Annotated in this window: 83 protein-coding genes; 43 read left to right on the forward strand and 40 right to left on the reverse strand. The window is 61.0% G+C overall.

Annotated features, from left to right (window positions below; all coding sequences use genetic code 11):
- Positions 1-103 precede the first annotated feature (103 nt).
- Positions 104-1771 (reverse strand): SulP family inorganic anion transporter, encoded by a 1668-nt coding sequence (locus DBR44_RS07695; protein ID WP_124643509.1) that lies wholly within the window; start codon positions 1769-1771, stop codon positions 104-106.
- 216 nt (positions 1772-1987) lie between these two features.
- On the opposite strand from DBR44_RS07695, the gene ppk2 reads away from it, so the two are divergent.
- The 5 genes from ppk2 to DBR44_RS07720 all read left to right on the forward strand — a co-directional run bounded on the left by ppk2 (position 1988) and on the right by DBR44_RS07720 (position 7036).
- Positions 1988-3049, forward strand: coding sequence for a polyphosphate kinase 2 (gene ppk2, locus DBR44_RS07700; protein ID WP_124643510.1), 1062 nt, complete (start codon positions 1988-1990; stop codon positions 3047-3049).
- 117 nt (positions 3050-3166) lie between these two features.
- A complete protein-coding gene (locus tag DBR44_RS07705; protein WP_124643511.1) occupies positions 3167-3724 on the forward strand; it encodes a peptidylprolyl isomerase in 558 nt (185 codons plus the stop codon).
- Positions 3725-3806: 82 nt separating this feature from the next.
- A complete protein-coding gene (locus DBR44_RS07710) occupies positions 3807-4298 on the forward strand; it encodes a peptidylprolyl isomerase (protein ID WP_124643512.1) in 492 nt (163 codons plus the stop codon).
- Positions 4299-4405: 107 nt separating this feature from the next.
- The gene (locus tag DBR44_RS07715) at positions 4406-5128 is read left to right on the forward strand and encodes a UDP-2,3-diacylglucosamine diphosphatase (protein ID WP_124643513.1); all 723 of its coding nucleotides are present in this window, start codon (positions 4406-4408) and stop codon (positions 5126-5128) included.
- 243 nt (positions 5129-5371) lie between these two features.
- A complete protein-coding gene (locus DBR44_RS07720; protein ID WP_124643514.1) occupies positions 5372-7036 on the forward strand; it encodes an L-lactate permease in 1665 nt (554 codons plus the stop codon).
- 75 nt (positions 7037-7111) lie between these two features.
- On the opposite strand, the gene DBR44_RS07725 is transcribed toward DBR44_RS07720, so the two are convergent.
- From DBR44_RS07725 to DBR44_RS07735, 3 genes are read right to left on the reverse strand one after another with little or no spacing between them, the layout of a single operon-like run.
- Complete coding sequence (locus tag DBR44_RS07725) at positions 7112-8572, reverse strand: YdiU family protein (RefSeq protein WP_124643515.1); 1461 nt, start codon at positions 8570-8572, stop codon at positions 7112-7114.
- A 46-nt stretch (positions 8573-8618) separates the two neighbouring features.
- Positions 8619-9086 (reverse strand): hypothetical protein, encoded by a 468-nt coding sequence (locus tag DBR44_RS07730; RefSeq protein WP_124643516.1) that lies wholly within the window; start codon positions 9084-9086, stop codon positions 8619-8621.
- Positions 9087-9112: 26 nt separating this feature from the next.
- The gene (locus DBR44_RS07735) at positions 9113-10009 is read right to left on the reverse strand and encodes a LysR family transcriptional regulator (protein WP_103522885.1); all 897 of its coding nucleotides are present in this window, start codon (positions 10007-10009) and stop codon (positions 9113-9115) included.
- Between the two features lie 315 nt (positions 10010-10324).
- Between DBR44_RS07735 and DBR44_RS07740 the strand changes: the two genes are divergently transcribed.
- The 3 genes from DBR44_RS07740 to acs all read left to right on the forward strand — a co-directional run bounded on the left by DBR44_RS07740 (position 10325) and on the right by acs (position 14345).
- Complete coding sequence (locus tag DBR44_RS07740) at positions 10325-10636, forward strand: DUF485 domain-containing protein (RefSeq protein WP_124643517.1); 312 nt, start codon at positions 10325-10327, stop codon at positions 10634-10636.
- Positions 10633-12312 carry a cation acetate symporter gene (locus tag DBR44_RS07745; protein ID WP_124643518.1) on the forward strand — a complete coding sequence of 560 codons (1680 nt, stop codon included), beginning with the start codon at positions 10633-10635 and terminating at the stop codon, positions 12310-12312. Before DBR44_RS07740 ends, DBR44_RS07745 begins: the two co-directional genes overlap by 4 nt.
- Positions 12313-12380: 68 nt before the next feature.
- On the forward strand, positions 12381-14345 hold the full coding sequence (gene acs, locus DBR44_RS07750; RefSeq protein ID WP_124643519.1) for an acetate--CoA ligase: 1965 nt from the start codon (positions 12381-12383) through the stop codon (positions 14343-14345).
- A gap of 116 nt (positions 14346-14461) precedes the next feature.
- Here acs and DBR44_RS07755 read toward each other — a convergent pair whose 3' ends face one another.
- Positions 14462-15379, reverse strand: coding sequence for a bestrophin family protein (locus DBR44_RS07755; protein WP_124643520.1), 918 nt, complete (start codon positions 15377-15379; stop codon positions 14462-14464).
- 127 nt (positions 15380-15506) lie between these two features.
- On the opposite strand from DBR44_RS07755, the gene DBR44_RS07760 reads away from it, so the two are divergent.
- From DBR44_RS07760 to rraA, 9 genes are all read left to right on the forward strand, one after another.
- Positions 15507-16250 carry an ABC transporter substrate-binding protein gene (locus tag DBR44_RS07760; RefSeq protein WP_158613574.1) on the forward strand — a complete coding sequence of 248 codons (744 nt, stop codon included), beginning with the start codon at positions 15507-15509 and terminating at the stop codon, positions 16248-16250.
- Between the two features lie 125 nt (positions 16251-16375).
- Positions 16376-18220, forward strand: coding sequence for a DUF294 nucleotidyltransferase-like domain-containing protein (locus tag DBR44_RS07765; protein WP_124643522.1), 1845 nt, complete (start codon positions 16376-16378; stop codon positions 18218-18220).
- A 99-nt stretch (positions 18221-18319) separates the two neighbouring features.
- A complete protein-coding gene (locus tag DBR44_RS07770) occupies positions 18320-18874 on the forward strand; it encodes an Rnf-Nqr domain containing protein (RefSeq protein WP_158613575.1) in 555 nt (184 codons plus the stop codon).
- Positions 18871-19452, forward strand: coding sequence for an electron transport complex subunit RsxB (rsxB, locus tag DBR44_RS07775; protein ID WP_124643524.1), 582 nt, complete (start codon positions 18871-18873; stop codon positions 19450-19452). Before DBR44_RS07770 ends, rsxB begins: the two co-directional genes overlap by 4 nt.
- Positions 19449-21275, forward strand: coding sequence for an electron transport complex subunit RsxC (gene rsxC / locus DBR44_RS07780; RefSeq protein ID WP_124643525.1), 1827 nt, complete (start codon positions 19449-19451; stop codon positions 21273-21275). The genes rsxB and rsxC overlap by 4 nt, the downstream gene beginning before the upstream one ends.
- Positions 21275-22054: an RnfABCDGE type electron transport complex subunit D gene (locus DBR44_RS07785; RefSeq protein ID WP_158613576.1), complete on the forward strand. Its 780-nt coding sequence runs from the start codon at positions 21275-21277 to the stop codon at positions 22052-22054. The genes rsxC and DBR44_RS07785 overlap by 1 nt, the downstream gene beginning before the upstream one ends.
- Before the next feature lie 122 nt (positions 22055-22176).
- Positions 22177-22809 (forward strand): endonuclease III, encoded by a 633-nt coding sequence (gene nth, locus DBR44_RS07790; protein WP_124643527.1) that lies wholly within the window; start codon positions 22177-22179, stop codon positions 22807-22809.
- A 102-nt stretch (positions 22810-22911) separates the two neighbouring features.
- A complete protein-coding gene (locus tag DBR44_RS07795; RefSeq protein WP_124643528.1) occupies positions 22912-24390 on the forward strand; it encodes a DegQ family serine endoprotease in 1479 nt (492 codons plus the stop codon).
- Positions 24391-24469: 79 nt separating this feature from the next.
- Complete coding sequence (rraA, locus tag DBR44_RS07800; protein WP_124643529.1) at positions 24470-24949, forward strand: ribonuclease E activity regulator RraA; 480 nt, start codon at positions 24470-24472, stop codon at positions 24947-24949.
- A 20-nt stretch (positions 24950-24969) separates the two neighbouring features.
- On the opposite strand, the gene DBR44_RS07805 is transcribed toward rraA, so the two are convergent.
- From DBR44_RS07805 to pcnB, 7 genes are all read right to left on the reverse strand, one after another.
- Positions 24970-25377, reverse strand: a complete 408-nt coding sequence (locus DBR44_RS07805) for a GFA family protein (protein ID WP_233578426.1) — start codon at positions 25375-25377, stop codon at positions 24970-24972.
- A gap of 186 nt (positions 25378-25563) precedes the next feature.
- A complete protein-coding gene (panD, locus tag DBR44_RS07810) occupies positions 25564-25944 on the reverse strand; it encodes an aspartate 1-decarboxylase (RefSeq protein ID WP_124643530.1) in 381 nt (126 codons plus the stop codon).
- A 23-nt stretch (positions 25945-25967) separates the two neighbouring features.
- A complete protein-coding gene (gene panC / locus DBR44_RS07815) occupies positions 25968-26801 on the reverse strand; it encodes a pantoate--beta-alanine ligase (protein WP_124643531.1) in 834 nt (277 codons plus the stop codon).
- Positions 26802-26818: 17 nt separating this feature from the next.
- Complete coding sequence (gene panB, locus DBR44_RS07820; protein WP_124643532.1) at positions 26819-27610, reverse strand: 3-methyl-2-oxobutanoate hydroxymethyltransferase; 792 nt, start codon at positions 27608-27610, stop codon at positions 26819-26821.
- A 48-nt stretch (positions 27611-27658) separates the two neighbouring features.
- Positions 27659-28300 (reverse strand): deoxynucleoside kinase, encoded by a 642-nt coding sequence (locus DBR44_RS07825; RefSeq protein ID WP_124643533.1) that lies wholly within the window; start codon positions 28298-28300, stop codon positions 27659-27661.
- Positions 28297-28803, reverse strand: a complete 507-nt coding sequence (gene folK / locus DBR44_RS07830; protein ID WP_124643534.1) for a 2-amino-4-hydroxy-6-hydroxymethyldihydropteridine diphosphokinase — start codon at positions 28801-28803, stop codon at positions 28297-28299. Before folK ends, DBR44_RS07825 begins: the two co-directional genes overlap by 4 nt.
- Positions 28800-30164, reverse strand: coding sequence for a polynucleotide adenylyltransferase PcnB (gene pcnB, locus DBR44_RS07835; protein ID WP_124643535.1), 1365 nt, complete (start codon positions 30162-30164; stop codon positions 28800-28802). The genes folK and pcnB overlap by 4 nt, the downstream gene beginning before the upstream one ends.
- 207 nt (positions 30165-30371) lie before the next feature.
- Between pcnB and DBR44_RS07840 the strand changes: the two genes are divergently transcribed.
- The 5 genes from DBR44_RS07840 to DBR44_RS07860 all read left to right on the forward strand — a co-directional run bounded on the left by DBR44_RS07840 (position 30372) and on the right by DBR44_RS07860 (position 34960).
- Complete coding sequence (locus DBR44_RS07840) at positions 30372-31109, forward strand: hypothetical protein (RefSeq protein ID WP_124643536.1); 738 nt, start codon at positions 30372-30374, stop codon at positions 31107-31109.
- Positions 31110-31443: 334 nt separating this feature from the next.
- Positions 31444-31743 carry a hypothetical protein gene (locus DBR44_RS07845; RefSeq protein ID WP_124643537.1) on the forward strand — a complete coding sequence of 100 codons (300 nt, stop codon included), beginning with the start codon at positions 31444-31446 and terminating at the stop codon, positions 31741-31743.
- 137 nt (positions 31744-31880) lie between these two features.
- Positions 31881-33269 carry an MATE family efflux transporter gene (locus DBR44_RS07850; RefSeq protein WP_124643538.1) on the forward strand — a complete coding sequence of 463 codons (1389 nt, stop codon included), beginning with the start codon at positions 31881-31883 and terminating at the stop codon, positions 33267-33269.
- Positions 33270-33280: 11 nt separating this feature from the next.
- Positions 33281-34306 carry a UDP-N-acetylmuramate dehydrogenase gene (murB, locus tag DBR44_RS07855; protein ID WP_124643539.1) on the forward strand — a complete coding sequence of 342 codons (1026 nt, stop codon included), beginning with the start codon at positions 33281-33283 and terminating at the stop codon, positions 34304-34306.
- A 27-nt stretch (positions 34307-34333) separates the two neighbouring features.
- Positions 34334-34960 (forward strand): HAD family hydrolase, encoded by a 627-nt coding sequence (locus tag DBR44_RS07860; protein WP_124643540.1) that lies wholly within the window; start codon positions 34334-34336, stop codon positions 34958-34960.
- Positions 34961-34966: 6 nt separating this feature from the next.
- Here DBR44_RS07860 and DBR44_RS07865 read toward each other — a convergent pair whose 3' ends face one another.
- Together DBR44_RS07865 and DBR44_RS07870 are read right to left on the reverse strand one after the other, a co-directional pair.
- Positions 34967-35347: an MAPEG family protein gene (locus tag DBR44_RS07865; protein WP_124643541.1), complete on the reverse strand. Its 381-nt coding sequence runs from the start codon at positions 35345-35347 to the stop codon at positions 34967-34969.
- Between the two features lie 45 nt (positions 35348-35392).
- Entirely contained in the window at positions 35393-36064 is a 672-nt protein-coding gene (locus tag DBR44_RS07870; RefSeq protein ID WP_124643542.1) for an energy-coupling factor ABC transporter permease, read from the reverse strand.
- Between the two features lie 107 nt (positions 36065-36171).
- On the opposite strand from DBR44_RS07870, the gene nadC reads away from it, so the two are divergent.
- Both nadC and DBR44_RS07880 read left to right on the forward strand, forming a co-directional pair.
- Positions 36172-37014, forward strand: coding sequence for a carboxylating nicotinate-nucleotide diphosphorylase (nadC, locus tag DBR44_RS07875; RefSeq protein WP_124643543.1), 843 nt, complete (start codon positions 36172-36174; stop codon positions 37012-37014).
- 133 nt (positions 37015-37147) lie between these two features.
- Positions 37148-39016, forward strand: coding sequence for a diguanylate cyclase (locus DBR44_RS07880; protein ID WP_124643544.1), 1869 nt, complete (start codon positions 37148-37150; stop codon positions 39014-39016).
- A gap of 1 nt (position 39017) precedes the next feature.
- On the opposite strand, the gene DBR44_RS07885 is transcribed toward DBR44_RS07880, so the two are convergent.
- From DBR44_RS07885 to DBR44_RS07920, 8 genes are all read right to left on the reverse strand, one after another.
- Positions 39018-39626, reverse strand: a complete 609-nt coding sequence (locus DBR44_RS07885; protein WP_124643545.1) for a CoA pyrophosphatase — start codon at positions 39624-39626, stop codon at positions 39018-39020.
- Between the two features lie 5 nt (positions 39627-39631).
- Positions 39632-40276, reverse strand: a complete 645-nt coding sequence (locus DBR44_RS07890) for a trimeric intracellular cation channel family protein (protein ID WP_233578429.1) — start codon at positions 40274-40276, stop codon at positions 39632-39634.
- A 93-nt stretch (positions 40277-40369) separates the two neighbouring features.
- Entirely contained in the window at positions 40370-41626 is a 1257-nt protein-coding gene (gene rho / locus DBR44_RS07895) for a transcription termination factor Rho (protein ID WP_103522856.1), read from the reverse strand.
- 122 nt (positions 41627-41748) lie between these two features.
- Entirely contained in the window at positions 41749-42075 is a 327-nt protein-coding gene (gene trxA / locus DBR44_RS07900) for a thioredoxin TrxA (RefSeq protein ID WP_045847065.1), read from the reverse strand.
- Positions 42076-42232: 157 nt separating this feature from the next.
- On the reverse strand, positions 42233-43804 hold the full coding sequence (locus DBR44_RS07905) for an ABC transporter ATP-binding protein (protein ID WP_124643546.1): 1572 nt from the start codon (positions 43802-43804) through the stop codon (positions 42233-42235).
- Between the two features lies 1 nt (position 43805).
- Positions 43806-44837: an ABC transporter permease gene (locus DBR44_RS07910; protein ID WP_124643547.1), complete on the reverse strand. Its 1032-nt coding sequence runs from the start codon at positions 44835-44837 to the stop codon at positions 43806-43808.
- The gene (locus DBR44_RS07915) at positions 44834-45883 is read right to left on the reverse strand and encodes a microcin C ABC transporter permease YejB (protein WP_124643548.1); all 1050 of its coding nucleotides are present in this window, start codon (positions 45881-45883) and stop codon (positions 44834-44836) included. The genes DBR44_RS07910 and DBR44_RS07915 overlap by 4 nt, the downstream gene beginning before the upstream one ends.
- Before the next feature lie 2 nt (positions 45884-45885).
- Complete coding sequence (locus tag DBR44_RS07920; RefSeq protein ID WP_124643549.1) at positions 45886-47673, reverse strand: extracellular solute-binding protein; 1788 nt, start codon at positions 47671-47673, stop codon at positions 45886-45888.
- A gap of 330 nt (positions 47674-48003) precedes the next feature.
- Between DBR44_RS07920 and fabI the strand changes: the two genes are divergently transcribed.
- The 3 genes from fabI to DBR44_RS07935 all read left to right on the forward strand — a co-directional run bounded on the left by fabI (position 48004) and on the right by DBR44_RS07935 (position 50875).
- Positions 48004-48792, forward strand: a complete 789-nt coding sequence (fabI, locus tag DBR44_RS07925; RefSeq protein ID WP_103522851.1) for an enoyl-ACP reductase FabI — start codon at positions 48004-48006, stop codon at positions 48790-48792.
- 460 nt (positions 48793-49252) lie between these two features.
- Positions 49253-50086: a MoaF C-terminal domain-containing protein gene (locus DBR44_RS07930; RefSeq protein ID WP_124643550.1), complete on the forward strand. Its 834-nt coding sequence runs from the start codon at positions 49253-49255 to the stop codon at positions 50084-50086.
- Between the two features lie 9 nt (positions 50087-50095).
- Positions 50096-50875, forward strand: coding sequence for an SDR family oxidoreductase (locus DBR44_RS07935; protein WP_124643551.1), 780 nt, complete (start codon positions 50096-50098; stop codon positions 50873-50875).
- A 168-nt stretch (positions 50876-51043) separates the two neighbouring features.
- Here the strand turns inward: DBR44_RS07935 and DBR44_RS07940 are convergent, their stop codons facing one another.
- The gene (locus tag DBR44_RS07940; protein WP_124643552.1) at positions 51044-51832 is read right to left on the reverse strand and encodes an SDR family NAD(P)-dependent oxidoreductase; all 789 of its coding nucleotides are present in this window, start codon (positions 51830-51832) and stop codon (positions 51044-51046) included.
- A 127-nt stretch (positions 51833-51959) separates the two neighbouring features.
- Between DBR44_RS07940 and hpaR the strand changes: the two genes are divergently transcribed.
- Positions 51960-52466: a homoprotocatechuate degradation operon regulator HpaR gene (gene hpaR, locus DBR44_RS07945; protein ID WP_233578431.1), complete on the forward strand. Its 507-nt coding sequence runs from the start codon at positions 51960-51962 to the stop codon at positions 52464-52466.
- On the opposite strand, the gene DBR44_RS07950 is transcribed toward hpaR, so the two are convergent.
- The 7 genes from DBR44_RS07950 to DBR44_RS07980 all read right to left on the reverse strand — a co-directional run bounded on the left by DBR44_RS07950 (position 52463) and on the right by DBR44_RS07980 (position 61210).
- A complete protein-coding gene (locus DBR44_RS07950; RefSeq protein WP_124643553.1) occupies positions 52463-53488 on the reverse strand; it encodes a formylglycine-generating enzyme family protein in 1026 nt (341 codons plus the stop codon). The two genes, hpaR and DBR44_RS07950, sit on opposite strands and share 4 nt — an antisense overlap.
- 1 nt (position 53489) lies before the next feature.
- The gene (locus tag DBR44_RS07955; RefSeq protein WP_124643554.1) at positions 53490-55181 is read right to left on the reverse strand and encodes an arylsulfatase; all 1692 of its coding nucleotides are present in this window, start codon (positions 55179-55181) and stop codon (positions 53490-53492) included.
- Positions 55182-55218: 37 nt separating this feature from the next.
- On the reverse strand, positions 55219-55830 hold the full coding sequence (locus DBR44_RS07960; protein WP_124643555.1) for a DUF3156 family protein: 612 nt from the start codon (positions 55828-55830) through the stop codon (positions 55219-55221).
- Positions 55811-57322, reverse strand: coding sequence for an APC family permease (locus tag DBR44_RS07965; RefSeq protein ID WP_124643556.1), 1512 nt, complete (start codon positions 57320-57322; stop codon positions 55811-55813). The genes DBR44_RS07960 and DBR44_RS07965 overlap by 20 nt, the downstream gene beginning before the upstream one ends.
- A 119-nt stretch (positions 57323-57441) precedes the next feature.
- Positions 57442-58176 (reverse strand): helix-turn-helix transcriptional regulator, encoded by a 735-nt coding sequence (locus DBR44_RS07970; RefSeq protein WP_124643557.1) that lies wholly within the window; start codon positions 58174-58176, stop codon positions 57442-57444.
- A 63-nt stretch (positions 58177-58239) separates the two neighbouring features.
- A complete protein-coding gene (locus DBR44_RS07975; RefSeq protein ID WP_124643558.1) occupies positions 58240-59571 on the reverse strand; it encodes an aspartate aminotransferase family protein in 1332 nt (443 codons plus the stop codon).
- A gap of 139 nt (positions 59572-59710) precedes the next feature.
- Positions 59711-61210: an aldehyde dehydrogenase family protein gene (locus tag DBR44_RS07980; RefSeq protein WP_124643587.1), complete on the reverse strand. Its 1500-nt coding sequence runs from the start codon at positions 61208-61210 to the stop codon at positions 59711-59713.
- A 544-nt stretch (positions 61211-61754) separates the two neighbouring features.
- Here DBR44_RS07980 and DBR44_RS07985 point away from each other — a divergent pair.
- Positions 61755-62705 carry a helix-turn-helix domain-containing protein gene (locus DBR44_RS07985; protein WP_124643559.1) on the forward strand — a complete coding sequence of 317 codons (951 nt, stop codon included), beginning with the start codon at positions 61755-61757 and terminating at the stop codon, positions 62703-62705.
- Positions 62706-62712: 7 nt separating this feature from the next.
- Here DBR44_RS07985 and hpaA read toward each other — a convergent pair whose 3' ends face one another.
- A complete protein-coding gene (gene hpaA / locus DBR44_RS07990) occupies positions 62713-63600 on the reverse strand; it encodes a 4-hydroxyphenylacetate catabolism regulatory protein HpaA (RefSeq protein ID WP_124643560.1) in 888 nt (295 codons plus the stop codon).
- Positions 63601-63959: 359 nt separating this feature from the next.
- On the opposite strand from hpaA, the gene DBR44_RS07995 reads away from it, so the two are divergent.
- The 12 genes from DBR44_RS07995 to DBR44_RS08050 all read left to right on the forward strand — a co-directional run bounded on the left by DBR44_RS07995 (position 63960) and on the right by DBR44_RS08050 (position 76880).
- The gene (locus DBR44_RS07995) at positions 63960-64724 is read left to right on the forward strand and encodes a fumarylacetoacetate hydrolase family protein (protein WP_124643561.1); all 765 of its coding nucleotides are present in this window, start codon (positions 63960-63962) and stop codon (positions 64722-64724) included.
- Positions 64721-65500 carry a fumarylacetoacetate hydrolase family protein gene (locus tag DBR44_RS08000; protein ID WP_124643562.1) on the forward strand — a complete coding sequence of 260 codons (780 nt, stop codon included), beginning with the start codon at positions 64721-64723 and terminating at the stop codon, positions 65498-65500. Before DBR44_RS07995 ends, DBR44_RS08000 begins: the two co-directional genes overlap by 4 nt.
- 28 nt (positions 65501-65528) lie before the next feature.
- The gene (gene hpaE, locus DBR44_RS08005; protein WP_124643563.1) at positions 65529-66989 is read left to right on the forward strand and encodes a 5-carboxymethyl-2-hydroxymuconate semialdehyde dehydrogenase; all 1461 of its coding nucleotides are present in this window, start codon (positions 65529-65531) and stop codon (positions 66987-66989) included.
- A gap of 131 nt (positions 66990-67120) precedes the next feature.
- The gene (hpaD, locus tag DBR44_RS08010) at positions 67121-67969 is read left to right on the forward strand and encodes a 3,4-dihydroxyphenylacetate 2,3-dioxygenase (protein ID WP_124643564.1); all 849 of its coding nucleotides are present in this window, start codon (positions 67121-67123) and stop codon (positions 67967-67969) included.
- A gap of 63 nt (positions 67970-68032) precedes the next feature.
- Positions 68033-68413, forward strand: coding sequence for a 5-carboxymethyl-2-hydroxymuconate Delta-isomerase (locus DBR44_RS08015; protein ID WP_124643565.1), 381 nt, complete (start codon positions 68033-68035; stop codon positions 68411-68413).
- Between the two features lie 8 nt (positions 68414-68421).
- On the forward strand, positions 68422-69615 hold the full coding sequence (locus tag DBR44_RS08020) for a Bcr/CflA family multidrug efflux MFS transporter (protein WP_124643566.1): 1194 nt from the start codon (positions 68422-68424) through the stop codon (positions 69613-69615).
- Between the two features lie 5 nt (positions 69616-69620).
- Positions 69621-71090: an NAD-dependent succinate-semialdehyde dehydrogenase gene (locus tag DBR44_RS08025; RefSeq protein WP_124643567.1), complete on the forward strand. Its 1470-nt coding sequence runs from the start codon at positions 69621-69623 to the stop codon at positions 71088-71090.
- Positions 71084-71887 carry a 2-oxo-hept-4-ene-1,7-dioate hydratase gene (gene hpaH / locus DBR44_RS08030; protein ID WP_124643568.1) on the forward strand — a complete coding sequence of 268 codons (804 nt, stop codon included), beginning with the start codon at positions 71084-71086 and terminating at the stop codon, positions 71885-71887. The genes DBR44_RS08025 and hpaH overlap by 7 nt, the downstream gene beginning before the upstream one ends.
- A gap of 132 nt (positions 71888-72019) precedes the next feature.
- Positions 72020-72820 (forward strand): 4-hydroxy-2-oxoheptanedioate aldolase, encoded by an 801-nt coding sequence (hpaI, locus tag DBR44_RS08035; protein ID WP_124643569.1) that lies wholly within the window; start codon positions 72020-72022, stop codon positions 72818-72820.
- A gap of 257 nt (positions 72821-73077) precedes the next feature.
- The gene (gene hpaX / locus DBR44_RS08040; protein ID WP_124643570.1) at positions 73078-74415 is read left to right on the forward strand and encodes a 4-hydroxyphenylacetate permease; all 1338 of its coding nucleotides are present in this window, start codon (positions 73078-73080) and stop codon (positions 74413-74415) included.
- A 328-nt stretch (positions 74416-74743) separates the two neighbouring features.
- Positions 74744-75913, forward strand: coding sequence for a p-hydroxyphenylacetate 3-hydroxylase oxygenase component (locus DBR44_RS08045; RefSeq protein ID WP_124643571.1), 1170 nt, complete (start codon positions 74744-74746; stop codon positions 75911-75913).
- A gap of 31 nt (positions 75914-75944) precedes the next feature.
- Positions 75945-76880 carry a p-hydroxyphenylacetate 3-hydroxylase reductase component gene (locus DBR44_RS08050; protein ID WP_124643572.1) on the forward strand — a complete coding sequence of 312 codons (936 nt, stop codon included), beginning with the start codon at positions 75945-75947 and terminating at the stop codon, positions 76878-76880.
- A 76-nt stretch (positions 76881-76956) separates the two neighbouring features.
- On the opposite strand, the gene DBR44_RS08055 is transcribed toward DBR44_RS08050, so the two are convergent.
- Positions 76957-77778 carry a response regulator gene (locus DBR44_RS08055; RefSeq protein ID WP_158613577.1) on the reverse strand — a complete coding sequence of 274 codons (822 nt, stop codon included), beginning with the start codon at positions 77776-77778 and terminating at the stop codon, positions 76957-76959.
- 408 nt (positions 77779-78186) lie between these two features.
- On the opposite strand from DBR44_RS08055, the gene DBR44_RS08060 reads away from it, so the two are divergent.
- Entirely contained in the window at positions 78187-79320 is a 1134-nt protein-coding gene (locus tag DBR44_RS08060; RefSeq protein ID WP_124643574.1) for a M14 family metallopeptidase, read from the forward strand.
- A gap of 8 nt (positions 79321-79328) precedes the next feature.
- On the opposite strand, the gene DBR44_RS08065 is transcribed toward DBR44_RS08060, so the two are convergent.
- The 4 genes from DBR44_RS08065 to putA all read right to left on the reverse strand — a co-directional run bounded on the left by DBR44_RS08065 (position 79329) and on the right by putA (position 85845).
- A complete protein-coding gene (locus DBR44_RS08065) occupies positions 79329-79682 on the reverse strand; it encodes a cysteine-rich CWC family protein (protein WP_124643575.1) in 354 nt (117 codons plus the stop codon).
- A 252-nt stretch (positions 79683-79934) separates the two neighbouring features.
- A complete protein-coding gene (locus tag DBR44_RS08070; protein WP_124643576.1) occupies positions 79935-80678 on the reverse strand; it encodes a metallophosphoesterase in 744 nt (247 codons plus the stop codon).
- 137 nt (positions 80679-80815) lie between these two features.
- Complete coding sequence (locus tag DBR44_RS08075) at positions 80816-82045, reverse strand: branched-chain amino acid ABC transporter substrate-binding protein (RefSeq protein WP_124643577.1); 1230 nt, start codon at positions 82043-82045, stop codon at positions 80816-80818.
- Positions 82046-82248: 203 nt separating this feature from the next.
- On the reverse strand, positions 82249-85845 hold the full coding sequence (putA, locus tag DBR44_RS08080; protein ID WP_124643578.1) for a trifunctional transcriptional regulator/proline dehydrogenase/L-glutamate gamma-semialdehyde dehydrogenase: 3597 nt from the start codon (positions 85843-85845) through the stop codon (positions 82249-82251).
- Positions 85846-86134: 289 nt separating this feature from the next.
- Here putA and DBR44_RS08085 point away from each other — a divergent pair, with 289 nt between their 5' ends.
- Entirely contained in the window at positions 86135-86488 is a 354-nt protein-coding gene (locus DBR44_RS08085; protein ID WP_124643579.1) for a DsrE/DsrF/TusD sulfur relay family protein, read from the forward strand.
- A gap of 67 nt (positions 86489-86555) precedes the next feature.
- Here DBR44_RS08085 and DBR44_RS08090 read toward each other — a convergent pair whose 3' ends face one another.
- The 4 genes from DBR44_RS08090 to DBR44_RS08105 form a co-directional block, all read right to left on the reverse strand.
- Entirely contained in the window at positions 86556-86888 is a 333-nt protein-coding gene (locus tag DBR44_RS08090; RefSeq protein ID WP_124643580.1) for a BON domain-containing protein, read from the reverse strand.
- A 237-nt stretch (positions 86889-87125) separates the two neighbouring features.
- Positions 87126-88472: a sigma 54-interacting transcriptional regulator gene (locus DBR44_RS08095; RefSeq protein WP_124643581.1), complete on the reverse strand. Its 1347-nt coding sequence runs from the start codon at positions 88470-88472 to the stop codon at positions 87126-87128.
- On the reverse strand, positions 88469-88984 hold the full coding sequence (locus DBR44_RS08100; protein ID WP_124643582.1) for a hypothetical protein: 516 nt from the start codon (positions 88982-88984) through the stop codon (positions 88469-88471). Before DBR44_RS08100 ends, DBR44_RS08095 begins: the two co-directional genes overlap by 4 nt.
- A gap of 124 nt (positions 88985-89108) precedes the next feature.
- Positions 89109-90512: a sensor histidine kinase KdpD gene (locus DBR44_RS08105; RefSeq protein WP_158613578.1), complete on the reverse strand. Its 1404-nt coding sequence runs from the start codon at positions 90510-90512 to the stop codon at positions 89109-89111.
- Positions 90513-90635 lie beyond the last annotated feature (123 nt).

The raw sequence follows: 90635 nt of genomic DNA on the forward strand, positions 1-90635 counted from the left end.
GCGTTGTCGGATTTGCGCTTGGGGCCACCAAGCGCTGCACCCTCCGCCTTGCATTGACAACCTTTCAGGGCCTGCGCCGCAGAAAACATCGTGTTAACAGGCCCTAACCCCACACCACGCCACTGGTCAGCAGCTGCTCGGCACGCAGCAGTGCTGCGGCCAGATCCGGCTGCAGATTGTCGCTACCCAGGTCATCAGCCAGCCGCGAACCCTTGAGCATGGCCAGCACTTCATCCGCCGCGCCACATAGAATCAGCGTCTTGCCCTGCGCCCTGAGCTTGTCGTTCAGACTGTCCAGTGCCAGTAGACCGGTGGTGTCCAGCAGCACCAGCCGGTGCAATTGCAGAATGATGACCCGCGCCTGCTCGGCCTGCTGGTGGATGATTTCCACGCTGTCCGCCGCGCCAAAGAACAGGGCCCCTTCAACACGAAAGGCCGCACAGCCATCCGGCACATGCTTGCCGGCAATGGTGTGGCGCTCGAACAGCTGGGCGTATTCCGGCAACAGCCGGTTAACCGAAGTATGGCTGGCCATGCTGCGAATGAAGAACACCGCCGCCATCAGCAGGCCGATCTGCACCGCCACCGTCAGGTCGAACACCACGGTCAGTACAAAGGTAACCACCAGCACAGCCGTGTCGCGCTTGGGGAACTGGAAAGCCTTGCGGATATCCCAGTCGCCCATTTTCAGCGCCACTGAAATCAGGATGGCCGCCAGCACCGCCAGCGGGATGCTGGCGGCCAAGGGCGCGGCCACCAGCAGAATCAGCAACAGCAACAGCGCATGCACCATGGCGGCCACCGGCGTTTTACCGCCATTGCTGATATTGGTGGCGGTGCGCGCCACCGCCCCGGTGGCCGGAATGCCACCAAAGAAAGGCGCCACCATATTGGCGATGCCCTGGCCAATCAGCTCCTGATTGGAATCGTGCTTGTCCGCCGTCATGCTATCGGCCACCACCGCGCACAGCAGCGATTCGATGGCACCCAGCAGGGCAATGGTAAAAGCCGGAGCCAACAGGTCGGACAGATGGGTCGGGTCCAGATCCAGCCCGCCAAAACTGGGTAGCCCCTGCGGGATGCCGCCAAACTTGCTGCCCAGCGTCGCCACCGGCAGCCCGAATAGCGCGGTGATCAGAGTCGCCAGCACCAGTGCCACAAAAGGTGCCGGCAATACGCGGTTAAGCCGCTTCGGCCAGAACAGGATAAGCAGCAGACTGGCCGCTGACAGCAGCAAGGTGGGCCAGTGGAAATTGCCCAGTTGCTCACGCAACACCTGCATCACCGCAAAGAAACCGGCCGGCATTTTATCCACCGGCAGGCCAAAGAAATCCTTCAATTGGGTCAGGAAAATCAGCACGGCGATGCCATTGGTAAAGCCGGTAATCAGCGGTAGCGGGAAAAAGCGGATCACCTGCCCCAGCCGGAATAGCCCCATCAACACCAGCATCACCCCCGACATGAAGGTGCAGATCAGCAGATTGGCCACTCCATACTTGGCCACGATGCCATAGATGATCACGATGAAGGCCCCGGTCGGCCCGGTCACCGACAGACGGCTGCCGCCCAGCGCCGCCGCCAGGAAACCGGCAATCACGGCGGTAAAGATGCCGGCCTGCGGCGTCACTCCGCTGGCCATGGCAAAGGCCATCGCCAGTGGCAATGCGACAATGCCCACGGTGAGACCCGCCATGACGTCATCGCGCAGCAGATTGCGATTGTAGTGTTGCAGGGTATCGAGGACGCGGGGACGGAAACCCAGACTGAACATGGCGACAGCTTTCTATTGTTGTGAATGGCCGGCAGGCTCTGGCACACCGGCAGCAGGGTTATCTTGTCATCATCGACGCCAGCGCCTTGCCACGCAAGGGATGCACGACTTCATGTCGCATTCCGGCTGCGGCGCGGGCCATGGCGGAGGCATATCGACACCCTAATTCAACAGGCGTAGGATGATTTCATGACCACTTCAGCATGAGGGAAAACCATGACACAAGACAAAAATACCGACCCCACCACCCCCGCTGTCAACCCGGAAGCTCCCGCTGCCGCCCCCGCAGCCGCTGCCAGCAACACCCCGGCCCCGGCCCGCAAACCCGCTCGTAGCGGCAGCAGCCGTCAAAGCAATGTCAAACGCGTACATCAGGAATCGATCAAGGCCATCGAAACCATCAGCCAGGAGCCGGTCGCCCTGCAAGTAGCCGAAGCACCGCACGGCACCAGCGAAGACAGCACCACGGCCGAACTGCCTGCCAGTTACCCCTACCGCACCCGCCTGCGGCGCACCGAATACGAAAAAATCAAGCTTGAGCTACAAATCGAGCTGCTGAAAGTGCAGAACTGGGTAAAAGAAACCGGGCAGAAAATCGTCATCTTGTTTGAAGGCCGCGATGCCGCCGGCAAGGGTGGCACTATCAAGCGCTATATGGAACACCTCAACCCGCGCGGTGCCCGCGTGGTAGCCCTGGAGAAACCGTCCGAGCGCGAACGCACCCAGTGGTATTTCCAGCGTTATATCGAACATCTGCCGGCTTCCGGCGAAATCGTGTTCTTCGACCGCTCCTGGTATAACCGTGCTGGCGTCGAACGCGTCATGGGCTTTTGCAATCCGGATGAATATCTGGAATTCATGCGCCAGACCCCGCAGCTGGAGCGCATGCTGGTCAACAGCGGCATCCATCTGTTCAAGTTCTGGTTCTCGGTCAGCCGCGAAGAACAGCTGCGCCGCTTCATCTCGCGCCGCGACGATCCGCTCAAGCACTGGAAGCTCTCCCCCATCGACATTCAGTCGCTGGACAAGTGGGACGACTACACCGCTGCCAAACAGGCGATGTTCTTCCATACCAATACCGGCGATGCACCGTGGGTGGTGGTGAAATCGGATGACAAGAAGCGTGCCCGCCTCAATTGCATCCGCCACTTCCTGGCCAGCCTGGACTATCCCGACAAAGACCCACGCGTGGCACACAATGCCGACCCGCTGATTGTCGGCGCACCCAAGCACATGCAGAACGAAGACGAAGACAAGCTGATGCGCTTCGGCGTCTGAGTCCCCGGGCAGAAGCAGCGGCCAGCATGCTGGCCGACTGGTGGAGCCGGTCGCATCCACGGCCGGCTGCTGTGCTAGAATTCGGCATTGTTCCTGCCGATAGCACCCGATACGCCCATGAAAAAACTGCTCTCCAGCCTCGCTCTATGTGCGCTGCCGCTGCTGGCGCAAGCCGCACCGGTCGTGGAAATGACCACCAACAAAGGCGTGATCGAAATCACCCTGGATTCGGCCAAAGCACCCAAGACAGTGGCCAACTTCGTGAGTTATGCCAAAGCCGGTTTCTATAACGGCACGGTATTTCACCGCATCATCGACGGTTTCATGATCCAGGGCGGCGGCTTTGACGGCAAACTGGAACAGAAGAAAACCAACGCACCCATTCCGAATGAAGCTGCCAACGGCCTGAAAAACACCATCGGCAGCATTGCCATGGCCCGCACCGCCGATCCGAACTCGGCCACCGCACAGTTTTTCATCAATGTGGCCAACAACGAATTCCTTGACTACAAGAACCCGACACCGCAAGGCATCGGCTATGCCGTGTTCGGCAAGGTAAGCAAGGGAATGGACGTGGTCAATCGCATTGCCAAAACCCACACCGGCAACATGAAAGGCATGGACGACGTGCCGTTCGAGCCCATCGTGATTCAGAAGGTGGTAGTCAAACCCTGACCCGCCACCAGTCGGTCCGACAGGTACGGACCGCACACCACCACATCAGCAAGCATTCGCTTCAGACACAAGGATGACCCTCATGATCAAACTGACCACCAATTTTGGCGAAATCGTGCTGGAACTGTTCAGCGACAAGGCTCCGGTTACCGCAGCCAACTTTGAAGAATACGTAAAGAGCGGTCACTACGATGGCACCATCTTCCATCGCGTCATCAACGGTTTCATGATTCAGGGCGGCGGTTTTGATGCCGACATGAAGCAGAAAGACACCCGCGATCCGATCAAGAACGAAGCCAACAACGGTATCTCCAACAAGACCTACACCGTTGCCATGGCCCGTACCATGGACCCGCACTCCGCTTCGGCACAGTTCTTCATCAACGTGTCCGACAACGACTTCCTCGACTTCAAGTCCGAAACCACCCAGGGTTGGGGCTATGCAGTGTTCGGTCAGGTAGTGGAAGGTAAGGACGTGGTTGACCGTATCAAGACCGTACGCACCGGTCGCAGCGGTGGCCATCAGGACGTACCGGCAGAAGCCGTCGTGCTGGAAAAAGCCGAGATCATCTGATCCGCCGGTCCGGCTCCAGGGCCGGGCTTTGCCACACCAGCCAGCAGCCGTCAGGCAGCTGGCTTTGCTTTACCCACCTGCCCTTCATTTGCCGCTGCCGACCTACTATGAGCCATCACTTCATCTCCGACCTGCACCTGAGCGAAGACTGCCCTGCACTGTGTCAGCTGTTTGTAGAGTCCTTGCAGCAATGGCAAGGGCAGATCGACAGCCTGTTCATTCTGGGTGACCTGTTCGAATACTGGGTGGGCGATGATGATCGCAGCGCGTTCTTGCAGCCATTACTGGCGGCGATGAAGCAGTTCTCGCAGCACACTCCGCTGTATGTGATGCGCGGCAATCGCGATTTTCTGCTGGGAGACGGTTTTACCCATCGCAGTGGCGCGCAATTGCTGGCCGACCCCTATCTGTTCAACGCCTATGGCCGCCCCTATCTGCTCAGCCATGGCGATGCCCTGTGTACTGCCGATACCGCCTATCAGCAATTCCGCGCCATGAGCCGCAATCCGGCCTGGCAAGCCGCCATGCTGGCCAGGCCGCTGGCCGAGCGCCACGCCATCGCCGCACAGGCCCGCATGCAGAGTGAAGCGGCCAAGCAGCAACAAGGTCTGAGCGCCATTACCGACGTAACCGACAGTGCCGTGCTGGAACTGCTGACACAGCATGACTGGCCCACGCTGATTCACGGCCATACCCACCGCCCGGCCACCCACACGCACCAGCAAGGCAGCCACCAGGCCGAACGCTGGGTCATCCGCGACTGGCACGGTGCACAAGGGGGCTATCTGCGCCTGGATGCGTCCGGTCTCACGGCACTGCCGCTGGGCTAAGGCCCCACCAGCAACACGCTGCAAGCATTGCTGCAACAAGCCTCACCCATCCAGCATTTCTCCCCAGCCCACGCCTCCTCCAAGGGTAAACCCGCAAGGGCAAGCCCTAAATGACGATGGGCGGCGCAATCACTACAGTTGCGCCATCCGCCACCAGCACAAAAACAGGCGGAACGCTCGATAACGGGTCCGTCACACGACGCGCAGCCCGATCAACGCCAACAATCATTGGAGAGAATCATTATGTGGTCCCACGTCTACGACCCACTGGGCAACCCGTGGCTGTCTACGCTGTGCGCAGCGTTGCCGATCATCGTGCTGCTGGGCGCGCTCGGCATTTTCCATATCAAGGCACACATTGCTGCCGTGATGGGTTTGATCACCTCGCTCGTCGTCGCCATCGGCATCTTCGGCATGCCGGGCAGCATGGCGCTTAGCGCCACCCTGATGGGCGCTGCCAATGGCCTGCTGCCGATTGGCTGGATCATTCTCAACGTGATCTTCCTGTACCAGTTGACCGAGCGCAAAGGCCAGTTCGCCATCCTGCGCGAGAGCATTACCGGCGTCACGCAAGACCGTCGCCTGCAACTGCTGCTGATCGCCTTCTGCTTTGGTGCCTTCTTCGAAGGTGCTGGCGGCTTCGGTACCCCGGTTGCAGTCACCGGCGCCATGTTGATCGGCCTGGGCTTCTCGCCGCTGGCCGCATCCGGCCTGTCGCTGATCGCCAATACCGCTCCGGTCGCCTATGGCGCGCTGGGTACGCCGATCACCACCCTGGCCAAGGTAACGGGCATCGACGTGATGCTGATTTCGTCCATGGTCGGCCGTCAGATGACCATCTTCGCCATCATCGTGCCGTTCTGGCTGCTGATTGCCTTCTGTGGCTGGAAAAACACCATGCGCATCTGGCCTGCCGTACTGGTGGCCGGTCTGTCTTTCGCCGTTCCGCAACTGCTTGTGTCCAACCTCATGGGCCCGGAACTGGTAGCCGTTATCGCCTCGGTCTGCTCCATCGCAGCACTGGTGTTCTTCCTCAAGGTATGGCACCCGAAAGAGGTTTACACCTCTACCGCCGGCACCATGGCTGGCGCTGCGGCAGAAGCCGCCGGCAACACCGGCCTGCAGCCCAAGCATGGCTACAGCACCGGTGATGTAATCCGCGCCTGGCTGCCCTGGCTCATCCTGTCGGTACTGGTGTTCGCCTGGGGCTCGCCTAGCGTGAAAAAACTGCTGGACTCCATTTTCACCCTGGAAATCCAGTGGCCTGGCCTGCACAACCTGGTTCAGAAAATGCCGCCGGTAGTCGCGACACCGCATCTTGAAGCCGCCATCTACAAGCTGAACCTGCTGTCCACCACCGGCACCGGCATTCTGGTAGCCGGCATCCTGTCCGGCCTGATCATGGGCTACCGCCCGAGCGAACTGGTGAAGGTATATGGCCAGACTTTCTGGTCGCTGCGCTACTCGCTGATCACCATCGTGGCCATGCTGGCACTGGGCTACCTCACCCGCTACTCCGGCGTGGACATCACCCTGGGTCTGGCGTTCTCGCACACCGGCGTGCTCTACCCCTTCTTCGGCACCCTGCTGGGCTGGCTGGGCGTTGCACTGACTGGCTCGGACACTGCGGCCAACGTACTGTTTGGCGGCCTGCAAAAAGCCTCTGCCACCCAGCTGGGCCTGTCGCCGGTGCTGATGACCTCCGCCAACTCGGCTGGTGGTGTGATGGGCAAGATGATCGACGCCCAATCCATCGTGGTCGCCTCCACCGCGACCCAGTACTACGGCAAGGAAGGCGTGATCCTGCGCTATGTATTCTTCCATTCGCTGGCACTGGCCTGCCTGGTCGGTCTGGTGGTAACGGCCATGGCCTACCTGCCACCGTTCACCTTGTTGGTACTGCACTAAACGCATGTGTAAGCATTGAAAAAAGCTCCCGTTCGGGAGCTTTTTTCTTTTCTGCCAGAGACAATGCTCTATCGGTCAACTTGAACAGCTGACACTGATTTCCTGTGCCCAGGCCGGGGGCTCTCCGGCGAAAGCCTGGTATTGCGGCTGCTCGTCAAAGGGATGGCTCAGGCAATCATGCAGGCTGGCAATCAGGGCAAAGTCTCCCTGTTGCGCGGCTTGTATCGCCTGCTCGGCCAGGTAATTGCGCAGGATGAATTTGGGGTTAACGGCCAGCATGGCCAGCTTGCGCTCTGCCACAGACCTTGCTTCCAACTGCAGGCGCGCAGCGTAGCGTGCGGCCCATTCATCAAAAAGGCTGCGATCCACAAACAAATCCCGCAAAGCGTGGTTATCTGCGGCAATCTCAAAGTCCGCCAGCCTGCGGAAAAACAGGGTGTAATCCGTATGGTGCGCATGCATAGCCAGCAGCAGTGCTTCGATCAAGGCCTCATCGTCGTCTGTGGATTCAGCCAAACCCAGCTTGGCACGCATCAGGCTCAGCCAGTGCTGATGGTATTGCTCCCGGTAACCCGACAGCAGGGCCAACAGCGTGTCCTCGTCGACCAGCGGCAAGAAGGCAGATGCCAGACAATGCAGGTTCCACAGACCTACTTGCGGTTGCTGGTTGTAGGCATAACGCCCGGCATGATCACTGTGGTTGCACACATGTGCGGCATTGAAACCGTCCATGAAACCAAAAGGGCCGTAGTCCAGCGTCAGTCCCAGAATGGACATATTGTCGGTATTCATAACGCCATGACAGAAGCCGACAGCCTGCCAGTGAGCAATCAACTGCGCCGTTCTGGCGACAATATCGGCAAAAAGTGCCGCATAGGGCTGCTCTTCGTCGGCGCAGTGCGGAAAATGGTGGCGTATGACAAAGTCGGCCAACAGCCGGATTTCATCATGTTGTCCACGGTGGTAAAACACTTCAAAACTGCCAAAGCGGATGAAGCTTTCTGCCAGACGCGTCAACACTGCTGCGGTTTCCGGGCGCTCGCGATAAACCGGGTCGGGCGAGCCGGTCATGGCGAGGGCGCGCGTGGTGGGAATGCCCAGTCCGTGCATGGCTTCACTACACAGATATTCGCGAATGGTGGAGCGCAGCACGGCACGGCCATCGCCCATGCGCGAGAACGGGGTCAAACCGGCTCCCTTGAGTTGCCACTCCCAACGCCGTCCTGCGGTATCAACGGTATCGCCCAACGACAAGGCACGACCATCACCAAGCTGGGGAACATACACACCGAACTGGTGACCGGCGTACAGTGCTGCAAGTGCAGGCACACCCGGGACAAACTGGTTGCCGGACAGCAAGGCAAGCCCGGCGGGCTGGGACAGCTCACTGCTTGTCACACCCAATGTCTCGCACAAGCGGGCATTGCCGGCCACAAGATAGGGTTCACTCAGCGGCTGGGACTGGATGTGCCGGTAGAAGACAGGCGGCAGCTCCAGCAAGCGTTGACCAAAGGTCAGAGAAGAAAATGGGCTCATTGCCCGATTCTAGTCGGGTGTCCGGCAGATAAACACCAGCGGATGATCAGGGTTTTTGTTGCTTCCACACCCGGCGCATATCGCGGGCGGCGTTGAGCGAGGCCGATGAAAAACTGGTAGCGGCAAAATGTCCGACCTGTCGGCTCATCTTGCTGACAGCACTGCCGGAACTCTGCCCCAGTTGCAGGGCCTGCTTCATCACGGCGTAGGAAGGGTGCTGGCCGGATTGCTCCAGCTGCCGCAGCAGGTGCTTGTGCATCTCATTGAGTGATTTTTCCGTGGCCAGCATCAGGTCGCGCTGGTTGTCCGCCTGAGCCTGCAACAGCGATACCCCACTGAGCAGGCTGCCATCGATGCGGTTTTGCACCTCGCCCTCGGCCAGGGGATAGGCTGGCAGCCAGGCGGCGGTCCAGCTCAGACAGGCATCCTGCTGGGCGTCCAGCAGGCGGCGCTGACTCAGCTCCATGGCACTCAGGTAGCGCTGAAAAGCGCTGGCAAACCACTCGTAAGCCATGGATATTCCTCGTCGGTCGCTGCGGGTTAGTGTGCTACATCCGGGCTGAGCGCCCAGACACGGATCAATTCCTGCAGCAAAGCCTCCAGAATCGGATCGCCCACCCGGTCGGACGGATAGACAAACTGCAGCTCGGCCAGTTTGCGCACAGCCGGCACAACCGTCAATCGTCCGGCGGCTTCCCACTCCAGCGCCTCCTCCTCACGTGCCAGTGCCACGCCCACGCCGCAGGCCACCAGTTCCAGCACAGCGGCCAGATTGTCGCTTTCTGTCACCTTCTTCGGCGAAATATTCAGTTCGCGCCAGAGTTCGGCGGTAATTTTCGACAAACTGGAAAATTGCGACAACCCAACCCAGGGCAGGCGCCCCAGCTCCTTGGTGTTGTTCAGATCAATGCGATTTTTCCAGCCATTGGGCAGCACGATGCGGAAAGGCAGATTGGTGAGCAGCACGGTATTGACGTTGACATAGGGGTTTTTCCCCAGATAAAAGCCGGCGTCCAGCTCCTTCTTGCGCACCAGGTTGAGCACTTCGCCGGTTACTCCGTGTTGCAGCCGCAGGTCCAGCAGCGGATATTTTTCCACCAGCGCAGCCACCCACTCGCCGGCTTTCAGGGTGGCCGGCGTCAAGGTCAGCCCAATCAGCGCCTTGCCTCCGGTCTGCCCTTTCAAGCCTTTGGCGTGATTGATGATTTCACGTGCCGACGCCAGGATGGACTGTGCCTGTGGCAGCAATTCCTGCCCGGCACGCGTCATGGTGACGCCACCAGCAGTGCGTTCGAACAAGGGCATGCCCACTTCTTCTTCCAGCGCCTTGATCTGTGCCGTGACTGCCGGCTGGGATAAATGCAGCAATTCTGCTGCCTGTGTCAGATGGCCCTGCTGGGCCACGGTGACAAAGGTCCTTAACTGATAGATTTCCATGTACGACCTGTTCTCTCTGCCTGTAGCAAGGTGACTACATTTTCCTGTTTTCCGGATCTTGTCTTTGCCAACATTTTGGCGTCATTACGGTATTTACCACAAGAATTTCACGGTATTTTTGCAAAAAAAACCGCACCATCCACATGGTGAATGGAGTAAAAATACCACCGCAACCGTATGATTAATATAATTTTTTGCAATGCAACATCCGTCTGACAAATTTTATTAATCAAAAAAAGCGATTAGCAGGAGCAGCCTGTCGTCCCTTATGTTTCGAACAGCGGTCAGACGATCGTTACGACAAAGGAGGATGCAATGAACGAGGACGTACTCAAGAAAGTACAGTCCAACCCGAAGTTCAAAGAGCTTGTTCAAAAGAAGACAAGCCTGGGTTGGCAGCTCAGCATCGCAATGCTGGTCATTTACTATGGCTTCATTATGATTCTGGCATTTTCACCGTCTACGCTGGGCGCACCGCTGGCTCCCGGCATGACCATGACTGTAGGCATCCCGGTCGGGATTCTGATCATTCTCTCCGCCTTCGTGCTGACCGGCCTGTACGTGCGCAAAGCCAATGGCGAGTTTGACCAGCTCAACCGCGAGATCGTCGAGGAGGCACAAAAATGAAAAAATGCACTGGCTCTCTCGCTCTGGCAGCATTGTCGCTTTTCCCGGTACTCGCCTTTGCTTCCGGCGCCATCGAAGGTGATGTGAAGCAACAGGCAACCAACTGGCACGCCATCATCATGTTCGTGGTATTCGTAGCCTTCACCATGGGCATCACCTATTGGGCAGCCCGTCGCACCCGCTCCGCCTCGGACTTCTACACGGCCGGTGGCGGCATCAGCGGTTTCCAGAATGGACTGGCCATTGCCGGTGACTACATGTCGGCAGCGTCCTTTCTGGGTATTTCCGCCATGGTGTTCGACAAGGGCTACGATGGCCTGATCTACTCCATGGGCTTTCTGGTGGGCTGGCCGGTCATTCTGTTCCTGGTAGCAGAACGCCTGCGCAACCTGGGCAAATACACCTTTGCCGACGTGGCCTCCTACCGCCTGCAACAAACACCGGTACGCATGTTTGCCGCCACCTCCACCCTGGTCGTGGTCGCCATGTACCTGATCGCGCAAATGGTGGGTGCCGGCAAGCTGATCCAGCTGCTGTTCGGCCTGAACTACTCCTCTGCCGTGGTCATGGTAGGCATCCTGATGGTGTGCTACGTGCTGTTTGGCGGCATGCTGGCTACCACCTGGGTACAGATCATCAAGGCCGTACTGCTGCTGTGTGGTGCGTCGTTCATGGCCTTCATGGTGCTGTCCACCGTAGGCTTCAGCCCTGAGCTGATGTTCGAGAAAGCAGTCGCCGCACACGCCAAGCACGCCGCCATCATGGCACCGGGCAAAACCGACCCGATTGATGCTATTTCCTTGGGTATGGCGCTGATGTTTGGTACTGCAGGCCTGCCGCACATCCTGATGCGCTTCTTCACCGTGTCTGATGCCAAGGAAGCCCGCAAGTCGGTGTTCTACGCAACCGGCTTCATTGGCTACTTCTACATCCTGACCTTCATCATCGGCTTTGGCGCAATCATGCTGGTACTGAACCAGCCGGGCATGATGGAAACCATCACCAAGGATGGCAAGCAGATCACCCAGCTGGTTGGCGGTAGCAATATGGCTGCCATTCACCTGGCCAATGCCGTTGGCGGTGACATGTTCCTCGGCTTCATCTCTGCCGTGGCCTTCGCCACCATCCTGGCCGTTGTGGCAGGTCTGGCCCTCTCCGGTGCCTCTGCTGTCTCGCACGACCTGTACGCCTCCGTCATCATGAAGGGCAAGGCCAACGAGGCTGACGAAATCCGCGTATCCAAGATCACCACCGTGGCACTGGGTGTCATCGCCATCGTGCTGGGCCTGGTGTTCGAGAAGCAAAACATCGCCTTCATGGTGGGTCTGGCCTTCTCCATCGCGGCTTCCGCCAACTTCCCGGTCTTGTTCCTGTCGATGTTCTGGAAGGGCCTGACGACCCGTGGCGCGGTGATTGGCGGCTTCATTGGCCTGGCTACTGCCGTGGTACTGATCGTCCTCGGACCGGCAGTATGGGTTGATGTGATGAAGCACAAGGCTGCCCTGTTCCCGTACAAGAACCCGGCCATCTTCTCCATCACCCTGGCTTTCGTCAGCACCTGGCTGTTCTCGGTAACTGACAAATCCAAATCGGCTGCAGAAGAAAAAGCCAAGTTCGATGCGCAGTTTGTCCGCTCCATGACCGGTATCGGCGCAACCGGCGCTTCCAAGCACTAATCGTTTCACCTGGGGCCGCATCCTGCGGGATGCGGCTACAGCACTACAAGACTTACAAGGAGAAGGTAATGTCCACTCTCGAATCCATTCTGAAGGAAACCCGTAGTTTTCCGCCGTCCGACGACTTCCGCCACAAGGCGACCGTGTCGGGCATGGAGGCCTACAACGCACTGTGCGAGCAGGCCGACGACAGCTACCTGTCCTTCTGGGGTGATCTGGCCCGCGAGCTGATTACCTGGAAAAAACCGTTTTCCCGGGTTCTGGATGACAGCAATGCCCCCTTCTTCAAGTGGTTTGACGATGGTGTGCTGAACGTTTCCTATAACTGCCTCGACCGTCACCTGCCGCTGAATGCCAACAAGATCGCCCTGATCTTTGAAGCAGATGATGGCGAAGTCACCCGTGTTACCTATTCCGAACTGCACCGCCGTGTCTGCCAGTTTGCCAATGGCCTGAAGAGCCTGGGCATTGCCAAGGGCGACCGTGTAGTCATCTATATGCCGATGGTGATTGAAGCCATCGTTGCCATGCAGGCTTGTGCCCGTATCGGTGCCATTCACTCGGTGGTATTCGGCGGTTTCTCTGCCGGTGCCGTACGTGACCGTGTTCAGGACGCCGGAGCCAAGCTGGTGATTACCGCCAATGAAGGCCTGCGTGGTGGCAAGACCGTTCCCCTGAAGGCCACCGTTGACGAAGCAATGGCACTGGAAGGCTGCGAATCGGTACAGAACGTAGTGGTTTACCAGCGCACCAATGGCGGCGCACAGTGGACCGAAGGCCGCGATATCTGGTGGCACAAGCTGGTGGAAGGCCAGGCCGAAGCCTGCGAACCGGAATGGATGCTGGCGGACGATCCGCTGTTCATTCTGTACACCTCCGGCTCCACCGGCAAACCGAAGGGTATCCAGCACAGCAGCGCCGGCTATCTGCTGGGTGCCATCAACAGCTTCCGCTGGGCTTTCGACTACAAACCGAATGATGTGTACTGGTGCACGGCCGATGTGGGCTGGATCACCGGTCACTCCTATATCTGCTACGGCCCGCTGGGCATCGGTGCCACCCAGGTGGTATTCGAAGGGGTGCCGACCTACCCGGATGCCGGTCGTTTCTGGCGCATGATCGAGCAGCACAAGGTCAGCATCTTCTATACCGCCCCTACAGCCATCCGTTCGCTGATCAAGCTGGGCAACGACCTGCCCAAGCAATACGACCTGTCCAGCCTGCGCCTTCTGGGCACGGTGGGCGAGCCGATCAACCCGGAAGCCTGGATGTGGTATTACGAAGTGGTCGGTGGTGGCCGCTGCCCTATCGTGGATACCTGGTGGCAGACCGAAACCGGTTCGGCCATGATTGCGCCGATTCCGGGTGCGGTACCGACCAAACCGGGCTCTTGCACCCTGCCGCTGCCGGGCATCGTTGCCGACATCGTGGACGAATCCGGTGCCCAGGTGGAACCGGGCCGTGGTGGTTTCCTGGTAATCAAGAAGCCTTTCCCATCCCTGGTGCGCACCATCTGGAACGACCCGGACCGCTTCAAGAAAACCTACTTCCCGGACGAATTCAACGGCCAGTACTACCTGGCGGGTGACTCGGCCAACCGCGACGAAAACGGCTACTTCTGGATCATGGGCCGCATCGACGACGTGCTGAACGTATCCGGCCACCGTCTGGGCACCATGGAAATCGAATCGGCGCTGGTAGCCAATCCGCTGGTGGCTGAAGCCGCCGTGGTTGGCAAGCCGCACGAGGTGAAGGGTGAAGCCGTGGTGGCCTTCGTGGTACTGAAGGGTGCCCGTCCGGAGGGTGATGACGCCAAGAAGATTGCTGCCGAGCTGAAAAACTGGGTTGCCCATGAAATCGGCAAGATCGCCCAGCCGGATGACATCCGCTTTGGCGAAAACCTGCCCAAGACCCGCTCCGGCAAGATCATGCGCCGCCTGCTGCGCTCGATCGCCAAGGGCGAAGAAATCACCCAGGACGTTTCCACACTGGAAAACCCGCAGATTCTCAGCCAACTGCAGAATCCGCTGTAAATCAATTCAGGAGCACACTGACCTTGCGCCCGGTGATTTCACCGGGCTTTTTTTTGTCTGCACGACAGCAGTCAGCTTGTCCTACGCCCCCGGTGCAATACCGGGCGCAATACCGCTCAATACAGATAAATACCCTGCGGCTGCGGCGCCGTGACCGGCATCGGCTGCCCCTGCATCTCGCGCACGGCCAGTTCGATGGTGTGGCACAGCGCGGCCAGCGGCAGATCATTGCCCTCGCGGCCAAATGGTTCTTCCAGCTCCTCGCCAATCACTTCCAGTGCCAGATAGGTATAAGCGATGAACACCGCTATCGGCGGTGTCAGCCAGCCTATGCTGCTGACCAGGCCCAACGGCAACAACAAGCTATAGATGGTGACCGTGCGGTTCAGCAAAACCCGGTAGGTGTAGGGAATGGGCGTGCTGCCGATACGTTCGCAACCACCCAGCACTTCCGACATGGTATTCAGCTTTTGATCGAGCGCCTGCCATTGCCATTCGCTGATGACACCCTCGGCTTGCAGTTGCAGGATCAGCTGGCCCAGCCGACGCAGAATGATGCCCGGCCGGAAGCGCGCGCCATTCACCTCATCCAGCAGATCAGCCGGCAGCAGACGTGGCATGTGATCACACCCCTCCTCTTCGCGCAGCTGTGCCTTCAAGGCATAGGCAAAAGCACAAATCAGGTCCAGCACCTGTGCCACCTGCGGATGCTCAGGCGCGGCAGCCAGCAGCTGACGGGTAATCGAACGGTTCACCACCAGCAGGCCCCCCCACAGCTTGCGAGCCTCCCAGAAGCGCTCGTAGCTGACCGAGTTGCGGAAACCCAGGAAAATCGCCAGCGAGACCCCCAGCAGGGTAAAGGTGGGAATGCTTAATGCCGAATCGCCATGGCTGCTCAGCCACCAATGCCGCGCAGCGGTCGCCAGCAGCGAAATCAGAAAGACAAGCAGCAAGCGTGACAGAATGCGCGGCAACACCGAGCCATTCCACACGAACAGCAAACGAAACCAGGACACTGGAGAGCGGACAATCATGGGCACATATCAATCAGAACCAGAGATCTGGGCATGATAAAACATCACCGTTTTTGTTGCAGTGCAAAATAACAGCATTCCAGCTTGCACCACGCCGGCCATGATCTACAGTGGACTGATGGAATCCATGTCCCCTACCCTGCTGGCCCTGACTCTGGGCCTGCTGTTGCATGTCGGCGCGGCGCAAGCGGTCGCCATCACCATCGCCTGCGAAGACAATCTGCCGCCGTTTTCCAGCGGCCCCAGCGGGCAGGAGCACGGCATCGTGGTAGAGATCATCCGCCAGATCACCAAGGATCTCGGCCTGAGCGATGCCATCCACCTGTTTCCCTGGAGCCGGGTCTATGCCATGGGCCAAAACCAGCCCAACACCCTGGTCTGCGCCATGGCGCGCACGCCGGAACGGGAAAACCTGTTTCAGTGGGTGGGCGAGGTGATTCACTCGCCACCGGTATTACTGATGCTGGCCGACAATCGCCAGCACCTGCCCAATGACGGCCGGCTGGACGACTACCGCCGCTACACCATCGGCGTGCTGCACGGTTCCTACCAGGAAAAATACCTGCTGGCACATGGCTTTACCGCCCTGGAGCCGTTTGCCTCCTATACCCAGGGTTACCAGATGCTGCGCGCCGGGCGGATTGATCTGTGGGCCGCCAATCAGCTGACCGCCTTTTCCACGGTGCGCCAGTTACAGGACGACCCCGGCCGCCTGCTGCAAACCGCCTTTGTGTTCCGCGAGCTGCCACAGGGCATGTCCATGGCCTTCAGCCTCGGCACACCACGCGCCACGGTCGATGCCTTCCGCAAGGCGCTGGACGCCATCAAGCGCGATGGTCGCTATCAGAAGATCCTCAACCAGAACAGTTAGGCTGCTCACGGTGCACTGCGCCTGCTGCAAGCTGCGCGACGGGCGGATTTCCCCAATACCGGCCAGCCACTGCACTCACTATATTAAGGCTGCCATCTCGGCCCAGCCCTCACCGGAGCCTTACCATGCCAACCCCCTTTCCGGCCGACTGGCAGGCCCTGCTCCAGCACGAACCCTTTACCGCCATGACCGCAGACCAGCTCGCACAGCTGGCTGGACAGGCGCGCCGCCAGCACTACCCACGTGGAGCCAGCCTCACCAGCCCGCAAGCCGGCCCCGCCAGCCAGCTGTTCATCGTGCTGGAAGGCCAGGTGCTGGCCGAGGACATCTACAGCGGCCAGGCCTTTGCCCTGCTGGGGCAGGGTGAAATGTTTCCACTGGGTGCCCTGCTGGCGCAGCGGCCGGTCACCAATCACTACCGTGCCGACAGCGACTGCATGGTGCTGCAGCTACCACAAGCTGCCTTTGTGACACTGTGCCAGCAGTCTGCCGCCTTCCAGCTGTTCTGCACCCAGCGGCTGGCCAACCTGCTGTCGCGCGCCCGCCAATTACACCCGGCCGCGCTGGGCGGACAGGGGCTGAGCCTGCACACTCCGCTTGCTGCGGTGATCCAGCGCCCGGCAGTCTGCTGCCGCCCGGAAACCACGCTACGCCCCTTGCTGCAACTGATGCAGCAAGAAGGGGTAGGCTCGGTCGTCATCACCAGCCCCGAGCAGCGCCTGCTGGGCCTGTTCACCCTGCGCGACCTGCTGGACGCCCATCTGGCCGGCCACGGTGACGACACCCCGGTACAGCAACTGATGCGCCAGCCCGCCTGCCTGCTGCCGCCCAGCGCCCTGGCCAGCGAAGCCATGCTGGCCCTGGCCCAGAGCGGCGAACGCCATGTCATGGTATGTGAAGGCATGACGCTGGTAGGCATCGTGTCCGAGCACGATCTATACCGCCTGTCGCGGCTGGACATGAAGGAAATGCTGCAACGCCTGAGCCGCTGCGACAGCACGGCGGCCCTGTCCGGCGTGGCAGCCACCTTCCGTCGTCAGGTACTGGCATTGTTTCAGCAGGGCATGGATGCCAATGCCACCACCCGTCTGCTCAGCCTGTTCAATGACCAGTTGCTGACCCGGCTATGCCAGCTGCACCTGAGCGGAGCCGGGCTGGAGGAAGTGGAAATCTGCTGGCTGCAACTGGGCAGCAGCGGTCGCCAGGAAAACACCCTGACCTCGGATCAGGACAGCGCACTGGTTTTCCGCTGCAACGATGCCTTGCGCCAGCAACAACTGGCCCAACACCTGCCGGCCATCGCCCAGCGTATCGGCTCGGCCCTCAGCGCCTGCGGCATTCCGCTGTGCCGCAACGGATTGATGGCTGGCAACCCCAGTCATTGCCTGTCCTACGCCGACTGGAGCGACACGGTGATTCAGCAGTTGCAAAGTGCACCGCAGGATGCCGGGCATATCGGCCTGTATCTGGACCTGCGCCCGGCCTGGGGCCAGCACAAGCTGGGGCTGGAGTTGGCCGGACAATTACGCCAGGCGGCCAGTCAGCCAGCGGTACTGAGTGCACTCAGCCGCAGCGCCCGCCGCTATCAGCCGCCACTGGGCTGGAGTGGACGCCTGCAAACCGACCAGGATGAACAACTGGACCTGAAAGCCGCCGTCGACTTCTTCGTCGACGCCGCCCGCATTCTGGCCTTGCACGCCGGCTCGGCCGCCAGCCGTACCAGCGAACGCTTTGCTGCCGCCGCCAGTTTGCCCGGTCTGTCCACCAGCGCCTGCCAGTCTTTTGCCGACAGTGCGCAATTCCTGCAAGAGCTGCGGCTGCGCCACCAACTGGCCTGCCAGGAGGCGGCAGCGCGGCTGGACAATATGATCCGTCCGGCCGAACTGGGTGCACTGGATGCACGCATCCTGAAAGAAACCCTGCGTCAGGCACGCAAGCTGCAAGCCTGGCTGGCCCAATATATTCCTTAAGCCATCAGGCAGCGCCGCCCCGCCCTCATGGCAGCAAGGTTGTGGTCCGGGCGGGAAACCCGGATAATTTTGCGGTTTTGCTTTCTGGATTATCCGGCCATGAATTTTGGGCTTTATCTGCCGCTGCTTGCCGGGCTGGCATTCTGCAATCAATGCCGCCGCCCCGATGACAGCCAGGCGGCTGCGCTGGCGCTGCCAGCCGCCATCGCCATGGGGCTGGCCACGGCCATCATGCTGCTGCTCGGCGGCGGCCTGCTGGCGCTGGCAGACAGCGCACACCTCGATCTACCCTTGCCCTTGTCCGCCATCCTGTCGCAAGCCGCCAGTGCCCTGCTGCTGACGGGTGCACTACCGCGCCTTGCCGCTGGCGAAGCCGCCCAGCTTGGGCTGCGCTGGCCCATGCTGCTGCTGAACAGTCTGGTGGCCGGCCTGCCCTTGTCTTGCTTGCCATCCACCAGCAGCCCGCTGGCATCCCTGCTCACCGGCTTGCTGAGCGCAGCCCTGTTCACCTTGCTGCTGGCCCAGTTCGCCACGCTGCCACCACGCCTGCAACGCTGCGCCCTGCCCGTATGGCTGCGCGGCCGGCCTGCCCTGCTGCTGTGTGCCCTCATCATCGCGCTGGCCTTGCATGGCCTTGGAGCCCGCCTGTCATGACCCTTGTTCTCCGTTTGCTGCTGCTCTTGCTGGCCATCTGGCTGCTGGGAAAAATCCTGCGCAGCAGCGCACAGAAATTGCACCCTGCTGCCGCCAGCCTGCCACCGCTGGCTGAGCGCATCGATGCCCTGCTGCCGCAAACCCAGTGCGGCCAGTGCGGCCACGCCGGCTGCCAGCCTTACGCTCAGGCGCTGGCGCGCGGCGAAGACAGCATCAATCGCTGCCCGCCCGGCGGCGAGGATGGCATACGCAAGCTGGCCACGCTGCTGCAAGTCGACTACCTGCCCTTTGCCGCCGATGCCCCAGCACAAAAGCCCAAGGCGGTAGCACTGATCGATGAAGCCACCTGTATCGGCTGTACCCTGTGCATTCAGGCCTGTCCGGTGGATGCCATCCTCGGCTCTGCCAAGCAGATGCACACCGTGCTGGCTGATGAGTGCACCGGCTGTGAATTGTGCCTTGCCCCCTGTCCAGTGGACTGCATCAGCATGCGCCCGGCCACCAGCCTGCCAGCCGACTGGCGCTGGGCTTACCCGGTCATCGCCATCAAGGCCATCAAGCCAGGTAGCAGCACATGAGCCGCCAGACCATCCTGCCGGTGTACACCGCTGCCAGCAGCCAGCCATTGGCCACCCTGCCGTTGCCGGCCCAGCTAAACCTGTGGCTGCAAGGCAGTCGCTGCTGTGTCGAAGTGGGCCAGCGCGTACTGAAGCACCAGTTGCTGGCCCAGGCCGACAATGAGTTCGGCGTGGCTGTCCATGCCCCCACCTCCGGCCATATCCGTGCCATCGGCCCGCTGCCGCAGGCACTACCCGGTGCGCCACGGCTGGATGGCCTGCAACTGCAGCCAGACGGGCTGGACGAAGCGCTGCCACTGCAAGCCGATACCAGCTGGCCAGCCCTGTCACCACTGGCGCTGGCCATCCGGTTGCAAGACATGGGTGTCATGGGCCAGCACGGCCCGCTGCTGCCGCTGGCCTGGGCAGCAGCCCCGCCGCCGCTGGCACTGCTCATCATCAATGCGGCGGAAAACGAGCCTTTTCTGCAGGCCGACAGCATGCTGTTGCGCGAACAGGCCGCCGCCGTAGCCGACGCCATGACCATGCTGGGGCGCATACTGCAGCCGGCACGGCTGGTGCTGGCCGTCCAGCAAGAACAGGGAGCCGCCATCAATGCCCTGCGCAGCCTGGCCCGCAACCAAACCTGGCAGCTTGAGGTAATACAAGCCCCCTACCCGGCTGGTGATGACGCACCACTGCTGCGCTCCTTGGCGCGCCCCGAAGAAAGCGGCAACAGCCTGTGCCTGCCAGTAGCCGGCGTATATGCGGCCGGACGGGCCATCCTGCATGGCAAGCCATGTATCAGCCGCATCGTCACCGTCAGCGGCACCGTCAAGCAGCCACAAAACATCCTCGCCCTGCTCGGCAGCCCGGTCGCCGATCTACTGGCCTGCGCCGGCCTGCCGACACAGCGCCATGCCATCGTCCATGGCGGTGGACTGCGTGGCTTTGGCTTGGCGGATACGTCGATTGGCATACACCAGCACAGCAATTGCCTGCTGGCCCTACCCGCTCAGTCTGAGCTGATTGCCCAGCCCTGCATCCGTTGCGGCGATTGCGCCAGCATCTGCCCCAGCCAGTTGCAAGCGCAGGAGCTGTATTGGCATTGCAGCCAGCAACAGCTGGAACAAGCACAACACTGGCGGCTGGCCGACTGCAGCCAGTGCGGCCTGTGCAGTGCCGTTTGCCCCAGCCAGCTGCCCTTGCTCGACACCTTCCGCCAGGCCAGCCAGCAACTGCTGGCAGCAGAGCAGCAACAGACCGCCGCCGACGCAGCCCGCCAGCGCCATCGCTTCCGCCAGTTCCGCCTGGAACGCGACAAGCAGGAAAAAGCGCAGCGGCTGGCCGAACGCGCTGCACAACAAGCCGCCAAATTGGCGCAACAAGCAGCGACCGCCCCAAGCCAGAACACCACGCCAACAGCAAGCAATGCTGACAAGCAGGCGGCCATCGCTGCCGCCATGGCCCGAGCGGCGCAGCGGCAGCGTCCGGATGCCGCACCGTCCATCAGCAGCAGTGAGCGTGATGCCGCCATTGCGGCCAACCGTCAGGCAACCATCGACGCCGCCATGGCGCGCGCCGCCGCCCGCAAGGCGGCACAGGATGCAGCCAAGGCAGCGGCGGCGGAAACATCCGCCGACAACAGTGAGCAACCTGGGCTGAACCAGCAACAGCACGCGCTGATTCACGCCGCCATGCAGCGGGCCAATGCGCAGAAGTCTGCAGCCGCTACCAATAGCCCGGCAGCCATGGACGAAGACAAGAAGGCGCTGATTGCCGCCGCCATGGCTCGCGCCGCCGCCCAGAAAGCCGCACGCGATGCCGGAGAGCAGGAAAAATGATGAGCCCCCCATTAATACGACTCGCCCCCACCCTGGCAAGCCGCAACCGCCAGCACCTGCTGGCGCTGCTGCCGGCACTGGCCATCCAGTTCTGGCAACTGGGGCCGCAGGCCTTGCTGGCACTCGTGCTGGCCACGGCCAGCGCCCTGCTAGCCGACAGCGTAGGCCTGGCCTTGCGCCGACAGGCCGTATGGCCGGCCTTGCGCCAGGGTGAAGCACTGCTGTCGGCAGTGCTGCTCACCCTGCTGCTGCCCGTCACCACACTGCCGCTGCTGTGCATATCTACTTGCGCTGCCATCCTGCTGCTACGCCAGCTGTTTGGTGGCAGTGGCAGCAGCCTGTTCCATCCGGTGGCCGGCGGCCTGCTGCTGGCAGCGCCCTGGCTGCCCGCCAGCCTGCCCCATGCCAACCTCCCGCTGTCGCTGGCCTTGCTGGCCGGTGGCCTGTGGCTGCTCTGGCGCGGCCTGCTGCGCTGGCAAGCGCCGCTGGGACTGTTGCTGGTGGTGTTGATTGCCCTGCCAGTGGGCAGCGGCTGGCTGCTGGGTCAGAGTGCACTGTGGCTACTGGCCGGCTGGGTGATGAGCGATGGCAGCTGCACCCCCATCACCTCGCGTGGCCGGCTGATCTATGGCCAGGCTGCCGGCATGCTGTGCATCAGCGTTATCACGCTGACCAGCCACCCGGATGCCGCGGTGACGCTGGCGGCCAGCCTGCTGCTGCTCAGTGCCAGCGCGCCCTTGCTGGACAGCCTCACCCTGTCGCCGGGCCGCCGCACGTAGAAACCGCAACGCATACGAGCCGGCAGCGGCCTGCGTTACAATGGCGCAGGCTGCAAGCACCGGCAATACAGCCTGTCCGCAGCCGTCACCCCCGTACCGAACCAGCCCCAAGCCGACATGCCATGAACGCCACCAAGCGCTACGAGATTTTCCGCCGCCTGCGCGAGCACACTCCCAAGCCGACCACCGAGCTGGAATATCGCACGCCCTTCGAGTTGCTGATTGCGGTGTTACTGTCAGCCCAGGCGACCGATGTCAGCGTCAACAAGGCCACCCGCCCGCTGTATGCCGTGGCCAATACCCCGGCCGCCATGCTGGCGCTGGGTGAAGAGACAGTCTCCGATTACATCAAGACCATCGGTCTGTTCCGCACCAAGGCCAGAAACGTCATTGCCACCTGTCGCCTGCTGCTGGAAAAACACGGCGGCGAGGTACCGGATGACAGGGCGGCACTGGAAGCACTGCCCGGCGTGGGCCGCAAAACCGCCAATGTGGTGCTGAACACCGCCTTTGGCCACCCCACCATCGCCGTGGATACCCATATTTTCCGGGTAGCCAACCGCACCCGGCTGGCCCCCGGCAAGGATGTGCGCGAGGTGGAAGACAAGCTGCTGAAGTACGTGCCGGCCGAATTCAGGGTCGATGCCCACCACTGGCTGATCCTGCATGGCCGCTATGTCTGCAAGGCCCGCAAACCGGACTGCCAGCACTGCGTGATTGTCGATCTCTGCGAATATCCGGCAAAACCGGTATGATTGAACACAATCTGTGCCTGATGACAATTCAGGCTGGATGACCTGGAAATACAGCGGATCGCCCCTATATCCGTCTGAAAGCCTCCCCGAAAGGATAACTCTGTGACTCCGTATCTTCGCACCATTGTCGGCGCCCTTCTGGCTGCGTCGTTGCTCTCGGGTTGCGACAAGATCGAAAGCCTGTTCCACAAGCAGAACCAGCCGGCTCCGGTCGCGGTTCCTGCCCAGTCGGACGGTCGCGTCGCCATGTTGCTGCCTGACTTCACCCAACTGGTCGAACGCGACGGGCCGGCAGTGGTGAACATTCAGGCCAATCGCACCGATGCGGCGCCACAGCAAAGTGAAATGCCCTTCCCGGTGCCGGAAGACGATCCGCTATTCGATTTCTTCAAGCGCTTCATCCCCAACCAGCCCAATCAGCAGGATCAGACCCCGGAAGAAAGCATCTCTTTCGGTTCCGGCTTCATCATCAGCGATGACGGCTTCATCATGACCAATGCCCACGTGGTGAATGGCGGCAGCCAGATCAAGGTCATGCTGACCGACAAGCGCGAGCTGAAAGCCCGCCTGGTCGGCCTGGACAAGCGTACCGACGTGGCACTGCTGAAAGTGGATGCCTCCAGCCTGCCGGTGGTCAAGGTGGGTAGCCCGTCCCAGCTCAAGGTCGGGGAATGGGTGGCAGCCATCGGCGCGCCCTTCGGCTTTGAAAACACCGTCACCGCTGGCATTGTCTCGGCCAAGGGCCGTAGCCTGCCGGATGAAAACTACGTACCGTTCATCCAGACCGACGTCGCCATCAATCCGGGCAACTCCGGTGGCCCACTGTTCAACCTGAAGGGTGAAGTGGTCGGCATCAATTCGCAGATCTACAGCCGCTCCGGTGGTTTCATGGGGATTTCCTTCGCCATTCCAATCGACCTGGCCATGAATGTGGCCGAGCAGATCAAGGCCAAGGGCAAGGTCAGCCGTGGCCAGCTGGGCATCAATATCCAGGAAGTGTCGCAAGAGCTGGCGCAATCCTTCGGCCTGCCACGCCCCAGTGGTGCGCTGGTGGTGCGTGTCGATCCGCAAGGCCCGGCTGGCAAGGCCGGCCTGCAGACCGGGGACATCATCCTCAAGCTGGATGACCGTGCCATCGAAAGCTCCAAGGATCTGCCAATGATGGTGGGTTCGCTGCAGCCCGGTGCCAAGGTCAAGCTGTCGGTATGGCGCAAGGGCGAGGAGAAAACCATTCAGGCCACGCTGGGCGAACTGGCAGCGGAAGTCACACCGCAGGCCAAACAGCAAGATGAAGCTGCGCCGCAGAACTTCCAGTTTGGCAAGCTCGGCCTGACCGTCACCGAACTGACCGCCAAGCAGCGCAGCGAGCTGGGGCTGAACGGCGGCCTGCTGGTGCAGAAGGCACAGGGCGCGGCAGCCCGCTCCGGCTTGCTGCATGGCGATATCATCATGGGCCTGAATCAGAATGAAATCACCACGGTGAAGAGCTTTGAAAAGGCGCTGGCCAGTGCCCGTGGCAATATCGCCCTGCTGGTCCGCCGCCAGGACAGTACATTGTTTGTACCGCTACGCCTGGATTGATGTATGCAACAAGCCGCCGCAAGGCGGCTTTTTTGCGTCCGCCATCCAGCGCAACCATCATCTGCCAAGGAGAAAGAGCATGAGTTTTCTGACAACCGATCTGTGCGATGCCAACGAAGGCCATGTCCGCGTGGTGGAGCCGCTATTCCAGCGCTATGGCAATCATCAGCGTTTTTATGGCCAGATCGTCACCCTCAAACTGTTTGAAGACAACACCCTGGTCCGGGAAACCCTGGCGCAGGATGGCCATGGCAAGGTACTGGTGGTGGATGGCGGCGGCTCGCTGCGCTGCGCCTTGCTGGGGGATCAGATCGGCGACCTGGCAGTGGCCAATCATTGGGATGGCGTGGTGATCTACGGCTGCATCCGCGATTCGGTCGCGCTCAACCAGCTGCCGCTGGGCATTCGCGCACTGAATACCCACCCGCTCAAATCGGTAAAACGTGGCGAAGGCCAGCGCGACCTGGCGGTGACCTTTGGTGGCGTCACCTTCGTGCCGGGCGAATGGCTGTATGCCGACGAAGATGGCGTGATCGTGTCGGCCACGCCGCTGCTGTAAACACAGCGACGCAGCCGTGCTCAGTCGCGGCTGCGCGCATGTACCGGCAAGGCTGCTTGCTGTTGCGGCTCGCCCCAGCTGATATGGTCCTGCCACCAGATATGGAACTCCGGTGCCAGCAGTTCCGGCACATCCAGCGAAGCGGCCGTGAGGTCGATATCGTCCGGATCAGATTCGTGCTGATAGCTGAGCGTAGCACCGCAATGCGGGCAAAACCCGCGCATGGCGGCAGCGGAAGAATGGTAAAACAGCGGCTTCTCTCCCAGCCACTCCAGCTCGATCAGCCGGATGGTGAACCAGGTGACGAAAGCCGCACCGCTGGCCTTGCGACAACTGACGCAGTGGCAGTGGGTCACGTGAAAAGGCTGGCCATGCACCCGGTAATGCACGGCACCACACAGACAGCCTCCATGCAGAATGCTGCTCATGTCATGCTCCTGTCGTGGCAAACGAACCAGCCGGCCGGGCTGGTGCGGCAACTCATTCAGAAACTATAGACAGTTATAAACAACCATGCAAAGCATGGCCGGTGGCGGGCGGCTGAGTCAGTCGATGCCATGAAAAAAGCGATGCCGCAGCATCGCTTTCGCCAGGTTTGCCTGCTTGTCTGGTACTCAGGCCGGCTGGGTCGGGGTCTTGCTGTCCAGCGCCGTCATCTGGTTGCGCTCGTCCACGAACACCAGCTTGGGCTGGTGATTGGCCAGCTCGGCATCTTCGTACTGGGCAAAAGAGGCGATGATCAGCAAGTCGCCCGGGGCGGCACGACGCGCAGCCGAACCATTCACCGAAATCACACCGGAGCCACGCTCGGCCTTGATGGCATAAGTGGCAAAACGTTCGCCATTATTGACGTTCCAGATCTGCACTTCTTCGTATTCGCGAATATCCGCTGCTTCCAGCAGGTTTTCGTCGATGGCGCAGGAGCCGATGTAATGCAGTTCGGCGTGGGTGGTAGTAACACGATGAAGCTTGGACTTGAGCATGATGCGCTGCATGGTACGGTCTTTCCTGGCCCGGCTTAGCGGGACACTTCCACATTATCGATCAAACGGGTACGGCCCAGGCGGGCGGCAGCCAGCACCACCAGGCGCTTTTCGCCGGCATGGGCCACTTCCAGGGTATCGGCCTGACGTACTTCGACATAATCCACCACCCAGCCTGCCTGCTGCAGATCGGCACTGGCATTGGCTTCCAGCGTAGCGTAATCGCTATCGCCGGCCAGCAGGGCGGCACGCATGGCAGACAGATTGCGGTACAGGCGCGGGGCTTCGGCACGTTCCTCTGCCGTCAGATAGCCATTACGCGAGGACAAGGCCAGGCCGTCTTCGGCACGGCCGGTATCTACCGGAATGACTGCCACCGGAATATTCAGGTCGTCGACCATGGCCTTGATCACATGCAGCTGCTGGAAGTCCTTTTTGCCGAAGCAGGCCACATCAGGCTGCACAATATTGAAGAGCTTGCTGACCACGGTGGCCACACCACGGAAATGACCGGGGCGGAAAGCGCCGCACAGCTCGTCCTGAATATGCGGCGGCTCGACATTGAAATCCTGCTTCACACGCGGGTAAAGCTCGGCTTCGGTGGGAAAGAACAGCGCATTCACCCCGGCCGCCTCAAGCTTGGCACAGTCGGATTCAAAGGTGCGCGGATAAGCGTCGAAATCTTCGCCCTGACCAAATTGCAGGCGATTGACAAAAATGCTGACCACCACCTTGTCGGCGTGCTGGTGCGCCGCCTCAACCAGGGCCAGATGGCCCTCGTGCAGATTGCCCATGGTGGGTATAAAAGCCAGCTTGCCGGCCTGGCCACGCCATGCACGCATGGCTGCCACGCTACGGATGATTTCCATTTCCTTACCCTTTTGGCTTAGAAGGTGTGCTCGGCAGCGGGGAAGCTGCCGGCCTTGACTGCCTTGACATAGGCCTCGACCGCACCCTGGATGCTGCCTGCCTCATTCATGAAACTCTTGACGAAGCGGGCTTTCTTGCCCGGATAGACACCGAGGATGTCGTGCAATACCAGTACCTGGCCGCTGACCTCGGCACCGGCACCAATGCCGATGGTGGGTACGGCAAGCGTTTCGGTGACGCGGCGGGCCAGATCGGCCGGCACACATTCCATCAACACCAGGCTGGCACCGGCGTCGGCCAGTTGGCGGGCGTCATCCAGCAGGCGTTCAGCGTCGCTCTCGCTCTTGCCCTGCACCCGGTAGCCGCCAAAGGTGTTGACGAACTGCGGGGTGAGGCCGATGTGCGAACAGACCGGAATGCCGCGCTCCACCAGAAAACGGGTGGTTTCCGCCATGAAACGGCCACCTTCCAGCTTCACCATGTGCGCACCGGCCTGCATCAGGCGGGCGGCATTGGCGAAAGCCTGCTGCGGGCTTTCCTGATAGCTGCCGAAAGGCAGGTCGCTCAGCACCATGGCATCGCCGGCGCCGGCGGCGACACAGCGGGTGTGGTAAACCATTTCTTCCATGGTTACCGGCAGCGTGGAATCGCGGTTCTGGATCACCATGCCCAGTGAATCACCCACCAGCAGAATCTCCACACCCGCCTGATCAAGGAGGGTGGAAAAGCTTGCGTCATAGCTGGTGAGCATGACGATCTTCTGGCCTTCGGCGGCCATCTTCTGCAGGGTGTTGACGGTAATTTTCATACCTGTACTTCCTCGGTGTGGTCGGGAAATGCAAGGCGTCACTTGTATTCAGACGCTCTTGTTGAAATAGCTGCGCTGTCCGCGCATCTCGCTGATGCAGCGCAACAATAGCTCGAAATCCTCGTTACCATCAACCAGCTCGAGGTGGTCGGTATTGACGATGAGCAAGGGGGCTGCTTCGTATTGATGGAAGAACTCGCTGTAAGCGGCGTGCACGCGCTTCAGGTAGCCTTCCGGGAAGTTCTGTTCCAGTTCGCTGGCACGGGCGGCACTGCGATCCAGCAAGACCTGCTCGGAGGCTTGCAGGTAAATCACCAGGTCAGGTACCGGGTATTGCGGCAACAATTGCTGCGCCAGGCGCTGATACAGCGCCAGTTCCTGCTCGTCCAGGTTCACCCGGGCAAACAGGGCGTCTTTTTCGAACAGGAAATCCGATACCACCGGGCTGGCCAGGCTATCGCCCAGCAACATGCCACGTGCCATGTCGGCGCGCTGCATCAGAAAAGTCAGCTGAGTGGCCAGACCGTGCAAGGCCACATTGCGGTAAAAACGCGGCAGGAAAGGGTTGGATGCCGGGTCTTCCGCCAGCAATTGCACGCCCCAGTAGCCCGCCAGACGGCGCGCCAGCGCCGATTTGCCGGAACCGATCGGCCCTTCCACCACCACATAGCGCAAATGACTCTGACTCATGCTTGTCTCCTTGGCTGAGCAGACGACTCCAGCCGCACCACGCCGGCACAATCCAGTGCAGCAGCAATGTCGGCGGCCAGACCGTGTTCCCCCACCTGCTGGCCGGGGGCAATTTCCGCCAACGGTACCATGACAAAGGCCCGCTGGTGCATGCGCGGATGCGGCAACAGCAGTTGCGGGTCGTCCAGTACGGTGTCCTGATACAACAAAACGTCCAGATCCAGCACCCGCGGTGCGTTGCGGAAGCTGCGTTCGCGGCCGAAACCGGCCTCGATCTGCATCAGCGCATCCAGTAGCTGATAAGGCGTCAGCGCGGTTTCCAGCAGGGCAACGGCATTGATGAAGTCGGGCTGGTCGAGATAACCCACCGGCGTGGTGAGGTAGAGCGAGGAATGGCTGAGCAGCTGGCTGCCGTCAAGAGCGGCAAGGGCCGCGAGCGCGGCCCTGATCTGGTCAGCCGGTTGCTCCAGGTTACTTCCCAGAGCGACGTAGGCTAGGCTCACGCGGCCTCTCCCCCTCCGCCGGCCTGATCGGTACGGCGACGGCCGGATGGACGACGGCGACGGCGTTTTTTCGCCGGTTCTTCCTCACCGCTGTTCTTGGCGTCATTGATCAGCGCTTCACGCTCGGCCTGATCGCCACGCTGGAAGGCTTCCCACCACTCCACCAGGCTCAGCGGCAGCTCGCCGGCTTCGGCACGCAGAGCCATGAAGTCGAAGGCGGCTCGGAAACGCGGCTGTTCGAGGAAGCGGTAAGGACGCGCACCACTGCGGCTGTCGAAACGGGCCTGCAGTGTCCAGATTTCACGCATGGTCACGCTGAAACGGCGCGGAATGGCAAAATCGTTGTCCTGCTCGTTTTCCACATCAGAAATGGCCAGTTGCAAGGCGGGCAAGGGCTTTTCACCGGCGGCGATATGCTGCTGCCAGTGCTGGTTCACCTGTTGCCACAGCAAGGTGGCCAACAGGAAACCGACCGATACCGGCTTGTCGGCACGAATGCGCGCATCAGTGCTTTGCAGCCCCAGTTGCAGGAACAAGTCGTCGCCGTCCTCACCCATCACGGCATCCAGCAGCGGGAAGACACCGCGCGACAAGCCTTCGTCGCGCAATTTCTTCAGGCAGGCGTAGGCATGGCCGGACATCAGCAGCTTGAGCATTTCGTCAAACAGGCGCGCCGGCGGCTCCTTGCGCAGCAGATGGGCGTGGGCGCGAATCGGCTTGCGGGTGTCGTCGTCGATCTCGAAACCCAGCTTGGCCGCCAGGCGTACCGCGCGCAGCATGCGCACCGGATCTTCCTGATAGCGGCGTGCCGGCTGGCCTATCATCACCAGTCTCTTCGCCTTCAGGTCCTTGACCCCGTGGTGGTAGTCGATGATGGATTCGTCAGAAGGATCGAAGAACAGCGCATTGACGGTGAAGTCACGGCGATGTGCGTCCTCTTCCTGGCTACCGAAAGTATTGTCGGCCATGATGCGGCCAGACTCATTCTGATCATCGATGCCACCGCCACGGAAGGTGGTGACCTCGATGGTTTCCGGCCCCACCATCACGTGCACGATGCGGAAGCGACGGCCAATGATGCGCGAGCGGCGGAACAGATGATGCACCTGTTCCGGCGTGGCATTGGTGGCGACGTCAAAATCTTTGGGAGAAACATCCAGCAACAGGTCGCGCACGGCTCCCCCTACCACAAAGGCAGAGAAACCGGCTTCCTGTAAGCGGGAAGTCACCTTGAGCGCAGCATTGCTGAGCTGATCGCGGCGTACGCCATGCTGGGACAGCGGAATCACGCGTGGTTTGCTACGGCGTTTGCCCATGCCTGACGGCAGCTCCAATACTTTACGGATAAGCTTGCGGATCATTTAGAGGAATAAGGACGTGGAATGAAGGGATTCGCAAGAAAGGAATTCAAGCGGCAGATTATAGCCTGAATCTTCTGACAAGATACACCGCCATGGCCCATTTAATCGCGATGACCATGGCCAGACCCACGCCGCCGCGATTGCCCGCCGTGCGCAGCCGGCCTAGAATCGCACACCATTGCCGCCATTTCTGTGTGAAGACACCACGTGATTCCCTTACTCGCCCTGGATATCCAGACCCTGCCCGATGTCGCCGGCATCCGTACCCTGTATCAGCTGGATGCGCAAATCAGCGATGCCGATGTCGTCTACTTTGCCCTGCAGCGCAGCCGGGCCAGCCGGGCGGATGAATTCATGCCCTACCACCTGCATCGCGTGGTCGCGGTCAATGCCGTGCTGCATAGCCGGCAGGAAGTGGCGCTGCACCAGTCGGCAGCCGGACAGGACGAAGCGGCCATGCTGCAAGCGCTGGCGGCACTGCTGAATGAACATATGCCGCAAATTGTCAGCTGGCAGGGTTCCCAGTTGCTGTTGCCGGTATTGCGCCACCGGGCCATGTTGCACAATGTGGCGTTTCCTGGCGGCCCCACAGGCCTGTTCGGCCAGACGCTGGAGCTGAGCCGCCTGCTGTGCCAGGGCGCACAGCCCGGCTGTGTGCCGCAGCAGGAAATGGCCGGCCTGTGCGGCCTGCCGCGCATTGCCGATTACGATGCGCCGCAATCCTGGGCTGCCGCAGCGGCAGGACAGTTGCCCGGTCTGCTGGAGAGCAGCGCGCAGCGCGCTGCCTGCCATTACCTGATGTGGCTGCGCCTGGCCGCGCTGCAAGGGCAGATTTCTGCACTCACTCGCAGCCAGCATGAACAAAAACTGGCACAACTGCTGAGCCAAACCGGCGGACACTGGCAGGAATTTCTGCAACAGTGGCCCGCACACAACAGGGCTTGACAGGCTATCTGGTCAGGAATAATCTTTTCTCATGCGCCGATTTGATACAGCTTGCTGGGCGCACTATAAATGCCAGCTAAAGCGTGAGTCGGATAACCCGCTGCGCTCTTCTGGCCGGCGGGTTTTTCTTTTTCCGTCATAGTGCGCTCGCTATGCGACATCGGGCATGTTGTTTGTTGTAAGCAGTTCTGGTTTTACCGTCTCCGGCCAAGGCCGGAGCACAGGCGCCGAGTTAATCGACAACTTGCAGGGCGCCCAAAAATCCTGCTAAAGCGTCGCCTGACGGAGAGTCGGGCACGCAACAGCGCTCACTCATACCCGATGGAGTTTCACCATGTACGATTGCCTGCAAGATAGCTGTAGCGACTTTTCCTTTGCCGTATACGATGCCGTGGGAAGAAAACGCCCCTTACAAGGCAGCCTGACTGCCACCCCCCTGTGCGCCGACACTACCCTGCCGCTGCAAGCACTGATCGACTTCGCCAGCCAGCTTGGCTATGACAGCCAGCTGGACAACCGGCTGCTGACCATTCATGACGTGGGCCTGATGGACGCACTCACCATCAATAACCGTTTTGGCAAGGAGCTGATCATCAGCTGTGACCTGCGCCGCGAGACGCCGGTACGCTTCTGAGCGTGTCGTGTTGCCGCCGCCCAAGCACCGCATTGCGCGCCCGTGCTGTTGCGCGGCGTCGCCATTGGGCAAGACAGGGTAGCCGGGCGCTCCTTATAATGGAGCGCTTGCCCACCCCGCCGAATTGACGCACCGCCATGTTGCAGCAACTGAAAAGCGCCCCTCCCGGTGCCATCAGCACCGAAGCCCGCCAGATCAGCCGCCTCGCCCTGCCGATGATGATTGCCCAGATCGCCCAGGTCGCCACCGGCTTTGTCGATACCGTGATGGCTGGCCGGGTCAGCACCGATGATCTGGCTGCCGTATCACTGGGTGCCAGCATTTTCATTACCGTGTATGTCACGCTGATGGGGGTGGTGACCGCGCTCAATCCGGTACTGTCCCACCAACTGGGTGCAGGCCAGACCGATCAGCTAGGCGAAACCGGCAGACAAGGCATCTGGTTCAGCCTGTTCGTCGGCCTGCTCGGTGCGGCTGCCATGCTGTTGGCCGAGCATCCCTTGCGGCTGTGGCTGCAATTGCCCACCGATGTGGAAGACAAGGTGATGCTGTTCATCACCGGCGCTGCTGTCGGCATGCCGGCTGCCATGATGCACCGCGCCCTGCACGCCTATGCTTCCAGCCTGAACCGGCCACGCGTCATCATGGTAGTGAGCCTTATTGCCCTGGCACTGAACGTTCCGCTCAATTACGCCCTGATCCACGGCCTGTTCGGCCTGCCGCGCCTGGGGGGTGCCGGCTGCGGCTGGGCCACCGGCATCGTGTTCTGGTTCAACTGCCTCACCCTGTTTGCCTATATCTGCTGGCACCGCCATTTCCGCCCCTACGGCCTGACCCGCCAGATGAGCTGGCCGGACTGGAAGCGCTATGGCGCATTTCTCAAGCTGGGCCTACCCATCGGCCTGTCCTTCTTTGTGGAAGTGAGCCTGTTTTCCTTTATCGCCCTGCTGATTGCCAAGCTGGGCATGACGGTGGTGGCCAGCCATCAATCGGTGCTGAACTTCTCCAGCATCATTTACATGCTGCCGCAAAGCATCTCCACCGCCCTTACCGTGCGCGTGGGCCAGCGGGCCGGTGCCGGCGATTATCATGGCGCCCGTTTCGTGGCCGGCGTGGGCCTGCTGGTGGGGCTGGCCACCGCCGTGGGCACCATGTTGCTGGTGCTGTGGCTGCGCCAGGACATCATGGCGGTTTACTCGCCCGACCCGCAGGTGATCGCCATGGGCTCGGCCCTGCTGCTGTTCGCTGCGGTATTCCAGCTGACCGATGCCGCCCAGACCATCGCCTCCGGCGCGCTGCGCGGCTACAAACTGACCACGGTGCCGATGATCATTCACATCACCGCCTTCTGGGGTATCGGGCTGGGCCTGGGCATCACGCTGGGGCTAACCGACTGGCTGGTCGCCCCCATGGGTATCTACGGCTTCTGGCTGGCACTGGTATTCAGCCTGAGCATCGCCGCCCTGCTCTTGGTCAGCTATCTGGCGCGCGAAAGTCGCCGCCGCCTGCACCGTCAAACCCCATAAGAAAGCTGAAGATGACACTCGCCATTCAGTCGCATATTTCACTCAAGCCCCACAACACCTTTGGCATGGCGGTGCAGGCTACCCACTTCTGCCAACTGGATGACACGGCGCAGTTACCGGCGCTGCTGGCCAGCAGCCCCTACCAGGCGGGTCCGGTGTTGTGGCTGGGTGGTGGCAGCAATCTGCTGCTGACACGCGACTACCCCGGCCTGGTGATCAAGGTGGCGCTACGCGGCATCCGCTTGCTGGAAGAAAGCGCCGACAGCGTGCTGGTGGAAGCCGCAGCCGGCGAAAGCTGGCATGACTTCGTGCGCTACAGCCTGCAACAAGGCTGGTACGGGCTGGAAAACCTCAGCCTGATTCCCGGCACCGTGGGGGCCTGCCCGGTGCAGAACATCGGTGCCTATGGCGTGGAAGTGAAAGACCGCATTGCCCAGGTCGTATGCGCCGACCTGACCGCAAATGGCACCGCGCTGGAACTGGATAACGCGGCCTGCCGTTTCAGCTATCGCGACAGCGTTTTCAAGCACGAGGCCGCTGGCCGGCTGCTGGTGACGGCAGTGCGGTTCAGGTTGTCGCGCCAGCCGCAATTGAAAACCGGCTACGGTGACATCCAGCAGGAGCTGGAAAAACGCGGCATCCATCACCCCACGCCACTGGATGTCAGCGATGTGGTGATGGCCATCCGCGCCAGCAAACTGCCAGACCCCGCCGTACTGGGCAATGCCGGCAGCTTCTTCAAGAACCCGGTGATTGAGCAAGCCCAGGCCGATGCACTGCTGCAGCGCTTCCCGGCCCTGCCGCATTACCCGGCCGGCCCAGGCCGGGTGAAACTGGCGGCAGGCTGGCTGATCGAGCAGGCGGGCCTGAAAGGCTATCGCCAGGGCGATGCCGGTGTGCATGAACGCCAGGCCCTGGTGCTGGTCAACCATGGCCAGGCCAGTGGCAGCCAGATGTGGGCACTGGCCCGCCATGTACAGGATGCGGTGCGCCAGCGCTATGGCGTGGAACTGGAAGCCGAACCACTGGTCTGGTAAAACCCGGCCACGACAAAGCGAACCATCATGCAACAGACACATACACTGCAACACGCACCGGTACTGGTCTTCGATCTGGGTGGTGTGCTGGTGGACTGGAACGGTATCGATCCGCTGATGGCACTGTCGCAGGGCCGGCTGAGCCGCGAGCAGGCCAGGCAATTCTGGCTACATACACCAGAAGTGGCACTATTGGACAGCGGCCGGGCTACACCACGCGAATTCGCCGCACTGATGGCAGACAAGCTGCAACTGGGCATCAGTACCGAGGCCATGCTGCAGGCGCTGGACGACTGGCTGCAAGGGCCATTTGCCGGTGCCCATGAACTGCTGCAGCAGCTGGGCCAGCACTACCGGCTGGCCGTGCTGAGCAATAACAACGCCCTGCACTGGGGCAAGATCGCGCGCGAATTCGATTTGCTGCAGCACTTTGAAGCCTGCTTTGCCTCCCACCTGATCGGCCTGCGCAAGCCGGATGCCGCCGCCTATCACTACGTGCAAGAAGCACTGCAGGTAGAAGCAGGACAAATCGTGTTTTTCGATGACAACATCGAATGCGTACAGGCGGCCCAGCAAGCAGGCTGGCAGGCATTTCACACCGTGGGCCTGCCGGCGGTACGACAGGCGGTGCAGGCGCAAGGCCTGTTAAGCTGAGTACACTTAAAACACACCCGCCGCACTGACAAACAGCAGCACCACCATGGCCATGCCACCCAGCCAGCACAGCGAACGCAACGTGGCCTGATCGGCGATGTAACACAGGCCATGTCCCAGTCGTAGCAGCAGGTACAGCCCAGCCAGCAGATCCAGCCGGCCCACCGGCACCTTCATCATCCACGCCAGCAACATGGCTGCGGCATAGCTGGGAAAAGCCTCCCAGGCATTCTGCTGCGCCCAGTTGGCACGCTGGCGCCAGCCACTGGCGGCCGCCAGACCGACACGCGGCTGATGGTTGTCATACGGGATGCCCGCCTTGGCCAGCAAGGTCCACAACAGCGGCAACAACGAAACCAGCAAGATACTCCACAGGGCAAAGGGCATGACTGTTTCTCCTGAAAAGGGGTGAAGCGCCGGCAGGCAGCCGGCTCAGATTTCCGGTCCGCGCCCCAGATAGGCCGCATCATCAAAGGTCATGACCCACTGCGGCCGGTAGACGATCAGAATGGCCATCACCAGACCGCTGATGAAAGCCTCGGACCAGGACAGCAAAAAGTAGAAGGGCAGCGCCTCTTCCAGCAGATAGTCCGCAGCGTAGCCACCGCTCAAACCCAGCGCCAGCATGCCGGCCGCACCGCTCAGGAACAGGCTGAGCCCGCCAGCCACAAAGGCATTGAGGAAGACATAGACAAACAGCTGTGCCGGCAGGTGTCGCCGTGCCAGCTGCAGCAACAGGCTGCTCAGCGCTACCGGTAGTGCACCTGCCAGCAGCCAGTTCAGCCCCAGCGCCAGCACATCACCATGGCCGCCGGCCACCAGCGCCAGCAACAGCAGCGCCATGGCCAGCAAGGCCAGCCAGGGTCCCATCAACAGGGTAAGTACCGTCGCCCCCAGCAAGTGAAAGGACAGGCCGGGCTTGAGCCCGCCCTTCATCAGCCACAGGCCCAGCAGCAACACCGCCGCGCCCATCCAGGCGTTGCAGGCAGCGGCATCCAGCTGACGCCAGCGCACCCGCGTGGCGGCAAAACCCAGCGCCAGCCCGGCCACAGCCGCCGCCGTCCACAGCAGCCACAAGGGAAACAAGACAGCAGGCAAATCCATGAATACTCCAGCCCGACAAGGTGTTGCGCATGATACCACCGCGACGATAAGCCCCACAGCACCGGCATCGCTGGGTACAATAGCGCTTTTGCCATCAGGGTTCCGACATGAGCAAGCAGCCAGCCCACCACCTTATCGCCCAACAGGTCAGCATTGCGCTGGCCGAGGATATTGGTCAGGCCGACTGGACCGCCCAGCTGATCGAGCAGTCCGAGGAAGGCTGCGCCACCGTACTGCTGCGCGAAGAGGCCGTGCTGTGCGGCAAGGCGTGGTTTGAAGAGTGTTTCCGTCAGGTTGACGAACGCTGCAGCGTGATCTGGCAGGTGCGCGAAGGCCGCAAGATCGCTGCCGGCAGTGTGCTGTGCGAAATCAGCGGCCCGGCCCGCGCCCTGCTCACGGCCGAGCGCTCTGCGCTCAACTTCCTGCAAACCCTGTCGGCCGTGGCCACCCAGACCCGGCGCTATGTGGATGTGGTGGCCGGCACCCGCGCCCGCATTCTGGACACCCGCAAAACCCTGCCCGGCCTGCGACTGGCGCAGAAATACGCAGTAACCGTCGGCGGTGGCGACAACCAGCGCATCGGTTTGTACGACGGCATCCTGATCAAGGAAAACCACATCATGGCAGCTGGCGGCATCCGCCAGGCGCTGGAACAGGCTTTCCGCATCATTCCACCCGGCGTCAGCCTGCAGATCGAGGTGGAAAACCTGGACGAGCTGCAACAGGCACTGGATGGCGGTGCCAAACTCGTCCTGCTGGACAATATGTCACTGGACGACATGCGCGCCGCCGTGGCGCTGAGCGCCGGCCGTGCGCTACTGGAGGCCTCCGGCGGCGTGGACATGCACAGCGTGCGTGCCATCGCCGAAACCGGGGTCGACCGCATCTCCATCGGCAAGCTCACCAAGGATATTCAGGCCATCGACCTGTCCATGCGCTTTCAGCACTGAGGCCATAAAGGCCGGCACACCGCCGTGCTCAGCGTAAAAGTGTCCATTTGCGGATTTACGAGGTATACCGGATAGAGCACACCGGAAAGACAGCCGTACAGGCTGCGATCATTTAAACGGGGAAAACCACATCTTGCGCAAGCAACAACAGGCAAAGGGCAAGCGCGCCAAATGGCTGGCGGCGATCTTTCTGGCCAGCACCTTGCTGGTGGTCATTCTCGACCTGGCCGGAACCCGCCGTCAGGGCGAGAGTGAAGCACGCAACCAGGCTGCCGGCTTGTCCGAGCTACTGGAAGAGCGGCTATCGTCCGGCTTGCGCGAAACCAGCCTGATCCTGAAAAGTGCCAGCGACAGCAATCTGGTACAGCTGCTGCTGAACAAGCACATGCTGTCGCAGGAGCAGGAGCAGCGCATCGACGTGCAGATGCGCGGCAAGCTGCGCCAGATGCCCTATCTGAAGCAGATCGACATTCTGGATAGCTCCTGCTACGTGCTGTATTCCAGCCAGAAGCACAGCCCCTCCTCCCAGCTGAAAACCGACTACTGCCGCTGGTATCACCGCAATGGCGGCCAGGACAGCAGTTTCACCTCCACCCGCCAGGAACAGGAGCAGGATGGCATCGTGCTGGTACAGAAGCTGCTGAACCAGGATGACGAAGCCATCGGCATGGTAGTGGGCCTGCTGGACAAACATTTCTTCCAGGCCGAAGTGGCCAAGCTGCCGGTAGGTCGTTTCGGTGAAATCCTGGTGCTGGATCAGCGCCAGGTACTGCAAGCCAGCTGGCCGGCGCAGAAAGGCAGGACCGAGCAGGCCCTGAACGAGCTGCAAAGCACCGAAGTACTCGACCGCCACGACAATTATCTGCAGTTTCGTGCCCGCTCCATCCTGGATCAGGAAGTGCGGCTTTATAGCTCGCGCCTGATGGAAGGCTTTCCCTTCCATGTGGTGGTGGGCATTGCCGAACGCGACTTTACCCGCGCCTATAACGACAAGGCCACGGTGGCCATTCTGGCCTGGCTGTTTACCGCTGGCCTGACCATGCTGACCCTGCGCAACCATCTGGCCAGCATCCGCCAGAACCGCTTGCTGTCTGCCAGCGCCGCACGCATCCGCGAAAGCGAAGAGCTGGCCAGGCTCACCCTGGACACCGCCCCGGTGGCGCTGCTGCTGGTGGCCACCGACAACCTGCGCATCCTGCGCGCCAATGCACCGGCGCGCGACATGCTGCAGCTGCCAGCCGCTCCGCAGCGTGCGGATGGCCAATCGGCCATGCTGGATCTGCCGCTGCAGCTGGCGCCGGTCTGCGACTGGCTGCGTAGCGGCGAAGTCATTTCCAACCGCGAAGCCGAACTGGAGCGCGCAGACCAGAGCAAGCTGTGGGCCATCGTCTCGGTGGAGCTGATGCCGCAGCAGCAGATCCCGGCCGCACTGATAGCGCTCTACGATATTTCCGAACGCAAGGCTTTGGAAAACGAACTGGAAGACAAGAACCGCCTGCTGAACGAGATGGCCATCACCGATCCGCTGACGCGCCTGAGCAACCGCCGTCATGCCGATCAGGCCCTCAAGGAAGAATTGCAGCGCTGCGAGCGCTACAGTCAGCCGATGTCGGTAGCCGTGTTCGATATCGACCACTTCAAGCAGTTCAATGACAGTTTTGGCCATCAGGCCGGCGACAATGTGCTGCTGGCCGTGGCTAATGCCGCGGTGGACTGTACCCGTAGCACCGATGTATGTGCCCGTATCGGTGGCGAAGAATTCCTGGTGATTTTCCCCTGCACCCGCTTGCGTGATGCGGAAAAAGTCATGGCGCGCATACAGCAAGTACTGGCCGGCACGGTGTTTCCCTTTACCGACGAGAAAGTCACCTTCAGCGGGGGCATTACCGACTGGCGCCCCGGCGACACGCCATCCGGCATGCTCAGCCGCGCCGACAAATTACTCTATCAGGCCAAGATGGCCGGGCGCGACCTGATGCTGAGCGACAGCAACGCCGACTGAGTCAGTCCGCCGTGTCCAGCGCCTGCGACAGCAAGCGCAACATGGCAGCCGTCGCCCCCCAGATGGTGAACTGCTGCCACTGCATGGCCAGATAATGCCCGGCCACCCCATCGCGCACGTAGCTGTGCTTTTCATACTGCCGGCCATCCAGCGCCAGTTGCAACGGCAGCTCGAATACCTCGGCCACCTCGCCCGGCTCCAGGCTTAGCTGCAAGGGTGGCTGCACCATCGCCACCACCGGTGTCACCACAAAGCCGGTAATGGTGACGTACTGCGGCAAGACACCCAGCACATCCACCTGTTCGGAAGCCAGCCCGATCTCCTCGCGCGCCTCGCGCAGCGCGGCGGCAATGGCCGAGCTGTCCTCGGCATCCACCTTGCCACCCGGAAAGCTGACCTGGCCGGCATGCGTCGACAAGGACTCGGTACGTCGGGTCAGCAGCACCGTGGGGCCGCTGTCGTGCCAGACCAGCGGTACCAGCACGGCGGCCGGTCGCTGCCCCTCCTGCACGCCGCGCCACGGAATATCACCGGCCTGTCCATCGAAGACAAACCCGGCCAGGCACTGGCGTATCCAGTCCTGGGCTTCATCTCTGTCCGCCGGCCACATGGCTGTCATCCTTTTTTTGATTGCGGCCCTATCTTGGGCAGGGCCAGCTCACTCCAGTGCGCAAACAGACGCACCGCCAGCCCTGCCAGAAACAGCAATTGCAATAACAGGGTATTCACCCAGGTCAGCTGGTCCATCACAAACAGACCACCTGCTACCAGTATGGACACCGTGCCGTAAAAATCCTTGTGCAAGATGAAGGGAATGTCATTCACCATCATATCGCGCACCACGCCGCCCCCGACTGCGGTGATGAAACCCAGCAACACCACGCCAAAAGCGTTCAGGTCATACATCAACCCGACCTGGGCACCGGTAATGCTGAAAGCCACCAGCCCCAGCGAATCGGCAATGATGAACAAGCGCTCCAGCGTGCGGCTCTGTCGCCGGTGCAGGCGCAGCAGCGCCGAAGCCAGCAAGGTGGCGGCAATAATGGCCAGACTGGTGTAATCGAAAAACACCAACGGCACCCTGGCCACCAGCACATCGCGGATGATGCCGCCGCCAATGGCGGTGAGCAAGGCCACCACCACGATGCCCAGCAGGTCCAGTTGCTTGCGTACGCCGATCAGATAACCGGAAAAGGCAAAGGCAACCGTGCCCAGGGCGGAAAACACTTCCATCTGAAAAAAGCGGCTACTGATTTCCATCACAGACCATCATCAACAAAAACGCCAGACCTTGTCAGGCCCGGCGTCGGGTTTTGCTTATGCATTCCGCAGAATGCCGTTCTTGCTGCCGGCTTAGCGGCGCATGGAGTCGAAGAAGGCCAGATTGGACTTGGTGGCCTTGATCTTGTCCTGCAGGAATTCCATCGCCTCGATGTCGTCCATCGGGTACAGCAGCTTGCGCAATACCCAGATGCGCTGCAGCTGGTCTTGCGGCACCAGCAGCTCTTCGCGACGGGTACCGGAACGGTTGATGTTGAGTGCCGGGAAGATGCGCTTTTCCGCCATACGACGATCCAGATGGATTTCGCAGTTGCCGGTACCCTTGAATTCTTCGTAGATCACATCGTCCATGCGGCTGCCGGTATCGATCAGCGCGGTGGCGATAATGGTCAGGCTACCGCCCTCTTCCACATTACGCGCGGCACCGAAGAAACGCTTGGGGCGCTGCAGGGCGTTGGCATCCACACCACCAGTCAGCACCTTGCCGGAGGCCGGTACCACGGTGTTGTAGGCGCGGGCCAGACGGGTCACCGAGTCCAGCAGGATGACCACGTCCTTCTTGTGTTCAACCAGACGCTTGGCTTTTTCGATGACCATTTCAGCAACCTGCACGTGGCGGGTAGCCGGCTCGTCGAAGGTGGAGGATACGACCTCGCCCTTCACCGAGCGCTGCATTTCGGTCACTTCTTCCGGACGCTCGTCAATCAGCAGCACAATCATCACCGCTTCCGGGTGATTGGTGGTGATGGCATGCGCGATGTGCTGCAGCATGACCGTCTTGCCGGACTTGGGCGGTGCCACCAGCAAGGCGCGCTGGCCTTTGCCAATGGGGGCAATCAGATCGATGATGCGGCTGGTAATGTTTTCCTCGCTGCGGATGTCGCGCTCGAGCTTGAACTGCTCGGTCGGGAACAGCGGCGTGAGGTTTTCAAACAGGATCTTGTGCTTGGAGTTTTCCGGCGGCTCGCCATTGACCTTGTCCACCTTCACCAGCGCGAAGTAGCGTTCGCCATCCTTGGGGGTGCGGATCTCGCCTTCGATGGAGTCCCCGGTGTGCAGATTGAAGCGGCGAATCTGCGACGGGCTGACATAGATGTCATCCGGGCCAGCCAGATACGAGGTATCGGGGCTGCGCAGGAAACCGAAGCCGTCCGGCAGCACTTCCAGGGTGCCCTCGCCGAAGATGCTTTCGCCTTTTTTGGCCTGGTTTTTCAGAAGCGCAAAAATGAGGTCTTGTTTGCGCAGGCGGTTCGCGCCCTCGATCTCGTTGGAAATAGCCATTTCCACGAGCTGGGATACATGAAGGTGTTTGAGATCAGATAAATGCATAGCGGCCGTTGGTCGACTCGTAAAGATTGAGCAGAACGCTGTTTGTGGGGTGTAGATGCGGATACGAAACAGGCGGCTGATGCGCCGCCTGCTTGAAGAATGTTCAGTCGAGAATAGACGCTTTAGATGTGGCTGTCAATGAAGGCGGCCAGCTGGCTCTTGGCCAGTGCGCCCACCTTGGTGGCGGCCACTTGGCCGTCCTTGAAAATCATCAGCGTCGGAATGCCGCGAATGCCGAATTTCGGCGGAGTCAGCTCGTTCTGGTCGATGTTGAGCTTGGCCACTTTCAGGCGACCGGCGTATTCCTTGGCCACTTCGTCCAGGATGGGGGCGATCATCTTGCACGGACCACACCATTCCGCCCAGTAGTCGACCAGTACCGGCACATCGGCCTTCAGGACGTCTTGTTCAAAGGAGTCGTCGGTTACGTGCAGGATAAGATCGCTCATGGCTTCCTCTAGTATTCGGGGTGGTTTGCAGTGTCGTTAGCCGCTGATGTTAACAATTGACTGCCTGCGGGGCAACCGCGGTTTTGCCGCCCTGCCGGCCGGCACAGTGCGGTGATCTGCGGCTATCTATAGACAATGGGAGCGCCAGCGGCGCTTTTCAAGAGTCCGGCAAGGCCGCCGCCAGCAATTGGCGGGTATACGCCTGCTGTGGCGCAGCGAACAGCTGGCCGGCAGCGCCCTGCTCCACCACCCGCCCGGCCTGCAACACCAGCACCTGATGCGCTACCGCGCGGATCACCGCCAGATCATGACTGATGAACAGATAACTGAGGCCGTATTTGCGTTGCAGGCTGCGCAACAACTGCAGCACCTGTTTTTGCAGCGTGGCATCCAGGGCACTGGTTGGTTCGTCCAGCAGCAGCAGCTTGGGCTTGAGAATCAGTGCGCGGGCGATGGCAATGCGCTGGCGCTGGCCACCAGAGAATTCATGTGGATAGCGTTCCATGAATTCATGATGCAGGCCCACTTCGGCCAGGGTGGCCACCACCTGCTGGCGGATTTCGGCGCGGCTGAGCTGCGGCTGGTGCAGCTCCAGCCCTTCGGCCACGATCTGGCCCACGGTCAGCCGTGGCGACAGTGCGGCGAACGGGTCCTGGAATACCACCTGAAAATCCTTGCGCGCCCGGCGCAGGGCTCCACCGCGCAAGCCCTGCAAATCAACTGCATCCAGGCTGATCTCGCCCCGGCACGGCAGCAGGCGCAACAGGGCCAGGCCCAGCGTGGTTTTGCCCGAGCCCGACTCCCCGACAATGCCCAGCGTCTGCCCGGCCGGCACGCTCAGTGACACATCATGCAATACCGTCTGCTCGCGCCGGCGCAGGAGGCCGCGTTTCTGTACATAACTGACGGCCAGATTGCGTGCCAGCAGACGGGGTGGCATGGTGGAGGCGGCTTCCTCGTCCAGTACATCCGGCCGGCTGGCCAGCAATTCGGCGGTATACGGGTGAGAAGGCTGGTGGAACACCTGCGCCACCTTGCCGCTTTCCACCACCAGCCCCCCGCGCATCACCACTACCTTGTCGGCAAAACGCTGCACCAGATTGAGGTCATGGGTAATGAACAGCACGGCCATGCCCAGCTCCTGCTGCAATTCATCCAGCAGTTGCAGGATCTGTGCCTGTACCGTGACATCCAGCGCCGTCGTCGGCTCGTCGGCAATCAGCAAGCGTGGCCGGCAAGCCAGGGCCATGGCGATCATCGCGCGCTGGCGCTGGCCACCAGACAGCTGAAAGGGGTAGCTGTCGATCTTGTCGGCGGCCTCGCTGATGCCGGTGCGCAGCAACAGGCGGATGGCTTCGGCACGGGCCTCGCGTGCCGTCAGCCCCAGATGCAGGGTCAGGGTTTCGCAGATTTGCCGGCCGATGGTGAACAAGGGATTCAGCGCATGCATCGGCTCCTGGAAAATCATGGCGATATCGCGGCCGCGTATCTGGCGCAGGCGCTTTTCGCCCGCCCCCAGCAGCTCTTCGCCGGCCAGGCGGATGGAGCCGCTCAGCCGGACATCAGGATTGAGCTGCAGCAGGGCCTGGGCAGTCACGGTTTTGCCGGAGCCGGACTCGCCTACCAGCGCTACCTTCTCGCCGGCCGCCACGCTGAAGCCCACCGAGGACAGCACTTGCTGACGACCAAAGTGGGCATTCAATGCGGCAACGGTCAACAGGGTTTCCATCTCAGCCTTTCCGGGTATCCATGGCTGCGCGCAGCCCTTCGCCGATGAAAATCAGCAACAGCAGTGTGGTGGTCAGCACGGCGAATGTGGGCAGGGCAATCCACCAGGCATCCAGATTATCCTTGCCCTGCGCTAGCAGCTCGCCCAGGCTGGGCGTACTGGACGGAACCCCCAGACCGAGAAAATCCAGGCTGGTGAGTGCCAGAATCGCCCCACTCACCCGAAACGGCAGAAAGGACAACACCGGCGTCAGGCTGTTGGGCAGCAAATGCCGCCACATGATCTGCAGACTGTTCAGCCCCAGCGAGCGGGCCGCCAGCACATATTCCAGCTGGCGGTTGCGCAGGAACTCGGCGCGCACATAATCAGCCAGCCCCATCCAGCCGAACACCGTCAGCAGCAATAACAGCAGCAGCAGGCTGGGCTTGAACAGCGAGGCCAGGATGATCAGCAGGTAGAGCTCGGGCAGGCTGCCCCAGATTTCCAGCAGCCGCTGCAGAATCAGGTCGAACTTGCCGCCGAAAAAGCCCTGCAAGGCACCAAACAGCACCCCCAACAGCGTGCCGGACACAGTCAGTGCCAGCGCAAACAGTACCGACACCCTAAAGCCGTAGATCAGCCGCGCCAGCACGTCCCGACCGCGATCATCGGTGCCCAGTACATTGTCGACCGATGGTGCCGCCGGATTGGGGCTGTCGGCAAAATAATTGACGGTGTTGTAGCTGTAAGGATTGGGCGCATAGATGGCGAAATTGCCTGGCCGGGCGAACTGGTCCTGGATGAAGGGATCGAGGTAGTCGGTAGCGGTATCAAAGTCGCCACCAAAGGTGGTTTCCTGGTAATCGAACAGCAAAGGGAAATACAGCTGGTCGTGATAGCGCACCACCAGTGGCCGGTCGTTGGACAACAGCTCGGCGCCCAGCGACAGCACAAGCAGCAGCAAGAACAGCCACAGGCTGAAAAAGCCGCGCTTATGCTGGCAAAAGCGCCGCCAGGCACGCTGACCGGGGGTAAGGCTGGGCGCATGGCTCATCGCTCACCTCCATCGAAACTGACGCGCGGGTCGACCAGCACATAGCTCAGATCAGACAGCAGCTTGGCCAGCAAGCCCAGCAAGGTAAACACGTACAGGCTGCCCATCACCACCGGATAATCGCGGCGCATCACCGACTCGTAAGACAGCAGGCCCAGCCCGTCCAGCGAAAACAGGGTTTCAATCAGCAGGCTGCCGGTAAAAAACGCGCCGATAAAGGCGGCCGGAAAGCCGGTAATCAGCGGAATCAGTGCATTGCGGAATACATGGCGGTACAGGATGGTCCGCTCGGACAAGCCTTTGGCGCGAGCGGTATACACATACTGGCGGCGGATTTCCTCCAGGAACACGTTTTTGGTGAGCATGGTCATCACCGCCAGATTACCCACCACCGACGCGGTCACCGGCAGCACGATGTGCCACAGATAATCCAGCACCTTGTCGAGGAGACTGAGGCTGGACCAGTTGTCGCTCACCAGCCCACGCAACGGAAACAGCTGCCAGAAACTGCCGCCACCGAACAGCACCAGCAAGGCCACCCCCAGCACAAAACCGGGAATGGCATAACCGATCAGAATAAGCGTGCTGCTGGCCAGGTCGAACAGGCTGCCGTCACGCACCGCCTTGGCAATGCCCAGTGGAATGCACAGCAGATAGGTGATGAAAAAAGTCCACAGGCCGATGCTCATCGACACCGGCAGCTTGGACAGAATCAACTGGGCCACCGACTGGTGATGGAAAAAACTGTCACCCAGATCAAAGCGGGCAAAGCCGGCCAGCATGTGGCCAAAGCGCTGCAAGGGCGGCTGGTCAAAACCGTAGAGCTTGCGCAATGCCTGCAGCTCCTCTGGCTGCAGGCCACCACGGCTCTGAGACGGGTTGCCACTGCTGACCGTCTCGCCGGCCACACCGCTGTGCCCCAGTTGCTGCACCATCTGCTCCACCGGCCCGCCCGGTACCAGCTGGATGATGGCGAAGGTGAGTGCCAGCACACCGATCAGGGTGGGAATCATCAATAACAGGCGTTTCAGGATATAGCGCCACATGATCATTTTTTCTCCCACCAGGTTTCGATGGCCCACGTGGTCGGGCTGTAATACAAAGGCAGCTTGGCGGGCTGGCCAAAGCGGTTCCACCAGGCCATGCGGTAATAAGGCAGATACCAGTTGGGCAACAGGTAATAGCCGGCGCGCAATACCCGGTCCAGCGCCCGGCTGGCGGCCTGCAATTGGCGGCGGTCGGCAAACTGCTGGAAGTTGGGCAGCAAGGCCTCCACCGCCGGATCGCACAGTCCGGCCCAGTTTTGCGAACCGGGGGTCTGCGCCGCCTGACAGCTGTGGAAGTCCAGCTGCTCGTTACCCGGGCTGTTGCTGGCACCGTACACCACCACCGTCATGTCGTAGTCGAAATCATTCAGCCGGCGCTGGTAGATGGCCGGGTCCACCAGGCGCACCGTCAGCGTGATGCCCAGCTTGGCCAGATTCTGCTGCCAGCCGCTGGCCACCCGGTCATACACCTTGGAATAGGTCAGAAACTCGATGCGCAAGGGCCGGCCACGGTGATCGACCAGCAAACCGCCTTCGTAGCGCCAGCCAGCCTCGAACAACAGCTGGCGTGCCTGGCGCAGATTGCGGCGGATGCCATAGCGGCCATCGGTAAACGGCGGCTCCACCGGCTGGCCGAATACCAGCGGGTCCAGCTTGTCCTTGATCGGATTGAGCAGTTTCAACTCGTCCGGCCCCGGCAGACCGCTGGCGGCCAGATCGCTATTGGTGAAAAAGCTGTTGCTGCGCTGGTACTGGCCATAAAACAGATTGCGATTGGCCCATTCAAAATCAAAGGCCAGGCTGATGGCCTGACGCAAGCGCTTGTCGGCAAACTGCTGCCGCCGCAGATTGAACACAAAGCCCTGCATGCCCGCACCGCGCTGGTGCGGCAGGGCTTTCTTGATGATGCGGCCATCGTCAAACTTGGCCCCGGCATAACCGCGCGCCCACTGCTTGGCCATGTTTTCGGCCGATACATCGAACTCACCAGCCTTGAACGCCTCCAGCCGCGCGGTTTCGTCCTGGTAATAGCGGTAGCTAATACGGTCGAAATTAAACATGCCCTTGCGTACCGGCAGCTTGGCTGCCCAGTACTGCGGGTTGCGCTTGAAGCTGATGTTCTTGCCCAGATCGTAACGCTCCAGCACATAGGGGCCGGAACCGACAGGTGGCAGCAGCGCCACATCGGCCAGCGACTTGCCAGCGGCAATCCATTGCCGGGAAAACACCGGCAACTGGCACAGCGTCATGTGCAGTTCGGAATTCTTGCGCTTGAAGTCAAAGCGGACGGTGGCGGCATCCAGCGCAATCGCCTGCTTCACATCGGCCCAGTACAGGCGATATAGCGGCGTGGCGGCCGGGTCACGCGTCAGGGTATTGAAGGAGGCCACCACATCGGCCGCCTGCAGCGGACGGCCATTGGCAAAACGCGCCAGCGGGTTCAGGTGAAAGCGTACCGACAACTTGTCGGCCGCCAGCTGCATGTCGTCGGCCAGCAGGCCATAGCAGCTATAGGGTTCGTCCTCGCTGGACACCCCCAGGGTATCCAGCAGCAGCGCCTGCACGCCATCGGCCTTGTCCCCCTTCAGGGTGAAGGGGTTGAGCGTGTCAAAACTGCCCTGTGCCGGCAATACCAACTGCCCGCCCTTGGGAGCCTGCGGCTCGACATAGTCAAAATGTGTAAAACCGGCGGCGTATTTCGGGGTATAGCCCATGGCCTGAGCCGGAGCAGCCATCCCCCTGGCAGCCCACAGCAGCAGCAAAACCCCTAGCCAATGTTGTTGTTTCATATTGTTGTGACTGCTTACGCATTAATCATGACTAGCTTATCATTGCGGTTTTCCGTTTTGCGGCTAGCGGCAACAGCCTGCCACCCAGCCCGGGCAGAACGGAATAATCATGCATCGTGGACAGGATAGCCTGTTTCCGGCTGGCGGCGGAACGCTCCAGCCCGTGGCGCACGGCCTGTTACCACGATATAAACCTTTTTCCGACCGTCTGCCGGACGCGCGATTCGCGGCCTTGCCGCCGCGTGCACGACGGCTGTCGGACAATCACCACGACAGCGTAGCGCAGGCTTGGGTATAATGCCCCCCTGTTTCTACCAAGAAGGACTCCAAATGGGCTTTCTGCAAGGCAAAAAAATTCTGATTACCGGCATGATCTCCAACCGCTCCATCGCCTATGGCATCGCCCAGGCGTGCCACAAGCAAGGCGCGGAGCTGGCTTTCACCTACGTGGTGGACAAGCTGGAAGACCGTGTACGTGAAATGGCCAAGGATTTCGGCAGCGAGCTGGTTTTCCGCTGCGATGTGCAGAGTGATGATGAAATCAACCAGCTGTTTGTCGATCTGGGCAAACAGTGGGATGGGCTGGACGGCCTGGTGCATGCCATTGCCTTCGCCCCGCGCGAATCGCTGGAAGGCGACTTCCTGGACGCACTGACCCGCGAAGCTTTCCACACCGCGCATGATGTGTCCGCTTACAGCTTCCCGGCGCTGGCCAAGGCTGCACGCCCGATGATGCAAGGCCGCAATGCCGCCCTGCTGACCCTGTCCTATCTGGGTGCCATCCGCGCCATCCCGAACTACAACGTGATGGGTCTGGCCAAGGCCAGCCTGGAATCGTCGGTACGCTTCATGGCCGCCAGCCTCGGCAAGGACAATATCCGTGTCAACGGCCTGTCCGCCGGTCCGATCAAGACCCTGGCTGCCGCCGGCATTTCCGGCTTCTCCAAGCTGCTGTCGATTGCAGCCGGCCAATCCTGTCTGCGCCGCAATGTGACCACCGAGGAAGTGGGCAACACCGCCGCCTTCCTGCTGTCGGACCTGTCCTCCGGCATTACCGGTGAAATCACCTATGTTGATGCTGGCTTCAGCATCAACTCGATGAACGTACCGGACGCCTGAGCCACCTGCGCGGTATGTAGGGAAGTTGCTTGGGCGAAAGCCAAGGCATCATTCCCGACCCATTCAAGCCGCACACCAAAGCGGGGCCATCCTTCCAGCAAGGATGGCCCCGTTTTTTATTTTCGCCTCATTCCCTCTTCTCGCGACAGTTCGCCCTCCCCTGTATCAATGACGATCAGTACAACTACGCATACATGCCATTCCGCATTGTCCATCTGTTAGGAACACTTGCGCGGTACGCCTGAACAGCGGGAAGTCGTCGTGAGTTGGGTCTTGCAAAGTTGTAGCGGTACTGGCGCAGCCTGGTTGCGCTGCTGACATGGCGGCCACGGGGCGCTTTCCTTTAGCGGAAGCTGCCCGTTTTGCTATATGAGTCCGGCGGCTTCAACCAAATGGTGGATGGTGTCAGCAGCACTGCTCTCGCACACTGATCGGGCCTTTACCCCATCAGGAGAACAACATGAGCAGCCAACCCGTATTCATTCCCGTCGGCGATCTGGCCGATGGTTTCGCCCCGGATAGCCACATTCTTCCCTTCAGTACTTCCCTGCAAGGGCGGCAGTTTGTCTTGCACTTTGCCGATGGCAGCAGCGCCAGCCTGCAGGTGGGTGAGCAGGATTGCCAGCTGGAAACCATCAGCAAGGGCAGCGCCGAGGGCTTTGTCGGCCAGGGGGCTTACCGCGCCAGCAGCCTGCGTCCCGGCATCGTGCTGCTGGATTTCATCCCGCGCCAGGCACATGGCCATTCGCTCAGTCTGGTGCTGGATCTGGAACGCGCTGTGTTTACCGCCGTGGCCGGACAACTGCCCCAAGCCGAGGAGGTGGCGCAATCGGCCTTCAGTCGCGTCAATCAGGGTCAGGAGCTGACCGCAGTACGCTGCCAGTTTGCCCATGGCAGCCTCAATCAGCAGGTTACGGCCAGCACCGCTCTGCACCACGTCAGCGACGAACTGATCGGCCTGCGCAACCAGTACCGCTACAGCCCCACCGAGTGTTACGAGCATATCTATCTGAACAGCCATTTTTATACCTGGCAGTGTTTGCAAGGCGTGGAACAGGGGCTGGCTGATGTGGACCGTTGCCATTATTTCAAGCTGGACCGCGAGCTCTACCTGTTTGTCTGGCGCGAGAAAATCATTCCCACGCTGGGCGTGGTGCTGATCGACCTGCAGCAACTGAAAACCGACGGCAAGATTTTCGGCTATCAGGGCAATGACTTTACTACCATTTCCAACTTCCCGGTCGGTGCAAAAACGCAGATTCTCAATCGCACCAGCCATCCGCTGCACGACTGAGGGCTAGCCATGCTCAAGCTCGACTTTGCCAGCAAGGTGGTGTTGGTGACCGGCGGCGCGCAAGGCATAGGCGCGGCCATCTGCCAGCTGTTTGCCCAGCATGCGGCCACGGTGGTGGTGGCGGACTTGCAGGGCGAACTGGCCCAGGCTACGGCCGCAGCCTTGCGGGCGCAAGGCCTGCAGGCCAGTGCCTGCCAATGCGATCTGGCCGAGCCAGAGCAGGCGGCCGCACTGGTGGGCCGCGTGCTGGAACAACAGGGCCGGCTGGATGTGCTGATCCACAATGCCGCCTATTTCCCGCTGACGGCGTTTGCCGATATCAGCCCGGCACTGCTGCAACGCACGCTGGCGGTCAACCTGCAGGCGCTGTTCTGGCTGAGTCAGGCCGCACAGCCAGCCATGCGTCACCAGGGTGGCGGGCGCATCATTGCCACCTCATCGGTGACCGGCCCGCGGGTTGCCTATCCGGGGCTGGCGCATTACGCCGCCTCCAAGGCCGGGGTTAACGGCTTTATCCGCGCCGCCGCACTGGAACTGGCGGCTGATCACATTACCGTCAACGGGGTGGAGCCCGGGATGATACGCACACCAGCCATGGACAATCTGGGCGATGCCGGCCTGAATGCGGCCATTGCCGGCAGCATTCCGCTGGGCCGGCTGGGGGAACCGATGGATATCGCGGCGGCGATGCTGTTTCTGGCCTCCGATGCTGCGGCTTACATCACCGGACAGACCATCGTGGTGGATGGTGGAGCCACCCTGCCGGAGAGCAGCGCCGCCATGCATTGACCAAGAACGGTTCAGCCATTTCAGAGCAGTAAACAAAAGTCTCTGTGCAAGGCTCGCCGACGCAGACAGTACAAGCAGTACGGCCAGAAGGCGCAACGCCGCAGCAGGGGATTTGTTCGCAGCGCGCAACAAGACCGCCAGCCCGGCGGTCTTGTTGCTTGCATGGCATCAGAGCTGGCCATACGCCAGCGTCGGCACATCGACAATACTGGAACCACCATCAGCCACAATGGCCGCGCCGGTGATGATGCTGGCCTGTTCCGACAGCAAAAAGCGGCACACCGCGGCGATTTCCGCTGGTGCGGCAGCACGGCGCAAGGGCACATCAGCCGTCACCCGGGCATACGCCTGCTGCAGGCTGTCGCCATAGTGTTGCATCAGCGGCTGCATTTCCTGGTCGGCCATCGGCGTGGTCACCCAGCCGGGGCAGACCGCATTCACCCTCACCCCTTGCGGGCCATAGTCGCGGGCGAGCGAACGGGTGAGACCGATCAGGGCATGCTTGGCCGTGGTGTAGCCACAGACTTCCGGGCCGGCGGCGAGCGAGGCAATCGATGCCAGCAACACCACTGCCCCCCGGCTGTGAATCAGGGCTGGCAGGCAGGCGCGCGTGCTGACAAAGGCCGAATCCAGATTGGCACGCATGGCAGCCTGCCATGCCGCATCGTCGGTCGCCAGCGCACTGCCCATGCCCAGACCGCCGGCACAGCACAGCAGGCCGTCAATCCGCCCGTAGCGCTGCATGATCTGTGCCAGCATCGCTTGCCAATCGGCGCTGCTGGCGGCATCGCCCACCAGTGCCAGCGCACCGCAATCCTGTGCCACCGCCTGCAATGGCGCGGCGCGGCGGCCTATCAGTACCAGCGCGTGGCCATCGGCGGCCAGCAGCCGGGCGCAGGCGGCCCCAATGCCGCTGCCGGCTCCGGTAATGACGATTGTTCTGGCCTGTTCGCTCATGTCTTGCTCCTGTTGGTGGATGATGGCCCAGTCTAGGCCGCAGAGCGGTAGCGCCCCATCCATCAAATGGTGGAGAACACATGGGCAAACAGCAGCGAACTTGGGTTGCAGGAAACTGAATGTTAAGATGTTAAAAACATTGTTCATCCTGTGCCCCATGCCCAAACAGAATCCCCAGCACCAGCACCGCCTGCCCCAACACTTGCTGCGCGCCCGCGAAGCGGTGATGGCTTATTTCCGCCCCCTGCTCAATAGCGTGGGCCTGACCGAACAGCAATGGCGCATCTTGCGCTTGCTGGATGATCGCGGCGAAATGGAAGCCGGCATGATTGCCGACCTGGCCTGCATCCTGTCGCCCAGCCTGACCGGCATTCTGGTACGCATGGAAAAAGCCGGACTGGTGCTGCGCAGCCGCGACAAGGTGGACAGCCGCCGGCTGATCGTGTCCTTGTCCAAAGAGGGACGCCGCCTCACCCGCCAGGTGGCCCCGCTGTCCACCGCCTGCTACGAACAGATCGAAGCCCATTTCGGCGAGGAAAAACTGGAGCTGCTGATCGGCCTGCTCAGCGAGCTGGAACAGCTGCCCGCTCCCCAGCCCGGTGTGCTGCTGAGCAGCATGACAGAGGAAGCTTAAGGCTTGGCCGGCCCAGGTGCGTGGGATACGGTGCGAAAACCGATATGGCTGCTGCCCAGGCTCAGCTCCTGTGCATGGCGGGCGCTGGGCCGGTAGCGCTGGCAATACAGCGGCGAGCACAGGAAGGAACCACCCTTGATGGTGCCAAGCTTGCTGCCACGGGCCTGCAATGACAGGGCATCCTCCAGATTCAACGCTGGCTGTGCCACAGCGCTGGCCAGCGACGTACTCCAGTCATCTGCTGTCCATTCCCACACATTGCCGATCAGGTCGAACAGGCCATAGCCATTGGCCGCAAAACAGCCCACCGGTGCGGTAGCGGCAAAGCCATCCTCAGTATTGTTCTTGAAGGGAAAAGGCCCCTGCCAGGTATTGGCCATCTGCCGCCCCTGTCGCTGTAGGCTATCCCCCCAGGGAAAACGGCTGTCGATACCACCACGCGCGGCATATTCGAACTCGGCCTCGGTCGGCAGGCTACGCCCGGCCCAGCGGGCATAGACCATGGCATCTTCACGGGCAATATGCACCACCGGGTGGTTCTCCCGCCCGCGCCAACTGCTGCCCGGCCCTTCCGGCTGCCGCCAGTTGGCACCGGGGACAAAGTGCCACCAGTTGACCTGGTCCGGGGCCAGCCGGGTGGGCATGATGAACACCATGGATCCGGGCTGACGCAGCCTGGCCGGCACAGCTGGATAGTGCCGGACATCCAGCCCGCGCTCAGCCAAAGTGCGATAGCCTGTGGCGCGCACAAAGCGGGCAAACTGGGCATTGCTGACTTCGTGTCTGTCCATCCAGAAGCCTGCGATAGCAACCTCGCGCGCAGGCGCTTCTTCGGGATAGGCATCATCCGCCCCCATGATGAAACGTCCGCCCGGCACCCAGCCTTGTGTCGTGGCAGCCGTGGCGACCGTGTCAGGCACGCCGCCATAGCGCCGGCAGGCAGCAGCACTGCCCAGCAGCGGTGCAGCTGCCGCCACCAGACTCACCCACAACAGGCCGCCAGCGATCAAACTGCGCAGCATGCTATTCGTCTCCTGTCAGCGGATAACCGGTATCACGCGTGCCGGGGCGCACATTATTGCGCTGCACATACTGCGCCCATTCCGTCAGCAGTTCGTCCAGCTTGGCGGCATGGCGGCTAGCAACATCATGCTGTTCGCCCGGGTCTTGTTGCAGGTCGTATAGTGCCCAGCGTCCCTGCTTGCGATTCTGGTATTGGTAGACGATTTTCCAGCGGCCCTTGCGCAAGGCTTGCCGTCCCATCAGCTCCATGCCCCACACATAATCGGGATTGTGCACGGCAGCACGGCCTTGCAGATAAGGCAGCATCGACATCCCTTGCACAGGCAGCACCGTCTGACCCTGCCACAGCAGGCCGGGATGGTGGGCACCCGCCAGCTCAAGCAGGGTGGGCATCACATCCATGGCCGTCAGCAGCTGCGTGCTGCGACCCGCACGGATAGCAGAGGGATAGCGAATGAACGAAGCCGAGCGCACCCCGCCCTCATTGGTAAAGGCCTTGAAATAGCGGAAAGGCTGGGCGCTGACCTGGCCCCAGGCCGGCCCCTGAAAGGCAAAGGAATCGGGGCGGCCGATATTTTCCAGCCGGTTGTCGAAGTTGGCGGGTATCCAGCTTTTGTTACCCCCATCTGCCGCCCAGTCATTGCCTTCCGGCCCGTTGTCGGACAGAAAGAGAATGACGGTATTGTCAAACTGGCCGCGCTGCTTCAGATGCGCCACCAGCCGGCCCACTTCGGCATCCAGCGCACTGAGCATGGCGGCATAGGCTTCCATGTCGCGAGCGGAACGGGCCTGCTCGGCCGGGCTGAGGCTGGCCCAGGGTCGGACACCGGGCGGCATGGGTACCGGTTTTACCTGCTTGCCGATCAGCCCCAGCCGCTGCATGCGGGCAATACGCTGGCGGGAAACTTCCTCGTAACCGGCCGCATAGCGTCCGCGATATTGCTGCAGGAAGCGCTCGGGAGCCTGCAGAGGCAGGTGCGGCGCGGTATAGGCCAGATAGGCGAAGAAGGGCTCGCCGTCGGCGGGCTGCGTGTCCAGATAGCTGATCAGCTTGTCGGTAAAAAAAGTGCTGGAGTAGAAATTGGCTGGCAAGGAAACAATGCGGCCATCCTCCCGATAAGTCGGTGCCGGCGTGCCTGCCATGATCTGCTGTGGAGCTGACTGATTGAAATGTGCTGCGCCGCCATTCATCAGCGCAAAAGAGCGTTCGAAGCCCCGGCTCTCCGGCCGTTGGCCATCGGCCATGCCCAGATGCCACTTGCCACTCATATAAGTGTGATAACCGGCCTCGTACAGCAGCTGCGGCAGCGCCACCACCCGGCTGGCCAGATAGCCTTCGTAGCCAGCCTGCCCCACCTGATGCGGGGTCAACGTGGGCGTCATCATCTCGGCCATATTGCCGACACCAGCCAGATGATTGTCCATGCCGGACAGCAGCATGGCGCGGGTGGGTGAACAGGTGGGTGCCACCAGCATGCTGGACAACAGCCGGCCTTCGCGCAGCAAGGCATCCAGATTGGGGGTGTCAATTTCTCCCCCCATCGCCCCCAGATCGGAATAGCCCATATCGTCCACCACCAGCAACACGATATTGGGCCGTGGCACTGGCTGGGCTGCCAGCACCGCCGTGGTCAGCCACAGGCTGCCCAGCCAGAGAAGCGTGCTGCCAAGTGTAAATCTGCTCTGCCGCATGTCCATTCTCCCGGACGGACTACCCTGGCAGCCGCCCTCAGTCTTGTTTCAGGGGAGGGCCATCTTGCGCCAAAAGCAGGCGGCGCAATGCTGCCATACTGGCCAGCACGGCTAGTTTCTGGGTAGTGATCAGACGGATATAGCGGCGAAATGGTGGAAATCTGCCAACAACTTCGCTGGCAGCGAAAGGCTCGATCTCCACCCGCCAGCCTGCAGCATCGCCCAGCAGCTCGCAGCGTTTGAAATCCAGCGGCATCAGCGCGGTGTGCAAGTCGGCATCCTGCTCCAGCTGCTGCCGCAATGCCGCCAGTTCGCTGACATCACCACGCAGCAGACTGCAGGCAATGCCGCTGCGCCGCCAGCTGCCACGGTGGCTGAATATCAGCCGGCAAGGCTGTGCTGGTCCCGCAAGAGCCAGCTGCAGGCTGAAGCGACAGCTGACGGTATGCAGCAGCAGCTGGCTGTCCACCACTTCGCTCACCAGCACGCTCCAGTGGCTGCCCGGAAGAGCATAGCGACGCTGGCCATCCTCTTCTCCCAGGTAGTCCAGACCGCTCAGGTCACGCTCCAGCCGTGCCAGGGTCACCCCCGGCCGGTAGCCCTTGGGCAGCCTGGGGCGCAAGGCGAAATCAAGCGCTCGTTGCCACACGCTTCAGCTCCTCGTCGATCAGCGAGGCATGGCCACCTACCTTGCCAAACTCGGCAGCGAGAATGTCCTCCAGCGCCACGGCACGGAAGGGGTTGACCTTCTGTACGCATACCGTCCACACCAGCGCATACAGCGCAGTCAGGCCCAGCATGATGCCGAAGGGCAGATAGATATCACGCGGATGCATGCCGGGCGGGGTGATGTACCAGATGGCAAGCAGAATACCTACCGAGGATACAATCTGCGGCAGCGGAAACCACGGTGAGCGGTAGGCGCGCGGAAAATCAGGCCGGGTAAAGCGCAAGCGTGCCACTGCCAGATTGACCAGCAGATAAGCCACACCCCAGGCGCACACGGCAGCCAGCACCAGCGGCATGATGCGGTCCAGATCGCCCTGAATGAACCAGGCATGGCTACAGGGAATGATGACCGCCACCAGAATGCCCAGCAGCGGGGTCTTGAACCGCGGGTGCAGGTAGGTGAAGGCTTTGGGCAGTGCGCCATCGATGGCCATGCCGTACAGGATGCGCGGCAAGGCGGCAATCAGAGTGTTGATGGTGGCCGCGCCGGCAAACAACAGGCCGATGCCCAGCCAGATCTTGCCAAACGGCCCCATCACCTGATCAGCAAAGGCCGGAATCGCCATCGGGGTATCCAGTAGATGCGGCCCTGCCGGGTTTTTCGGGTCCATTGCCACATTGGCCACCTGATGCACCATGGCCGCGCCATAAATGGCCATGGTCACGGCCACGCCGGTCAGGCCCAGCCGGGCAGCCCGCGGGATATTGCGGCCGGCATTTTTCAGCTCGGGGGCTAGCGGTGTCACCAACTCGAAGCCGACAAACATGAACATGGCCATACCGATCAGGCTGAGCACGCCGCTGGGGTCGGACAGATCCAGCGGATTGCCAAACCAGCCCTGCAGGGATACTGCCGGTGCCTTGAGCAGGCCGATGACGCCGAATACCGTCAGCGTCGCCCACATCACGAAGGTGAGGATGATTTCCGCCTTGCCGAAAATGGTGATGCCCAGCGCATTGAGCAGGCCAAACAGGATGACCAGCCCCACGCCCACCATCCAGGAAGTGCCGCTGTGCTCCATCATGGTATTCAGGTGCTCGAAATTCACCAGCGCCATGATGCCGGACAGGATGGTTTCGGCAGTACCGGCAAACACATGCACCAGCAGATAGGCGGAAATGGTGCCGGTAATGGCCCAGAAGCGCCCCAGACCACCGGAAATGTAATCGTAGACTGCGCCCGAGGTGGGCAGCATGGATGCGGCTTCGGCAAAGGTGGTGGCCTGCGCCTGCATCATGATAAAGGCAATCAGCATGGCCAGGGCAAAGGTGCTGCCGGCCATGCCAAAACCGCTGGTAACGGTAAGGATGACCGGGCTGGCCATCACCACGCCGACCGAACTGGCCAGCGCCACCGGAAAGCCAACCACCCCTTGCTGCAGGTGCTGGCTGAGTTTCTTCTCTATCGACATCTGGTTTCTCCTCCTGAAGATACGCTAACCATGGCAAAGTCAGCACGGCAGCGGGCTGCTGGCCCGTCTGTGGCGCACCGCGACTTTCTTTCCCATGCTGAAGCCGGAAATCCTTGTTGTTATGGATGACTTCCGGCAAAGTCCTGGCTGGCTGCGCCCGGCGCTGCCGCTTGCTGCTGTGCAAACAGTGCGCAGGCCAGTTCGGTACGATTGGATACGGCAAACTTGCGAAACAGGTGCAGCAAATGGGTCTTGACCGTGGCCAGACCTATATCCAGCTCACGGGCCATGCTTTTGTTGCAGGCCCCGGCGCACACCAGCCGGGCAATCTCGGCCTCGCGCCCGGTCAGTGACACCTGTGCATGGGCCTCGCGGCCTGACTGCAAGCATGGCTCCAGCGCCATGTCCAGCAAGCCATAGACCCGCTGCAGCAACTGCAACTCCTCGGCAGCAAAACCATGCATGTGGCCCTGCCGCAGCAGCGAAAACCCGGCGACCACCCGCCCGCCACGACGCAGCAGGATCTCCACCACGTCCACTACCCGGCTGCTGGTTAGAAACTGGCCGTAGCGGGATACCGGCTGCAAGGGTGCAGCCAGCACCTCGCCCAGCGCCACCACATTGCGTGGCTGTACGGCGAGCCGCGCCGGATGCAAGGGGTCGTACTGCATATAACGGCTGACATAGCGCTGATGCACGGTATCCGGCATGCTGCGCAGCACGAAGTCATGTGGCTGCTGCTGCCGGTTTACCCGATAAAAGGCACAGGCGCTCAAGGGCAGCAAATCCTGCAGCACGTCCAGACTGCGTTGCAACTGCTTTTCCGCTGGTGCGGAGGCGACAAGAATGTGCATGACAAGGCCCCATCAGCAGGCAGAGGGCGCACCGGCAAGCGCGCCGCTCTGCCATCAGGCAACTCAGGCTGCGTCGAAACCGGCAGCCAGCGCCGACACGATGGCATCGCACTCGGCCTGGCCAATCACCAGCGGCGGCGACAGGATGATCTTGGTCCCGACCGGGCGTACCAGCACGCCAGCCTCGCGGGCGATCTCGGCCACCTTGCCGGCATAGCCGCCCATCGGGTCGATGGGTTCGCGGGTTTGCTTGTCCTGCACCAGATCCAGCGCAATCATCAGGCCCTTGCCACGCACTTCGCCCACGGCGGCATATTTGTCGGCAAACGGTTTGAGCTTGTTCAGCAAGTATTCGCCCTGCGCTGCCGCCTTGGCCGGCAGGTTTTCCTCACGCACGATCTTGAGGTTGGCAATGGCCGCGGCGCAGGCCACCGGATGGCCGGCATAGGTGTAGCCATGCATCACCACGCCACCAAAATCCTGGTTTTGGGCAAAAGCATCGGCAATACGCTGATTCACCACGGTAGCCCCCAGCGGCACGTAACCGGAAGAAATGCCCTTGGCCAGGCACATGATGTCGGGCTTCACGCCCCACAGGCGGCTACCGAACATGGAGCCGGAGCGGCCAAAACCGGTGACGATTTCATCGGCAATCAGCAGCACGCCGTACTTGTCGCACACCGCACGGATCAACGGCCAGTAGCTGGCCGGCGGCACGATGACGCCACCAGCCCCCTGAATGGGCTCGGCAATAAAGGCGGCTACCGTATCCGGGCTCTGGAACTGGATTTCGCGTTCCAGCATCTGCGCACACATCTGCGCCAGCTCTTCCGGGTCTTCAGTGAAGGGGTTGCGGTACAGCCACGGGGTTTCCACATGGAAGCAGCCCGGCAGCAAGGGTTCGTAGTTGCGACGGAACACGGTATTGCCATTGACCGAAGCACCACCAAAATGCACGCCGTGGTAACCCTGCTTGAGCGAGATGAACTTGGTGCGGTCCGGCTGGCCGCAAACACGCCAGTACTGGCGGGCCAGCTTGAGTGCGGTTTCCACCGCATCCGACCCGCCGGAGCTGAAGCTGACGCGCGCCATGTCTTCCTGCTTCAGCATGTCGATGATGGTGGCGGACAGTTCTTCGGCGCGCGGATGCGAGATGCCATCAAACAGCTGGAAATACTCCAGTTCGTCCAGCTGCGCGACAATGGCCTGTTTGATTTCGGGGCGGTTGTGGCCAACATTGACATTCCACAGCCCGGCCACGCCATCCACCAGCTTGCGGCCCTGATCGTCGAATACATGACAGCCTTCGCCACGCACGATGCGGATGGGCTCGCGCTGCTTCATTTCATTGGGGTGCAGCATGGGGTGCCAGAAACGGGACTTGTCGTAAGACATGGTGTTGCTCCTTTGAAGACAGTTTGTGGCCAGTCGTGGCCAACAAAATCTGATATATCCCCGGTTCTGCTTGCATGTCTGCCGGCATCACGAAATGGATGGCCAGGCAGGGATAGGCAGGACCGGGGGTTCTACTGATTCAATGCGCGATGCAGACCGATTTGGTCTCGGTAAAGTTTTCCACCGCACCGCGACCAAACTCGCGGCCGATGCCGGACTGCTTGAAACCACCAAACGGCAGGCTGGGGTCGAGTGGAATATGGCTGTTGACCCACACCGTGCCGGCCTGGATTTGCGGCACGATATGCATGGCGGCAGACAAGTCATTGGTCCACAGGCTGGCGGCCAGGCCATAGCGCGAGTCATTGGCCATGGCGACCGCTTCTTCGATGCTGTCAAAAGGCAATGCCACCAGCACCGGGCCAAATACCTCTTCCTGCACGATGGTGCTGTGTTGCGTGGCATTGATCATGATGGTGGGTTTGACGAAATAACCCGGCAGATCGGCCGCGCCGCCGCCGGCCAGAATGCTGGCCCCTTCGCTGCGACCGGCCTCGATCAGCCGGCACACCGACTGCTGCTGCCGTGCCGACACCAGCGGATTGACCTGGGCGTTCAGGTCCAGCCCGCTGCCCAGCGTCATGCTGTTGGCGGCAGCGGCCAGCCCTTCGACTACCTGGTTGAATTTGCTGCGATGGATGTACAGGCGCGAGGCCGCAGCGCACACCTGGCCCTGATTGAGGAAACCACCCATCAAGGCACCCTGGATGGCTTTGTCGACATCGATGTCGCCCAGCATGATCATCGGGTTCTTGCCGCCCAGCTCCAGTGAGAAGCGGGTCATGTTATCGATGGCAGCATGGCCAACGGTCTTGCCGATTTCAGTGGAGCCGGTAAAGGAAATCTTGCTGACCAGCGGGTGAGCGGCCAGCGCCTGCCCGGCGCGGGAACCACGCCCGGTCAGTACATTCACCACGCCCGGCGGGATGCCGGCTTCCAGTGCCAGCTCGCCCAGCCGCAGTGCGGTGAGCGGGGTTTCGGTGGAGGGTTTGAGCACCACGGTACAGCCGGCTGCCAGCGCCGGCACCATCTTCCAGATGGCAATCATCAGCGGAAAATTCCACGGCACGATGCCGGCCACCACACCAATTGGCTCGCGCCGGGTGTAGGCGGTGTAGTGGGTGCCGGGCGGTACCGGAATCGACACATCCATGGTTTCGCCGCCGATCTTGGTGGCCCAGCCGGCCATATAGCGGACAAACTCGATGGCGGCCCCCACTTCGATAGCGCGCGAAATATGGATGGACTTGCCCTGGTTCAGCGTTTCCAGCTGGGCCAGTTCTTCGGCATGGGCTTCCAGCACATCGGCCAGCTTCAGCAGAGTACGTTCGCGCTCGGCCGGCCGCAGGCCCGACCACACGCCTGAGCGAAATGCGCCATGAGCGCTTTGCACCACCGCATCCACATCCTGTTCATTGCCATCGGCCACGCTGGCGATCACCTGCCCTGTCGCCGGATTACGCACCTCGCTACGCTGGCCGGACAAGGCCGCAACCGCACGGCCATCGATCAACAGGCCATGTTCCTTTTGCACGAATGCGGTGACTTGCGGCAATACCGCCACCAGGTTTTGATCCATCACGCTTTACTCCTCAGTAGATGTGCCAATCGCAGCGGCCAGGCCAGCGCTCACGGCAATATGTTCTGATGTCCTCTTGGCGCCGCCCTTAGCAGGCGCTCTCCCGAGGTATCTTGTTGCAGGTCAATATACGCGGCACTTTTTCGCCGGCTTATCCCAAATCGGCAAAGCCTGCACCGACCTCTACTGAAAGACAGGCCAGGTGGACGAGCTTGAAAAACGGCTGTCTTGTTGCAGGGATGAAACAAACAGCACAGCAGCGCAACCCTTGTCAGACAAGGCTTGGCTTGGTGCGGCCCCCGCTGCGCCCTGGGAAATTAGATAATATATTAAGTATTTTTTGCGGGTAGCAGACAAATCCCTGAAGATACGAAGGCAGGCCGAATATGCTTTAAGCTGTCCGGCATGCCAAACCGGCAGGAGCGACACCAAGATGCCGCCCGCCAGTCCGCCCAGCGGTCAGCTCACTAAGAAACGCCAATAGAGAAATGGAGTGGCCGGGCCTGCCCCGCCGCCAGAGAGACAACGCATCAGGAGGTCCACCATGCTGGCCGAAATCCGTCATTTCAACGACGCGCAGCACCATGCCGCCCATCTGCCCGGCTGGCAACAGGTTTACGACCAGATCAGCAGCGGTCGCTTTTGCAGCTCGCTATCGCGGCTGCACACCGGCCACCTGGAAGTGTTTCGCGAAGTACTCAACCAGCGCGTGGTGCAATATGGCCGTGCGCCAGCCGACATGGTGCACTTTGCCATTCCCATCCACGCCCCGCTGCCTCTCACCCTGCAAGGCCGCTCGGTGGGCAGCCATGCCATCACTGCCTTGCGCAGCAATGAAGAATTCATCATGCACGTACCACCGGCGGTGGACTCCATCCAGCTGTCGGTGCGCAACGAAGACCTGGCTGCACTGGCACCGGAGTTTTACCAGCAGCTATCGGGAAAACGCCATTGGCAGCCGGTGATACAAGTCAGGCCAGAGCAACTGGCCAGCACCCGCAGCACACTGCTTGGCGTGTTCGAACAGGCGCTGGAAAACCCCGACCTGCTGGAATTTGCCGGCAGCCAGAAGCTGGTGCAGCACCAGTTGATCAGCCTGCTGCTGGACATGCTGCATGACAGTGTGCCGGAGCAGCGGCTGAATCTGACCTATGCCACCCACAGCGATATTGTGCGGCGCAGCCAGGCCATCGTGATGGATAGCAGCGACGAACCGGTCACCGTGCTGGACCTGTGCCAGCAATTGCGCGTCAGCCGGCGTACCCTGCAGAACAGTTTTCAGCTGATTGCCAACACCACGCCGGTGGACTATCTGCGCTCGATCCGGCTCAATGCCGTGCGGCGCATGCTGCTTTCCCCCGAGCATGCCGCCAGGGGCATACGTGAAGCGGCCGGTTACTGGGGCTTTTACCACCTGGGCCACTTTGCCCGCGACTATCGCAAGCTGTTTTGCGAGCTGCCGTCGGATACCCGCAGCCGTGGCTTGCTGCAATAGGCTGGCATCAACTGTTACGCCGACGGTAATCGCTGGGTTTGAGTCCGGTTTCACGCAAGAAAAAGCGCGAGAAGTAAGCCGGGTCCTTGAAGCCGAGATGGTAGGCAATCTCGTTGACCGAACTGGCGGAAAAAATCAGCAGCCGCCTGGCTTCCTGCAGCAGGCGGTCGTGAATCAGCCGCTTGGATGGCAGATCCGCCATGCGCCGGCAAATGTCATTCAGCCGCGACTCGGTCACCCCTATGGCTTCACCATAACGCCATAGCGACCAATGCTCGCGGTAATGCGCCTCGATCAGCGCATTGAAGCGGTGGAAGATTTGCAGATCTTCGCGCCGAAAGTGCGCGGCAGGCTCGGTATGCTGTGACAAGCGCAGGGCTGCGACCAGGATCAGTTGGGTCAGCCCCTGCATGGCCGCCTCCCTCCCCCGCCCCTCGCCCATGAATTCCTCACCCAGCATGGTCAGCAGTAAGGGCAGACGCTGGGCTGCCGGTTCATCCTGCAGTTCAACGCAGGCCGGCTGCATCAACCATGGCTCCAGTTGTGGTGCCGGCAAGGTGTGCAAGAGCTGGCGCACCAGTTCCTGCCTTACCGTCAGCACAAAACCTTCAGCATCTGCCTCGGTAATAAAGGCATGCGGCACCGTGGGTGGCGTAAAGAAGAACAGCGGCGCCCGCGCCAGGTATTGCTGCTCCTCCAGATACAGGCGGATCTGCCCGCTAGCCAGATAATGCAGCTGGAAAAAGCGGTCATGCCGATGCACCGGCATATTGCGGCCAAAGAATTCCGCCAGTTTGCCAAAGGCTTCGATATTGATGTCCGACTCGCCATAGCGGCTGTCATACACCCTGCCGATGTCGATATTGGGTATCGGTGTACGCCTGTTCTGCCCCATGTCCACTCCAGTGCATCGCTGTGCTGAAAATACTACAGCCGCCCGGCAATGTCAGCTTTTGTACAGCCACCATTTCTCATCGATACCGCCATAAAAATTAAATCGTTTTATTTTCATCTAGTTAAATTGAAAATACAGCATCAATCAGGTTTATCACATCAGATAATGCCATCCATAAACTCATGAAAAGTACAGTTATTTGTACAGAAAGTACTGTCCCACTGCCGGCATAGTGACAGACAGGCCAGCAACTGGCCGGCTAGCTGCGTTGACAAACCCTTTGCCCCGACCGTATAAAGTTAACATATTAAATAAATGGCCAGCAGTCGCAGGCCATGCTCACAACAAGGAAGAGACCGATGAAGCAAGGCCGCATCGTGCTGGACCAACAAGCCCGCCACGTGACGCCGCTGGCCGATGGCAAGCTGCTGCTGGACAACGGCAATCCGCTGGCGGACCAACCACAATGGCTCGCCCCCACCAGCGGCACCGTGTATGGCGTGGCGCTGAACCACCGCAGCCTGCTGGACAAGCTGGCAGCCGACTTTCAACAGCCCCCCTACCAGAAAGCCCCGGCCACACCGGTGCTGTTCATCAAGCCGCGCAACACCCATGCGGGCCACGCCAGCAACATCGCCCTGCCAGCACAGGCCGGCAAGGTATTTGCCGGTGGCACACTGGGTGTGGTGATCGGCAAGACGGCCAGCAAGCTGGCTGAAGAACAGGCATTGGATGTTGTCGCAGGCTACACCGTGGTAAATGAAATCAGCCTGGAAGAAAGCAGCTTCTACCGCCCGGCAGTCAAGGCCAAATGCCGTGACGGCTTCTGCCCGATGGGCCCCTGGCAGGTGGATGCAGCCTCCATCGATCCGCTCAACGTGGAAATCCGCAGCTACCTGAACGGGCAGTTGGCCGAAACCAACCACAGCCGCGACTGGCTGCGCTCCGTGCCGCAGCTGATTGCCGCCCTCAGCCAGTTCATGACTCTGCAGCCGGGCGACGTGATCATCCCCGCCACCCCGCTGCGCCAGCTGGAAATCCGCCCCGGCGATAGCGTGGCTGTGGAAATCGACGGCATTGGCCGGCTGGAAAACCGCTTTATCGCCGAGGAGAGCGCCCAATGAAACACGCCCGCATCCGCCTGCCCGGTCAGGCCGACATTCATCCGGTGCTGGTGCAGGCAGACCACTCGGTGCAATTGGCCGATGGCCGCCGCTTTGCCGAAGACGCTGTCGAGTGGCTGCCACCGGCAGAAGGCACGGTATTCGCGCTGGGACTGAACTATGCCGACCATGCCGCCGAACTGGCCTTCAAGGCACCGACCGAGCCGTTGGTCTTCCTCAAGTCGCCCGCCACGCTCACCGGCCACCGTCAGGTATCGGTGCGACCGGACAATCTGCTCTACATGCATTACGAGTGCGAGCTGGTGGTGATCATCGGCAAGACTGCCAAAAACGTGAAACGCGCGCAGGCCATGGACTATGTGGCCGGCTACAGCGTGTGCAACGACTACGCCGTGCGCGACTACCTGGAAAACTACTACCGGCCGAATCTGCGGGTGAAGAACCGCGACACCCTCACCCCCATCGGCCCGTGGTGGGTAGACCGCGACGACGTGGCCGACCCGGCAGCGCTCGCCCTGCGCACCTGGGTGAATGGCGAGCTGCGCCAGCAGGGCAATACCCGTGACATGGTGTTCGACATCCCTTACCTGATCGAATACCTCAGCAGCTTCATGACCCTGTCGCCCGGCGACATGATCGCCACCGGCACGCCGGAAGGCCTGGCCGATGTGGTGCCGGGCGATGAAGTTGTCGTGGAGGTCGAAGGTGTGGGCCGCCTGGTCAACCATATCGTCAGCGAAACGCAATACGCCGCTCTGCACACAACAGCGGTCTGAACCCTATTCCGGCACAGGAGACAACAAGATGATCAAGCACTGGATCAACGGCCGTGAGGTCGACAGCAAGGAAACCTTCGAAACCATCAACCCGGCCACCGGTGAGGTGATTACCGAAGTGGCCTCCGGCGGCGCAGAAGAGATCAACGCCGCCGTGGCCGCCGCCAAGCAAGCCTTCCCCAAGTGGGCCGGCACCCCGGCCAAGGAACGCGCCAAAATCATGCGCCGTCTGGGCGAGCTGATCGACCAGAACGTGCCCATGCTGGCCGAACTGGAAACACTGGACACCGGCCTGCCGATTCACCAGACCAAAAACGTGCTGATTCCGCGCGCCTCGCACAACTTCGACTTCTTCGCCGAAGTGTGTACCCGCATGAACGGCCACAGCTATCCGGTGGACGACAGCATGCTCAATTACACGCTATACCAGCCGGTGGGCGTGTGTGGCCTGGTGTCGCCGTGGAACGTTCCCTTCATGACCGCCACCTGGAAAACCGCGCCCTGCCTGGCGCTGGGCAATACTGCTGTGCTGAAGATGTCCGAGCTATCCCCGCTGACTGCCAACGAACTGGGCCGGCTGGCGCTGGAAGCCGGCGTACCGCCCGGCGTGTTCAACGTGGTGCAGGGCTATGGTGCCACCGCGGGTGACGCGCTGGTACGCCATCCGGATGTGCGCGCCGTGTCGTTTACCGGCGGCACTTCCACCGGCACGCGCATCATGCAGAATGCCGGCCTGAAGAAGTTTTCCATGGAGCTGGGCGGCAAGTCGCCGGTGCTGATTTTTGCCGATGCTGATCTGGACCGTGCACTGGATGCCGCGCTGTTCACCATCTTCTCGCTCAATGGCGAACGCTGTACCGCTGGCAGCCGCATCTTCATCCAGCGTCCGGTTTACGATCAGTTCGTGCAGGAGTTTGCCGCCCGCGCCCAGCGTCTGCGGGTGGGCGATCCGCAAGACCCGACCACCCAGGTCGGCTCCATGATCACCCCGCAACACTACGACAAGGTCACCGGCTATATCCGTATCGGTCTGGAAGAAGGCGCGCGGCTGGTGGCTGGCGGCCTGGAACGCCCGGCGAACCTGCCCGCCCATCTGGCGCGTGGCAACTTCATCCAGCCCACGGTGTTTGCCGATGTGGACAACCGCATGCGCATTGCCCAGGAAGAAATCTTCGGCCCGGTGGTGTGCCTGATGCCGTTTGACGACGAGGCCGACGCGCTGCGCTTGGCCAATGATGTGGAATACGGGTTGGCGTCCTATATCTGGACCCAGGACATCGGCAAGGCACATCGGCTGGCACGCGGTATCGAGGCCGGCATGGTATTCATCAACAGCCAGAACGTACGCGACCTGCGCCAGCCCTTCGGTGGCGTGAAAGCTTCCGGTACCGGGCGCGAAGGCGGCGAGTACAGCTTTGAGGTGTTTGCCGAAATCAAGAACGTCTGCATCTCGATGGGCAGTCATCACATTCCGCGCTGGGGACTGTAAGCGCAGAGCCGCTACGCGCTTGTCAGCGGCTCTTGAAACAACAGATGGTCAGGGCGCCACAGAACGCCCGGCCTCTTGGCAGTGGCACACATCAGCCCCACCGCCCCTCATGACTACAAAGGAGACACACCATGGGACAACTCGCCCTGGCGGCCAAGATCACGCACGTGCCGTCCATGTATCTATCCGAACTGCCCGGCCAGCATCAGGGCTGCCGTCAGGCCGCCATCGACGGCCACAAGGAAATCGGCCGCCGCTGCCGTGAACTGGGCGTGGACACCATTGTGGTGTTCGATACCCACTGGCTGGTGAATTCCGGCTATCACGTCAACTGCGCGCCGGCCTTCGAGGGCATCTATACCTCGAACGAGCTGCCGCACTTCATCAAGAACCTGCCCTATGCCTATGCGGGCAATCCGCAGCTGGGCAAGCTGCTGGCCGAGGCCGCCACCGCGGCCGGGGTACACACCCGCGCCCACGATGCCACCACGCTGGCGCTGGAATACGGCACGCTGGTGCCGATGCGCTACATGAATGCCGACCAGCATTTCAAGGTGGTATCGGTCTCGGCCATGTGCACGGTACACAGTCTGGCCGACAGTGCCCGCCTGGGCATGGCCATGCGCCAGGCCGTGGAAGAACAGTACGACGGCAAGGTGGCCTTTCTGGCCAGCGGTTCGCTGTCGCACCGCTTTGCCCAGAACGGCGTGGCCGAGCAATACCTGCACAAGGTATGGAGCCCCTTCCTGGAAACCTTCGACCATGAAGTGGTAGCCATGTGGCAGCGCGGCGACTGGAAAACCTTCTGCGCCATGTTGCCGGAATATGCGGAAAAGTGTCACGGCGAAGGCTTCATGCATGACACCGCCATGCTGCTGGGCTCACTGGGCTGGGACGAATACCAGGGCAAGGCCGAAGTCATCACGCCTTACTTTGGTAGCTCCGGCACCGGCCAGATCAACGTCGTGCTGCCGGTCTGATTTGTTGTCCACCGCCGCCAGCCCCGCCGTGAGCGGGCTGGCGGCATTGCCCCGGAGAAAGCCATGCCGCACTTCATCGTCGAATGCACCGACAATATCCGTGAGCAGGCCGACCTGCCCGCCCTGTTCGAAAAAGCCCATGCCTACCTGATCGGCACCGGTCTCTATCCGGTGGCCGGCATCCGCAGCCGCGCCATCTGGCTGGACACCTGGCGCATGGCCGATGGCGAGGCCGACTACGCCTTTGTGCACATGAGCCTGAAAATCGGCCATGGCCGCACATTTGAAGAGCGCGAACGCACCGCACAGGGCCTGTTTGCGCTGATCAAGGAACACTTTGCCACGCTGTTCGAGGCACGCTATCTGGCGCTCACCTTCGAACTGAGCGAGCTGGACGCCAAGCTCAGCTACAAGCACAACAACGTCCACCAGCGCTTCAAGTAAGCCAGCCCATGCACTCTGTCCGCAATCCGCAGCAGCAGGTGCGACTGATCGTGCTGCTGGGCGTGCTGGTGGCCTTTGGCCCGCTGTCCATCGACATGTATCTGCCGGCCCTGCCCGCCATCGCCGCCGATCTGGCCGCGTCGGTGGCGCGCATCCAGCTGACCATAGGCGGTTTTCTGGCTGGCTTTTGCGGCGGCATGCTGCTGTATGGCCCGCTGTCCGATCGCTATGGCCGTCGCCCGGTGCTGTTGACTGGCCTGACACTGTATCTGGCAGCCAGCCTGGCCTGCGCTGCGGCGCAGACTGCGGAACAGCTGATTGCGCTGCGCGTACTCCAGGCCATGGGTGGCGGGGCAGCGACGGTGATGGCGCGCGCCATCGTGCGCGATGCCTTCCCGCTCAGCCAGGCTGGCCACGTGCTGTCGCTGATGCAGCAGATCACCATGATCGCTCCCTTGCTTGCTCCACTGCTGGGCGGCTGGCTGTTACTGCTGGCAGGCTGGCGCAGCCTGTTCCTGCTGCTGGCCGTGATTGGAGCCATCTGCCTTGCAGTGGTGACCTTGCACCTGCCGGAAAGCCATCCGCCCAGTGGCCGCAACGACATCACGCTGGGCAAGGCCTTCCGTGCCTACGGCCACCTGCTGTTAGACCTGCCCACCATGGGCTACAGCCTGGCACTGGGCATGACTTTTGGTGCCATGTTCGCCTATATCACCGGCTCACCCTTTGTCTACATCGAATACTTCGGCGTGGCGGTGCAGCATTACGGCTATCTGTTCGGGCTGAACATCGTCGCCATCGTGCTGTTCAGCCTGCTCAACCGCCAGCTGCTGCACCGCCACAGCATCGACACCCTGCTGCAATGGCAATGCGCCATCGTCGCCGTGGCCGGCATCGTGCTGTGGCTGACCGGCGGAAGCAGCCTGTGGCTGACGGTGCTGCCCTTGCTATTCACAGTGGGTATGACCGGCAGCATCGGTCCCAATGCCATGGCGCGCTTGCTGCAGCTGCATAGCACACGCGCCGGAGCGGCCATGGCACTGGCGGTATCCGGCCAGTTTGCTTGCGGCATGCTGGCCAGTGCGCTGGTGGCCAGCCTGTTCGATGGCAGCCCACGCGCCATGAATCTGCTGGTGATGGTCTGCGGCCTGGCTGCATGGCTGTGCCTGCAATTGATCCGCCTTCCCCTGAGGCAGAAATGAATCCCATGCAAAGCCAAACCCTTTCCCTGTTGCGCGAGCAAGCCTATATCAATGGCCAGTGGTTGCCCGGCAGCCGCCGCTTTGCCGTGCGCAATCCGGCCAGTGGCCAGCTACTGGCCGAAGTGGCCGACCTGGATGCGCAGGACGCCCGCGCCGCCATTGCCGCCGCCCATGCGGCCCTGCCCGCCTGGCAAGCGCTCAGCGCCAAACAGCGCGCCACCATATTGCTGCGCTGGCACGCGCTGATCTTGCAACACCAGCAACAACTGGCCGCGCTGATCAGCCAGGAACAGGGCAAACCACTGGCCGAGAGCCTGGGGGAAATCGCCTACGGTGCCAGTTATATCGAGTGGTTTGCCGAAGAGGGCAAACGCGCCTACGGCGAGGTGATTCCCAGCCCCTTTGCCGACAAGCGTCTGCTCACCATCCGCCAAGGCATCGGCGTGGTGGCCGCCATCACGCCGTGGAATTTCCCGCACGCCATGATCACCCGCAAGGTAGCCCCGGCACTGGCTGCCGGCTGTACCGTGGTACTGAAACCGGCAGCGGAAACACCGCTGTCGGCACTGGCCTTGGCCGCGCTGGCCGAGCAGGCCGGCATACCGGCCGGCGTGTTCAATGTGGTCACCGGCACCGATGCCGCCGCCATTGGCGCTGAACTGACGGCCAGCCCGCAGGTACGCAAACTCAGCTTCACCGGCTCCACCGCCGTGGGCAAATTGCTGATTCGCCAGTGTGCCGACACGGTGAAGAAGCTGGGGCTGGAACTGGGTGGCAATGCCCCCTTCATCGTGTTTGACGATGCCGACCTGGACGCAGCGGTACAGGGCGCACTGTTCGCCAAGTTCCGCAACAGCGGCCAGACCTGTGTCTGTGCCAACCGCCTGCTGGTACAGGACAGTATTTACGCAGCCTTCGCCAGCAAGCTCGCCGCTGCCGTAGCCGCGCTGCAAGTCGGCCCGGCCAGCGAGCCGGGCATGCAGCAAGGCCCGCTGATCAGCCCGGCGGCGGTGGCCAAGGTGCAGCGCCACATCGATAACGCCGTCAGCCTGGGGGCCACCGTGCTCACCGGCGGCGCTGCGCATGCGCTGGGTGGCAACTTCTTTCAGCCCACGGTACTGGCCAATGTCACCGAACAGATGCAGGTGGCGCAGGAAGAAACCTTTGGCCCGCTGGCACCGCTGATCCGCTTTCACGACGAAGCCGAAGCCATCCGCCTGGCCAATCACGGTGAATCGGGGCTGGCCGCCTACTTTTACAGTCGCGATATCGGTCGCTGCTGGCGGGTGGCGGAAGCCATCGAAGCCGGCATGGTCGGCATCAACGAAGGTGCCATTTCCACCGAAGTGGCTCCCTTTGGCGGCATCAAGCAATCCGGACTGGGGCGTGAGGGATCACGCCATGGTCTGGAGGATTTCATGGAAATCAAATACCTGTGCTTTGGCGGACTCGCCAACAAGGAGACATCATGCTGACACCAGACATCATCCAGGATACCGCCCGCCGCCTGCATCAGGCCGAACAACAACGCGAGCAGATCCGCCAGATTTCACTGGACTACCCTGACATCACCATCGAAGACGCCTACGCCATCCAGCGCTGCTGGGTAGACATGAAGCTGGCCGAGGGCCGCACCATCAAGGGCCACAAGATCGGCCTGACTTCACGCGCGATGCAGATGTCCTCGCAGATCAACGAACCGGACTACGGCACCCTGCTGGATGACATGTTCTTCAACGATGGTAGCGATATTCCGACCAGTCGCTTCATTGTGCCGCGAGTAGAGGTAGAGCTGGCCTTCATCCTGGGCAAAGAGCTGAAAGGACCGAACATCACCCTGTTCGATGTGTATCAGGCCACCGATTTTGTCATTCCGGCGCTGGAAATCATCGATGCCCGCAGCCAGTCCATCGACCCGGCCTCCGGCCGGCCGCGCAAGGTGTTCGACACCATTTCCGACAATGCCGCCAATGCCGGCGTGGTGATGGGTGGCCGCCCGATCAAGCCATCCGAGCTGGACCTGCGCTGGGTCTCCGCGCTGATGTACCGCAACGGCGTGATCGAGGAGTCCGGGGTGGCGGCGGCGGTACTGAACCACCCGGCCAATGGCGTGGCCTGGCTGGCCAACAAGCTGGCGCCGTTTGATGTCAGCCTCCAGCCGGGTCAGGTGATTCTGGGTGGTTCCTTCACCCGCCCGGTGCCAGCGCGTGCTGGCGATACTTTCCATGTCGACTATGGCCCGCTGGGTGCCATCAGCTGCCGCTTTGTTTAGATCAGCGAACAAAAACCCTGCTGCTGCGTTGCGCCTCCTGGCCGTACACCTTGTACTGTCTGCGTCGGCGCGCCTTGCATCAGGGGCGCTGCGCTATTTTGTTAGCTGCTCTTGTTTTTTAAGGAGAATTCCATGCACAACCCACCCAACCGCTTCAAGGCAGCACTGAAAAACGGCGAGGTGCAGATCGGCCTGTGGCTGAGCCTGGCCAGCCCCTACAGCGCCGAACTACTGGCTGGTGCCGGCTTCGACTGGTTGCTGATCGACGGCGAACACGCGCCCAATGAATTGAACGACATGCTGAGCCAGTTGCAGGCCATCGCCCCCTACCCCAGCCACCCGGTGGTACGGCCAGTGTGGAACGACCCGGTGCGCATCAAGCAGATTCTCGATATCGGCGCGCAAACCCTGCTGCTGCCCATGGTGCAAACCGCGGAGGAAGCCGCGCTGGCGGTGGCCGCCACCCGCTATCCGCCGCATGGCATCCGCGGCGTGGGCAGTGCCATCGCCCGTGCCTCGCGCTGGAATCGCATCGAGGGCTACCTCAAGCAGGCCGAACAAGAGCTGTGCGTGCTGGTGCAGATTGAAACGCGGCAGGGTCTGGACAATCTGGATGCCATCGCCGCCACGCCAGGGGTAGACGGTGTGTTCATCGGCCCGGCCGATCTATCAGCCGACCTGGGCTATCTCGGCCAGCCCACCCACCCGGAAGTCCAGGCCGCCATCGAACAGGCCATCGCCCGCATCCGCGCCCAGGGCAAGGCCGCCGGCATTCTGATGGCCGATGAAAAACTGGCACGGCGCTATATCGAGCTGGGCGCACAGTTTGTTGCGGTTGGCGTGGACAGCACCGTGCTGGCGCGCAGCAGCGAGGCCTTGTCTGCCCGCTTCAAGTCGACAAGCAGCGCAGTCGGCAGTAGCGGCGTGTACTAAGCACTAACAAAAACCCTGCTGCAGCGTTGCGCCTGCTAGCGGTACGACTTGTACTGTCTGCGTCGGCGCGCCTTGCCCCAGGGACGCTACGCTATTTTGTTAGCCGCTCTAAAACTCTTGATGGCGGAGCTGCCAGCATGGCTCCGCCGGCAGGCCGCCGAAGTTGCCATCGTTAACATCTTCACTTTTGGACAGTTCCCATCGACAGCACTGCATAAACGCCACAGAGCGTCGCACCACATAATGAGGAGAAAAGCATGACCACGCATTCTGGCAGTACCACGGCGGGCCACCCGCCACAGAGCGCCACACAGCAGCAGCGGGAACAGCAAGTCATCGCCAAGGTATCGAAACGATTGATCTGGTTTCTGTTCATCCTGTTCGTATTTTCCTTTCTGGATCGCATCAATATCGGCTTTGCCGGCCTCACCATGGGCCAGGACCTGGGGCTGAGCGCCACCATGTTTGGCCTGGCCACCACCATTTTCTACGTGGCCTATGTGCTGTGCGGCATTCCCAGCAACATCATTCTCAGCCGCTTCGGCACCCGGCGCTGGATCGCCATCATCATGGTGGCCTGGGGCATCGCCTCTACCGCCACCCTGTTCGCCTACGATGCGCACAGCCTGTATATCCTGCGCGCACTGGTGGGTGTGACCGAAGCCGGCTTCCTGCCCGGCATGCTGCTTTATCTCACCTTCTGGTTTCCACGCAGCCACCGTGCCCGCGCCAATGCGCTGTTCATGATTGCCATGCCGCTGACTGCAGCTGCCGGCTCCATCGTGTCCGGCTATCTGCTGGAGCTGAACGGGCTGTGGGGCCTGCATGGCTGGCAATGGCTGTTTCTGGTGGAGGGTTTGCCGGCATCGCTGCTGGGCATCGCCGTGTGGTTCTATCTGGATGACAAGCCCGCCGATGCGCGCTGGCTGAGCCAGGATGAAAAAGACTGCCTGCACGGCATGTTGCAGGCCGAACAGGACGCCGCACCGCGCCCGGTGCGACCGCAAAGCGTGTGGCGCGAAATGCTCAGTCCCAGTATCGTCAAATTTGCATTTGGCTATTTTTGTCTGGTGAACACCCTGAGCATGGTCAACATCTGGGTGCCGCAAATCGTCAAAAGCTTCAATGTGGGTAGCAGCAATGCCACCATCGGCTTGCTGGCGGCGATACCGCAAATCGGCACCATCCTCGCCATGCTGTGGTGGGGTGCACGCTCGGACCGCAAGCAAGAGCGCAAGTGGCACACCATCCAGCCCATGCTGTTTGCTGCGGCCGGCTGGCTGCTGTGCGCCTGGAGCAGCGACCCGCTGCTGCGCCTGACCGGCATCGTCATGGCCTCGGCCGGGGCCTTTACCGCCATGACCATTTTCTGGACCACGCCAGACGCGGTGCTGTCACTCAAGGCCAAGGCCATTGGCATTGCCGTCATCAACGCCACCGGCAATGTCGGCTCGGCGCTCAGCTCGGTGGTGGTGGGCTGGCTGAAAGACCTCACCCACAGCTTTACCTCCGGGCTGTTGTTTGGTGCCGCAGCCCTGCTGCTGGGCGCACTGATCATCTATCTGATCCCCATCGTCAAACCGGCACCACGCTAAGGCAGGCCGGCCACAGCCACATCAGCAGCTCCTTTGACAGCAGGGTAGCGTCCGCGGCCCTGCTGATTTTTTTGCCTGCACGCCATGCCCCGCCAGAATGATGGCCATGCCGGTATTCCATGAAAAGTACAAGCAAGCACCTGAAACTTGTATTTCATGGCCAAAAAACACAACACATAATGCATGCTGAATCTGCGCCATGCAGTTTCATCTCGTCCCGATAACAACAACATCATCCTTTACACAAGCCATGCAGCTGCCCACCATCCCAAGCCGGGGCAACTACTTAACTTGTTAATTAAATACCCAGCTGCAACAGGAGAACATCATGAGCGCCAACAACACCCTCTTGGCAGAAGTGCAACGCATCCTGCCGGAAATCGCCGCCAATGCCAATGAAGCAGAACAACTGCGCCAGGTACCGGAACACAATATCCGCCTGCTGAAAAGCATAGGCATGCACCGCGCCTTCCAGCCGAAGAAATATGGCGGGCTGGAAATCTCCCTGCCGGAATTTGCCGACTGCGTCGCCGCGCTGGCCGGTGCCTGTGGCGGCACTGCCTGGGCCTTCAGCCTGCTGTGCACCCACAGCCACCAGCTGGCCATGTTCTCGCAGCGTCTGCAAGACGAGGTATGGAGCAGCAACCCGGATGCCACCGCCAGCAGCAGTATCGCCCCTTTCAGTCAGATCGAAGAAGCCGAAGGCGGAGTGTATCTGAGTGGTGAAATGGGCTGGAGCAGCGGCTGCGATCACGCCGAGTGGGCCATTGTCGGCATGCGCCGCAAGAATGCAGCCGGCGAAGCGGTATACAGCTTTGGCGTGTTGCCGCGCAGCGACTACGAAATCCGCGACAACTGGTACGCCATGGGCATGAAAGGTAGTGGTTCCAAAACGCTGGTGATCCGCAATGCCTTCATCCCCAATCACCGTATCGAGGCCGCCAAGGACATGATGGAAGGCCGCTCCAGTGGCTTTGGCCTCTACCCGGACAGCGCTATCTTCTACACCCCTTATCGCCCTTATTTTGCCAGCGGCTTCGCCTCTATCAGCCTGGGACTGGCCGAACGCATGCTGCAGGCCTTCAAGGAGAAAACCCAGAACCGCGTGCGCGCCTATACCGGCGTCAATGTCGGCACCGCGACCCCGGCGCTGATGCGACTGGCCGAATCCACTCATCAGATTGCCGCTGCCCGTGCCTTTCTGGAAAAAACCTGGCAGGACCACGCCGCCCATGGCCGTCGTCATGAATACCCCAGCCGCGAGACACTGGCCTTCTGGCGCACTAATCAGGCCTATGCCGTGAAGATGTGCATCGAGGCAGTGGACCGACTGTTCAGTGCTGCCGGTGCCACCAGCTGGATGGAGGGCAACGAGCTGCAACGCCTGTTCCGCGATTCGCACATGACCGGCGCCCATGCCTACACCGATTACGATGTCTGCGCCCAGATTCTGGGACGCGAGTTGATGGGCCTGGAGCCTGACCCGAGCATGGTCTGAGACCGACAAGAAAATAATAAAGGAGACCAGCATGAATCACACACCAGCCAGCGCCGACGATCCGCGCCTGTTCCGCCGTGCTCTGGGCAACTTCGCCACCGGGGTCACGGTGATGACTGCCTGCGGGCCGGATGGGCAGCAGGTTGGCGTTACCGCCAACAGCTTCAATTCGGTTTCGCTCGACCCGCCGCTCATCCTGTGGAGCATAGACAAGCGCTCCGGCAGCTACCCGGTGTTTCGCGACGCCAGCCACTTTGCCGTCAATATCCTGGCAGCAGACCAGATCGAACTGTCCAACCGCTTTGCCCGCCCGGCCGAGGACAAGTTTGCCGGCCTGACCTTGCAAACCGGAGCCGGCGGTGTGCCGCTGCTGGAAGGCTGTGCCGCGCGCTTTGTCTGTGAGCGCCATGTCCTGCATGAAGGGGGCGACCACTGGATCGTCATCGGCAAGGTGGTGGCACTGGATGATTTTGGTCGCGCCCCGCTGCTGTATCACCAGGGCAGCTATGCCATGGCCTTCCCCCACAGCCTGCAGCAGAAAAAAGATGCCGCACCACCGGCCAGCGATTCGCTGCAACGGCGGCTGAACGACAATATCTATTACCTGCTGACCCAGGCAGTGCGGGCCTACCAGCACCACTACCAGCCGCGCCAGATGGCAACCGGCCTGCGCATCAGCGAGGCGCGCATGCTGCTGGTGCTGGAACACGGTCTGGAGGCCGCCGCCCTGCATGGCGAAGTCAACATGCCGGAGCGCGAGGTGGAGCAGGCCATGGAGATGCTGCAACGCAAGGAGCTGATCAGCAGGCAGCAGCAGCACTACCAGTTGACGCCGCAAGGCATGCAACAGGCTGAAGCGCTGCACGATCTGGCCGAACAGCAGCAAAGGGAAATGCTGGCAGGCTTCAGCGAACAGGAGGTGGCCGCACTCAAGAACATCCTGCGCGCCATCATCCGCCACCGCTAAGCAAGCGCTGGCAGCATGCAACAAGGGCAGGGAGCCAGGCTCCCTGCCCTTGTTGTCTAGCCACGTCTAACCCCACCTACACCATGCGCTGCAGGCGCTGCGCCAGCTCTTGCAGGCGGCAGGCAAGGTCCTGCAACAAGATGTCGATCTGTTCCGGATTCCCCGCCTTGCAGGCTTTCTCCAATTGTTCACAGTCACGTCCCACTTGCTGGGCGTCGATCAGCCGCGCGGCACCCTTGATCTTGTGCAGGACATGCGCCAGCTCGCACAGTTGCTGCTGGCGGAACAAGGACTGCGCTTCGGCCAGATCCTGCTCATTGCTGGCCAGCAGCTTGGCCACAAACTTGCGCATCAGCACCGCATCCCCATCAAACAAGGCGGCCAGACTGCTGCCGGCATACACCGGCAAGCGCTGCATGCTGCTGCCCAGGCTGAAACGCAACAAAGTGGTATGCAGAACAGGCAGCGCCACCGGCTTGGCCAACAGTATATTGAAACCGACCGCCATGGCCCGTTGCTGGTCTTGCTCGGTCGGGTCGGCAGAAATACCGATCACCGGCCGCTGATCTCCCTCACCGCGCAATTGTTTCACCAGACAGAAGCCATCCAGCTGCGGCATGCTCAGATCGGTCAGCAGGCAGTCGAACTGCCCCTGCCGCCATTGCTCCAGCGCATCCTGCCCGTTGTTGACGGCCACCACCTTGCACCCCAGGCGCTGCAACTGGCTGTTGAGCAGGAAAAGATTGGCCAGATTATCCTCGGCCACCAGGACATGCGGCTGCAAACCCTCGGCCCACAGCGCGCCTTCCGGCGCATTTTGCAGCTCGGACTGACCATAGCCGGCAGGGCCGGATTCCGACACCCCGGCCAGCGGCTTGCTGGCGAGACCTTGCCTCATCGAAAGCATTTGATTATTTGACATGACACTGACACCTGTTTCTGATTATTCAGACACTCCGCCTCCGGCAAGCTTCAGATCATGTTACGGCCTGCCCGCTTGTTCTACGCAGCCACACTGCAGCCTGTTTAAGCTTAGAAAGGGGAACGGCATCACTATCCGGGTTCTTTCTTAACAAACAATAGGAAATTTCTGATCATGCTGCCATCGCAGCCCATGGTGGAAAAATAGCGTCGGCAATGGCGAACAGTGTGGCAAAGCAGCCTCAGCTGGCTACAGCCGCCACCGGCCGGTCCGCTTGACCAGATCGCACACGGTGATCGGTGCAGACAGCTGCGATGCAAAGCGCTACATTGCTGTCTGATGGCCACCAGGCCAGCACATTATTGCGGCAAACACGGAGCAAGCATGATTCACCACCAACATCCCCTGACATCCAGCTGCCTGGGCACGCAGCGTCAGCTATCCAGCTTCCACTTTGGCCAGCCCGGCAGCAGCGCCGGCAAAGCCTATATCCAGGCCTCGCTGCATGCCGACGAGCTACCGGGCATGCTGACCGCCTGGGTGCTGAAGCAGGCACTGCGCGAACTGGAACAGCAGGGGAAAATTGTCGGGGAAATCATTCTGGTGCCACAGGCCAATCCGATTGGTCATGCGCAGTCGATTCAGGGTTACCAGATGGGTCGTTTCGACCTGGCCAGCGGGCAGAATTTCAACCGCCACTATCCGCAATTGACCACGGCGGTCTATGCCGCAGTGAAAGGACAGCTGGGTGCCGATGCCAAGGCCAACACCCGCTTGATCCGCGCAGCCATCCGTCAGCATCTGCAACAGCTGGCTGAGCCAAGCGAGCTGGTCAGCTTGCGCAAAAACCTGATGCAGCTGGCCGCCGACGCCGACATCGTGCTCGACCTGCATTGCGACTGCAACGCCGCCCTGCACGTGTATACCGGCACCCCGCTGTGGGAGCAGTGCGAACCGCTGGCGCGCTATCTGCAGTCGCATGCGCAACTGCTGGCCACCGACTCCGGCGACTATCCTTTCGATGAAGCCTGCAGCCAAACCTGGTGGGAACTGCAGGCCCTGTGCCAGCAGGACGGGCTGGATGTGCCGATTGAAATGGCCTGCCTGTCGGTCACGGTAGAGCTACGTGGTCAGCACCAGGTCAGCCAGCAGCTGGCGCGGCAGGATGCCGCTGCCATTCTGGACTTCCTGCGCTTTCGCGGCCTGATCGCCACCGACAGCCTAGCCGCGCAGCCAGCACTGCCTTATCCGGCCACACCGCTGGCTGGCTCGGAAAACCTGGTGGCGCCCCACCCAGGGGTGGTGAGTTTCCTGGTCGCACCAGGCAATGTGGTGGCCGCCGGACAGCCCGTAGCAGAAGTCATCGACCCCTTGCAGGACAAGGTCACGGTGCTCAGTTCGGCACATGGCGGCATGTTGTATGCCCATGAGCTACACCCCTATGCCACCGCCGGCATGACAGTGGCCAAGGTGGCCACGGCACAGGCATTCAAGTCAGGCAAGCTGTTGTCAGCCTGAGGCAATAGCTAGACGCCTGCGGCGGGTGGCTGGGTAGCCAGCGCCTGTAGCAGGCAGGCCGGGCACAGACAGTCGCTGCCCTCCGGCACCAGGGGCATGATGTGTGGCAGTCTGGCGCACCAGCACTCCTCTGCCGCATCCCCTGCACGACAAGTGAAACTGTCGCCACACGCCGGGCACTGCTTGCACTGCCCTTGTGGCGGCAAAGCCAGCAGGCGATTCCACACCGCTTTTTTCTCGAAATCACTGAAGCCGGGCCAGCCGGCAATTTCCTTGAGGGTACGGCGGCAGCTCAGGCAGCTTTCGCCGGCATCATCCAGCTGGCAGCGCTGCTGGCAAGGAGAAGGAATGGTGCCGTTCATGCCACGACCCCGCAGCCTGGCTCAGGCAGCATGCCAGTAGGCCAGCGCAGGGAAAGAGAGGGAAATGCAGCCTTGCCACAGGCGATGGCCGGTATGGCAAGAGCGGAAATGCTAGAAGAGAAATGCATGAAGGCACAATCTGAACAAGGGGAACAGCACTAACCCGTCACGCGGGACCAGGCACCCGAAATACAGACGACATGATATCAACGGCACAGCATGACATGGTGATTTAAACCAGACAATCTGTACTCAGCCATCCAGCTCCGCACTGGAATAGCCCTTGTCCGCCACGCCGATGCTGTGTATCTGCAATATATCCAGCTGCAGCATGCTCAGGCTGCGGCCATAGACACCACCCGTGTCCAGGTAGCGCACATTGTCGATGCTGCGGACTTCCCGCTGCGGGGTATGACCGACGCACAGCATGAATACTCCGCGCACCGGCTGGCGCGGCGTACCGCGTGCTCGCAGACGGCACCAGATGATCTGCCGCAACAGCCGGCCCCCCTCCTCGCCCCAGGGCTGGGGCAGAGACAGCTGCTCGCGCAGCGCATTCCAGTCATCCTGCGGACAATCGGCATGCAGCAAGCCGATCAGCCCGTGCGGACTGGGCAGCTCGATGGCCAGCGGCAGGCGGCTGAACGCAGTGCGGTAAGCCTGCTTGTCCAACTCGTCCAGGCAGATAAACCAGCCACCGCCATTATGCAGATAGCGCTCGCAGCCATCGGTATCGGCCAGATCAAAATCCAGCGCCATCTGTTCGTGATTGCCACGCACGGCATAAAACCATGGCTTGGCCAGCCACTCCAGTACCTGGCGCGATTCCGGCCCCCGATCCACCAGATCACCCACAGAAAACAGGCGGTCACGGCTGCCGTCAAACACCACCTGCTCCAGCAAGGCGCGCAACTCGGTAAAACAACCGTGGACATCGCCCACAACAAAATCCCGCCCCTGCTGATTGGCCGGCAGGCTGACAAACAACTCACTCATGCGAAATCACACCGATCTGATAGCTATACCGCATCCATTATGCCCGGCTCGCCGGCTGTTGCGGGAAGGAGTCGCGCCTCAGACAATAAAAAACGGCGCCGAGTCGGCGCCGTTGGCATGTTGCAATAAACTGCGAATTACTGTGCTGCGGAAGCCGCCGCCGGTGCAGCTGCGCCGCCACCGATGGTTTGCATAACCTTCCACTGACCGCCTTCAACCTTGTACACGGTGATGCCGCCGTCTTTCAGGTCGCCCTTGTCATCGTAAGTCCAGTTAGCCGAAGTCACACCGGAGTACTTGATCTTGGCCAGAACCGGCAGATAAGCCTTGGGATCGGTGGAGTTCGCATCCTTCATGGCCTGGATCAGGGCGCGGGTAGCGTCATAGCCGTACGGCGAGTAGGTGGCTACGTCAGCCTTGAAGCGTGCCTTGTACTTGTCGGCGTATTCCTTGCCCTTGGGCATTTGTTCCAGCGGCAGGCCAGCCAGCGAAGCGATGCTGCCTTCGGCGTCCTTGCCAGCCAGTTGCAGGAAGTTCGGGGTCTTGGTCATTTCGCCGGAGATCAGCGGAGCCTTCAGGCCCAGACGCTTCATCTGCTTGGCCATCGGCGCGGACTGGGCATCAGCACCACCGTAGAACACCACATCCGGGTTTACACCCTTGATGGAGGTCAGGATGGCAGCGAAGTCAGTCGCCTTGTCATTGGTGAATTCGCGCTTGGCCACTTCGCCACCGGAAGCCTTGACGGCTTTTTCGAATTCGTCAGCCAGGCCTTGGCCGTAAGCGGTACGGTCGTCAACGATGACGATTTTCTTGGCCTTCAGGGTATCCACTACGAATTTGCCCATCACGCTACCCTGCTGGGTGTCGGAGGTCATCGAGCGGAAGGTGTTCTTGAAGCCTTGTGCGGTGAACACCGGCGAGGTCGCCATGGAGATCATCGGAATGCCGGCGTCGGAGTAAATCTTGGAGGCCGGGATGGCGCAACCGGAGTTGAAGTGACCGATGATGCCGGCAACCTTGTCGTCAACCAGCTTCTGTGCCAGTTGGGTAGCGGTTTTCGGATCGGCCTGGTCATCCTGGGCGTTCAGTTCGAAAGTCACCGGCTTGCCACCGATGGTCGGCTTCTCGGCGTTGGCATCTTCGATGGCCAGGGTCACGCCGTTCTTGTATTCCTCACCGTAGTGAGCTTGCGGGCCGGTCAGCGGAGCGGCGAAGCCGATCTTGACGCTATCGCCGGCAGCGGCAGCCGCCGGAGCGGAAGCAGCGCCAGCCGAAGCGGCTGCGTCATCTTTTTTGCCACATGCAGACAGTGCCAGGGCGGCAGCGACAGCGATGGTAACGGTAGTCAGCTTGGTGAATTGCATCTTGAATCCTCTATCTTTCGGTCTCTCCTGTCCGCTTGTGGCGGACAGATCTCATGCAGCGAGCTTGTTGTAAGTTGAAACGCTGGCGGCATTATTCCAATGCCGACAGCACATGACAAGTGGCGTTTGACAGATTGTCATCTTCCCTCCCGCTTTGTGACCATTCTCGCCAAACAGCGGAGCGGTCGCGGGAGGGTAAATCATCAGTCACCGATACTCATCAGGCTGGCATTACCCCCTGCCGCCGTGGTGTTGACGCTGACAGCGCGCTCCACCACCAGACGGTGCAGGTTGTAGCCCTCTTCACCGGCCAGGAGCAGGGGAATCAGCGCGCCATCACGTTGCGCCAGTTGCTGGCGCGCCTTGGCGGCGGCATCACCCTCGTACAGCACGGCATCCAGCTCGGCGGCCAGCACGTCTTGCACCAGCTCGACGTGGCCGGCCAGCGCGCTGGCCAGTTGGCGATTGGCCGGCGAGTCCGCCAGCACTGCCAGATTGCCGGTAGCCATGACGGCCACCAGTTGCTCGGCCAGCGTCGCACTGCTGCTGGCCACGCACCCTACCTTGCCGCGGGCGGCAAAGCAGAGCGTGTTCTTTTCGCCGGTCGGGCCGGGCAGGCAAACCTGATGGCTCAGCGGCGAGGCACGGCGGGCGGCCGCGATACGCGCATCCAGGCCATTCACGCCCAGGCTGGTGGCCACGCCGGCCAGCTTGTCCAGACCGGACAGGTCGGCGCTCACCGGCTGCAAGGCCAGCTTGGGCTGCCAGTGGGCGCGGGTCAGGCGATACAGATAGTAAGGACCGCCCGCCTTGGGGCCGGTACCAGACTTGCCTTCGCCGCCAAACGGCTGCACACCCACTACGGCACCCACGATATTGCGGTTGACGTAGACATTGCCCACTTTGATCTTGCTGACGATGTCGTTGATGGTTTCGTCGATGCGGCTATGAATGCCGTGGGTCAGGCCATAGCCGGTACTGTTGATCTCGGCGACCACCTTGTCCAGCTCATTGGCGTCGAAACGCAGTACATGCAGTACCGGGCCGAACACTTCGCGGGTGAGATCGGACAGGTTGTCGATTTCAAACAGGGTAGGCGCAACAAAAGTACCCTGCTGACAAGCGTCGGTCAGCGGGGTCTGGTAGGTCCAGCGCGCACGCGACTTCATCTTGTCGATGTGCGCCAGCAGGCCGGCCTGGGCTTCGGCATCGATCACCGGGCCAACGTCGGTATTCAGCTGGGCCGGGTTGCCCACGGTCAGTTCGGCCATGGCACCCTTGATCATGGCAATCACCTTGTCGGCGATATCGCTTTGCAGATACAGCACGCGCAGCGCGGAGCAGCGTTGACCGGCGGAGTCGAAAGCCGAACTCAACACATCGGTTACCACCTGTTCCGGCAGCGCCGAACTGTCGACAATCATCGCGTTCTGGCCACCGGTTTCGGCTACCAGCACCACGTCTTCGCCACGCTTGGCCAGGGTGCGGTTAATGATTTGCGCCACTTCGGTGGAGCCAGTAAAGATCACGCCCTGAATGCGCGGGTCGCTGGTCAGTGCGGCACCGACGATCTCGCCACGGCCCGGCAGCAATTGCAGCACGTCACGCGGGACACCGGCTTCGTGCAGCAGGCGTACGGCGTAAGCAGCGATCAGGTTGGTCTGCTCGGCCGGCTTGGCCAGTACCGGATTACCGGCAGCCAGCGAGGCGGTCACTTCGCCAATGAAGATGGCCAGCGGGAAGTTCCACGGGCTGATACACACCACCGGGCCCAGCGGCTGGTGGGTGGCATTGTCAAAATTGGCCACGATCTGCGCGGCATAGTAACGACAGAAATCCACTGCTTCGCGCACTTCGGCAATGGCATTGCTCAGGGTCTTGCCGGCTTCACGCACGGCCAGGCCCATCAGCGCCGGCATGTGGTCTTCCATCAGCTCGGCCATGCGGTTCAGGCAGGCTGCTCGGTCGGCAATCGGGGTATTCGCCCAGCGTGCGGCCGCAGATTCAGCCAGCTGCAGCGCGCGTTCCACATGCTCGGGAGTCGCTTCGATCACCTGGCCGACGATATCGGCATGATCGGCCGGATTACGTACCGGCTGGCTATCGCCAACATTGATATCGGCATCACCCAGCAGCGGGAATGCGCTCCAGGTTTGTTGCTCAGACGCCTGCAGGCCCATTTGCAGCGCAGCCAGCACGTGTTCGCTGGACAGGTCCAGCCCCTTGGAATTCTTGCGTTCGCTGCCGTACAGGGACACCGGCAGAGCGATCTTGTGATGCGGCTCGCCGCCATGGCTGGCGGCTTCGGCCACCTGATCGGTCACCAGTTCGTCGATGGACACATTTTCGTCGACGATGCGGTTAACAAATGAGCTGTTGGCGCCATTTTCCAGCAAGCGGCGCACCAGATAGGCCAACAGGGTTTCATGCGAGCCTACCGGTGCATAGATACGGCAGGCCTTGCCCAGATTGTCCTTGCCCACCACTTGGTCGTACAGGGTCTCACCCATGCCGTGCAGGCACTGGAATTCGTAATCCAGGCCCTGACCCAGCTGGTAGATGGCTGACAGGCTGTAAGCATTGTGGGTGGCAAACTGCGGGTAGATGGCGTCTTGTGCCGCCAGCAGGCGCTTGGCGCAAGCCAGGTAGGATATATCGGTATACACCTTGCGGGTATACACCGGATAACCCGGCAAGCCATCAACCTGAGCGCGTTTGATTTCGGCATCCCAATACGCGCCCTTGACCAGACGCACCATGAAGCGGTGGCCAGAACGGCGAGCCAGATCAACCAGATAATCGATAATGAAAGGACAGCGTTTCTGGTAAGCCTGTACCACCAGGCCGATACCATTCCAGCCGGCCAGGTCCGGATCAAAAGCCAGCTGTTCCAGCAGGTCCAGCGACAGCTCCATGCGGTCGGCTTCTTCGGCGTCGATATTCAGGCCGATATTGTATTGCTTGGCCAGCAACAGCAGCTGTTTGAGGCGGTCGTACAGCTCGCTCATCACGCGTTCGCGCTTGGCACGGCTGTAACGCGGATGAATGGCCGACAGCTTCACCGAGATGCCCGGGCCATCGTAGATGCCACGTCCGGCAGACTCCTTGCCGATGGCGTGAATCGCCATCACATAGTCCTTCATGTAACGCTGGGCATCATCCTCGGTCATGGCGGCTTCACCCAGCATGTCGTAGGAGAAGCGATAACTGCGGGCTTCGCGCTCACGGCCGTTTTCCAGCGCCTGCTCGATGGTTTCGCCAGTCACAAACTGCTTGCCCAGCATGCGCATGGACATGTCCACACCCTTGCGGATCAAGGGCTCGCCACCCTTGGCAATCAGGCGGGTCATGGCAGCGGACAAACCCTGCTCGCTATGCGAGGACACCAGTTTGCCGGTGACCACCAGGCCCCAGGCCGCAGCATTCACAAACAGCGACGAGCTATTGCCCAAGTGGGCTTTCCAGTCGCCACGGGAGATCTTGTCGCGGATCAGCTTGTCAGCGGTTTCCTTGTCAGGAATACGCAGCAGTGCTTCGGCCAGACACATCAGGGCAATGCCCTCGGCGCTGTCCAGCGAGAACTCATGCATCAGGGCATCCACCCCGCTGGAGCGGGTACGCTCATGACGCACCTGGCTGACCAGACGGCGGGCCAGTTCCTGAGTGGCAGTGACTTGTGCCGGCTGCAGGGCAGCTTGCGGCAGCAAGGCTTGCACACATTCCTGTTCGTCACGGCGATATGCGGATGTAATGGCATCGCGCAAAGCGCTCTGGTTTAGGGCAAACACCTCGAATTGCATGGAAAACTCCCGATTTTGTTCGCAGCCCGGTTTGTACCGGTTAAGATTTGCCTATTGTATACAATTGCATTTTTCTTTGTTCGACAATATAAAATATTCTTACAGCCACATGGGCCGCGACTGGCCACAGATCAAGGAAAATCAAGCTGCTTGTCCTATTATCGGCGGTAGGCCACACATGCCGCTTTGTTGCATGACCACAACGTCAGCACCCCATGTCTGCCAGAAAACGGCCCAATGCCACAAGCACCCGCCCCTGCAAGTGTTTTAGTCGATCACAGGAAGCTCTATGCAAACTATTTTATTGACCGTCAACGCCAGCCCCTACGGCAGCGAGCGCATGCTCAGCGCCTTGCGCCTGACCCTTGCCTTGCTAAGCCACCCAGGGGCCGCTCGTGTCAGACTGTTCTTGCTGTCCGATGCCGTCAGCACCGCCATGAGCCAGCAAGCCGTGGCCACGCCACCCAATCTGGGGGAAATGCTGAGCGAAGCCATCGCGCTGGGCGCCGAGGTACACGTTTGCCGTAGCTGTGCCGATGCACGTGGCCTGCTGGCAGACCGCTTACTGCCGGGCGTGCAGATCGGCAGCATGCCCGAGCTGGCTGAATGGACGCTGGCCGCCGACAAGGTACTCAGCTTCTGACAAAAAAGAGGCCTGCCTCTCGGGGGGAAGGCAGGCCAAAGGGCAGTTCACTTCAAGCAACAAGGATTCAGATAGGACGGATCAGTATTTCGGAGCGGACCTCACGCACCCCGGGTACATTCGCGGCCACTTCCAGCAGATGACGCACGGTATCGCGATTGGGGCTGGAGCCTAGCAATTTCACCATCCCCGCTTTAACCTGTGGCCGGACCACGGAGCCCGAACCATCGGCCAGTGGTTTCAACACTTCATTCAATTCCCAGGCAATTTTTTCATCGGCCGAAATATTCGACACGGCCACATGCTCTGCTACCGGATCAATCGACAGCATGCCCAAGGCCCGGACCGGATTGATCGGCAACAGCACCAACAGCATTAATCCAAGATGATTTATTTTCATTGCCATGACTCCCGACAGGTCAGTTTGTCACTGAGTATTGCAAGCATCATGCCAGCACCAGAAAATCATTAATAATCAAGTAGTTGAAATAAAAAGCCAGAACAACAGCCCATCAAACCACGCCAATCTGTCGCCAGATGGCGACAACATGACAAGCCATGCTCGCCAAGTAGCTGATTCATATGAAAAAACCCCTGTCGCCGATTAGCGACAGGGGTTGGATGCTACACATACACTTCAGAAGTCCTTGAAGGCGGCAGCCACCAGATCATGCTTTTGCAGCAGGCGATAAAACTCGGTGCGATTACGATCGGCAATCCGTGCCGCCACGCTGACATTACCGGCGCTAACCCGCAGCAACTTTTCCAGGTAGTCGCGTTCAAACTGCCGCCTCGCCTCGGCCAAGGTGGCAATGCTGGCCATGCCGTCGGAAACCGCTTTCTGCACTGAGGTCAGCGGAATCAGGCCGGAGGTGTTCAACACACAACATTGCTCAACCGCATTAGCCAACTGCCGCACATTGCCGGACCAGCGCAGGCTGCACAGATACTCCATCGCGTCCGGTGCAAAACCGGCCACCTCTTTGCCATAGCGCTCTGCCAGCTGAGTCAGGAAATGCTGTGCCAGCAAGGGGATATCTTCCCGCCGCTCACTCAGCGGTGGCAGATTCAAGGCCACGACATTCAGCCGGTAAAACAGATCCTCGCGAAACAGGCCATCACTGATCAGCGCCTCGAGATCGCGATGCGTCGCCGAAATCACCCGTACGTCCACCGCTCGCGATTTACTGGCTCCCACTGGTCGCAGCTCCCGCTCCTGCAGCACGCGCAACAGCTTGACCTGCAGGGCCAATGGCATGTCGCCAATCTCATCCAGAAACAGCGTGCCGCCCTCCGCCTGGGCAATCAAGCCTTCATGCCGTGTCGCCGCGCCGGTAAATGCCCCCTTTTCATGGCCGAACAATTCGCTTTCCAGCAAATTGTCAGGAATCGCTCCACAATTGACCGCCACAAAGGGTCCGGCAGCACGCGGGCTGGCACGATGCAAGGCTCGCGCCAGAATCTCCTTGCCACTTCCGCTCTCACCACGGATCAGCACGCTGGCATCGGTAGCCGCAATCAGCCGTGCCTCTGCCAACAACTCTTCCATTAGTGGGCTGCAGCTCACCACTTCGGCACGCCAGTACTCCTGGCCTGCCTGGGACACCGCAGGGGAAGACAGCGACAAGGCCTGCTCCACCTTGCTCAGCAAGGTCGTGCTGTCAAAAGGCTTGACCAGATAACCAAAAACGCCACGACTCACCGCCTTCACCGCATCGGGAATCGTGCCATGCGCGGTCAGAATAATCACCGGCAGTGCCGGATAACTCTTCTTCACCAGCTCGAACAAGGCCATTCCATCCATACCCGGCAAGCGCCAGTCAGTGAGCAGCACATCAGCCCGCCGCACGGCCAGCGCACTCAAGGCAGCCTCCGCCGACGCCGCCTTGTCCACCAGATAGCCAGCCGCCTCCAACCGCAAACTCAGCAGCCGGAGCAAATCTGCATCATCATCAACCAGCAATACCCGCCCTGTTCGCATCATGGTTTTATCTTCTTTTTCTGGGCCTTGTCGGCCATGGACTGTTCGATCAAACGCAAGGCATCCAGCTTGGCTGCCAATTCATCCGCACGGCGCTGTTGCTCCAGCCATTGCGCATTCGCGCGCGTAGCGGCCTCGTCATGACGCCGTCGCTCGCTCAACTGGGCCGCCAATAATGCGGCAAGGCCAGCCAAACCATCAGACTGTTCCTGACGTAGTTGCACGGTCGCCAGGTCCAGTTGCTGCTGTAGCCGTGCCATATCAGGCCGGCCATCGCTATTCAGCAGCTGTACCGCCACATAGCGCAGGCGCTCACCTGCGCAGCTATCCTTGCCAGGCAAGGCCAGCTCCCTTCCCCGCCGAACCCCGGCCAGGACGGCCTCTGCATCATGGCAGGCTCTTGCCAGCGCTCTCCCCGCCACCGCGCCGGATGCTTCCCTGCCCGGTCTGCCCAAGTTGCTACAGCCAGCCAGCACCGACAGCAACAGCACGGCACTCATCAATCTTTTCATCATTCCGCTTCCCTGCCCTGCAATCGTTATTAAGAACGGCTAACAAAATAGCGCAGCATTCCTGCGGCAAGGCGCGCCGACGCAGACAGTACAGCGAGTACGGCCAGCAGAGGTTTCGCTAGCGGCACTAAGGCCACCAGACGCGTAGCCTTGCGCCCTGCTCGGCAGGCAGACTTTCAACATCGCCCCCCATCAGTTGGGCAAAGGTTTTAACCATGGTCAGCCCGATGCCGCTTCCCGGCGATTCGCCGGCGGGAGCTTGTCCGGTATAGAAAGGCTGAAATATCAGGCTACGCTCCTGCTCAGAAATACCTCGTCCCTGATCGGCAACAACCAGCCATGAATGATCAGCACTTCTCCCAGCCTCAACAGAAATTACGCCATTTTCTGGTGAAAATCGTATGGCGTTAGAAAGCAGATTATCAATAATGGTTCGGAATTTTTCCTGATCCACCACCAGTACCACCGCTTGCCCTGGCAGCTTCAGCTGCAACTTCTTTTGCTGTAACAAAGGCTGCATGGCCGCAGCCGCATGCTGGACCAGATCGCGTACATCATGCGCCTCCATCATCAGCGGACGGCCCAGCCAGTTGGCTGCATCATGTTGCAGCAAGGCATCCACACGTTGGCGCAATAAGCGGGTATTCGACAGCGTTATACCAATGATTTCTTGCTGTGAGGGTAATAAGGGGCCGGGAATCTGATCATGCAGCAAGGAAGAAGCCTCCTGAATCGCAGCCAGCGGTGTCTTCAGTTCATGAGAGACATGCCGGAAAAAACTGGCTTTGTCCTGCTCCAGCTGTGCCAGCCGCCCATCCAGCTCACGCAAGGCAGCGGCCAGTTGCAAGATATCCGCCGGGGCCGACATGCTCCATTGCTGACCACGCTGCCCCAGCGCCAGCCGGCCAATCTTGTCGCGCAACTGTTGCAAGGGTCGCACCAGTAGCCATGCCAGCAATAGCCCCAGCGCTACCGCCAGACACAAGGACAATATCGCCACCCGGTCGGCTTGCTGCCGCTTATCACGCAAACTGCTGTCCCACTGCAAGCGACGCACGGCACTCACACGCCTCACCTGAGCATCCAGCTCATTGCCAAGTCGGGATAGCTCCTCATATTGACGAGACCATGGCTCCGCCTGACCTGCAGCACCCAGCAACAGGCCACGCGATTTCCCGCACCATGCAGCCAGATGGCTCCCCAGCTGCTGCAAGTGGGTCTCATCAAGCTGCTGCAAACGTCCGGCCAGCTGCTGCAAACTCAGCACAGCCTGCACTCCGGTACGGGAAAAGGCCTCCTCATGCAGGACATTCCACTGACGGGTAGAACGCTCAAACAGATCGCTCTGCTCGGCATAGCTGCGCTGCAGCTCCGCCAATCCCTCTGCCTGTTTCTGGCTTTGCCCCACCAGTTCAGCCAATTGCTGCAAATGCCACCAGGTTTGTACCAGGGCCAAGGACGGAATCAGGGTTACCACAAACAGGCTGGCAACCAGCAAGGTCTTAAAGGACAAATGGCGCAATAGCATCATGTCTCTCATGCGTGCAACAGGATGGGCTATTGTCTGCCAGAGTTGGCAGCACAACAAATCAGCACGGAAAGTGCAGCAAGAAAAGGATTGCAAGTCGGGGTATAAGGCCGCAGCCCAAACGCA

This window comes from Aquitalea sp. FJL05 (assembly GCF_003852595.1).
Lineage (GTDB): Bacteria > Pseudomonadota > Gammaproteobacteria > Burkholderiales > Chromobacteriaceae > Aquitalea > Aquitalea aquatilis.

What these genes read in the sequence shown, in the direction of transcription:
- DBR44_RS07695 (WP_124643509.1), bottom strand. Translation starts at nt 1,771, where the DNA reads ATGTTCAGTCTGGGTTTCCGTCCCCGCGTCCTCGATACCCTGCAACAC.
- ppk2 (WP_124643510.1), top strand. Translation starts at nt 1,988, where the DNA reads ATGACACAAGACAAAAATACCGACCCCACCACCCCCGCTGTCAACCCG.
- DBR44_RS07705 (WP_124643511.1), top strand. Translation starts at nt 3,167, where the DNA reads ATGAAAAAACTGCTCTCCAGCCTCGCTCTATGTGCGCTGCCGCTGCTG.
- DBR44_RS07710 (WP_124643512.1), top strand. Translation starts at nt 3,807, where the DNA reads ATGATCAAACTGACCACCAATTTTGGCGAAATCGTGCTGGAACTGTTC.
- DBR44_RS07715 (WP_124643513.1), top strand. Translation starts at nt 4,406, where the DNA reads ATGAGCCATCACTTCATCTCCGACCTGCACCTGAGCGAAGACTGCCCT.
- DBR44_RS07720 (WP_124643514.1), top strand. Translation starts at nt 5,372, where the DNA reads ATGTGGTCCCACGTCTACGACCCACTGGGCAACCCGTGGCTGTCTACG.
- DBR44_RS07725 (WP_124643515.1), bottom strand. Translation starts at nt 8,572, where the DNA reads ATGAGCCCATTTTCTTCTCTGACCTTTGGTCAACGCTTGCTGGAGCTG.
- DBR44_RS07730 (WP_124643516.1), bottom strand. Translation starts at nt 9,086, where the DNA reads ATGGCTTACGAGTGGTTTGCCAGCGCTTTTCAGCGCTACCTGAGTGCC.
- DBR44_RS07735 (WP_103522885.1), bottom strand. Translation starts at nt 10,009, where the DNA reads ATGGAAATCTATCAGTTAAGGACCTTTGTCACCGTGGCCCAGCAGGGC.
- DBR44_RS07740 (WP_124643517.1), top strand. Translation starts at nt 10,325, where the DNA reads ATGAACGAGGACGTACTCAAGAAAGTACAGTCCAACCCGAAGTTCAAA.
- DBR44_RS07745 (WP_124643518.1), top strand. Translation starts at nt 10,633, where the DNA reads ATGAAAAAATGCACTGGCTCTCTCGCTCTGGCAGCATTGTCGCTTTTC.
- acs (WP_124643519.1), top strand. Translation starts at nt 12,381, where the DNA reads ATGTCCACTCTCGAATCCATTCTGAAGGAAACCCGTAGTTTTCCGCCG.
- DBR44_RS07755 (WP_124643520.1), bottom strand. Translation starts at nt 15,379, where the DNA reads ATGATTGTCCGCTCTCCAGTGTCCTGGTTTCGTTTGCTGTTCGTGTGG.
- DBR44_RS07760 (WP_158613574.1), top strand. Translation starts at nt 15,507, where the DNA reads ATGTCCCCTACCCTGCTGGCCCTGACTCTGGGCCTGCTGTTGCATGTC.
- DBR44_RS07765 (WP_124643522.1), top strand. Translation starts at nt 16,376, where the DNA reads ATGCCAACCCCCTTTCCGGCCGACTGGCAGGCCCTGCTCCAGCACGAA.
- DBR44_RS07770 (WP_158613575.1), top strand. Translation starts at nt 18,320, where the DNA reads ATGAATTTTGGGCTTTATCTGCCGCTGCTTGCCGGGCTGGCATTCTGC.
- rsxB (WP_124643524.1), top strand. Translation starts at nt 18,871, where the DNA reads ATGACCCTTGTTCTCCGTTTGCTGCTGCTCTTGCTGGCCATCTGGCTG.
- rsxC (WP_124643525.1), top strand. Translation starts at nt 19,449, where the DNA reads ATGAGCCGCCAGACCATCCTGCCGGTGTACACCGCTGCCAGCAGCCAG.
- DBR44_RS07785 (WP_158613576.1), top strand. Translation starts at nt 21,275, where the DNA reads ATGAGCCCCCCATTAATACGACTCGCCCCCACCCTGGCAAGCCGCAAC.
- nth (WP_124643527.1), top strand. Translation starts at nt 22,177, where the DNA reads ATGAACGCCACCAAGCGCTACGAGATTTTCCGCCGCCTGCGCGAGCAC.
- rraA (WP_124643529.1), top strand. Translation starts at nt 24,470, where the DNA reads ATGAGTTTTCTGACAACCGATCTGTGCGATGCCAACGAAGGCCATGTC.
- DBR44_RS07805 (WP_233578426.1), bottom strand. Translation starts at nt 25,377, where the DNA reads ATGAGCAGCATTCTGCATGGAGGCTGTCTGTGTGGTGCCGTGCATTAC.
- panD (WP_124643530.1), bottom strand. Translation starts at nt 25,944, where the DNA reads ATGCAGCGCATCATGCTCAAGTCCAAGCTTCATCGTGTTACTACCACC.
- panC (WP_124643531.1), bottom strand. Translation starts at nt 26,801, where the DNA reads ATGGAAATCATCCGTAGCGTGGCAGCCATGCGTGCATGGCGTGGCCAG.
- panB (WP_124643532.1), bottom strand. Translation starts at nt 27,610, where the DNA reads ATGAAAATTACCGTCAACACCCTGCAGAAGATGGCCGCCGAAGGCCAG.
- DBR44_RS07825 (WP_124643533.1), bottom strand. Translation starts at nt 28,300, where the DNA reads ATGAGTCAGAGTCATTTGCGCTATGTGGTGGTGGAAGGGCCGATCGGT.
- pcnB (WP_124643535.1), bottom strand. Translation starts at nt 30,164, where the DNA reads ATGATCCGCAAGCTTATCCGTAAAGTATTGGAGCTGCCGTCAGGCATG.
- DBR44_RS07845 (WP_124643537.1), top strand. Translation starts at nt 31,444, where the DNA reads ATGTACGATTGCCTGCAAGATAGCTGTAGCGACTTTTCCTTTGCCGTA.
- DBR44_RS07850 (WP_124643538.1), top strand. Translation starts at nt 31,881, where the DNA reads ATGTTGCAGCAACTGAAAAGCGCCCCTCCCGGTGCCATCAGCACCGAA.
- murB (WP_124643539.1), top strand. Translation starts at nt 33,281, where the DNA reads ATGACACTCGCCATTCAGTCGCATATTTCACTCAAGCCCCACAACACC.
- DBR44_RS07860 (WP_124643540.1), top strand. Translation starts at nt 34,334, where the DNA reads ATGCAACAGACACATACACTGCAACACGCACCGGTACTGGTCTTCGAT.
- DBR44_RS07865 (WP_124643541.1), bottom strand. Translation starts at nt 35,347, where the DNA reads ATGCCCTTTGCCCTGTGGAGTATCTTGCTGGTTTCGTTGTTGCCGCTG.
- DBR44_RS07870 (WP_124643542.1), bottom strand. Translation starts at nt 36,064, where the DNA reads ATGGATTTGCCTGCTGTCTTGTTTCCCTTGTGGCTGCTGTGGACGGCG.
- nadC (WP_124643543.1), top strand. Translation starts at nt 36,172, where the DNA reads ATGAGCAAGCAGCCAGCCCACCACCTTATCGCCCAACAGGTCAGCATT.
- DBR44_RS07885 (WP_124643545.1), bottom strand. Translation starts at nt 39,626, where the DNA reads ATGTGGCCGGCGGACAGAGATGAAGCCCAGGACTGGATACGCCAGTGC.
- DBR44_RS07890 (WP_233578429.1), bottom strand. Translation starts at nt 40,276, where the DNA reads ATGGAAATCAGTAGCCGCTTTTTTCAGATGGAAGTGTTTTCCGCCCTG.
- rho (WP_103522856.1), bottom strand. Translation starts at nt 41,626, where the DNA reads ATGCATTTATCTGATCTCAAACACCTTCATGTATCCCAGCTCGTGGAA.
- trxA (WP_045847065.1), bottom strand. Translation starts at nt 42,075, where the DNA reads ATGAGCGATCTTATCCTGCACGTAACCGACGACTCCTTTGAACAAGAC.
- DBR44_RS07905 (WP_124643546.1), bottom strand. Translation starts at nt 43,804, where the DNA reads ATGGAAACCCTGTTGACCGTTGCCGCATTGAATGCCCACTTTGGTCGT.
- DBR44_RS07910 (WP_124643547.1), bottom strand. Translation starts at nt 44,837, where the DNA reads ATGAGCCATGCGCCCAGCCTTACCCCCGGTCAGCGTGCCTGGCGGCGC.
- DBR44_RS07915 (WP_124643548.1), bottom strand. Translation starts at nt 45,883, where the DNA reads ATGTGGCGCTATATCCTGAAACGCCTGTTATTGATGATTCCCACCCTG.
- DBR44_RS07920 (WP_124643549.1), bottom strand. Translation starts at nt 47,673, where the DNA reads ATGAAACAACAACATTGGCTAGGGGTTTTGCTGCTGCTGTGGGCTGCC.
- fabI (WP_103522851.1), top strand. Translation starts at nt 48,004, where the DNA reads ATGGGCTTTCTGCAAGGCAAAAAAATTCTGATTACCGGCATGATCTCC.
- DBR44_RS07930 (WP_124643550.1), top strand. Translation starts at nt 49,253, where the DNA reads ATGAGCAGCCAACCCGTATTCATTCCCGTCGGCGATCTGGCCGATGGT.
- DBR44_RS07935 (WP_124643551.1), top strand. Translation starts at nt 50,096, where the DNA reads ATGCTCAAGCTCGACTTTGCCAGCAAGGTGGTGTTGGTGACCGGCGGC.
- DBR44_RS07940 (WP_124643552.1), bottom strand. Translation starts at nt 51,832, where the DNA reads ATGAGCGAACAGGCCAGAACAATCGTCATTACCGGAGCCGGCAGCGGC.
- hpaR (WP_233578431.1), top strand. Translation starts at nt 51,960, where the DNA reads ATGTTAAAAACATTGTTCATCCTGTGCCCCATGCCCAAACAGAATCCC.
- DBR44_RS07950 (WP_124643553.1), bottom strand. Translation starts at nt 53,488, where the DNA reads ATGCTGCGCAGTTTGATCGCTGGCGGCCTGTTGTGGGTGAGTCTGGTG.
- DBR44_RS07955 (WP_124643554.1), bottom strand. Translation starts at nt 55,181, where the DNA reads ATGCGGCAGAGCAGATTTACACTTGGCAGCACGCTTCTCTGGCTGGGC.
- DBR44_RS07965 (WP_124643556.1), bottom strand. Translation starts at nt 57,322, where the DNA reads ATGTCGATAGAGAAGAAACTCAGCCAGCACCTGCAGCAAGGGGTGGTT.
- DBR44_RS07970 (WP_124643557.1), bottom strand. Translation starts at nt 58,176, where the DNA reads ATGCACATTCTTGTCGCCTCCGCACCAGCGGAAAAGCAGTTGCAACGC.
- DBR44_RS07975 (WP_124643558.1), bottom strand. Translation starts at nt 59,571, where the DNA reads ATGTCTTACGACAAGTCCCGTTTCTGGCACCCCATGCTGCACCCCAAT.
- DBR44_RS07980 (WP_124643587.1), bottom strand. Translation starts at nt 61,210, where the DNA reads ATGGATCAAAACCTGGTGGCGGTATTGCCGCAAGTCACCGCATTCGTG.
- DBR44_RS07985 (WP_124643559.1), top strand. Translation starts at nt 61,755, where the DNA reads ATGCTGGCCGAAATCCGTCATTTCAACGACGCGCAGCACCATGCCGCC.
- hpaA (WP_124643560.1), bottom strand. Translation starts at nt 63,600, where the DNA reads ATGGGGCAGAACAGGCGTACACCGATACCCAATATCGACATCGGCAGG.
- DBR44_RS07995 (WP_124643561.1), top strand. Translation starts at nt 63,960, where the DNA reads ATGAAGCAAGGCCGCATCGTGCTGGACCAACAAGCCCGCCACGTGACG.
- DBR44_RS08000 (WP_124643562.1), top strand. Translation starts at nt 64,721, where the DNA reads ATGAAACACGCCCGCATCCGCCTGCCCGGTCAGGCCGACATTCATCCG.
- hpaE (WP_124643563.1), top strand. Translation starts at nt 65,529, where the DNA reads ATGATCAAGCACTGGATCAACGGCCGTGAGGTCGACAGCAAGGAAACC.
- hpaD (WP_124643564.1), top strand. Translation starts at nt 67,121, where the DNA reads ATGGGACAACTCGCCCTGGCGGCCAAGATCACGCACGTGCCGTCCATG.
- DBR44_RS08015 (WP_124643565.1), top strand. Translation starts at nt 68,033, where the DNA reads ATGCCGCACTTCATCGTCGAATGCACCGACAATATCCGTGAGCAGGCC.
- DBR44_RS08020 (WP_124643566.1), top strand. Translation starts at nt 68,422, where the DNA reads ATGCACTCTGTCCGCAATCCGCAGCAGCAGGTGCGACTGATCGTGCTG.
- DBR44_RS08025 (WP_124643567.1), top strand. Translation starts at nt 69,621, where the DNA reads ATGCAAAGCCAAACCCTTTCCCTGTTGCGCGAGCAAGCCTATATCAAT.
- hpaH (WP_124643568.1), top strand. Translation starts at nt 71,084, where the DNA reads ATGCTGACACCAGACATCATCCAGGATACCGCCCGCCGCCTGCATCAG.
- hpaI (WP_124643569.1), top strand. Translation starts at nt 72,020, where the DNA reads ATGCACAACCCACCCAACCGCTTCAAGGCAGCACTGAAAAACGGCGAG.
- hpaX (WP_124643570.1), top strand. Translation starts at nt 73,078, where the DNA reads ATGACCACGCATTCTGGCAGTACCACGGCGGGCCACCCGCCACAGAGC.
- DBR44_RS08045 (WP_124643571.1), top strand. Translation starts at nt 74,744, where the DNA reads ATGAGCGCCAACAACACCCTCTTGGCAGAAGTGCAACGCATCCTGCCG.
- DBR44_RS08050 (WP_124643572.1), top strand. Translation starts at nt 75,945, where the DNA reads ATGAATCACACACCAGCCAGCGCCGACGATCCGCGCCTGTTCCGCCGT.
- DBR44_RS08055 (WP_158613577.1), bottom strand. Translation starts at nt 77,778, where the DNA reads ATGAGGCAAGGTCTCGCCAGCAAGCCGCTGGCCGGGGTGTCGGAATCC.
- DBR44_RS08060 (WP_124643574.1), top strand. Translation starts at nt 78,187, where the DNA reads ATGATTCACCACCAACATCCCCTGACATCCAGCTGCCTGGGCACGCAG.
- DBR44_RS08065 (WP_124643575.1), bottom strand. Translation starts at nt 79,682, where the DNA reads ATGAACGGCACCATTCCTTCTCCTTGCCAGCAGCGCTGCCAGCTGGAT.
- DBR44_RS08070 (WP_124643576.1), bottom strand. Translation starts at nt 80,678, where the DNA reads ATGAGTGAGTTGTTTGTCAGCCTGCCGGCCAATCAGCAGGGGCGGGAT.
- DBR44_RS08075 (WP_124643577.1), bottom strand. Translation starts at nt 82,045, where the DNA reads ATGCAATTCACCAAGCTGACTACCGTTACCATCGCTGTCGCTGCCGCC.
- putA (WP_124643578.1), bottom strand. Translation starts at nt 85,845, where the DNA reads ATGCAATTCGAGGTGTTTGCCCTAAACCAGAGCGCTTTGCGCGATGCC.
- DBR44_RS08085 (WP_124643579.1), top strand. Translation starts at nt 86,135, where the DNA reads ATGCAAACTATTTTATTGACCGTCAACGCCAGCCCCTACGGCAGCGAG.
- DBR44_RS08090 (WP_124643580.1), bottom strand. Translation starts at nt 86,888, where the DNA reads ATGAAAATAAATCATCTTGGATTAATGCTGTTGGTGCTGTTGCCGATC.
- DBR44_RS08095 (WP_124643581.1), bottom strand. Translation starts at nt 88,472, where the DNA reads ATGATGCGAACAGGGCGGGTATTGCTGGTTGATGATGATGCAGATTTG.
- DBR44_RS08100 (WP_124643582.1), bottom strand. Translation starts at nt 88,984, where the DNA reads ATGATGAAAAGATTGATGAGTGCCGTGCTGTTGCTGTCGGTGCTGGCT.
- DBR44_RS08105 (WP_158613578.1), bottom strand. Translation starts at nt 90,512, where the DNA reads ATGATGCTATTGCGCCATTTGTCCTTTAAGACCTTGCTGGTTGCCAGC.